The organism is Bacillus sp. GW823-FHT06B01, assembly GCF_058952315.1.
Window position 1 is genome coordinate 1 of sequence record NZ_JBXAHR010000007.1, and the last position, 115,343, is coordinate 115,343.

A 115,343-nucleotide genomic window follows, 5' to 3' on the forward strand; every position below is an offset into this window, starting at 1 on the left:
TCGAGGTGGAAGCATGGTGACATGTGGAGCTGACGAATACTAATAGATCGAGGACTTAACCATATAATATGAAGCAAATGTTATCTAGTTTTGAAGGAATATGCCTTCATAGTTTGGTGATGATGGCAGAGAGGTCACACCCGTTCCCATACCGAACACGGAAGTTAAGCTCTCTAGCGCCGATGGTAGTTGGGACCTTGTCCCTGTGAGAGTAGGACGTCGCCAAGCAAAAACCTAAGTCGATTCGACTTAGGTTTTTTTGTATTTATTTTTATTTATTAAATGTCATAATCCATAAATTGAATGACGCTAAAGAAGTGAAAAGAATGGAATAGAGGCTGTTTAAAGTACTAGCAATGATTTTTTGTTTTCTAGGTTTTCCGAGTGTTCCTAAAATAATCGTTATGATAGGAAACGTTATTTCTACCACAAGTATATATTCAAAAAAGTAGGATGATATAAATAAGTATTCAATCATTACAGCAAAGACTGCGATAAAAAGGAATAAATACGAAAAAAGTGTAGTTCGTTTTTTCATTATTGTCTTCCTTATAAATAAAATAAATAAAATAAATAAAATGAATATAAATGATATGCTTTATATTAAAGCATACGGAATAAGTATACAAACCGTTATGTGTACAATAGATCTCTAGAAATATAAATTCTAATTTCTTATCCTTCTTGCATATAGTTACAATTATTCTTTTGAATATAACTAAAACACGAACGTTATTGGTGAGTAATAAAAAAACATTCGATTATTTATTGACATTGTTTATGAAATATTGTTAATATAGCCATAGAAAGAATAATATATAAGACCTCATATAATCGCGGGGATATGGCCTGCAAGTCTCTACCTAACGACCGTTATTCGTTAGACTATGAGGGAAAGTCACTCGGTATTTTTCTATTCACAAGGGATACGTATGCCTGAGTAGAGCACTTTCTCTCATAGTAAAAGAGAAACTGTTCTATTTCAGGCTTTTTTTATTTGAATCGGGGGGATTCTAATATGAAATCACTAGTTGGAGTCATAATGGGAAGCACGTCAGACTGGGAAACAATGAAATATGCTTGTGACATTTTAGATGAATTAAATATACCGTATGAGAAAAAAGTTGTATCTGCTCATCGGACTCCGGATTATATGTTTGAATATGCAGAGACGGCTCGTGAACGTGGGTTGAAAGTTATTATTGCTGGAGCTGGTGGAGCAGCGCATTTACCAGGGATGGTTGCGGCGAAGACGAATCTTCCTGTAATCGGAGTTCCAGTTCAATCAAAAGCGTTAAACGGCTTAGATTCATTATTATCCATCGTCCAAATGCCAGGAGGGGTTCCAGTTGCAACTGTTGCAATTGGTAAGGCTGGTTCAACAAATGCTGGTTTACTTGCTGCACAAATACTTGGATCGTTCCATGATGATATACATGATGCATTAGAATTGAGAAGAGAAGCAATTAAAAAAGATGTGCGCGAAGGTAGTGAGCTAGTATGACGAGAATCATTTTACCTGGAAAAACAATCGGCATTATTGGAGGCGGCCAGCTAGGAAGAATGATGGCATTGGCAGCTAAGGAGATGGGATATAAAATTGCTGTTTTAGATCCAACAAAAAATTCACCATGTGCACAAGTTGCTGATATTGAAATTGTTGCACCATATGACGATTTAAAAGCAATTCAGCATTTAGCGGAGATTAGTGATGTTGTCACATATGAATTTGAGAATATTGATTATAGATGTTTACAATGGCTTGAAAAACATGCTTACTTACCGCAAGGCAGTCAGTTGTTAAGTAAAACACAAAATCGTTTTACAGAAAAGAATGCGATTGAGAAAGCTGGGCTACCAGTAGCAACGTATAGATTAGTTCAAAATCAAGATCAGCTCACTGAGGCAATCACTGAGTTATCATATCCTTCCGTCTTGAAAACGACGACAGGCGGATATGATGGGAAAGGTCAAGTTGTTTTAAGAAATGAGGCTGACGTTGATAAAGCGCGAGAGCTTGCGAATGCAGCAGAGTGTATTTTAGAGAAATGGGTGCCTTTTGAAAAAGAAGTATCAGTTATTGTGATTCGTAGTGTAAGTGGTGAAACGAAAGTATTTCCGGTAGCGGAAAATATTCATGTAAATAACATTTTGCATGAATCTATCGTTCCAGCTCGCATTACAGAAGAACTTTCTCAAAAAGCAATTGCTTATGCAAAAGTGCTCGCGGATGAACTAGAACTTGTGGGAACACTAGCGGTAGAGATGTTTGCTACAGCTGATGGTGAGATTTACATTAATGAATTAGCGCCAAGACCTCACAATTCAGGACACTATACACAGGATGCATGTGAAACGAGTCAATTCGGTCAACATATTCGAGCAATCTGTAATTTACCTCTTGGAGAAACAAATTTGTTAAAACCAGTTGTCATGGTAAACATTTTAGGCGAACATATAGAAGGGGTCCTAAGACAAGTGAATAGATTAACCGGGTGCTATTTACACTTGTATGGAAAAGAAGAAGCAAAAGCGCAGCGAAAAATGGGGCATGTTAATATTTTAAATGATAATATTGAAGTCGCTCTAGAAAAAGCGAAGAGTTTGCATATTTGGGACCATCAAGAACAACTGTTGGAGGGAAAAAGATGATTAGTCGTTATACACGCCCAGAAATGGGTGCAATTTGGACGGAAGAGAACAAATTTAAAGCGTGGTTAGAAGTTGAGATTTTAGCTTGTGAAGCATGGGCTGAGCTTGGCGATATTCCAAAAGAAGATGTTAAAAAAATCCGTGAGCATGCATCATTTGATATTGATCGTATTTATGAAATTGAAAAAGAGACACGTCATGACGTAGTTGCATTCACTCGTGCTGTATCAGAAACACCAACATTAGGTGAGGAACGTAAATGGGTTCATTACGGTTTAACATCTACAGACGTAGTAGATACAGCGCTATCTTACATCTTAAAACAAGCGAATGAAATCATATTAAAAGACTTAGAAAACTTTGTAAGCATTTTAGCTAACAAAGCGAAGGAGCATAAATACACGATCATGATGGGAAGAACACACGGTGTTCATGCAGAACCAACAACATTTGGTTTAAAACTTGGTCTTTGGTATGAAGAAATGAAACGTAACGTAGAGCGTTTCAAACAAGCTGCTGATACAGTTCGCGTTGGTAAATTATCTGGTGCGGTTGGTACATACGCAAATATCGATCCATTCGTAGAAAAGTATGTTTGTGAAAACTTAGGCTTAGAAGCAGCACCAATTTCAACACAAACATTGCAACGTGATCGCCATGCTCATTACATGTCAACACTTGCACTAATCGCAACATCTATCGAAAAGATGGCAGTTGAGATTCGTGGTTTACAAAAGAGTGAAACACGTGAAGTTGAAGAGGCTTTTGCAAAAGGCCAAAAAGGCTCTTCTGCAATGCCACATAAACGTAATCCAATCGGATCAGAAAATATGACTGGTTTAGCTCGTGTTATCCGCGGTTATATGATGACAGCGTATGAGAATGTTCCATTATGGCATGAGCGTGATATTTCTCACTCTTCGGCAGAACGCGTAATTTTACCAGATGCTACAATCGCATTAAATTACATGTTAAATCGTTTCGGTAATATCGTTAAAAACTTAACTGTATACCCAGAGAATATGAAACGCAATATGACAAGAACATACGGCTTAATTTATTCTCAGCGTGTAATGCTTACATTAATCGACAAAGGTATGGTACGTGAAGAAGCTTATGATATCGTACAGCCTAAAGCGATGGAAGCTTGGGAAACACAAGTACAATTTAAAGAGCTTGTAGAAGCTGATGAGCGTATTACGAGCAAGTTATCACAAGAAGAAATTAATGAATGCTTCAACTATGAGCATCATATGCAACACGTTGATACAATCTTTGAACGCCTTGGGTTAAACGAAGCGTAAAATTTCATATGGCACAGAATAGAGTCATTCTGTGCCATTCTTTATAAAAACATTATTCACATTTTTCAAACTACAGGGGGCTTGCGAAATGCAAAAGCTAGAATTGCTGTATGAAGGTAAGGCAAAAAGAATTTATCGTACAGAATCAGCAGATATGGTTTGGGTAGAGTACAAAGATAGTGCGACTGCTTTCAATGGGGAGAAAAAAGAGACGATTACAGGAAAAGGTCGTTTGAACAATGAGATTACAACTTTATTGTTCAGAAAGTTACAAGAAGTAGGAATAAAAACACATTTTGTAGAGAAGTTATCTGAAACAGAGCAACTTGTTAAAAAAGTGAGTATTATTCCTCTAGAAGTTGTCACAAGAAATGTAATTGCAGGAAGTCTTTCAAAACGATTAGGAATGGAAGAGGGAACTGTACTTGCAGAACCGATCGTAGAATTTTACTTCAAAGATGATGATTTAGGAGATCCGCTTGTAACGGAAGATCATATTCGTGTATTAAACGTTGCGTCACCAGAGCAAGTAAGCGTATTACGAGATATGGCTCTACAAATCAATCAAGTGTTGATTGATCATTTCGCAAGCTGTCGTGTAAGACTAGTAGATTTCAAATTAGAGTTTGGTATAACAGATGAAGGAGAAATCATTTTAGCAGATGAAATTTCACCAGATACTTGCCGTTTATGGGATGAAACGAGCAATGAAAAATTTGATAAAGACGTATTCCGTCGTGACCTTGGAAATTTAACAGAAGCTTATGAAGAGATTTTAAAACGTTTAGGGGGAATTTCACATGTATAAAGTTAAGGTATATGTAACGTTAAGAGAAAGCGTATTAGATCCACAAGGAACAGCAGTAAAAGGGGCACTTCATAGTCTTTCGTTCACAGAAGTACAAGACGTTCGAATCGGAAAATATATGGAATTAACAATTGATAAATCAGTATCTGACCTTGACGCAAAGGTAAAAGAGATGTGTGAAAAACTATTAACAAACGTTGTAATGGAAGACTTCCGTTATGAAGTTGAGGAGGTTGTCGCACAGTGAAATTTGCAGTCATAGTATTCCCAGGTTCGAACTGTGATGTCGATATGTTCCATGCAATTAAAGATGAGCTTGGTGAAGAAGTAGATTACGTTTGGCACGATAGAGAGAATTTAGATGAATATGATGCAATTTTACTACCTGGTGGATTCTCTTACGGTGACTATTTACGTTGTGGTGCTATTTCTCGCTTCGCGAATGCAATGAAAGCAGTGCAAAAAGCTGCTGAGCAAGGAAAGCCGATTTTAGGTGTATGTAATGGATTCCAGATTCTTGTTGAATCAGGATTACTACCAGGAGCGTTAATGAGAAACGAAAACTTAAAATTTATGTGCCGAACAGTTCAGCTGCGTGTTGAAAATAATGAAACGATGTTTACATCACAATATGAAAAAGATGAAGTAATCAATATTCCAATCGCGCATGGTGAGGGGAATTACTATTGTGATGAAGAGACTCTTAAACAATTAGAAGAGAATAATCAAATCGCATTCCGTTACGTAGAAAATCCGAATGGAAGCGTTTCAGATATTGCTGGTATTGTAAATGAAAAAGGAAATGTACTTGGTATGATGCCACACCCAGAGCGTGCTGTAGATGAATTACTTGGCGGTGCTGAAGGGTTAAAAGTCTTTCAATCTATCTTAAAACAGTGGAGGGAAACATATGTCGTTAATGCTTGAACCAAATCCAACACAAATTAAAGAAGAGCGCATATATGCGGAAATGGGGCTAACAGACGAAGAGTTTGCCATGGTTGAAAAGATTTTAGGCCGTCTGCCAAATTATACAGAAACAGGATTATTCTCTGTTATGTGGTCTGAACATTGCAGTTATAAAAATTCAAAACCAGTACTTCGAAAATTTCCAACAACAGGTGAGCGCGTTCTGCAAGGACCTGGGGAAGGTGCTGGAATTGTAGATATCGGTGATAATCAAGCGGTTGTATTTAAAATGGAAAGTCATAACCATCCTTCTGCTATTGAACCATATCAAGGAGCAGCAACAGGCGTTGGTGGTATTATCCGTGACGTATTCTCTATGGGAGCACGCCCGGTAGCTCTATTAAACTCACTTCGCTTCGGTGAATTACAGTCACCACGTGTGAAATATTTATTCGAAGAAGTAGTGGCAGGGATTGCAGGATACGGTAACTGTATCGGCATCCCGACTGTTGGCGGCGAAGTACAGTTTGATCCATGTTATGAAGGAAATCCACTTGTAAATGCAATGTGCGTAGGCTTAATTAATCATGAAGATATTAAAAAGGGGCAAGCGCACGGTGCTGGAAATACAGTAATGTACGTAGGGGCATCAACTGGTCGTGACGGTATTCACGGTGCAACATTCGCATCTGAAGAGTTATCTGAAAGCTCAGAAGCGAAGCGTCCAGCAGTTCAAGTAGGAGATCCATTTATGGAGAAACTTCTTATTGAAGCTTGCTTAGAACTTATTCAGTCGGATGCACTTGTTGGAATTCAAGATATGGGTGCAGCTGGTTTAACATCATCTTCTGCAGAAATGGCAAGTAAAGCAGGTATGGGTATTGAAATGTACTTAGATGATGTACCACAGCGTGAAACAGGAATGACACCATATGAAATGATGCTATCTGAATCACAAGAACGTATGCTAATCGTTGTGAAAAAGGGTAGAGAGCAAGAAATAGTAGATTTATTTGAGAAGTATGGTCTTGCAGCCGTTACGATGGGGAAAGTAACGGAAGACAAAATGCTTCGCTTATTCCATAAAGGTGAAAAGGTAGCTGAAGTTCCAGCAGATGCTCTTGCAGAAGAAGCACCAATTTATCATAAGCCATCAAAAGAAGCAGCATACTTTGCTGAATTCCAGGCAATGAAAATGGAAACACCAAAAGTAGAAAATTATAAAGAAACGTTATTCGCTCTATTACAACAACCGACGATTGCAAGTAAAGAGTGGGTTTATGATCAATATGATTATCAAGTTCGCACAAGCACAGTTGTTACACCAGGTTCAGATGCAGCAGTTGTACGTGTACGCGGTACAGAAAAAGGATTAGCAATGACGACAGATTGTAACTCTCGCTACATTTATTTAGATCCAGAAGTGGGCGGTAAAATTGCAGTAGCAGAGGCAGCACGTAATATCGTATGTTCTGGGGGAGAGCCACTTGCAATTACAGATTGCTTAAACTTCGGTAATCCAGAAAAACCAGAAATCTTCTGGCAAATTGAGAAATCAGTAGATGGTATGAGTGAAGCTTGTCGCACATTACAAACGCCAGTTATCGGCGGAAACGTATCAATGTATAACGAACGTAGTGGTGAAGCTGTATACCCAACACCGACAGTTGGGATGGTTGGACTTGTACACGATTTAAAACATGTAACAACACAAGAGTTTAAGCAAGCTGGCGATTTAGTTTATATCATCGGAGAGACGAAAGCTGAGTTTGGTGGAAGTGAATTACAGAAAATGATTCACGGCAAAATTTTCGGTCAATCACCAAGCATCGATCTAGACGTAGAATTAAAACGTCAAAAACAAGTATTAGCAGCAATTCAAGCTGGCCTTGTTCAATCTGCTCATGATGTTGCAGAAGGTGGTTTAGCAGTTGCAATTACTGAGAGTGCAATTGGTGCAAATGGTTTAGGTGCTACTGTGAAATTAGACGGAGAAGCAACAGCGGCATTATTTGCTGAATCACAATCTCGCTTCGTTATAACTGTAAAACGTGAAAATAAAGAAGCGTTTGAGACGGCGGTAGAAGCAATTCAAGTTGGAGAAGTGACAAATACAAATGAAGTAACAATTCATAATGAAGAAAATGAAGTATTACTTACAGCAAATGTAGATGAAATGAGAAAGGCTTGGAAAGGGGCAATCCCATGCTTGCTGAAATAAAGGGGTTAAATGAAGAATGTGGCGTTTTCGGAATTTGGGGGCATGAAAATGCAGCACAAGTTTCGTACTACGGATTGCATAGTTTACAGCACCGTGGACAAGAGGGCGCAGGCATCGTCGTAAATAATGGTGAGAAAATCGTCGGTCACAAGGGGTTAGGTTTAATATCGGAAGTATTTTCAAGAGGTGAGCTAGAAGGCTTAAACGGAAAATCAGCAATTGGACACGTACGATATGCGACAGCTGGCGGAAGTGAAGTTGCTAACGTTCAACCATTATTATTCCGTTTTTCTGATCATAGTATGGCATTAGCTCATAACGGAAATTTAATTAATGCAAAGATGCTTCGTCGTGAATTAGAGGCAGAGGGAAGTATTTTCCAAACAAGTTCAGATACAGAGGTACTTTTACATCTCATTAAACGTAGTACGAAAGATTCTTTAATTGAAAGTGTAAAAGAGGCTCTAAATAAAGTGAAAGGTGCGTTTGCATATCTTTTACTAACTGGAAATGAAATGATCGTTGCGCTAGACCCGAATGGATTCCGTCCTCTTTCAATTGGAAAGATGGGAGATGCTTACGTTGTAGCATCAGAAACATGTGCTTTCGATGTAGTAGGTGCAACATATATTCGTGATGTAGAACCAGGTGAATTACTAATCATCAATGATGAAGGAATTCACGTAGATCGTTTTACAAATGAAGTAGATCATGCAATTTGTAGTATGGAGTACATTTACTTTGCACGTCCGGATTCTAATATTGCAGGTATTAACGTCCATGCAGCACGTAAAAACATGGGAAAACGTTTGGCGGCAGAAGCTCCTATTGAAGCTGATGTTGTTACTGGTGTACCAGACTCTAGTATTTCAGCGGCAATTGGTTACGCGGAGGCGACAGGAATTCCGTATGAGTTAGGATTAATTAAAAATCGTTACGTTGGACGTACGTTTATTCAACCTTCTCAAGAACTGCGTGAGCAAGGGGTTAAGATGAAGCTTTCAGCAGTAAGAGGCGTAGTTGAAGGAAAACGAGTTGTGATGATTGACGATTCTATCGTAAGAGGAACGACGAGTAAACGAATTGTTCGTATGCTTCGCGAGGCTGGAGCGACAGAAGTCCATGTAAGAATTGCTTCACCACCTCTTAAGTATCCATGTTTCTATGGCATTGATATTCAAACGAGAAAAGAATTAATCGCAGCAAATAATTCAATAGAAGAAATCCGTCAAATCATCGGAGCAGATTCTTTAACGTTTTTAAGTGAAGATGGATTAGTAGATGCAATTGGACGTCCATATGAAGGGAAATACGGTGGTCTATGTATGGCGTACTTCAATGGAGATTATCCAACAGCTCTTTATGATTATGAGCAAGAGCTTTTAGAAAGTATGAAATAAGAAGAAAAAAGCTTCTACTTCTTTTGATGTAGAAGCTAGCTTCTTTCTTAAAATGGCCGGCCCTGAATAGGGAGAAATTAAAAGACGAGGTGTAGATAACGATGGCGAATGCATATAAGCAAGCAGGAGTAGATATTGAAGCTGGATATGAAGCGGTATCTCGCATGAAAAAACACGTACAAACAACAATGAGAAAAGAAGTACTAGGCGGTCTAGGCGGTTTTGGAGGTATGTTTGATTTATCAAAATTTGCATTAGAAGAACCTGTATTAGTATCTGGAACAGATGGCGTGGGAACAAAATTGATGCTCGCTTTTATGGCAGATAAACATGACACAATTGGTATTGATGCAGTAGCAATGTGTGTAAATGATATTGTTGTCCAAGGAGCAGAGCCGCTTTTTTTCCTTGATTATATTGCTTGTGGTAAAGCTGAACCTAGTAAAATTGAAAACATCGTCAAAGGTATATCAGAGGGCTGTCGCCAAGCTGGTTGTGCATTAATTGGTGGAGAAACAGCTGAAATGCCAGGAATGTATTCTATGGAAGAATACGATTTAGCTGGTTTTACAGTTGGAATTGTTGATAAAAAGAAAATTGTAACAGGTGAAAAAATTGAGGCTGGTCAAGTATTAATTGGCTTAGCATCTAGCGGTATTCATAGTAATGGTTATTCTTTAGTACGAAAAGTATTACTAGAAGATGGAGAACTATCTTTAGATCGAATTTACGGACGCTTAGAACTACCTCTTGGTGAAGAATTATTAAAACCAACGAAAATTTATGTCAAACCTATTTTAGAACTATTGAAGAAATATGAAGTATACGGTATGGCGCATATTACAGGTGGCGGATTCATTGAAAATATTCCACGTATGTTACCAGAAGGAATCGGTGCAGAAATTGAATTAGGATCTTGGAAAATTCAACCGATCTTCAGTTTACTTCAAGAAGTGGGAAAACTAGAAGAGAAAGAAATGTTCAATATTTTTAACATGGGTATTGGTATGGTAGTAGCGGTGAAGGAAGAAGAGGCAAAAGATATTGTTCGTCTTCTTGAAGAGCAAGGAGAAACAGCTCGTATTATTGGACGTACTGTACAAGGAACTGGTGTTACCTTCAATGGGGGCACGGCACTATGAGTAGATTAGCAGTTTTTGCTTCTGGAAGCGGCTCTAACTTTCAATCTCTCGTTAATGCGGTAGAAGAAAAAAGATTGGATGCAGAAATTAGTTTATTAGTATGTGATAAACCAGAAGCACGTGCTGTTGGACGGGCACATTATCATCATATTCCGTGTTTCGCCTTTTCAGCGAAAGCATATGAGTCAAAAGAAGCATTTGAAAAAGAAATATTAAAGAAGCTAGAAGAGTATGAGATTGATTATGTTATTTTAGCTGGATATATGCGTTTAATTGGGCCGACTTTATTAGGAGCGTATGGTGGGAAGATTATTAATATTCATCCGTCACTATTACCGAGTTTTCCTGGTAAAGATGCTGTCGGTCAAGCGTTAGAAGCAGGTGTGAAAGTAACTGGAGTAACAATTCATTATGTAGATGCAGGTATGGATACAGGTCCAATTATTGCGCAAGAAGCAGTGGTTGTTTCTGAAGGGGATACGAGGGAAAGCTTACAAAAGAAAATTCAACAAGTTGAACATAAATTATACGTAAATACAGTGAATCAAATTGTTCAATCTGTGAAAGAACCAACTGTTAACTAACATACAACCAGGGGTGAAGGATAAATGAAAAAGCGTGCATTAGTAAGTGTTTCAGATAAAACAGGAGTAGTAGAATTTGTTAAAGGTTTACTAGAACAAGGGATCGAAGTTATCTCAACAGGTGGTACGAAAAAATTACTAGAAGAAAATGGCTTACAAGTAATCGGTATTTCTGAAGTAACTGGGTTCCCAGAAATTATGGATGGCCGCGTAAAAACATTACATCCAAACATTCATGGTGGTCTATTAGCAGTTCGCGATAATGAAACGCATGTAGCGCAAATGAATGAATTAGGTATGCAGCCAATTGATTTTGTTGTTGTGAACTTATACCCATTCAAAGAAACAATCGCTAAGCCTGATGTAACATTTGCTGATGCAATTGAAAATATTGATATCGGTGGTCCAACAATGATTCGCTCTGCTGCGAAAAATCATAAATTTGTATCGGTAATTGTAGATCCAGTAGATTACGATGTTGTATTAGCAGAACTGAATGAGAACGGTGAAGTAAAAGAAGAAACAAAACGTAAATTAGCAGCGAAAGTATTCCGTCATACAGCGGCATATGATGCGTTAATCTCTAACTACTTAACAGAGCAAATGGGTGAAGAAAGCCCAGAAACATTAACAGTGACATTTGAGAAAAAACAAGATTTACGCTATGGAGAAAATCCACATCAAAAAGCAACCTTCTATAAAGCACCATTCGCTGTAACTTCTTCTGTTGCATACGCAGAACAATTACACGGTAAAGAATTATCTTACAACAATATTAACGATGCAGATGCAGCACTTAGTATTGTAAAAGAATTTACAGAGCCAGCAGTAGTAGCAGTAAAACATATGAATCCATGTGGTGTTGGAGTGGGTACTGATATTCATGAAGCATACACACGCGCTTATGAAGCAGACCCAGTATCAATCTTTGGTGGAATTATTGCAGCAAATCGTGAAATTGATAAAGCTACAGCAGAAAAGTTACACGAAATTTTCTTAGAAATCATTATTGCACCTTCTTTCTCAAAAGAAGCTTTAGAAGTATTGCAAAGTAAGAAAAACTTACGTCTACTAACTGTAAATATTGAAAAAGCGACAAGTGCAAGCAAAAAACTAACTTCTGTACAAGGTGGTCTTCTCGTTCAAGAGGAAGATACGTTATCATTAGATGAAAGTACAATTTCAATTCCGACAAAACGTGAACCATCAGAGCAAGAGTGGAAAGATTTAAAACTAGCTTGGAAAGTTGTAAAACATGTGAAATCAAACGCAATTGTTTTAGCGAATGATAACATGACAGTTGGTGTAGGCGCGGGACAGATGAACCGTGTAGGTTCTGCAAAAATCGCAATTACACAAGCTGGTGAAAAAGCACAAGGTAGCGCACTTGCATCTGATGCTTTCTTCCCAATGCCAGATACAGTAGAAGAAGCAGCAAGAGCAGGGATTACAGCAATCATTCAACCAGGCGGATCAATCCGTGACGAAGATTCTATTAAAGTGGCGGATAAGTATGGGATTACGATGGTGTTCACTGGCGTACGTCATTTCAAACACTAGTAGAGGATGTTTAAAAGGTCCGGTCAAGATAACTGTCGCATGTCGTCGTTGCATTGCCAGTGCGGTACTCATGTAGGAAAGCTACATTCCGTGTCCTCCAGTCAAATGCGCCTCGACCTGCTCGGTTCTCTTGATCCTCCCTTTTAAACTTTGATTGATATGAAAACAAACTAGGAGCAGAGCTTCTAGTTTGTACTTATTTAAGTATTGGGGGATGAAATATGAATGTTTTAGTAATTGGCCGCGGTGGGCGTGAGCATGCTTTAGCTTGGAAGTTTGTGCAATCTGAAAAGGTGGAAAAGGTATATGTAGCACCTGGTAATGAAGGTATGCGCGATGTTGCAACACCAGTTGATATTGATGAAAATGATTTTGACGCATTAGTTTTATTTGCTAAAGAGAATAAGGTTGAATTAACTTTCGTTGGACCAGAAATTCCGCTTATGAATGGAATTGTTGATCGCTTTAAAGAAGAGGGACTTCGTGTATTTGGCCCAAATAAGGCGGCTGCTGTTATTGAAGGTAGTAAGGCTTTTACGAAAGAATTGATGAAAAAATATGATATTCCAACTGCGGCATATGAAACTTTTACAGACTATGAAGAAGCAGTACAGTATATTCAAAAAGTTGGTGCGCCAATCGTTATTAAAGCTGACGGCCTAGCTGCTGGTAAAGGTGTAACGGTAGCAATGACGCTTGAAGAGGCATTACAAGCTGTGAAAGAGATGCTACAAGATGTGAAGTTCGGCGAAGCGAGCAAGAAGGTCGTTATTGAAGAGTTTTTAGATGGACAAGAATTTTCATTAATGGCATTTGTAAATGGAACAACTGTGCATCCGATGGTAATTGCGCAAGATCATAAACGAGCTTTTGATGGTGATAAAGGTCCAAATACAGGCGGAATGGGTGCGTATTCTCCCGTACCACAAATTCCAGGATCAGCAGTTCAAGAGGCAATAAAAATGGTATTACATCCAACTGCCAAGGCGATGATTGCAGAAAACCGTTCGTTTACAGGAATTTTATATGCGGGACTTATTTTAACAAATGATGGCCCAAAGGTAATTGAATTTAATGCACGCTTTGGTGATCCTGAAACGGAAGTAGTATTACCTCGCTTAGAAAATGATTTAGTTGATGTATGTAACGCTGTATTAGATGAAAGTGAATTAACGTTACAGTGGTCAGAGGAAGCGGTAATTGGTGTTGTACTTGCTTCGAAAGGGTATCCGGAAGCATATAAAAAAGGTGAAATTATTAACGGATTAGACACATTGCAAGATGTAATTGTTTTCCATTCAGGCACAGCTATGAAGCACGGTGACTTTGTAACAAATGGTGGCCGTGTACTATTTGTTACTTGTAAGGCGGACAGTTTACAAGCAGCGAAAGATAAGGTGTATAAAGCAATTGGTAAAATTGAGAGTGATGGTCTATTTTATCGAAGTGATATAGGATATCGTGCAATTGGTCATGAGATGACGAGAAGCTAATATGTAAAAATCCCGCTGATTTCTCAGCGGGATTTTTTATGCGTCTTTATCTTTTTTCAATTTTCCTTTTTGCTTTGCCATTTCTCGAAGTAAATACTCGATGTGTGCATTGACGCTACGAAACTCATCATTCGCCCATTTTTCGATGACTGCGTGTAATTCAGGATCAATACGTAATGGAAAGCTTTTCTTTTTAGCCATAATGATTACAACCTTTTAATATAGGCTTCCTGTATTAATAACTGGTTGCGCACCTTTATCTGAAACGATGGCAACTAATAAGTTGTTCACCATATTTGCTTTACGCTCGTCATCTAATTCAAGTACGCCTTCCTCATCTAACATATGGATTGAATCTTTCGCCATCTTCACAGCACCTTCAACAATCTCTTTTCTAGCAGCTAATACTGCTTTTGCTTGTTGACGTTGTAGCATTGCATGGGCAATTTCTGTTGCGTAAGCTAAATGTGTTAAACGAGTTTCTAATACTTCTACGCCAGCGATTTCAAGGCGCGCTTCTAACTCACGTTTTAATTCTTCAGAGATTTCTTCAGTATTTCCGCGTAACGTGATACAAGTTTCATCTTGGAAATTGTCATAAGGATATTTTGTTGCGACGTGGCGGATTGCTGTTTCACTTTGAATTTCTACAAATCGATCGTAATGTTCAACACCGAACATTGCTTTTGCAGAATCAACAACTTTATATACGATAACGGCTGCAATTTCAATTGGATTTCCCTCAATATCGTTTACTTTTAACTTCTTACTATTAAAGTTTTCAACACGTAACGATACAGTTTGACGGAATGCGAATGGAATTGTTAAAAATAAACCGTTTTGACGAATTGTTCCTAAATAATTACCGAAAAACGTAATGACTTTTGCTTGGTTTGGTTGAACAATACCAATACCTGTAGCAAGAACTGCGGCTAAAATAATAGTTAATGCCGCTCCTATGAAAATTTCTTGTACAAGGAAAAATACACCGATAGCGGCTAAAATTAAAATCCCGATAATACCGAGAAAACCATTTACATAAAAAACTTGTTTTTCTTTCATATGATCGCCTCCTGATATATAAATGATATCACTTTTATATCATTTTATGCAAGGGCTTTACACCTAATTTTCTGAAATTAATGATTAAGTATCTCTTATGTATATTTTGAGGTTTGAAACGAGAATATACGTTCTGTCTTATGGTAAAATAAAGAAGACTTAACCGCCCACTGCAGCAGCTAAGTCCCTTTGAGAGCATCTTGCATCGTGACAAATGATTCAAAGCGGTTTTGCCAGGATTATATCTTCAATCGCTGACTCAATTTCTTTGTCAGAAGTGTCATAACTTCCATTTGACTTTGGTTTGTCGTGATTGGAAGTTTGGTTCACTTCTTCTTTAGAATGTCCCTTTTCAGCGACATTCATGCTAGGCATTTTAAATGCCCCCATATTCATGTATTTTCCGAATTTCCACATTTCAACAACAGGGCAGAAACGAACAATTCCCTCTGCAATTTTCATTGCACCAATCCATAGCAAGACGTTAGACCAAGTGCACCACGGCTTGCGTACAAGTTTAGCGCTACTACAGCCGAAGAGGATAAGTCCGAGCGTAATTCGAATTAGGGCATTTATTGTACCGATGTTTTGCTTCATTAGAAAAACACTCCTTTTTATGAAAGTTGAAATAGATAATACTATTTCTCTTATTAGTATCCCTTGTGATTTTTGGGATATGTAATCCAACATTTGACGTTGAAAAAGATGTTGGAATGTGCGTGTGTGTAAGTAGCTTTTTTTGTTATAATGAAAGAATGCACAAAAGGAAGTTCAAAGTTAAATCCTCTCGTTTGAAAAACTATGGAAGAGGGAATTCCAAACTTAATTCTCCGTTTTAAACAAATATTTAAGATGAAGTTAAAAAAATCCTGATGAAAATAAACTGTTATTTTGAACAGAAATATATATAAATAGAGAAAAGAAAGGGTGTTTTCATGTACGATATTTCCGGGTGGAAACATGTATTTAAGCTTGATCCAAATAAGGAGTTAAGTGACGAACATTTAGAAATGATTTGTGAGTCTGGAACAGATGCTGTTATTGTAGGCGGAAGTGATGGAGTTACAATTGATAATGTATTACACATGCTAGTTAGCATTCGTAGATATGCAGTTCCTTGTGTGTTAGAGGTTTCTGATGTGGAAGCAATTACACCAGGATTTGATTTTTATTATATCCCAAGCGTTTTAAATAGCCGAAAGGTAGAATGGGTAACAGGTGTTCATCATGAGGCTTTGAAAGAATTTGGGGATATTATGGACTGGGATGAAATTTTCATGGAAGGGTATTGTGTTTTAAATCCGGAAGCGAAAGTAGCTCAGCTTACAGATGCGAAATGTGATGTAACAGAAGATGATGTAATTGCATACGCGCGTTTAGCAGACAAGCTATTACGTTTACCGATATTTTATTTAGAATATAGCGGTACGTATGGAGACGTTGAACTTGTTAAAAATGTAAAAGCAGAATTAAAACAAGCGAAGTTATATTATGGCGGCGGTATTTCTAATGCTGAACAAGCGAAGGAAATGGCACAATACGCTGATACAGTAGTTGTTGGAAATATTATTTATGATGATATAAAATCCGCGTTAAAAACAGTTAAAGCAGTAAAAGGAGAGTAGGTGCAGGCGTATATGAGTAAGACAGATAAGTTATTAAATGGTTTAAATCCGCAGCAACAAAAAGCAGTACAAACAACGAACGGACCACTTCTATTAATGGCAGGTGCAGGTAGTGGTAAAACACGTGTGTTAACACATCGTATTGCGTATTTACTTGGTGAAAAAGGTGTAGCGCCATGGAATGTACTAGCTATTACCTTTACAAATAAAGCGGCGCGTGAAATGCGCGAGCGTATTGATACACTTGTCGGACCAGAAGCAGAAGATATTTGGATTTCTACGTTCCACTCTATGTGTGTACGTATTTTACGACGTGATATCGATCGTATTGGTATTAATCGTAACTTTACAATCTTAGATTCAGGCGATCAGTTAACTGTAGTCAAAAAAATTATGAAAGAGCGTAATATTGATCCGAAGAAATTTGAGCCACGCTCCATTTTAGCTGGTATTAGTAATGCGAAAAATGAATTGTTATCTGCAGATAAATATGCGAAAAAAATTACCATCGCTGATCCATATGAAAAATTAACGAGCGATGTATATACAGAATATCAAAAACGTCTTCTGAAAAATAACTCATTAGACTTTGATGATTTAATTATGACAACGATTCAGCTATTTGAACGTGTTCCAGAAGTACTAGAGTTTTATCAGCGTAAGTTCCAATATATTCACGTGGATGAGTATCAAGATACGAACAAAGCACAGTACCTTCTTGTAAAACATTTAGCAGCACGTTTTAAAAATTTATGTGTTGTAGGTGACTCAGATCAGTCTATTTACCGCTGGCGCGGGGCTGACATTTCTAACATTTTGTCATTCGAAAAAGACTATGAGAATGCGCAAGTTATTCTGTTAGAACAAAACTATCGTTCGTCACAAAATATTTTAAATGCAGCGAATGCTGTTATTGAAAAAAATTCAAACCGTAAACCGAAAAAATTATGGACAGACAATCAAGTTGGAAGCAAAATCTCATATTACCGTGCTGCGACGGAAAAAGACGAAGCATATTTTGTTGCGAAAAAAATTCGTGACGATATTCAAATGGGAAAACGAAAATATACTGATTTTGCAGTGTTATATCGTACAAATGCGCAGTCTCGTATGGTCGAGGAGATTTTCCTCAAATCTAATATTCCTTACAAAATTGTCGGCGGTACGAAGTTCTACGATCGTAAAGAGATTAAAGACATTTTGGCGTATTTACGTTTAATTGGGAATCCAGATGATGAGATTAGTTTCGCACGTATTATTAACATGCCAAAGCGCGGAATTGGTGCGACTTCTATCGATAAAATTATTAATTACGGTGTACAAAATGGAATTTCATTAACTGCTGTATTCGATGAGATTGAGCATGTTGGAGTAAGTGCAAAAATTACAAAGGCAGTAAAAGAATTCGCAGGTTTATTACACAACTGGGTAAATATGCAAGAGTATTTATCTGTTACAGAATTGGTAGAAGAAGTTATTGAAAAAACAGGCTATCGCGATATGTTGAAAAACGAGCGTACTTTAGAAGCAGAAGGTCGTTTAGAGAACTTAGATGAGTTTTTATCTGTTACGCAAACATTTGAATCTCAAAGCGAAGATAAGAGCCTTGTTGCATTCTTAACAGACTTAGCGCTTGTTGCTGATATTGATCGTGTCGATGAAGATCCAACTGCTGGTGAGGAAGTTATTTTAATGACGATGCACTCAGCGAAAGGATTAGAATTCCCAGTTGTCTTTATTGTTGGTTTAGAGGAAGGAATATTCCCACATACTCGTTCTCTAATGGAAGAAGATGAAATGCAGGAAGAGCGTCGCCTTGCTTATGTAGGTATTACTCGTGCAGAAGAAGAGTTATATTTATCTAACGCACAAATGCGTACTTTATTTGGTAGAACAAGTATGAACGCTGCCTCTCGATTTATTACAGAAATTCCGGCAGAGCTAGTAGAATCGTTAAATGAAACAGCGCCAAAGCGTGAAACTTCGTTTGGTGCAAAAGGAAGAACGACAAGTACAAGTAGAATGACAACTACAACCACAACCACAACACGCTCTCGTTCAGCTTTCGCGCGTCCTGCAGCTAAGACGACAGGTGGCGAGCAAATTGGCTGGGCAGTAGGCGATAAAGCTTCCCACCAAAAATGGGGAGTCGGTACAGTTGTCAGTGTAAAAGGTGAAGGTGATGCAAAAGAATTAGATATTGCGTTCCCAAGCCCGATTGGTGTTAAACGTTTGTTAGCAAAATTTGCACCTGTGACGAAACAATAGGAAAGGAATGAGGGTATGTCAAAAGAGATAGCAAAACAACGTATAGAAGAACTGCGTGATTTGTTAAATACATTTAACTATCAGTATCACGTATTAGACAATCCTTCTGTTTCTGATGCGGAGTATGACCGTAATATGCAGGAGCTTATAAAATTAGAAGCAGAGAATCCAGAGTTTATGAGTGAAGACTCTCCCTCCATTCGCGTTGGAGGAACGGTTCTTGATATATTTGAAAAAGTAACACATAAGTCACCGATGTTAAGTTTAGGAAATGCATTTAACGAAGGAGATTTACGTGATTTCGACCGACGAGTACGCCAAGGAATTGATGATGCGAATGTAAGATATATATGCGAATTAAAAATTGACGGACTTGCTGTTTCACTTCATTATGAAAAAGGACGCTTCATTCAAGGGGCAACGCGTGGTGATGGTGTAACAGGGGAAGATATTACCCAAAATTTAAAAACAATTAAAGCGATCCCGCTCCGTTTAAATGAAGAAGTAACGTTAGAAGCACGAGGCGAAGCTTATATGCCGAAGCGTTCATTCGTTAAGTTAAATGAAGAAAAAGAGCAAAATGGTGAAGATGTATTTGCGAATCCGCGTAATGCGGCAGCTGGTTCAATACGCCAACTTGATCCAAAAATTGCAGCGAAACGTAACTTATCTATGTTTGTGTACGGTCTTGCGAATGTAGCGGAAAAAACAATTCCATCACATAGTGAATCGCTTGATTTCTTAGGGGAACTTGGATTCAAAACAAATCCAAATCGTCGTACATGTGAAACAATCGAAGAAGTTATAGCTTATGTAGAAGAATGGCAAGAAAAACGTCCGCATCTTGATTATGAGATCGATGGAATCGTTATAAAAGTAGATGATGTTGCTCTTCAAGAAAGTTTAGGAACTACAGCAAAGAGTCCAAGATGGGCGATTGCTTATAAATTCCCGGCTGAAGAAGTTGTAACAAGATTAACAGGCATTGAATTAAGTGTTGGTCGCACAGGGGTTGTAACACCGACTGCAGAGCTAGAGGCAGTGCGAGTGGCTGGTACTATCGTTCGTCGTGCCTCTTTACATAACGAAGATTTAATTCGTGAAAAAGACATTCGAATTGGTGACTATGTTGTTGTGAAGAAGGCCGGAGATATTATTCCAGAAGTTGTGAACGTTATTTTTGATAAGCGTACTGGTGAGGAAGAAGAATATCATATGCCAACGCATTGCCCGGCATGTGAGAGTGAACTAGTTCGTTTAGAAGAAGAGGTAGCACTTCGCTGTATAAATCCAACTTGTCCGGCTCAAATTCGAGAGGGATTAATCCATTTCGTTTCAAGAAATGCAATGAATATTGATGGACTTGGAGAACGTGTCATTACACAACTCTTTGATGCTGATTACATTCGTACATTCGCTGATTTATATTCGTTGACGAAAGAGCAATTATTACAGCTAGAAAGATTCGGTGAAAAATCAGCAACGAATTTAGTACAAGCAATTGAGAATTCTAAAGACAACTCATTAGAGCGATTATTATTTGGTCTTGGTATTCGCCATGTCGGAGCAAAAGCAGCACGTACATTTGCCGAGCATTTCGAAACGATGGATGCGCTTGTGAAAGCAACGGAAGAAGAACTAAAAGCAATTAATGAAATTGGTGAAAAAATGGCTCAATCCGTCGTGACGTATTTTGATAATGAAGACGTATTAGAGCTATTACAACAATTTAAAGAGTATGGCGTGAATATGGCATACAAAGGCATAAAAATTGCTGATTTACAAAATATTGAGTCGTACTTCGCAGGAAAAACTGTCGTTTTAACAGGGAAATTAGAAGTTATGGGACGTAGTGAAGCGAAGAAAAAGATTGAGGCATTAGGTGGAAAAGTAACAGGAAGTGTTAGTAAAAGTACGGATTTAGTTGTTGCAGGTGAAGCAGCAGGTTCGAAATTAGCACAAGCAGAGAAGCATAATGTTGAGGTTTGGAATGAAGAGAGGTTCTTACAAGAGCTAAATAAGTAAGAGGTGCAAACTTACCATGAAAAAAATAGCATTAGCGGTATTAAGCCTTGGCCTACTCGTAAGTGGGTGTAGTGCAGGTGCCGATAAAGATGAAAAAGTGGTTGAGAAATCGGGGAAAGCAAAAGAGCAAGCAATCGTTCCGAAGTACGCTATTTCGGATGAATACTATAAGGCGACTATTCCATTTCAAGCAGGAGCTGCACGTGGTTTAGTTGTACAAGGAGTAAGTAATCGTCTTGATATAGATGAATTTGAAACAGGATTAATGCGTATTGCGAAAGAATCCTTTAGTACGAAAGATCATTTCTTTAAGGGTGGAAGTACTCTAGATACTCAAAATGTGCAGATGCTTGTTAAAAGAAAGCGTACAGATGCTGAACAAAAGGAACTAGAGGACAAATTAAAAAAAGATGCAGTTAAATTTCCAAACATTGGGTTAAACCCAGCGTTAGGTGGAGGATCTGAATCATTAGAGGAAAAGAATAAAAAAAATCCAATATATATTTCAAATATTTTAGAGCATGATTATTATGTGAAAAAAGGCGAATCAGATGAGCGCCAAGGCATTGTAATTGGTTTAGCGATGAACTCGGTTCATTATTACGAGGAAGAGCATGGTTATCCGCGTGAGGCTAAAATTGAGCAAGAAAAAATGGTAGCTGAAGGGAAAAAAATGGCGCAAGAAGTCTTGAAATTTATGCATCAAAAACAGCCTGAAACAAAAAACCTTCCGATAACATTTGCAATTTATCGTCAGGCTCCAAAGGCTTCACTCGTGCCAGGTAACTTTGTTTCTTATGCGAATGTTGAAAAAGGCAGTGAAACGGTTGAGGATTGGAAACAAATTAATGAGAAATATTATTTGTTCCCATCTGAACAAGCGAAAACAGATAATAAACGTGAAGATCTGGCGAGAGTATCGAACTTTAAATCAAAACTAAGCGATTATTTCCAAGGCGACTACACAGCTGTTATCGGTACTGGTATGTATAGAGATGATGAATTAAGAGAAATAAAGCTTGATATTCCTGTCCAGTTTAATGGGAAAGCAGAAATAATTGGTTTTACACAATATGTAGCTGGGCTTGTTATGGAATACTTCCCGAATTATATGAAAGTACAAGTAACGATTAAATCTGTAGAACGTCCAGAAGCGATTATTATACGTGAAGCGAAGCAAGATGAACCATTTGTGAAAATTTTAGATTAAATAGGAGGGCTGTTCCTTTATGGAACGGCTTTTTTTCTTGAGGAATTTTGTTATAATTTAAAATGTTATAAATAATGGGGGGGTAAGGGGTAAAGCACATGGACGAATTAAGTTTTCAAGTCATTATTTTATTAATTGCATTCGGCTTTTTAGCAGCTTTTATTGATTCAGTTGTTGGCGGTGGAGGATTAATTTCGCTTCCAGCACTTATGTTTGTTGGTTTACCACCAGCTTCGGCAATTGCAACGAATAAATTAGCTGCAACGATGGGGACGTTTACGAGTGCAGTTTATTTTATTCGATCAGGAAAGGTCGATTTTAAAATTGTAGGAAAGTTAATCCCGTTAACTGTTATAGGAGCGGTCGCAGGAGCTTTAGTAGTAAAGTTTATTCCGCCGGATATTTTACGTCCGTTAGTGCTTGTGATGTTGGTGTTTATTGCCATTTATATTATTGCAAAAAAGGATTGGGGAAGTGTATCTACCTATAAGAAGATGACGAAAAGAAAAACATTAATATTTTTCTTTGTTATTTTAATGATAGGGTTTTACGATGGATTTTTTGGACCAGGGACAGGATCCTTTTTAATTTTTGCATTTTTATTAGTTGGTTTGGATTTTATTCAAGCGGCAGCATCTGGAAAACTTTTGAACTTTGTTAGTAATATCGTATCTTTAATTACTTTTTTATTTTTAGACGTAATTCATTTTGAATACGGTATTATTATGGGATTGTCGATGATTTTTGGCGCTTATTTTGGATCGAAGTTTGCAGTTCAAAAAGGTGTTGGATATGTAAGAACTTTATTTTTGTTAGTAACTATTTTATTGATTGGAAAAAACATTTTGGAATATACTCATATTTTGTAGAGTTATACGTATGTATAACTCTATTTTTTTATTATATTTTAAAAATTAATTAATTTTTAAAATATAAGTCTAGGAATATTTGAATAAATCTAAATTATCGTGTAGAATAATGTTGTAAAATGTAAACGTTTTTCTAAGGGGAGGCTAAAAAGAATGGTAGTAGCATACAAACATGAGCCATTTACAGATTTTTCAGTGGAGGCTAACAAATTAGCGTTTGAAGAAGGTTTAAAGAAAGTAGAATCTTATCTTGGACAAGACTATCCATTAATTATTGGGGGAGAAAAAATCACTACAGAAGACAAAATTGTTTCTGTAAACCCTGCAAATAAAGAGGAACTTGTTGGTCGCGTTTCAAAAGCAAGCCGTGAGTTAGCTGAAAAAGCAATGCAAGTAGCGGATGAAACATTCCAAACTTGGAGAAAATCAAAGCCAGAAATGCGTGCAGACATTTTATTCCGTGCTGCAGCAATCGTTCGTCGCAGAAAGCATGAATTCTCTGCTATTCTTGTAAAAGAAGCAGGTAAACCATGGAATGAGGCAGATGCTGATACAGCAGAAGCAATCGACTTTATGGAATATTATGGTCGTCAAATGTTAAAATTAAAAGACGGAATTCCAGTAGAAAGCCGTCCAATTGAATATAATCGTTTCTCTTACATTCCATTAGGAGTAGGTGTTATCATTTCTCCTTGGAACTTCCCATTCGCAATTATGGCAGGTATGACAACAGCTGCTTTAGTTTCTGGTAACACAGTATTACTAAAACCAGCTAGTACAACTCCTGTAGTAGCTGCAAAATTCATGGAAGTATTAGAAGAAGCTGGCTTACCAGCTGGCGTAGTAAACTTCGTTCCAGGTAATGGTTCTGAAGTTGGTGACTACTTAGTAGATCACCCTCGTACACGTTTCGTGAGCTTCACTGGATCTCGTGATGTAGGTATCCGTATTTATGAGCGTGCAGCGAAAGTAAACCCAGGCCAAATTTGGTTAAAACGCGTTATCGCTGAAATGGGTGGTAAAGATACAATCGTTGTTGATAAAGAAGCAGATCTTGAATTAGCAGCTAAATCTATCGTAGCATCAGCATTCGGATTCTCAGGACAAAAATGTTCTGCATGTTCTCGTGCAGTAATCCATGAAGATGTATACGACCACGTATTAAATCGTGCTGTTGAATTAACGAAAGAATTAACAGTTGCTAACCCAGCTGTATTAGGTACAAACATGGGTCCTGTTAATGACCAAGCTGCATTCGATAAAGTAATGAGCTATGTTGCAATTGGTAAAGAAGAAGGTAGAATCTTAACAGGTGGCGAAGGAGACGATTCTAAAGGCTGGTTCATCCAACCAACAATCGTTGCTGACGTTGCAGAAGATGCTCGCTTAATGAAAGAAGAAATCTTCGGACCAGTAGTAGCATTCTGTAAAGCAAAAGACTTTGATCATGCACTTGCAATTGCAAACAATACAGAATACGGTTTAACAGGTGCTGTTGTTACTAACAACCGTGACCATATTGAAAAAGCACGTGAAGAATTCCACGTGGGTAACTTATACTTCAACCGTGGATGTACTGGTGCAATCGTAGGTTACCAACCATTCGGTGGCTTTAACATGTCTGGTACAGACTCTAAAGCTGGTGGCCCTGACTACTTAGCACTTCACATGCAAGCAAAAACTACTTCTGAAACTTTATAAGAAATAGTAGAAGAGATCTTCGCAGTCTGCGAAGATCTCTTTTTTTTTTTTTTTTTTTGAAAAAGTTTCTATATATGGATTAAGATAGATATAAGTAGAAAAACTAATAATGTAATAAGGTTTACTTCAGTAAATAAGGTATACTATATTTGTTGAATAGATTCTCTTTAAAGACAAGAAAAGTAGGTGAACAAAGTGGGAAAATATCAATTGGATTACAAAAGTCAGGTAGCCGTGGCAAAGTTTCATGAAAAACAGACGCCTGCCAAATTTGATAAAAAGCAGCAAATTGAAAAATTGCGTGCGGAGTATTTGAAAAAGAAGCAAAAATAAACAGATAAATAATATGTTACGTTTTTGATAGGAGAAACCAGTTCTAAGTACCATATATTACTATTCGGTACTTAGAACTAGCTAAACCCTATTAATATCGGGATAAACATGTAAATAGAAACAAAACAACGAGAAAAGTTGACTTATTAGTCATATTTTTTAGTATTCATTTTAAGGATTTCCTGTATAATACAATTTGAAAGAAAATCTATGGTTTGACAAGAAACACTCTTTTCGGTTTTGCTCACTGAAGGGAGTGTTTTTTTGTAGCCAAAAACTCCTCTGTACTCATTACAGTTGCATATACTCCATTTAAACTAGCCAAAATTGTGTTATGAATATAAACGGCTGGTATAGTAGCATTCTTAAAGGAAAGATCTTTTGTAGCACAAGCATCATGTATAACGGTACATGGAAAGCCGAAATCAAAAGCAGCCCTTACGGTAGCATCAATACACATATGAGTCATCATCCCACATATGACGACGTGCTCAATGTCTAAACGTTGTAATTGTTCTAGAAGATCAGTTTCGCGAAAACTATTTGGATAATGTTTGAGTATAACAGTTTCTTCTCTAAGTGGACGTACGCTTTCATGAATATGTACACCCTCTGTATTGGGTAGGAAAAAAGTAGCATCATCTTTTATTGCTACATGTTGGATATGAAAAATAGGTTCGTTTTTTGTTCTAAAGAGTTGTAGCAGCTGACTAGCATATTGGCTTGCTTCTACTGGATTACGCAATTCCATCTTTCCATGTGGAAAATAATCATTTTGAATATCAACGAGTAAAAGAGCTGTTTTCATATATTTATCTTCCTCCGGTTTCATATTCAAATAATGGTATTCAATTTATAGAAAGGATTCTCCTTTTAAAAAATATGAAGGAGGAGAATTTAACATAACTCTAAAAATCATTATTGTATGTGATTTTTTATTTGAAAATTTTAATAGAGGAATGATTAATATTTTTCTGAAAAATGTATTGACTCTTATTATTCTGAGTTCTATAATGAGAATTAATTAAACGACAATTAAATCGATACATTCTTATCCAGAGAGGTGGAGGGACTGGCCCTACGATACCTCAGCAACGGGTTTTTTAATACCGTGCTAACTCCAGCAAGCCTTATAAAAGGCTTGGAAGATGAGAAGATGTGAACGAGTACATATAAGTGCTCTCCTTCTTATCTTTACGGTTGATAAGAAGGAGAGCACTTTTTATTTTACCTCAAAAGCTCTACTTCAAGTTTTTACAGCATATAGGAGGGAAGAAAATGATTTCTTTTAACAACGTAAGTAAAGTATATGAATCAGGTGGGCAATCTGTTCATGCGGTGGAGGATGTAACATTATCAGTTGAGAAGGGCGAAATTTTTGGTATCATCGGTTTTAGTGGCGCTGGAAAGAGTACGTTATTACGCCTAGTAAATATGTTAGAGAGACCAACGGCAGGAACGATTTCAATAGATGATAAAGATATTACATCTTTATCGACGAAAGAATTACGGAAGCTAAGACAAAGAATCGGGATGATTTTTCAAAGTTTTAATTTATTTAATTCAAGAACAGTGTTTGGGAATATTGCTTATCCATTAAGGTTAGCGAAAGTACCAAAGAATGAGATAAAAGAAAGAGTAAATGAACTGCTGAAGTTTGTAGGATTAGAAGATAAAGCAAACTATTATCCAGAGCAACTATCAGGCGGACAAAAGCAGCGTGTTGGCATTGCAAGAGCACTTGCAACATCGCCAGACATTCTTATATGTGATGAGGCAACATCAGCTTTAGATCCAGAAACAACGACAGAAATTTTGAACTTATTAAAGAAAGTAAATCGAGAATACAATGTAACAATTCTTCTTATTACACATGAAATGCATGTTGTGAAAGAAATTTGTCACCGTGTAGCTGTAATGGAGAAGGGAAAGGTTATTGAAGAAGGAAAACTGTTTGATGTTTTCACACAACCAAAAACAAAGACAACTCAAAACTTTGTACGCTCCATTATTAATGATCATTTACCGGAAAGTGTTCTAGGGAAAATTCAAAATGGTGGACAGATTTATCGCTTAACATTTACTGGGGAAGAGACAGGGCAGCCGGTACTATCATATATCGCGAAAAACTATAACGTCGATGTAAACGTACTGTACGGAAATATTATTGAACTTCAAAATGTGCTATTTGGAAATCTACTTGTAGAACTGCAAGGTGAGCAGAAAGAAATTCAAAAAGCATTACAACATCTAAGACTGCAAGTGCAGCTGAAGGAGGTAGAAGCTCATGCGAGTTGATTGGAGTATATTTTGGCCCCGCATAGTAGATGCGACGGGGGATACCCTCTTAATGGTAATTGTAACCCTTATATCCGCTACAATTCTCGGTATACCTCTAGGTTTACTTTTATATGTAACGAGAAAAGGGAACTTTTTAGAAAATAAATGGGTCTTTTCTATTCTTAATATCATTATTAATACAATTCGTCCGGTTCCATTCATCATCTTCTTAGTAGCTTTAAGCCCACTAACAAGAAGTGTTATCGGAACGACGATTGGAACAGCGGCAGCAATCTTTCCAATGACGTTAGTTGCGTCAATTGGTATTGCTAGAATGGTTGAAACAAATCTTGTTTCAGTTCCAAAGGGAGTCATTGAAGCAGCTCAAGCGATGGGTGCTTCACCATTTAGAATTGTTTTTGAAATTCTTGTACCAGAAGCGTTAGCGCCATTAATTTTAGGTGTTACGTTTATGACAGTTGGTTTAATTGAATTTTCTGCAGTTGCTGGGCTTGTCGGTGGTGGCGGTCTTGGTGACTTAGCGATGACATATGGTTATCAACGTTTTGATACATCAGTTATGTTCGTAACGGTCGTTTTACTTATTATTCTCGTACAGGTAGCTCAAAATTTAGGAAACTACTTTGCGAAAGTCTTTTTACGCAGATCATAAAAAGGAAGAGGGGAAAAGAAAATGAAGAAAATTTTAGCATTTGCATTATCAGCGATTGTAGGAATTTCAGCGTTAAGCGGCTGCTCAAGTGGAGACACGGGGGCAGGAGCAAAAGAGAAAGTAGTTCGCGTTGGCGTAACCGGAACAGATGGAGACGCTTGGGAAATTTTAAAGAAAAAAGCTGAAAAAGAGGGAATTAAAATTAAACTGGTGGAGTTCTCTGATTACACAACGCCAAATAAAGCGTTAGCTGATGGAGATATTGAACTAAACTCATTCCAGCACGTTGCTTTCTTAGAGCAATTTAAAAAAGAGCATAAGTTAGATATTACAGCTGTCGGTACAACGCAAATTGCACCAATGGGCTTATACTCTGAAAAATATAAGAAGGCAAATGAAATTCCAGATGGTTCAGAAATTGCGATTCCAAATGATCCAACGAATCAAGCTCGTGCATTAAAACTTCTTGATGCAGCTGGATTATTAAAGCTTAAGAAAGACTTTGGCTTATTCGGAGATCCAAGTGGCATTGCTGAAAATCCGAAGAAGTTAAAAATTACACCGGTTATCGCACAGCAAACACCTCGTGTATTAAAAGATGTTGCAGCTTCAGTTATTAATAACGGTGTTGCTGGTCAAGCTGGATTAGATCCAGCGAAGGATCCAATTTTCTTAGAAGATCCAAAGAATGAAAATGCGAAGCCATATATTAATATTTTCGCAGCTCGTACAAAAGATAAAGATGATCCAACACTGAAAAAAGTAATTGAACTATATCATTCAAAAGAAGTAACAGATGCAATTAAGAAAGAAACAAATGATGGTTCCATTTCAGTAGATCTTTCACTTGAGGAGCTTGAAAAAATCGTAAAATAATTATCGGGTTTAACGATTAACAGTAGGAACCCCTCCGCTGTTAGCTCGTTCAACATATAATCTACTTAACAAACAAAACCCTAATTCTGTACCTTCCAATTCTGTATAACGTAGAATCCAATGTTTGTTAAGTAGAGTGATGGACCAGGAGTTTTCCTGGTCTTTTTTTATGAATGAAAGTAGCTAGCGAATAGTAAGGTAATCCAAATTATAAAAGGGTAAGCAAATAAGCTGAAAATGAGTGTAATTATGAATTGTTTTTTATGAATGAGGTGTTTTTCGAATGAAAAAAAGAAAATAGAAAAAATCATAATGAAAACGGCTGATATTACGCCAGGATTATATGAACGATAAATAAAAAACAAAATAATATGTTGAACAGAGTTGAAGAATATCGCCCCCTGTATAAAAATAATCCAGTATATAGAAGACAAAAAGTTTAGTTGATATAGAAAGACGATAAGTAAGACAAAGATTGTTAATACGAAAATCGCAATGAAAAATTGTCGCCTTGTTATAAAATAAATTGAAAATTGATTAGCAAGATATTGTGGCATTTGAAAAGATTCTTCAAGGTTATGAACGAAAAATAATAAAGGAATGATCCAGAGTATAATAGTGGAATGTTTTTTCATCAACTTACATCACTCCAATAAAATATAGAAAGCCTAAAAAAGGCCCTCTATACAGGGATAGTTATTCAATTATGATACTTTTTAAATTATCCTCATGATGCTCTTGTTTTTTCGGATAAGTAGCTAGTTCCTCTTGCAAAATGTTTAGTGCTTGCTTAGCTGATTGCTGGATTGGGGCAGGTAACTCTTCTAATATATTCATACCGACTTTTATTTTTGTACGAATTACCTTCCTTAGTAGTTCCTCACGCATGCACTACACCTCCAAATCGAATGTTTAGTACATCATCTTCGAATTTTGCTCCTTGAATAGAAAGGTGTGTTAACGTTTTTGGTAATGTGATGTTCCGTTTAACAGAACCAGCACGAATGATAAGCTCATCACCTTTTTGATTTAATGCAAGTTCACTTTTGTTTGAGAAGGGAATGGAGAGAACGAAAATATACTCATCGCCATCTTTTTTTACATATTGAGTGCGACCGTTAAATTTCACTTCCGTAGGAGAAGAATCTGATTTAAATAAAGCATCTCCTACACGCTCTAACATAGACAAACCGACAACCTCTTGTTCAAACATAGGAGCTTCGTAAATAGGAAGCGGCTGAAAACTATCTTGAATCAATGTTTTATATTTCTTTTGAGTATCTTTCCATGCTTGAAAATAAGGATCGGTGACAGTGTTAGGGATGACGCGATTAATCATAATGGCATCCACGTTATAATCGTATAAATTTAAATACGTAAAGCTACGCTGAGCTTCTTTAATGACCATCTTTTCAGGATTTACAACGATGCGGATACTTGTTATGTCTCGGTTTGATAAAATATTTCTCATTTCTCCAAGTTGTTCAAGTGTATTCGTTAATTCGTCCATAATATCATCGGTTGGAAGGGGGACACCAAGAAGTGGTTGAGCTACAGGACGAACAACTTTTAAAACTTTTCTTTTAATAGGAAATAATTTTTCCATCCACCAGCCGAGCATGTCTGGAAAGCTGAGCATTGCTAATGTTTCTCCTGTTGGAGCACAATCAATGATAATAACATCATATGTGTTTTGTTTATAATAATCGAGTACGCGAAGTAAGCTAATTAAATCTTCCATACCAGGAAACATCGTTAATTCTTCTGTTGTAATATCATCAGCTGCTTTGGAGGTGAAGAGTAGCGTAATATATTTCTGTAATTTCCCCCAGCCTTTTTCCATCTCATAAATCGTATTAATTTCTTGTGCCCACAAATTTTCACGAATTGCTAATGGCTCAGAAGATAGCTTTATACCAAATGAATCTCCTAAACTATGAGCAGGATCTGTACTCATTACTAATGTTTTTAATCCTTGTTTTGCGCTTTGAAGTGCTGTTGCTGCTGAAATGCTAGTTTTTCCTACGCCGCCTTTACCTGTATACAAAATAATTCTCATTATTCTATCCCCTTTGTTTCGAGTGTCGAATATTACGAGTAACGAAATAAAATGTTGAATAAAAACCCAACTAGGGTTTTATTCAATCGGAATGTTTTTCATTTTAGGTGTAGAAACTTTTTCTTCTGTTTTTTGCTGTGACGTAGCAATGTGATTCATGATCTTTTGGAAGATTTGTAGTAAGAATGCTTTTTCTTCTTCTGATAATGCTTCTGTCACTAGGTTAAAGTAATGGGCTGCATTTTGTTTTACTTCTTGAACGAGCATTACGCCGTTTTCTGTTAAACGAATTAATACAATGCGTCGGTCGTTTTCATCACGGTACCTTTCAATATATCCCTTTTTTACGAGGCGATTTACAACACCTGTCGTTGTACTCATCGGTATATCAAGAAGGTCAGCGATTTTTGTCATTGTAATATCTGTATTTCGCTCCATCCAAAGTAAACAAAATACTTCTGTTTTAGAAAGTGTTAAATCTAGGCTTACCCATTCTTCAGGATAAAAAAGTTTCTTGGCGTTATCTAGCAGTAAGTCTAAAAAATGTTCATATTGCAACAATTATTTCCACTCCCGTATATTTCGAGGTTCGTAATATTTGTTTTTATTTTATACAGAATTGAAATAAATGTCAATAATTTTAATTGTTTTTTTAGATTAGTCAGAAAATGTATTTTAAAATAGTATTCTTTTATGATAGATGTATAAATATAAAACTAGAACTTACATAAAAATCCATCATGGTAAATATACTTATCTATAATGGATGTATAGCTAACGAGGGGGAGAACGATGAGAAGACGTAATACGCAAGCGTTCACGTTTTTAGCATGGACTTCATTTGTTTGTGCACTTTCAGGTATGCTAATTGGGATTTATACGTTAGATGAAACGCTTAGTGTAAAAGGATATTATTTAATTGGAACATTATTTTTAACGATGTCTTGTTTTGTATTACAAAAAACAATTCGTGATAATGAAGAAGATAACGAGAGATTTCCGAAAAATAAACCGTTAGATAAAGAGTAAATCGTAAAGAAAGGCATTCGCCTTTCTTTTTTTATGTAAAAATGCAGTAAGTGCCGTGTGTTGACTTGCTTGAAGTACTGAAAATTTGGTATCATCAATAGTATTGTAGATTGAACGATATATTATGGAGGTGGCCTAGCCGTGTCAAGAATTTCCGTTGAGAATGTAAAGCACGTAGCACATTTAGCACGTCTTGCAATTACTGATCAAGAAGCTGAAAAATTTCAAAAACAACTAGATGCAATTGTTACATTTGCAGAACAGTTAAATGAATTAGATACAACTGATGTAAAACCAACAACTCATGTATTAACTATGAAAAATGTTATGCGTGAAGATGTACCAGAAAAAGGTTTACCAGTCGAAGAAGTATTAAAAAATGCACCGGATCACAAAGATAATCAAATCCGTGTTCCAGCAGTATTAGAATAGAGGAGGGGAATTTCGATGTCATTATTTGATCATTCCGTATCAGAGTTACATAAGAAGTTAAACAACAAAGAAATTTCCGTTACGGATTTAGTAGAAGAATCATACAAACGTATTGCGGATGTTGAAGATAACGTAAAAGCTTTTCTTACATTAGATGAAGAAAACGCACGCGCGAAAGCGAAAGAATTAGACACGAAAATTGGTGCTGAAGATAATGGTTTATTATTCGGTATGCCAATTGGTGTAAAAGATAACATTGTAACTAACGGTCTTCGTACAACTTGTGCGAGCAAAATGTTAGCAAACTTTGATCCAATTTATGATGCAACAGTTGTGCAAAAGCTAAAAGCTGCTGACACAGTTACAATCGGTAAGTTAAATATGGACGAGTTCGCAATGGGTTCTTCAAATGAAAACTCAGGTTTCTACGCTACGAAAAATCCATGGAACTTAGATTACGTTCCAGGCGGATCTAGTGGTGGTTCTGCAGCAGCTGTAGCAGCAGGAGAAGTATTATTCTCTCTAGGTTCTGATACGGGTGGTTCTATCCGTCAGCCAGCTGCATATTGCGGCGTTGTAGGTTTAAAACCAACTTACGGACGCGTATCTCGTTACGGATTAGTAGCATTCGCATCTTCACTTGACCAAATCGGACCGATTACACGTACAGTAGAAGATAATGCATACTTATTACAAGCTATTTCAGGTATTGACCGTATGGATGCAACTTCTGCTAACGTTGAAGTAGGAAACTACTTAGCTGGTTTAACAGGCGACGTTAAAGGTTTACGCATTGCTGTACCGAAAGAATACTTAGGAGAAGGTGTTGGCGAAGAAGCTCGTGAGTCAGTACTAGCTGCTTTAAAAGTATTAGAAGGTATGGGCGCAACTTGGGAGGAAGTATCTCTTCCACACTCTAAATACGCTCTAGCAACGTATTACTTATTATCTTCTTCTGAAGCATCTGCTAACCTTTCACGCTTTGATGGCGTACGTTACGGTGTTCGTTCTGATAATGTAAATAATTTATTAGACCTTTACAAAAACACACGTAGCGAAGGTTTTGGTGATGAAGTAAAACGTCGTATTATGCTTGGTACATTTGCACTTAGCTCTGGTTACTATGATGCATACTACAAGAAAGCACAACAAGTACGTACATTAATTAAAAACGACTTTGAAAATGTATTTGCTAACTACGATGTTATTATTGGACCAACAACGCCAACTCCGGCATTTAAAGTGGGCGAAAAAGTTGATGATCCAATGACAATGTATGCAAATGACATTTTAACAATCCCAGTAAACTTAGCGGGTGTTCCAGCGATTTCTGTTCCATGTGGATTCGGTGCTAATAACATGCCACTTGGTCTACAAATCATTGGTAAACACTTCGATGAAGCGACAATTTACCGCGTTGCACATGCGTTTGAGCAAGCAACAGACTATCATACAAAAAAAGCAAGTCTGTAAGGAGGCGAGAATAAATGAATTTAGAAACAATTATTGGTTTAGAGGTTCACGTTGAGTTAAAAACAAATTCGAAAATTTTCTCTGCGAGTCCAACAGAATTCGGAGCGGAGCCAAATACACAAACAAGTGTAATTGACTTAGGATACCCAGGGGTACTTCCTACTTTAAATAAAGAAGCAGTTAACTTTGCAATGAAAGCTGCAATGGCATTAAACTGTGAAATCGCAACGGAAACGAAGTTCGACCGTAAAAACTATTTCTACCCAGATAATCCGAAAGCTTACCAAATTTCTCAATTCGATAAGCCAATTGGTGAAAATGGTTGGATTGAAATTGAAGTAGACGGTAAAAAGAAACGTATCGGTATTACACGTCTTCATTTAGAAGAAGATGCTGGTAAATCAACGCATACAGCTGATGGTTCATTAGTAGATTACAATCGTCAAGGTATGCCTTTAATCGAGATCGTATCTGAGCCAGATATGCGTACGCCAGAAGAAGCATATGCATACTTAGAGAAGTTAAAATCAATCATTCAATACACTGGCGTATCTGATTGTAAGATGGAAGAAGGTTCCTTGCGTTGTGATGCGAACATTTCCCTTCGTCCAGTTGGACAAGAGAAGTTCGGTACAAAAGCGGAACTGAAAAACTTAAACTCATTCACTTACGTACAAAAAGGTCTTGAGCACGAGCAAGTGCGCCAAGAGAAAGAATTGTTATCTGGTGGTATCATCCAACAAGAAACACGTCGTTATGATGAAGCAACGAAGAAAACAATCTTAATGCGTGTGAAAGAGGGATCTGACGATTACCGTTACTTCCCAGAGCCAGACTTAGTTGAACTTTACATCGATGATGAATGGAAAGAAGAAATTCGTGCTTCGATTCCAGAACTTCCAGATGCACGTAAAGCTCGCTACGTTGCAGAAATTGGCTTACCAGCTTATGATGCACACGTATTAACATTAACGAAAGAGATGTCTGATTTCTTTGAAGCAGCAATTGAAGATGGAGCAGATGCGAAACTAACATCAAACTGGTTAATGGGTGAAGTGCTTGCATACTTAAACAAACAACAAAAAGAATTAAAAGACGTTGCATTAACGCCTGCTGGTTTATCTAAAATGGTTCAATTAATTGAAAAAGGTACAATTTCTTCTAAAATCGCGAAGAAAGTATTTAACGAGTTAATTGAAAAAGGTGGAGACCCAGAGGAAATCGTTAAAGCAAAAGGTCTTGTTCAAATTTCTGACGAGGGTACACTTCGTAAAGTTGTAACAGAAATTCTTGATAATAATGAGCAATCTATCGAAGACTTTAAAAACGGTAAAGACCGTGCAATTGGCTTCTTAGTTGGTCAAATTATGAAAGCTACAAAAGGACAAGCAAATCCGCCGCTTGTTAACAAAATCTTACTTGAAGAGATTAATAAGCGATAATAATAGTAACTTGTAAAGATTAAGCAGAAAAACACCCGTACATGGGTGTTTTTCTAGGTTAATCAAACGTTTGTTTAAATGAGAGAAGATCGTTTAAACAAACGTTTGATTAACTGTCAAAAGTGTAAAAATGTTTGTATAGCAACTATGGTATGATAGTTGCAAAAAGGTGGGAATAATGATAAATCTAGACATAGAGGTTTTTTTCATCTCATGAAATAATAGATAATTATTATTCGTTATATGTAAATTGTTGTGAGGAAATAGATGGACATAAATTTTTTGTCAAATAAAACAAAACCATTGAAATGAATATTTACTTTTGATGGACTACACGAATCGGGTTCTTACTGCCTGTTTGAGCGAGATAAAAGAAGGATAGGAAGATGAGAGGAGGTAGGCATGGGAATACTGAATAGAAGTTCGGTATGTTCTTTTTCAATATATAAAGAAATTTCCTGTGCTAATAAATGATGAAGCGAGCAAGAATTATTTATAATCCTACTTCTGGGCGCGAGCTATTTAAGAAGAGCTTACCGGAAGTATTACAAAAATTAGAACAAGCTGGATATGAAGCGTCTTGTCATGCGACAACTGGTCCTGGAGATGCGACTGTGGCAGCGAGGCAAGCTGCGGATCGTAAGTTTGATGTTGTTATCGCAGCTGGTGGTGATGGTACATTAAATGAAGTGGTGAACGGCTTAGTAGGACATGAACATCGTCCAAAGTTTGGAATTATTCCAGTTGGAACGACAAATGATTTTGCGCGTGCGATCGGTGTACCTCGTGCTATTGAAGAGGCTGCGGATATTATTTGTGAAGGGAAAACAGTTCCGTTAGATCTTGGTAGAGCGAATGATACATATTTCATTAATATCGCTGGTGGCGGCCGTATTACAGAATTAACATATGAAGTGCCAAGCAAGCTAAAGACGGTATTAGGCCAACTTGCTTACTATTTAAAAGGAATCGAAATGTTACCGTCATTACATCCAACATATGTTGAAATTGAGTATGATGGGAAATTACTACAAGAAGAAATTACGATGTTTTTAATTACGAATACTCGTTCAGTGGGCGGCTTTGAAAAGGTAGCACCATATGCATCGATTAACGATGGATTATTTGATTTATTAGTACTGAAAAAAGGTTCTATTGCTGACTTAATTAAAGCAGCAACACAAGCGCAGCGTGGTGAACATATTAATAACCCAAAAGTGCTATACACACAAGCAAATCGAATTAAAGTGCATTCACCAGATAAACTAATGATTAACTTAGACGGTGAATACGGTGGAGATGCACCGATGGAATTCGAAAATATATATCATTGTCTTGAACTATTTGTTCCTGAACAACAAGAGGATGCCCTGTAAAGGCATCCTTTTTATTATATAGAGGAATTGTAAATTGGAAGTTAGTTTGATTTTTATGGTATTTTTACAATTCGTTTATTTTATATCCATACTTTATTGATACACTGGAGGAGATAAGAAACGAGAGGTAGGGTGCTATGGAGAAGGTAAAAGCAATACTATTTGATAAAGATGGGACATTAATGGATTTTCATTCAATTTGGATAAAAGTAGCTGAAGAACTTGTGGCGGAATGTATAAATCTATATCAACTTCCAAAGTCAATGCAGCAAGATTTATTAAAAGAGATCGGTGTGAATGGGGTATTTGTGAACCCTCATAGCGCAATAGCGGCAGGAACAAGCCTTGATGTTGCAAAGGGGCTTTGTAAGTATATTATGTCATCTAAGGAAGAGGAAATGCATGAGTGGGTAAGTGAAAAATTATTTTCTCTTATGTATGAACACCGCTCCTATATGAAAATGACGGCGGATTTACCGAGGATTTTACAAGGTTTAAAGGATAGAGGATTTATTTTAGGTGTTGTGACAGCTGATGATTTTGCACCAACAGAATTATTTTTGAAACAATATCAATTAGAGTCCTTTTTTGATTATGTTGTAGCTTCAGATACATTTCCGGCACAAAAACCAGATAAAAGAATTGTAGAATCTTTTTGTGAGAAGTTTCATTTAGAAGCATGTGAAGTAGCCGTCGTTGGAGATACACCAACTGATTTATATTTAGCGAAAAATGGCGGCGATTGCTATGCAATTGGAGTACTGTCTGGTACAGGAGATCGTCAAACGTTAGAACCACTTGCAGATTTAGTAGTACAATCTGTTGGGGAGTTTATTTCTCATTCGGGTGAGTTGATTTGGGAACAAGGAAAGTCTATTGTGTAAGAAAAATAAGTCTATAAGGACTCTTAATGAGTCTTTATAGACTTATTTTTTATGTCGACATAGAAGGTATGCAGGATGAATGCTGGGAAAGAACGTTGGCATACATTTTGCAATGAAAAGAGAAAACAATGTAAAGAAAAGGATGGGGTACGTAATGAACACAAAAAAATTTGCTAAAGTAAATGAACAAATTCCTGGACCGAAAGCAGCGTCTTTATTAGAACGCCGCCAAAATATAGTACCAAAAGGAGTAAGTAACGGCATCCCAACGTTTGTACAATCTGCAAATGGTTCTCTTGTAACAGATGTTGATGGCAATCAGTACATTGATTTCGCGGGAGCAATCGGAACAATTAACGTAGGGCATTGTCATTCAGCTGTTAAAGAGGCGCTCCATAAACAAGTAGATCAATACATTCATACTGGATTTAATGTCATGATGTATGAGCCATATATTGAATTAGCAGAAAAACTTGCGGCATTAGCGCCGGGAAGTTTTGATAAGCAAGTACTATTTTTAAATAGTGGTGCAGAAGCGGTTGAAAACGCAGTGAAAATCGCTCGTAAATATACAAAAAGACCTGGTATTATTGCATTTTCTAAAGGATTCCACGGGCGTACATTAATGACAATGACGATGACAAGTAAAGTAAAACCATATAAATTTGGATTTGGCCCATTTGCGCCTGAAGTCTATAAAGCACCATTCCCGTACGAATATCGCCGCCCAGAAGGATTAACGGAAGAGCAGTACGATGACTTTATGATTGAAGAGTTTAAGAATTTCTTCATATCAGAAGTAGCACCAGAAACAATTGCAGCCGTTGTAATGGAACCTGTTCAAGGGGAAGGCGGATTTATCGTTCCAAGTAAGAAGTTTGTGCAAGAAGTACGCAATATTTGTTCAGAACACGGCATCTTATTTGTAGCGGATGAAATTCAAACAGGATTTAGTCGTACAGGAAAATATTTTGCCATTGATCATTATGATGTCGTTCCAGATTTAATTACGGTATCTAAATCATTAGGCGCTGGTGTACCGATTAGTGGTGTTATTGGGCGCAAGGAAATTATGAATGAGTCTGCGCCGGGAGAGCTCGGTGGAACGTATGCAGGAAGCCCACTAGGATGTGCAGCAGCATTGGCAGTACTTGATGTAATAGAAAAAGAGAATTTAAATGATAGAGCAATAGAATTAGGAAAAGTCGTAATGAACCGATTTGAAGAGATGAAAAATAAATATAATTGCATTGGTGATGTGCGTGGTTTAGGAGCAATGTGTGCATTCGAGCTTGTTCAAGATCGGAAGACGAAAGCACCTGATAAAACGTTAACAGCTAATTTGTGCGCAGAGGCAAATAAACGCGGATTACTCCTACTATCAGCAGGGACATACGGTAATGTTATTCGTGTGTTAATGCCATTAGTTATTACAGATGAGCAACTTGAAGAAGGATTAACAATAATTGAAGAATCATTGCAAGTCTGTTATGAGAAAGCAAATACTGCTCGTGTTTAAAAGCTAAATAATAAATCGCAAACATTCTAGCTGACTCTATATAAAATGCAGAAAATTCACTTTATAATAAAGGTAGTGAAGTGAATCGATGGATTGAAAGTTAGGGGTGGCTAGGATGGTTGGAGAAAAGGAACGAGTGTTAATGGATTTACAAGATGTATTTGAATATGCGTTTGACGAAATTTTTGTAACTGACGAAAAGGGAATCGTTGTGCGTGTAAATAGTACATGTGAAGGGCACTATCAATTAGCTGCTAAAGAGTTAGTAGGTAAGCATGTAAAAGAGTTGCAGAAGGATGGTATCTTTTATCCATCGGCAACGTTAGAAGTAATTGAAAAAAAGAGACCGATTGAACTCGTTCAAACGACAAAATCAGGAGAGTATTTACATGTTCGTACAAGGCCTGTTTTTGACGATGAGGGGAATTTAAGAAGAGTAATTAGTTATTCTCGTGATCTTACAGAACTCTACCAATTACGTCAAAAGGTAGAGGAAATGGATAATCAGTTAAAAACATATAAAAAAGAATTAAGAGAAACGTATGAGCATGAAGGACTTATTTTTAAAAGTATCGCTATGCAAAAAATAGTCGAGACAATTAAGAAAGTATCTGTGGTAGATAGTACAGTTCTCGTTTTAGGTGAGACAGGAGTAGGGAAGAGTCGATTAGTACGTCATTTACATGAAGTGAGTAACCGGAAGAATGAAAGTTTCTATGAAATTAACTGTGCGGCATTGCCAACGAATTTAATTGAATCAGAGCTTTTTGGATACTCAGGTGGATCTTTTACAGGTGCGAATCGTGAAGGGAAAAAGGGACTATTAGAAGCCGCGCATAAAGGAACTCTTTTCTTAGATGAAATTGGCGAAATGCCGCTTGAAATTCAAGCGAAGCTTTTGCAAGTGTTGCAAGAAAAAACGTTTCGCCCTATAGGCGGAAGGGAATTAAAAAAGGTGGACGTTAGAATTGTAGCGGCAACAAATCGAGATTTAAGTATGATGGTGAAACAAGGAACATTCCGGAAAGATTTATATTATCGTCTAAATGTCATTCCAATTTTAATTCCGCCACTCCGGGAAAGAACCGAAGACATTTTGCCACTCATTTATCATTATTTACAGCACTTTAATGAAAAATATGGCCGGAATGTAAAATTAGCACCTAGCACATTGCAAATATTTGTTGGTTACCCTTGGGAAGGAAATAATAGAGAAATTGAAAATGTGATTGAGCGAATTGTTATAACTGCTGACGATATCGTTACGATAGAAGATTTGCCAATAGCGATGCAAGAATCAACGGTTGAACAGTCCGGTCAAAGTCTCTATAAAATGTTAGAAGAAGTAGAACGGAATATTATTTTGAAAGCATATAAAACATATGGATCGAGTTATAAAGTAGCGGAGTTTTTAAAAATAAGTCAATCTGCTGCCACTAGGAAAATAAAGAAACTTATAGAGGAGGAAGAAAACATTGGATAAAAAAGCGACGTTTGTAAATGTAGAAAAAAAGGCGATGTATATAAATGGTGAGTGGATTACATTACAAGAACAAATCGAAGTAAATAATCCAGCAACGAAGGAAATATTTGCGACGGTACCAAAGGGCGGAGTAACAGAGGCAAAGCAAGCTGTTGATGCGGCCCATGAAGCTTTTAAATCATGGTCTAAGTTAACGGCAGCAGACCGTGCAGTGAAGTTGAAAAAATGGTTCACACTTATTGATGAAAATAAAGAAGAGATTGCAGCGATCATGACGAGAGAACAAGGAAAGCCGTTTGCAGAAGCACTTGGTGAAGTGAATTATGCAAATAGCTTTGTTGAATGGTATGCAGAAGAAGGAAAACGCGTATATGGTGAAATGATTCCTGCTTCTCATCCGAATAAACGTATTTTAGTTATGAAGCAACCAGTTGGAGTTATGGCAGCTATTACACCTTGGAACTTCCCTGCTGCTATGATTACGAGAAAGGTAGCCCCGGCACTTGCAGCAGGATGTACGGCAGTTGTAAAACCGGCAAGCCAAACGCCGTTAACTGCTTTGAAATTAGCTGAATTAGCCCATGAAGCAGACATTCCAAAAGGCGTAATAAATATTGTAACAGGCAGTGCGAAAGCAATTGCTGATACGTGGATGGAAGATGGACGTGTTCGAAAGGTTTCCTTTACAGGATCAACGGAAATTGGGAAGGAATTAATGGCCAGTGCTGCACAAACGATGAAAAAGGTTTCACTTGAGTTAGGTGGTCACGCGCCGTTTATTGTTATGAATGATGCGGACTTAGATAAAGCGGTAGAGGCGGTAATCGGTTCGAAATTCCGTAACGCAGGACAAACGTGTATATGTACAAACCGAGTATTTGTTCAGGAAGAAGTGTATGAAGTGTTTGTAGAGAAGTTCCAAAAGGCAGTAGGGCAGTTGAAAGTAGGAGACGGTTTCGGTGACGGAACGACTGTAGGACCACTTATTGACGAGAATGCAGTTTCGAAAGTACAGGAACATATTGAAGATGCTATCCAAAAGGGTGGAACAGTTTTATTTGGTGGTCATAAGGTTGCAGAGCTAGATGGACACTTTATGCAACCAACTGTAATTGGATTGGCGAACGATACGATGCTTTGTATGAATGAAGAAACATTCGGTCCAGTTGCACCAGTTGCGAAATTTAAAACGGTTGAAGAAGTAATCGAACGAGCAAATCATACACCATATGGCTTAGCTGCTTATATTTTCACAAAAGATATTAGTCAAGCATTCCAAGTTAGCGAAGCATTAGAGTACGGTATTATCGGATTAAATGATGGACTTCCATCAGTTGCACAAGCACCATTCGGTGGTTTTAAAGAAAGTGGTATTGGCCGTGAAGGAGGCCATTTCGGTATCGAGGAATATTTAGAAATTAAATATATTTCATTAGGACTATAAGTAGTATACTAGAATCTCTATAAGGTAACAGAGAAGGAGATTCTAGTATGGTATATTGGCTATTATTACTCGTAACAATTATTTTTGAAGTAGCTGGAACAATTGCGATGAAATTATCAAACGGTTTAACAAAGCTCGTTCCAAGTGTACTGATTTTCGTATTTTATGGAATTTGTTTTAGCGTATTTGCTATCGTTGTCAAAAAAATTCATTTAAGTATCGCTTATGCCATTTGGTCTGGTGTAGGAACATTACTTATTACAATCATTAGTGTGTATTTCTTTAAAGAGCACATTAGCTTATTCCAAGCATTTTGTATTCTTTTTATTGTTTTAGGAGTAATTGGGCTTAAGGTTTCATCGGCATCATAAAAGGCTATCTTCCGGTGTGGAAGATAGCCTTTTGTTTTTATTAAAATGCCCAGTTACCTTTACGGAAGATAGGCTCATGTCTGCCATCATCTGTAATACCATCGATATCAAGCTCGGCTGATCCGATCATGAAGTCATTGTGTGTAATACTAGTGTTCGCACCATTTTCAGCAAGTTCTTCTTTAGACATTGTTTTTCCACCAACTAAGTTGAAAGCATAAGCACTTCCGATTGCAAGGTGGCAAGATGCGTTTTCATCAAACAGCGTATTGTAGAATAAAACATTTGTGTTTGAAATTGGTGAATCATGAGGTACTAAAGCTACTTCTCCTAAGAAGTGAGAACCTTCATCTGTTTCTACTAAATGTTTTAAAGCCTCTTCACCAGTTTCAGCTTTATAATCTACGATACGTCCGTTCTCAAATGTTAACGTGAAGTTATCGATAATATTACCTGCAAATGCTAACGGTTTTGTGCTAGATACTTGGCCGTTTACACCTGTTTTAAGTGGCATTGTAAATACTTCTTCAGTTGGAATGTTCGCCATAAATGGTACGTTCTTTTCATTTAAGCTACCAGCACCAGCCCATACATGCTTTTCTGGAAGTTCGATCGTTAAATCTGTTCCAGGAGCTGTATAGTGAAGGGCTTTATAATGTTTTTCGTTTAAGTAATCAACTTTTGTATGTAACGTTTCATCGTGTTCTTTCCATGCTTCCACAGGATTTTCTAAATCCGCACGAGTAGCTTTGAAAATAGCATCCCATAGTTTTGCTTCTTGTTCTTCTGGTGCAACGTCAGGGAATACTTTCGCAGCCCATTCTTTCGTAGGAACAGAAATGACACACCAGCTTACTTTATCAGCTTGTACGTAATCACGGTATACTTTCATTGCTTCACCAGCTACTTTATGAGCTGTTGCGATACGCGTTGATTCTACACCTTTTAATAAATCAGGGTTTTCTGCATAAATAGACATAAATGCAGCACCTTCTTTTGCTAATTCTTCACGAGCGTGTGCTTTCCAAGATGGGAACTCAGCGAATGCTTCTTCAGGAGCTAGGTCGAACTTTAAGCGTGTTAACGTCTCATCATTCCAGTCCACATATACGTGTTTTGCACCAGATTTATATGCTTTTTCTGTAACGAGGCGCACAAATTGTACAGCTTCAAGAGGTGCACTAATTGATAATGTTTGTCCTGGTTGAATATTAACACCAACATTGACTGCAAGAGCAGCATATTTCTCTAACGTTTGTTCAAATGACATATGTATAATCTCCTTTAATTTGAAAGATTTCTTACTATATATAATACAAGAAAATTCAAAAAATATATATAAATATAGCGTAAAAAGAGAGCTCAAAATATATTGAGCTCTCATCGTTATTTAATCGAAGAAGCAAATTGTTCTACGGTCGTCGTATGGTGTATGCGAACACGCTTCATTTTTAACAACTCATCGGGTTCACCTTTCGTAATGAATTTTCCGGGTTTTGTTGTCGTCGCAAATTGATAATATTTCTTCGTTTCTGCAACAACTTTATCATCCACATGACCGAATGGATAAGCAACTGCAGTAACAGGCTTACCTGTTATTTTCTCTAGCTTTTCCTTTGATTCTTTTAATTCTTCTTCATAGTTTGTAATTTTCGGCAAGTCTGCATGTGTTGCAGTATGAGATTGCATAGAGAAAATGCCGGAATCAACCATTTCTTTTATGTCAGATGTAGAAAGTGATCCTTCAGCATCGACATTATTAACAATCATATATTCTGTTGCTGTTGGTTTAAACGTATCATCTTTTAGCTTTTGTAAAATATGAAATGCATTTATATTATTTTTCATACCGTCATCAAATGTAACAAAGATAGGTTTATTAACTTTATTTATATCGCCCCAGCGTTCAAAAGTTAGTAATGTATAGCCGTTGTCCTTTAAATATTTCATTTGGGCTTCAAAATTAGCAGGTGATACGAATAAATCTTTAATGCCTTGTCCGTGATAATCATCGATTGCATGGTACATAAGAACGGGAACCTTTTGCTCGAAAGTAATAGCAGATTTTGTGAGTGGAATGGTTTTCCCATCCTCTTTCATTCCTATTGCTTCAATTTGGAACTCACCGCGTTTTCCTTCAAATTCTTTTATGTCAAAATGAAGTGAAAATTGCTTTTCCTTTTCTTTAGAAGAAAAAGGTTTAGCACTTTCCTTCCCATCAGCTGTGCGCCAAATTTTATATTGTACCTCACTTAAAGTATCCTTTATATCTGTCATATGAATAGTAGTGTTTGTAGATTCGTGTGTAATCGGATGATAAGAAATTTTACCTTGTTCTTGCACAGTCTCTTCTTGTTTCTTAACTTCTTGAACCTTTTTCTCTTTTTTAGGTTCCTGGTTTACATTGCTAGTATTACAGCCTGCTAGAATGGCAGATGTACATAAAGCAATTGCTGCGTATTTTCTCATGAAATCACCTTCTATTGTGTATTATGTTGCATACTCATATTTAAAATCCCCACCGCTGTAAGAGAGGTGGGGATATACCCTTGTACATCATATCATTTTAGTAATGAGACAGGTTTTTAATAGAGCCATTTCGACTGTTTTTTAGTAAAGTTTACTTTATAAGAGATATGAATTTTTCCATTGATGTATTAGGCCCTACAAAGTGGCGTTTAATTAAGTACTGTTCGTTTGGCATCCCTTTTGTAATGTGATTACCGTGATCAGTAGTTACTGCGAACTCATAATATTTTTTTGTTTCTTCAACAGCTGGATCATTATAAGAACCTACTGGATAGGCAAGAGCTATGACCTTTTTACCAGTAAGGGCTTCGATTTTTTCTTTCGAACTACGTAATTCCTCATCATAATTGCTTGAATGAGCCATCATCGTATGATTAGCAGTATGTGATTGAATAGAAAAAATGCCTGAATCCATCATTTGTTTTATCTCATCTGTTGATAGACGATTTGGTTTGTCTATCTCATTTGAAGTAAGGAATTCAGTAGCCGTAGGTTGAAATCTATCATCCTTTAATTTTTGTAAAATATGAAGAGCGTTCATATTATTTTTTCGACCATCATCCATCGTTACAAAAACAGGTTTATTTACACGATTTATATCATTCCAACGTTCAAATGTAAGCATCGTATAACCGTTATCTTTTAAGTATTGCATATGTTTTTCGAATTGCTCAGGTGGTACGTATAAGCCGTAATCCCCATCACTTGGTCCAGGGTATTTTTCAATCGCATGGTACATTAATACGGGTACATGTTGCTGGAATGTAATTTTAGATGTTACTAGATTTGTTTCAGTATGATCTTCTTTGATTCCTACTGTTTCAATTTGAAATTCGCCACGTTTTAAATGAAATGATTTTAAATGTAGTGGGAGGGCAAAGTCACGTTCTTTTTCTTGTGAAGTAAAAGTTTGTTTGTTTTCAGGACCATCAGCAGTACGCCAAATATTGTAACGTACTTGTGTGAATGAATCTCTTAAATCCTTTGTATAAAGCGTGGTATTTTGTGCGTTATATTCATACGGATCCCATGTAATAATCCCTTGTGTTAAAGGCAGTTCAACCGCTTTCGCTTTTTTTTGTTCAACTGTTTGTTTCGCCGTTGCTTCTTTTATTTGTTTATCACTAGTGCTACTAGTGTTACAACCTACGAGAATAGCAGAAGAAAGTAAAGCGATATATGTATATTTTTTCATTCTATCATCCTTCTATTGTGTTTTAATTATCATCACTTATGTCTTGAAATTATCATTCGTATAAGTGACACTAACTCAAATTTTTGATTTTAAAAATTTGAGTTATACCCTTGTACATCATATCACTATAGAATATAGAGGGGAATACATTTTTGGAATAATTCGGAAAAACACCTTATATTTTTCTGGTGAGGTTTACATAAAAATACATTTAGAAGATGAAAAAACTCCACCTAAACTTCCTTTAGAAAAGGAGAAGTAAGGTGGAGTTTTTTATTAAATAAATAATCCAGCGATTGTTGCAGATAAAATAGAAGCAAGTGTTGATGCAAATAACATTTTCCAACCGAATCTAGATACGACACTTCCCTGTTTTTCAGAAAGAGCACGGATTGTCCCAACGATCGCACCAATTTGGCTAATACTTGCGAAGCTAATTAAGAATACTGTAACGATTCCGACTGTACGTGGAGATAATGTTGATGCAACACCTTTTAAATCAAGGATTGCTACAAACTCGTTTAATACAATCTTCGTACCCATAATTCCACCAGCTGGGATAATATCTTGAGTTGGAATACCCATTAAGAATGCGAATGGAGCAAGTATATAACCGAAGATTTGTTGTAAAGTAACAGCATATCCCATTGCACCTGAAGCTGCGCTAATTACGTAGTTTACAACTTCCATCACACCGATGAAGGCAATCATTAATGCAGCAACGATACCAGCTACTTTTAAACCATCAAGCGCACCGTTAATCATTGCGCCGATAAAGCTGTCTCCGAATAAAGTTCTATCAAATTTTTGAATCACTTCATCTTCTTTCTTCGTATCAACTGGTGTTAATAGCGAACAAACGATTAAGCTTGAGAATAAGTTTAGTGGAAGAGCTGCTAGTACATATTTCGCATCTAACATCATTACATATGATGCTGTAACAGAAGCAGAAACGGAACTCATTGCAGAACAACAAATAATAAACATACGGTTTTTGTTAAAATGCTGTAAATCGTTTTTAATAACGATTAACGCTTCACTTGAACCGAAGAATACAGAGTTTACTGCGTGGAATGACTCGACGCGTGGTAAACCAGTAATTTTTGAAATTGCACCGCCGACAACGCGAACGATGAATGGTAAAACACCTAAATAACTAAAGATAGAAAGTAGTGCTGAGAAAAATACGATAATTAATAATACATTTAAGAAAAAGACAAAATCTCTTTGAATTCCATTAAAGAGAAAATCGACACCTGTCGTACCAAGTTTAATTAGTTTGTTGAAAACTTTACTAATGAAGATAATAATTTGTTGACCAATTTTTGTGCCAAACATAAACCAACCGATTAAAATTTGGAAACCAATCATAATAGCAATTGCACGGAAGTTGATTTTACTTCTATTGTTTGACAAAGCAAAGCATAAACCTAAAACGACAAGAATACCGATAATGCTCATTACATATTGCATGTAGTTGCCCCTTTCAGAAGTTCGTATAAAGTTTGTACATAAAACGCTCGTTATATTACTAAAAATAAAACAAGAGGTTTTATGTCATACGTAAGATGTCTGACCTTTTAGAAAAATGAAAATAAAAAAAGACACATATGGATTCACTTTCATCTATGAGAGAAAGCTAATCAATATGAGTCCTTTTTTGCACATAGGCTAATATTCATTAGTTTTCCCCATAGTCCAGCAATTTAAGGTTGCCGGGTAGAAACTCTCGATCCATATTATCGAATATATATGAGGTAACATCGTCCGTATTAAATTAGTAGTAGCGTAACATTAACAGAGAACTATCGTCAATAGCTTTTTTTCTTCCGATAGAAATAGACCATATAAGTATGATAAAATGTAACGCAGTGTTATGAAAAAGAGAGGTCGGAAAATGAGTACAAAAATGACGCCACCAGTTGAAAAAAATGATTTTATAGATGTAGTATTTGAAGATTTAACCCATGATGGTGCCGGTGTTGCGAAAGTAAAGGGCTATCCTATTTTCGTTAAAAACGGATTACCAGGTGAAGAAGCACAAATTAAAATTATTAAAGTGAAGAAAAACTTCGCATTCGGTCGTTTAATGAAGCTTCATACAGAGAGCCCATATCGTAAAGATGCAGAATGCCCAGTGTACAATCAGTGCGGCGGTTGTCAGCTTCAGCACTTAACATATGAAGGACAATTACAAGCGAAAGAAAAACAAGTACGTGACGTTATGCAGCGCATTGGCGGATTAAGCGATGTTCCTGTGCACCCTGTACTTGGTATGAAGAACCCATGGGTATACCGTAACAAAGCACAAGTACCAATTGGAGAACGTGAAGGTGGACTTGTCGCTGGTTTCTATCGCCAAGGAACACATGACATTATTAATATGGAATCATGTTTAATTCAGGCAGAAGAAAACGATACATTAATCCAGGAAGTAAAACGTATTTGTGAAAAACACGGTATTTCGGCATACAACGAAGAGCGTAACAAAGGAACACTTCGCCACGTAATGGCTCGTTACGGACAAGTAACAGGGGAAATCATGCTTGTCTTCATTACTCGTACAGCAGAATTACCAAACAAAAAAGCAATCATTGAAGAAATTGCTGCGAAATTCCCAGAAGTAAAATCGATTGTTCAAAACGTAAACACGAAACGTACAAACGTAATCTTTGGAGACACGACGACAGTACTGTACGGATCAGAATACATTTATGACTTTATCGGCGACATTAAATTTGCAATTTCAGCACGTTCATTCTATCAAGTAAACCCAGAGCAAACGAAAGTGTTATACGATAAAACGTTAGAATATGCAAAACTAGATGGTAACGAAACAGTAATTGATGCCTATTGTGGAATTGGATCAATCTCCTTATTCCTAGCGCAAAAAGCGAAAAAAGTGTACGGCGTTGAAATCGTCCCAGAAGCAATCGAAGACGCAAACCGAAACGCAGCACTAAACAACATGACAAACGCTGAGTTTGGCGTAGGAGAAGCAGAAGTAGTTATTCCAAAATGGTACAAAGAAGGCATAATCGCCGACACAATGGTCGTAGATCCACCGCGTAAAGGTTGTGATGATGCACTACTAAACACAATCATCGACATGAAACCAAAACGCGTCGTATACGTATCATGTAACCCAGCAACATTAGCACGTGACTTAAAAGTACTAGAAGAAGGCGGATATAAAACGCAGGAAGTACAACCTGTTGATATGTTCCCGCATACGACTCATGTGGAGTGTGTAGCTTGGCTTAAGTTGGTATAATAGGAAAGCAGTTGATATAGGAGAATCTATACCATCTGCTTTTTGGTTTACAAAAATACCATTTATAAGCGATTTTAGTTAAAATAAATATTGCTGATTTTCATAAATTATAAATTGAGAGTTTGAAATTGTATTCATAGTGAGAGGATTTGAATTTGAAATGATAGATAATTTTTGGCGTGATTTACCACGACCATTTTTCGTACTTGCACCAATGGAAGATGTGACAGACGTTGTTTTCCGTCACGTAGTAAGTGAGGCAGGTCGCCCAGACGTATTCTTCACAGAGTTCACAAACTCGGATAGCTATTGTCATCCAGAAGGTATGAAAAGTGTACGTGGCCGTTTAATTTTTACAGAAGATGAACAACCAATCGTGGCGCATATTTGGGGAGATAATCCTGAATATTTCCGTCAAATGAGTATTGGTATGGCAGAGTTAGGATTTAAAGGTATTGATATTAACATGGGTTGCCCTGTACCGAACGTAGCATCAAGAGGAAAAGGTAGTGGTCTTATTCTACGTCCAGACGTTGCGGCAGAACTTATTCAAGCAGCAAAAGCAGGCGGACTACCTGTCAGCGTAAAAACACGACTGGGCTTTAAAGAGTTAAGCGAATGGGAAGATTGGTTAACGCATATTTTCAAACAAGATATCGCAAACCTTTCTATTCACTTACGTACAAGAGAAGAAATGAGCCAAGTCGATGCGCACTGGGAACTAATTCCGGAAATTAAAAAATTGCGTGATCGTATTGCACCAAATACGTTAATAACAATCAATGGAGACATCCTTGATCGTAAAATGGGGCTGGAACTTGCTGAAAAATACGGCATTGATGGTGTAATGATCGGACGAGGTATCTTTAAAAATCCATTTGCTTTCGAAAAAGAGCCAAGAGAGCATAGCAGTAAAGAACATTTAGATCTTTTAAGACTACAACTCGATCTTCAAGATCAATATGCAGAAGTATTACCACGCTCTATCACAGGACTACATCGCTTCTTCAAAATTTATGTAAAAGGCTTCCCGGGAGCTGCTGAATTGAGAAATCAATTGATGAGCACGAAGTCGACGGATGAAGTGCGTACATTGCTTAATCAGTTTGAGGCGAGTGTTAGTGAGACACAGGGGAGTGAAACTGTGTAACTTTTGAACGTTAGAAGGGATGGAGTGTAGCAATTTTATCCCGCATTAACGAGCAGTAAGACCCCCACCTCAAAATTCAGCGGAAGCAAAGAAGTTAGGTGGGGGTCGGGCTGCCCATAAAAGCCCGATTGGTTCAACTAATAATAAGTGGGGGATGAAGAAAACCCCCACTTATTAAAGTTTCATTTTATTACGCCTATAATTGGAGGCTATGTAAATGTTAAGTGATCAGACGAGATATTCTAGGCTCGCGAATATAACAAAAATAATAAATACAAAATTAGAACTACGTGAAGTATTGCAGCGTGTAACAATGGCGATATCAGAGGAGATTGTTAGGTGTGACGCTGTTGGAATTTATTTACCTGAGGAAGATGGAACATTTAGAGGGTTTGCAGGAAAACCAGAGACCATAAATGGCGTAACGCTCGATACTCAGGTAATTGATCCCGAAGTAGACTTACTGGCAAAAGAAGTTATTGAAACTAAAAAAACCATCTATATCCCTGACACCTCAAAGGATTATCGACCGGATCGGAGACCAGTTAATGCATTCAAAATTAAGTCTTTATTAGCTCTGCCTATCTCATTTGGGCAAGAGTTGTTTGGTCTTGTTTTTTTATTTGATTATGGAGTTCCAATGAACTTAACAGATTCAGAAATTCAAAGTGTTGAAGCTTATGTCAATATGGCTGCGGTCGCCATTCAAAACGCAAAAATTTTAACACAAAAAGAAAATCTTATTGCTGAGAAGCAGCTGTTACTAAATGTTACCCGTGATTTATCAGTGTGTTCCTCGGTACAGGAGATTTTTGATAAATGTTTTTTTTACTTAGGACAGATTTTAGAGAGTAAGAACATGGCTGCCCACCTTTTAGGCCGGCTAGATAAAACAACGATTAAAACAACGAAATTAAGCGCGGACTGTGATTGGGCAGAAACTGACTGGATGGAGAAAACCTATGAAGCCAAGCTTCGAAAGGTTATTCAAACAAAAAATATAGATAGTAAGGGCCTACTGATGCTGCCATTAGTTTCGATGGGAGAAGTATTAGGGGTAATCGTCGTTGGTAAAGGGGCAAAAGCTCATAATTACGATGCTTCCCGAATTCAACTGGCAAAATCTATCGTTGATGCTACAGCTCCTACGTTTTCAAACTTGTTATATATGGATCAACTTGAAAGTATGGTGGAAGAAAGAACGAGAGAACTAGCTGTTGCTAATGAAAAAGTTACAAGTGTGATTGAAAGTATTACGGATGGATTCTTGACTTTGAATAATAAATGGGAATTTACGTACGTAAATAAGCATCAACATTTCCCGCAAAGAAAAACAGCAAAAGATGTATTAGGTAAGAATATATGGGAGGTCTTCCCAAATAGCATCGATACAGTTATATATAAGGAGCTTCATCGTGTAATGTCAGGGCGAAATACAGTTCATTTCGAATTTCTTTCTACCTCTGATGAATATTGGTATGAAGTTATTGCATATCCGTATGATGATGGCATTTGTTGTATTTGTAAAAATATAACGGAAAAAAAGCAATATGAGCAGGAATTGAAAAGATTATCCAACATAGATTTAATAGGGCAAATGGCAGCTGGTATCAGCCATGAGATTAGAAATCCAATGACAACAGTACGAGGGTTTTTGCAGTTATTAAAAGAAGAGCCCACCTATGAGAAACATAATAAGCACTTTAATTTAATGATTGAAGAACTTGACCGTGCCAATTCTATCATTACTGAATTTCTCTCAATGGGTAATACAAGGAAATCGGATTTGCAGATGTTAGATTTAAATTCAATTATCCGCGATATTATTCCTTTAATAAAGATTGATACGTATAATCAAAATAAATATATTGAAGTCGATACAAATGACATTCCAAAATTACTTTTAAATCGTAATGAGATACGACAATTATTGATAAACTTATATCGTAATGGCTTAGAAGCGATGGACAAAGAGAAAGTTCTAACCATTAGCACCTATAAAGAAGGTCGAGATTGTGTCGTGCTTGCAGTGCGTGATCAAGGAAAAGGTATCAGGCCTGAAGTATTAGAGAAACTAGGTACGCCATTTTACACGACAAAACATAATGGAACTGGATTAGGGTTAGGTGTATGTTATGCCATTGCTGCACGTCATAATGCAAAAATAGAAATTCAAACGGGATCAGAAGGCACTACCTTTTTTGTTAAATTCGATTATCAAGATAATGAAAACTAATCTTATTTAGATTAGTTTTGTTGAACTGTACCAAAAATATTTATATTTGAGTAGTATAAAAAATGGACAAACCTATATTAGATTTGTCCATTTTTAAGTGTGTTAATTAATAGTAAATCCCCATCCGTAATTTCGCACGATTATCCCATCCTGTTTTGCTTTATTAATATCATCCTCAAAGGAAGGCGCTATCCCACTACCAACTAAAATACCTTTTACAGTATTTAATTTTAATTCTTCTTTACATAGTTTAATATAATGTTTAATTTGATTTAAAGCGTTTCTATCAATAGCTCCCTTCTTAATTTCTACTACAATAAATTCGTTGTTAGTAGTATCTCTTAATAACAAATCTAAACGTGATTCATCTGAGAAGATATGTTGTGATTTTTCAATTGTATAGTTTACATCAAGTATTGAAGGGTTAGAAATGATGAATTTCTCGATATCTCTTTCTAAAATTTGAAATACTTCTTCAGCGGTTAAAACTCTATTAGTAAGTCTACCCTTGGACTCATTTTGCTCAATTAAATCTAACAATAAATTGATATCAGATGGATTCAATTCTTTCCAAGTACGAAGAGCAGAAGAAATTGCACTTAATAAAGATTGATTAGGATTAAGGTTCGCAGGTCTGGATAATTTACTCAATAATTCAGGGGTAATTTCCAAAGGAACTTGAAGGACTTTAGATTGAATAGGATTTCCAAACGCAATACATTCGCTTGGTGTTAGTTGTTGTATCTCTTTCTTTAGGTGGGGATTATCATATTTATTCATGATTAAACGATTCTGTTTGATATCTTTTACAATCACGACTTCTTCGACCAGATAATATGCGGTTATATAGCGCTTGTTATGTATTGTTTTATGAAAGAATAGAAAATCTCCCTTTTGTACTTTTTGGAGTTTGTCGGTATTAGCCCCTGACTCTCCATATGTATATTCTGTTAGCATCGGGTCCTCATGTCCGAAATTTCGTTCAGCATCTTTATAACCAATTAGATAATTCATTATTGATTCCCTCCTATATGAACTCTAGTATCATTATAATCCAACTGGTTTTAAATAGATAATTCTAAGCGGCTAAACAGCATATGTTGCTGTTTTAAAATCATCCCCACAAGCATTAATCCACCTAAGACTACAAAACCTCCCCCTAAAATGTTAAAGTAGTAACTTAACGACATTCATTTACACATGCTAAAAGCATTAAGATAATCAACATTTCAGGAGGCAAAACAATGGCAATGAGCAACAACGATATATTAAAAAGAGTAAGGTACGCTTTAGATATAAGAGATATAGATATGGTAGAAATCTTTAAACTTGGTGGTATGGAAGTAACGAAAGAAGACGTAGTTGATATGCTTACAAAAATAAAGAGAGCTCCTCAGCATGAAGCTGAAAATGATGATGTAATCGAAGATGAGTACGTAAAAACATGCGATATGATGATGTTAGAGGCATTTTTCAATGGATTTATTACTTTAAAAAGAGGGAAGCAAGATCTGAAACCAGGACAACCGGCACCTGTACAAAGCAAAGAGAGTGCGAATAACCTTCTGCTAAAGAAAATGAAAATTGCACTATCTTTAACGAGTGAGGATGTACTTGATATATTAGATAGCGTAGGCGTTACGGTAACAAAGGGAGAATTAGGAGCCCTATTAAGAAAGAAAGGCCATAAAAATTACAAAGAGTGCGGCGATAGATACGCAAGGAATTTCATTAAGGGATTAGGTGTAAAGTATAGAGGGTAATGAGTTTGTTAAAGCAGCAAATGATATAATAGGTAGAGTAGGGCGTTTGTATCCTACTCTTTTTTATTTGTAAAAATAATATGCTAGGTGATGAAATGGTACATACATATTTAGGTGAGACAATTAATTTTCATATAACTTATAAGAAGAAAAAGTCGGTACGTCTTTTTGTAGATTCGTACGGAAATGTGGAAGTGCAAGCTCCGAAAGGTACACATGTTGAATACTTAGTCCAGCTGCTGGAGGAGAAGTGGGATTGGATTCAGAAAACACGTAAGGAAATGCAAGAGCGAGCGCTTGGACCACAGGAAAAGGATTATGATCAAGGAGAGGGATTTCTGTATTTAGGAAGTACGTATCCGATACAGATTTCTCAAGATGCAAGTATTACGCAAGACAATGCAGTGTTTGAAGGGAATAAGCTACATATTTATGTGAAAGAGCTTAAGGATGAGAAAATACAACAAGCGTTAAAACGATTTTACTATAAGCAGTGTAAGTCATTAGTAGAGAAGAGTATTAAAGTGCATCAAAGTAACTTCAAAACAAAACCGCGTTCTATTCGTATTACAGATAGTAGTCGCACGTGGGGAACTTGTGATTCAAATCTACAACTAACATTCAATTGGAAGCTAGCGATGGCACCACAGCGAGTAATTGATTACGTAGTTGTTCATGAAATGTGCCATATGGTTCATTTAAATCATGATCGATCTTTTTGGCGTCTTGTCGGGAAAATAATGCCCGATTATAAGGAAATGGAAAATTGGTTAGCGTTATCTAGTTGGAAGATGACGGTTTAATGCTGAACTTTATATAGGTTACGATTATTATCAATACTTGTCGGTAAGTCGATATATTTCAAAAATCGCTCATATAATTTCATTTGCCAATGAATTATTTAATGAAGAGAGAGTAAAAGGAGATGTCACGGCAGACATCTCCTTTTTTCAGGTATATAAATCATCGTCCAAACTTCACAACAAAATCTCCGTCCACTTTCTCCATTCCATACCCACGATAACCGTTCGAAAGTAAAGCCTGCTGTCCAACAGCGTCACTCATCGGAACACTCTTAACATCCGTCCAGTTTCTTTCCTTACCTCCACGCAATTCCTTCACAAAAACATACCGCATACTCCCGCCATATTTCTCCTTCAATGCAACAATCTCCATTCCTTGCGCAAACTTATCTTTTAAACTTGGAATGTTAAAAGGAGCAACGGTGCAGCAAACGTAATCGTATTTGCTATCTTCGTTTTGTAATTCGTCCATGATGACTGTCGCTAATATTTTTTGCATCCCATTTCCTCGGCTGTTCGGGTGAACATTTGAGATTTCTTGATAAATGACGCGATGTAGTTCGCTTTCTGGTATGCCAATATCAAGTCCTAAATGTTCATCGTCAATAGGAGGGACGAGTAGGGCACGAAATGCGATGAGTTCGTTTTCGATAAAAGCACCGATCATCATGCCGTTTCCTTCTAGAATGTATTGAAATTCTTCTAGCGAGAGTGGTTGTAAGCGACTTTTATCCTCTAGCGCTTCAACTACGACGTTTTGTAGTGATAAGATTTGTTCGATGTTCTCTAGTGATAGTAAAGTAACGTGAAATGACGCGTTATTTTGTTTTAATGATCCTTTGTATAGAACTGTCATGTGTTAGTCCTCCTTTAGCGTACAACGTCTTGAAAGACGGTTAGTTCTTGTAATGTATCTTCATTTATTTCAATGCCGAGTCCTGGCTTTTCGTTTAGGCGAATAAATGGTACGTCGTAATGTAGGTTTCCGATGTCTTTCGTGAACTTTAATGGACCTGTAAGTTCAACGCTCGTAATGATTTTTTTCGAGAAAGCGACATGGAATCCTGCGGAAGAGGCAACGGATGATTCGACCATGGATCCAACTTGGCATTCAATGCCGACCATTTCTGCTTGGTGAGCGAGTTTTACAGCGGGATATATGCCGCCGCATTTCATTAGTTTTATATTTACTTTATCAGCCGCGTCTAATTTAATGATTTGGCGCATTTCACGAGAACCTTTTAATCCTTCATCAATCATAAGCGGAAGGTCTGTTTTAGAACGAATGTGAGCCATTGCGTCAATATCGTCTGCGACAACAGGCTGTTCAATCCAGTCGATGTTTAAATGACCTAATGAACGAAGTGCTGTTAATGTGTTGGCGCTATTTCTCCATCCTTGGTTTACATCAACGCGAATCGCAATATCATTTCCTACACGTTCACGTACCGCTTCAATTCTTTTTATATCTTCTTTTACATTCGTACCAACTTTCATTTTGAAAGATTGGTAACCTTTTTGAATCATGGAAGCAGCTTCTTCAGCCATGTCTTCAGGTTCGGCGATACTTAAGACGTGAGTGACAGGGAAGTCTTCATGGTAGCGTCCGCCAATTAATTGATATACAGGTTGATTTAGTTTTTTGCCCGTTATATCAAAACAAGCAATATCAATTGCCGCTTTCGCTGTTGGAACACCGTAAATTGTATCGTCCATCATGTCGTGTATTTTTTCGATATTCATTGGATTTTGTCCAATTAGAGCGGGGGCTAGCGTATGTTTTAAAGTATGGAAAGTACTTTCCCATGATTCGCCTGTAACGTGATCATCAGCGACGCCCTCACCGTATCCGATAATGCCTTCATCTGTTTCCATTTTGACGATAATAGAAGGCATATCAGAATAAGAACCATAACTAATAACAAACGGATCGCGAAGTGGTAAACGAATTGCGTAAAGATGAATAGCTGTAATTTTCATTAGGTAGAGACCCCTTCCTGTTTACAATAGTTTTGTACATTTGATATAGTTGACGTTAAATAGTCGTTAATTAATGATAAGGAGTTAAAGAAATGATGATAAAAATTGCAGTTGTCGGTTCAAAAGAGTTTATGGAGAATCTTTTACCTATTGCTCATAAACTAGAAGAAATAGAGATTGATCCATATATTTACCTTCATCCAGCGGAATCTTCTGAACTTTTAAAGCGTTTAAAGCCGTGTGATTTCATCTTTTTCTCAGGTGCTTTACCTTATTATATGGCAAAAGAAATAAGAGAACAATTACGAATTCCAAGTACGTACTTACAGCAAGACGAGACAACTGTCGCATCTTCCATTCTTTCTGTCATGTATCACCAAGGTATTCAACCACATAAAATTTCAATTGATTTAGTAGACCGCTCATTCATTACAAATGTGTTCCATGATATCGGTATAAAAGAAAATCCACAAGTGTTTGATTATGAAAATATGCTGTGGAGTAAAGATGAAATAAATAGAGTTATTGATTTTCACATAGCTAAATATCAATCTGGAGATGCTCATTTAGCTTTAACTAGTATTCACGCTGTCTATGATGAACTTCAAAAAATAGGTATTCCTTCAGAGCGTATGATAGATCCGAAGCAATCCATTATACATGGTTTAAAAGATGCGAAAATAAAAGCTGAGTTAGCAAAAAGCCATTCAGCTACTGTTGGTGCTTGTACGATTTCTTCTTTAGAATTACGAGAAGGTTTGCTTGAGCAATTAGATGCTATTTCAAAAGAACTACGTGGTTCATTTAAAAAAGTTGATGAAATGACGTTCATTTTGTATACGACTCGTGGTGATATTGAATCAATTATAAAAACGAATATGATAAATCATTTATTTGCGAGTATAGAAGGAACGATAGCTATTGGATTTGGTTACGGAAAAACTGTGAAAGAAGCGGAGCAAAATGCTAAAATTGCTCAAAGTTTCGCGAAGAATAATCCAATAGACCACTGTTTTTATATACTAACAAGTGATAAAGAACTATTTGGTCCGTTCCCGAAAGAACAGAGGGTACAAAGCTTGAAGAATGACAACCCAGAACTCATGAAAATAGCGAAGGAAACGAAACTTAGTCCAGCCAACTTGTCAAAAATTATTCAATTTAGTCAATCACATCCATCATTGAAGTTTACAGCAGCAGATCTTTCTGAATACTTACAAGTGACTCGCCGATCAACAGAAAGGTTATTAAAGAAACTAGTTGATTATGGGTATGCTCATATTTGCGGCGAGGAAATGCCCTATCAACAAGGGCGCCCTCGCGCAATATATGAAATGAATTTACCGGTATCTTTAAGCTTCTAGTTGAGCTTTTTGTTTTTTTAGTAGTTCCGCTTTTTCAATGTCTGATAGTTTCGTAATTGTGAGACCAGTTATGCCGTAAATGATTGAAATAATAGGTACGATGAAATTTAATATAGCATAAGGAGCATATTCGAATGCGCCAACTCCAAGTGTTGCGAGTATAAATACACCACATGTATTCCAAGGTACGAAAACAGAAGTTAATGTTCCGCCATCTTCTAATGCTCTGGATAAATTTTTAGAATGTAGTCCTTTTTCTGTGTAAGCATTTGCGTACATTCTTGAAGGAACAACAATCGAAATATATTGTTCAGAGCAAGTAAGGTTGGTTGCAAAGCAAGATGCGATAGTAGAAGCGATAAGTCCTTTTGCTGATGTCGCTAATTTTAAAATTTGATTTACAATTGCGCGAAGAATACCAGTATGTTCTAATACTCCTCCAAAGGTCATAGCGACAATTGTCATCGAAACTGTATTCATCATCGAATTTAAGCCACCGCGGTTAAAGAGTTCGTCTACTAGCTTGTTGCCAGTGTCTATGAAAAATCCATTTTGGAGTGCACCGACAGATGCGGAGACAGAACCACCTTGAATAAAGACTTGTGATAAAAACCCTAAAATAATACCTACGAGAATAGCTGGTATAGCAGGAACTTTTTTAGCGACCAATACCATAACGACTACAGGTATGATTAGTAGGAAAGGAGAGATAACAAAGTTTTGTTGCAATACTTGTAATGTTTGATCGATACCTTTTGCATCAATATTGTTAGCGCCGAAGCTTCTTCCTAAGAACGCATAAACGATAAGAGTAATAATTAAACCTGGAATTGTAGTAAATAACATATGACGAATATGTGTGAATAGATCTGTATTTGTTAATCCTGCGGCTAAGTTTGTTGTGTCTGAAAGCGGTGACATTTTATCGCCGAAGTAAGAACCGGAAATGATAGCACCGGCAACCATTGGAGCTGGGATTCCCATACTTAGGCCAATTCCCATTCCTGCAACACCAATTGTTCCCATTGTAGACCAAGAGCTACCGATAGCTAATGCAACAATAGAACAAATAATTGTAATTGAAACTAAAAATAGTGATGGAGTTAAAAGATTTAAACCGTAATAAATCATTGTTGCGACGATTCCGCCGCCAATCCAAGCACCGATCGTTAAACCTACTAGAATAATGATAACGATAGCGGGTAATGCGAGGCGAATTCCTTTATACATTGCTTCTTCAATGTCGTTCCATTTGTAACCGTAACGCCAAGCGACGATAGAAGCAACGGTTGTACCGATAATAAGTGGGACGTGAGGGCTTTGTTTTAATACAACAATTGTAACCATCATAACTGCAACTGTAATGATAATAGGGATTATTGCTACGCCAAAAGGTATTTCTTTTTTCATAAACTGCCTCCTCATTATGTATGTTTATATTTTTAGAATTGTCGCAAAATAGACGCTATTAAGTTATAATAACTAAAAAATGATATAAGCGTCAATAAAAAACAGAAAATAAGGAATGTTCTATCGTTATGAAGTGAGTTGTCGATTGCATTTAAAAATAAACAATTGACTTTTTTCTTAAAATTCAATATGTTCATAAAAACATCTGTTTTTCATAAGTATAATTAACCTGAATGGTTTTGGAATTTGGGAAGGAGAATGTAGCTTTGAAAACATTAGAACTACAAGAGCGGTTAACTGAAATTTTTCAGTATTTACATGAAAACCCTGAAGTGAGTTGGAAAGAGCATGAAACGACAGCGTATATTACTAACTTTTTAAAAGAAGAAGGAATTTCATATAAAATATTTGATGATTGCCCAGGCGTGATTGCTGAAATTGGAAGCGGAAATCCAGTTATTGCAATTCGTGCCGATATGGATGCACTTTGGCAAGAAGTGAACGGAGAGTTTAAAGCGAATCATTCATGTGGTCACGATGCTCATATGACAATTGTGATGGGGCTTATTTTACAATTGAAAAATATGAGATGGGATAGTGGAACGGTTAGATTTATTTTTCAGCCGGCAGAGGAAAAAGGAAATGGTTCTTTAAAGATGGTAGAGAAGGGTGCCGTGGATGATGCTGACTTCTTATTTGGTGTTCATTTAAGACCGATTGAAGAACTACCTTTGAAACAAGCTGCCCCATCTATTCGTCACGGAGCGGCAGGATTTTTAGAAGGAACGATTCATGGAGATGATGCACATGGGGCACGTCCGCATCAAGGGATAAATGCAATTGATGTCATTTCTATGATTAATATCGGTTTAAAAAATATATGGTTACCACCGCAAAGTTCCTATTCAGTGAAGATGACAAGGTGCCAAGCTGGCGGAGATAATTTAAATATTATTCCGGGTAACGGCCATTTTAGCTTAGATGTTAGGGCAGAGAGTAATACATTATTAGAAGAATTGAAGAAAAAAATAGAGCATGTAATAGAATCGGCCGCATCGATGGGATCGAAAACCTCATACAAATGGATCGACCTTGCACCAGGAGCTGAAGTGTCAGAAGAAGCTGAGCGCTTTATGCGAAAAGGAATTCTTGAAGTATACGGGGAAGAGGGATGCACTGGACCGCTGTATACGACAGGAAGCGATGATTTTCATTACTACACAGTGAAGAGACCACATTTAAAAGCTGTCATGCTTGGACTAGGTGCAAACCTACAACCTGGATTACACCATCCATATATGAAGTTCGATCATAGGTGTATTATGGATGGAGTAGAAATATTGAAACAAACTGTATTGAAAGTATTAGAGGACAGGGGCTAGATAGCTCCTGTTTTTTTGTAGGAATGCGTCGTTAAGTCGATATTCCTTACCGAAACGTCGATATATTGAAAAAATCGTTAATATAATTTCACGTACCAATTAATTCAAGAAAAAATCCCTCTCCGGTACATGGTGTATAATAATAAGTACCATTTTTTAATAGGAGAAAACGAATGAACGAACAATATTATGATGCAGTTTTAAATATAAAAACAGTCGGTGAGCAAAAAGGATTTAACAAGTCTATGCATTATCATCGTTATGAACCGACGCCGTATAGCGGATTAGATGAGTTATTGAATCAATATGAAATAAGAAGTAGCGACCAGGTTGTAGATTTTGGATGCGGAAAAGGACGATTAAACTTTTACATGCACCATAAGTGTGGCGCTTCAGCGGTTGGAATTGAAATGAATGAAGAGCTTTATAAAGAAGCAATGGATAATCTAGAGCGCTATGCACGAAAGGTAAGAAACAGTAAAGATAAAATTCGGTTTGAATGCTGTTTAGCGCAGGAATATGAGATTGATCCACGTGATAACCGGTTTTATTTCTTTAATCCATTTTCTATACAAGTATTTATGAACGTAGTAAATAATATTTTACTTTCGGTAGAAGAGGCGGAGAGAGAAGTTGATATTATTTTATACTATCCTTCTGAAGATTATATTTTCTTCTTGGAGAATCAGACTGCGTTTGAGCTGAAGAGGGAAGTAAGGTTGCCTGGGGCTTATGAGAAGAATGGGAATGAGAGGTTTTTAGTTTATACATTAAGATTATAAAAAAGCAGGTGCCTCGGCACCTGCTTTTCTTTACTCACGTCTATATAATTAGTTACGGATTAAGTAATCAAATGCACCTAAAGCTGCGTTTGCACCTGAACCCATAGAGATGATGATTTGTTTGTACGGATTATTTGTACAGTCACCTGCAGCAAACACTCCTGGTACGTTTGTAGCTCCGTGCTTGTCTGTTACGATTTCACCGCGAGCGCGTTCAACTGTTTCGCCTAACCAGTCTGTGTTTGGCACAAGACCGATTTGTACGAATACACCTTGTAATTCAACGTGATGAACTTCTTCAGTTTCACGATCGATGTAAGAAATACCGTTTACTTTATCAGTACCAGTGATTTCTTTCGTTTGAACGTTTTTCAGAACAGTTACGTTTGGTAAGCTGTTAAGACGCTCTTGTAATACAGCATCAGCTTTTAATTCTGGCATGAATTCAAGAACAGTTACGTGCTTAACGATACCTGCTAAGTCGATAGCTGCTTCAATACCAGAGTTACCTCCGCCGATAACTGCTACGTCTTTTCCGATGAATAATGGACCGTCACAGTGTGGGCAGTATGCTACACCTTTATTTTTGAACTCAGCTTCACCTGGTACGCCAACGTTACGCCAGCGAGCACCTGTTGAAACGATTACGCTTTTACTTTTCAAAATAGCGCCGTTTTCAAGTTCCACTTCAATAAGTTCTTTTTTCTCTAAACGTTTCGCACGTTGTAGATTCATTACATCGATGTCGTATTCTTTTACGTGCTCTTCAAGGCTTGCTACTAGCTTAGGACCTTCAGTGCGTTTTACGCTGATGAAGTTCTCAATGCCCATAGTATCCATTACTTGACCACCGAAGCGCTCAGCAACGATACCAGTGCGGATACCTTTACGTGCTGCATAAATTGCTGCACTTGCACCAGCAGGGCCGCCACCAACAACAAGAACATCGTATGGATCTTTATCAGAAAGCTCTGATGCATCTGGACCGTTACCCATTTTAGCTAAAATTTCTTCAAGTGTCATACGACCGCTTCCGAAAGATTCGCCGTTTAGGAAAACTGTTGGTACTGCCATGATGTCTTTGCTTTCTACTTCCTCTTTGAATGCAGCGCCATCAATCATAGTATGTGTAATACCAGAGTTTAGAACGCTCATTACGTTAAGAGCTTGTACAACATCAGGACAGTTATGACAACTTAGGCTGATATAAGATTCAAAATGATATTCGCCTTGAATGTTTTTAATTTGATCGATTAATTTTTGTTCAACTTTTGGAGCGCGTCCACTTACTTGTAGTAAAGCTAACACTAATGAAGTAAATTCGTGTCCTAATGGAATACCAGCGAATACTACACCAGTGTCTTCACCAGGGCGATTTACGCTAAAGCTTGGTGTTCTCTCTAATTCAACTTTTTCTACTGTAATCTTAGATGACATAGTAGCTAATTCGTCTACTAGAGCTAACATATCTTTAGATACGTCGTCGTCTCCAGCGCTTACTTTAAGTAAAATATCGTTCTCCATTAACTGAAGGTATTGGGATAGTTGTGTTTTTATATCTGCATCTAGTATCATTTTGATCGAACTCCTTAGATTTTGCCTACAAGGTCAAGGCTTGGTTTAAGTGTTGCAGAACCCTCTTGCCATTTAGCTGGGCAAACTTCACCTGGGTTGTTACGTACGTATTGAGCTGCTTTAATTTTGTTAACAAGAATGCTTGCGTCACGGCCGATACCGTCAGCATTGATTTCCATAGATTGGATAACGCCGTCTGGATCGATGATGAATGTACCACGAGCAGCAAGACCTTCTTCTTCCATTAAAACGTTGAAGTTTGTAGTGATTGTGCGAGTTGGGTCACCAATCATAATGTATTCGATTTTGCCGATAGTTTCTGAGCTATCATGCCATGCTTTGTGAGTGAAGTGAGTGTCTGTAGATACAGAGTATACTTCAACGCCTAAGTCTTTAAGAGTTGCATATTGGTTTTGTAAGTCTTCAAGTTCAGTTGGACAAACGAATGTGAAGTCAGCTGGGTAGAAACAAACTACACTCCATTTTCCTTTTAAACTTTCGTCAGTAACTTGGATAAATTCTCCATTATGGTAAGCATTAGCTTTAAACGGTTTTACTTCTGTGCCGATTAATAACATATTAAAATTCCTCCTAAATGTTGGTTTTGAGCATCAAAAAATAGTGTGCTCATAAAATATATTTTTTAATTAACTATAATAATTCTAATTCGATATTAATTATCATATAGAAGTGGTTATTTTGTCAAGAGAATAAACCAACTTTATATCAATTTAATTAATATTTATTCTCAATTAAGGGTGTTAGAGAATGAAAAGGTAGTTTTCATGTAATCGATTTTCAATGAGTATGTAAAAGAGTAGTGTGTATGTTAGAGACATGGTGTAAGTATAAATTGTTAGGAAGAGAATACTTCTTAGAAGTTGTGGAGTTGAAAAGGATTGCTTATTTCTATTTTACAAAGAATTGTGTGATAAATAAAATAAAATGAATTAAAATCTTTTTGAAAAATTTTTGTCATCTCAAATATATAATTAGGAAGTATATTGCAATGATAGAGAAACATTGACTCAAGATGTTAACAAGATATAATAAAACCTAGATATACCTTTCAAAAAGAAGAAGATATAATATAGGATGAAAAAATTTCACCCTATTATTTTTTATAGCTTTTAGAAAACGCTTACAATTAGTGTGGAGGGGAAACCATGTCTAAGTTCACAAAGTATTTTTTAATGGAAGCTAATGATGTGATTGTATATGTGAAAGAGAAATTATGTAAGTTTGAGGATGCAAAGGGGTTACAGTGTAAAGAAATAGGCGATGGTAATTTAAATTATGTATTCCGCGTTTGGGATGAACAGAAGAACATTTCTGTCATTGTAAAACAAGCTGGGGATACAGCAAGGATTTCAGATGAGTTTAAGTTGTCGACGAATCGTATTCGTATAGAATCAGATGTTTTGCAGTTAGAGGAGGAGTTAGCATCTGGACTCGTGCCAAATGTATATTTGTTTGATAGTGTGATGAATTGTTGCGTGATGGAAGATTTATCAGATCACACAATATTGCGTACAGCACTCATAAATCATCAAATGTTTCCGAGGCTTGCTGATGATTTAACTACTTTTATGGTAAATACCCTTCTATTAACATCAGATGTTGTAATGAATCATAAAGAGAAGAAGGAACTCGTGAAAAATTATATAAATCCTGAGTTATGTGAGATTACAGAGGACCTCGTATATTCAGAGCCATTCACAAACCATAATAAACGCAACGAATTGTTTCAATTAAATGAAGGATGGATTAGGGAGCATATTTATAGTGATAAAGAGCTTCGTATGGAAGTAGCAAAACTTAAGTTTTCGTTTATGACGAATGCACAAGCGCTACTTCACGGTGATTTACATACTGGTTCTGTTTTTGTAAAAAGTGATTCTACAAAGGTTATTGATCCTGAATTTGCTTTTTATGGACCTATGGGATATGACGTTGGGAATATAATGGCGAATTTAATGTTTGCATGGGTGAATGCAGATGCAGTGATGCAATCTGGTATTGAGAAAGATACATATATGAACTGGATAGAATCTACCATGATAGATGTAATTGATTTATTTAAGAAGAAGTTTTTAGATGCTTGGGATATTCATGTGACAGAGATTATGGCGAAGGAAGAAGGCTTTAACCGAGTTTATTTACAATCTGTATTAGAGGATACAGCTGCAGTGACGGGTCTTGAGTTAATTCGTCGTATTGTTGGTCTAGCAAAGGTAAAGGATATGACTTGTATTGAGAATGAAGAGGCGCGTGCTAGAGCGGAGCGAATTTGTCTTCAGACAGCGAAGAAGTTTATTTTACAAGCGAATCAATATAAAACAGGTAGCAGCTTTGTAGAAACGTTAAAAAAACAGTCAATGCATAGTGCGAAATAAGGGGAGAAGATGATGGCAGAGCAATTAATACCAATTCAGTGGAAAGATGATGCTTTAGTGTTATTGGATCAAACCGTATTACCGAACGAAGTAGTCTATGAATCTTTTAAAACGGCTGAGGGTGTGTGGGATGCGATTCAAGTAATGAAAGTACGAGGAGCGCCTGCAATAGGTGTTTCAGCAGCCTACGGTGTGTATTTAGGAGTAAAGGAAGTTGCGGAAAGTTCGGCGGAAGAATTCATAGCGGAAGTAAAAAAGGTATGTGCATACTTAGCGACATCAAGACCGACGGCAGTAAATTTATTTTGGGCGCTTGAAAGAATGGAAAGTGTCGCGAAAGAGAATGCTCACTTATCAATTGCGCAGTTGAAAGATAGATTATTAGAAGAAGCAAAAGAGATTCATAGAGAAGATGAAGAAATTAACCGTCAAATTGGAGAACACGCATTAACATTATTCCATGATGGCATGGGGGTATTAACGCATTGTAATGCAGGTGCGTTAGCAACGACTAAGTATGGCACTGCGACAGCTCCAATGTACTTAGCGAAAGAAAAAGGATGGGACTTAAAAATCTATTCCGATGAAACACGCCCTAGATTACAAGGTTCAACGTTAACGGCATTAGAACTGCAGCGAGCGGGAATTGATGTAACGGTCATTACAGATAATATGGCGGCAATGGTCATGTCACAAGGGAAAATCGATGCAGTAATCGTTGGATGTGATCGTGTAGCAGCAAACGGGGATGTAGCAAATAAAATTGGAACATTAGGTGTTTCGATTTTGGCTAAATATTATAACATTCCGTTTTATGTAGCAGCACCAACGCCGACAATTGATTTGAAAACACTGACAGGAAAAGAAATTCCAATTGAAGAAAGAGATGCTTCTGAAGTGATCAATCGTTTCGGACAATACTCTGCTCCGCAAGAAAGTAAAGTATACAATCCGGCATTTGATGTCACGCCATATGAAAATGTAACAGCAATTATTACGGAAAAAGGGATTGTAAAAGCACCGTTTATGGAGAATTTAAAAAAGCTATTTCAATAAGTAGATAGTTTTTAGAAAAATAGTCATCATAAGTTTCTTACTAGGGGGATGTATATGTTACTGCAAAAAGAAAGAGAAGAAGTTGTAGCGTACGGAAAGAAAATGATTTCTAGTGGTTTAACAAAGGGGACTGGCGGTAATATTAGTATTTTCAATCGTGAACAAGGTCTTGTTGCGATTAGCCCAAGTGGTTTAGAGTATTATGAAACAAAACCTGAAGATGTAGTTATATTAAACTTAGATGGTGAAGTGGTAGAGGGAGAGAGAAAACCGTCAAGCGAGCTCAATATGCACCTTATTTATTATAGAAATCGTGAAGATATAAATGCGCTTGTGCATACACATTCACCTTATGCGAAGACAATTGCATCATTAGGGTGGGAGCTTCCTGCTGTATCATATTTAATTGCTTTCGCAGGCCCGAATGTACGCTGTGCACCGTATGAAACATTTGGTACGAAGCAATTAGCAGATGCTGCTTTTGAAGGCATGATTGATCGCCGTGCCGTTTTACTTGAGAACCACGGTTTAATTGCAGGTGCAAATAACATAAAAATGGCGTTTACTGTTGCAGAAGAAATTGAGTTTTGTGCGCAAATTTATTATCAAACGAAAAGCGTCGGAGAGCCGAAGTTATTGCCAGAAGATGAGATGGCGAATTTGGCGAAGAAGTTTGAAGGGTATGGGCAGCAGTAAATGAAGAAACACCCTCAAGATTTCACTCTTGAGGGTGTTTCTATGCCTTCTTAAGCAACAAATACATAAAGTAAGGAGCACCAATTAAAGCAACGACAATACCTGCTGGGATGCCATTAGGATCAACGATGTTTCGTCCGATTGTGTCTGCTAATAGCAATAGCCATCCGCCGATTAAAAGGGCGATAGGCATGAAAATTTGATGTCTTGGACCTACTAAAGATTTCGCGATATGAGGAGCCATTAGTCCGATAAAGCTAATTCCTCCTGTTACGGAAACAGCTGCAGCTGCAAGCGCAACGGCTGCAACTAATAAGTATCTGCGTTCTTTTTCAATTTCAATTCCAACACCGATTGCGACTGGCTCGTTTAATGCTAGGATGTTTAATCGATTTGCTTTATAGAAAACGAACGGAATTAATACGATTAACCATGGGAGCATTGCTAAAACGAAGATCCAGTCATCTCCCCAAATATTTCCGGCAATCCATTTTGAAATAAAGTCCACTTTCATACGATCAGCGGATGAAATAAGGACAATCATCATTCCAGATAGTGCAAATGAAAAACCGATACCAGTTAATGTTAATCGCACCGGCTGAAGTCCAGTTGATTTACTATATGAAAATACGTAAATTAGAATAGCTGTCAGAAAAGCCCCGATAAATCCAACGACAGGTAGTAAGTAAAGGAATGAACCTACATCTATTGGAAAGTATAAAAAGAAAATAGCGACAGCAACACCGGCCCCAGAGTTGATTCCGAGAATACCAGGTTCAGCTAAATCATTTCGAGTAATTCCTTGCAGAATAGCCCCTGATAAAGCGAGAGCCATACCAGCTAATAATGTAATAACAATTCTAGGTAGTCTTAAAGAGTATAAAACAAACTCCTCTTTAAAAGTCCCCTGTCCCATTAATGTTGGGAGTAGTCGATCATAAGATAAAGATGCTGCACCAAGTCCCATTCCAACTACAATGGTGGTGATGGTCAGTATTAGTAAAGCGAGTATAATAAGACGTTGTTTTCTTAGAATAGATTGCATCATGAGAATGTTTTTCCTCCTTTACGTACAACGAATAGGAAGAATGGCAGCCCTACAATTGCGACAATAGCGGCAACTGGTGTTTCGTATGGAGCGTTAATAGTACGTCCGATTGTATCTGCAAGTAGCATAAAGGAAGCTCCAGCAATTGCTGACATCGGTATAACAAATCGGTAATCTGGACCGACAATTGGGCGTACCATGTGAGGTACCATTAAACCGATAAATGCCATATTGCCGACAAGCGCTACAGAAGCACCAGCAAGTAAGATAATAATGATAAATAGAATGGTTTTAATAACAATAATTTTTTGACCTAGTCCAATAGCCACTTCTTCACTGAAGCTAAGAACTGTCAATTTTTTTGCTAGTAAGATAGCGATAAAGATACTAATTGAAATGACTGGAATAATAATTTTTAATTGGCCCCAAGTTGTTCCAATTACGCCGCCAGCAGTCCAAAGTGATACCTCTTGTGAAATTTTAAAGTAAATGCCAACGCCTTCTGAAATTGCAAGGAGAAATGCTGAAACGGCAGCACCAGCTAATACAATTCGAAGAGGGGACAGCCCGCCTTTTTTCACCATACCAATTCCAAATACCATAATCGCGCCAATTGCAGCACCGATAAAGCAAGCAAATGTTAAGTAAAGATAGCTGATGGAAGGGTTGAAGGCTAGCGTTAACGCTAGTGCAGCATTTGCTCCACCAGATAGCCCTAATAATCCAGGATCTGCAAGTGGATTTCGTGTTAATCCTTGCATAATTGCTCCAGAAACAGCAAGTCCAGCTCCTACAAAAATAGCAGCTACTTCACGTGGTAAACGAATTTCGCGAATAATAGATATTTTGTCCCCTTTAGCGGAGGATGTGAGCGCTAACCATACGTCTTTTATTGAAGTATCTGCGGCACCTAATACCATTGCCACCATAAAAATAAGAAAGAATGCAATTAAGCTCAAAATGAGTTTGTATGTAAAAGCTATAGAACGTGGATTGTCGTGATCTTTTGTCATTCGTTTCACATCTTTTCTGTTCATAGAATAAAGGAAGAGGAATTCTTAAATTAAGAATTCCTCATGTTTGTATTATTTACCAAGAAAGCTCTTCTTGAAGAAATCTAGTTGGAAATCTAATGTAAGTGGATCATTGAAATAGAATTCCATCATGTTTGCTTCATATACGCGATTATTTTTTACTGCTGGGATGTTTTTATATGATTCTGTCTCTTGGAATGAGTTATCAGTATCTTTGTTCTTACTTACGATTAAGTAATCACCAGCAAATTCAGGTAATACTTCAGTAGATAATGCGTAGTAACCTTCTTTTAATGCTTTTTCTTTTACTTTTTCAGGCATTTTTAATTTCATTTCTTGGTACAGAATTTCTGTTCCACGGCCCCAGTTCTCGCCGTATACATAAAGCTGTTTGTTGAAGTTTTCTACAACAGAAACTGTTGCATCTTCACCGATTTTTGCTTTAATTTCTTTACCAGCGTCTTGTGCACGTTTCTTGAAGTCATCAACCCAAGTTTTTGCTTCTTTTTCTTTGTTTAATAATTTACCGATTTCTAAATGCTGTGTTAAGTAATCAACTTTTCCGTAAGTGTATGTTACAGTAGGAGCGATTTTCTTTAACTTATCGACATTTTTAATATTTGATAAACCAATGATTAAATCTGGATTTAGTTCAGCGATTTTTTCAACGTTTTCATCTGATACTTCAGCAACATCTTTCAGTTTGCTATCAAAACGTGGGTTTTGTTTAGACCATGAATCTACCCCAACAAGATTTACATCTAATGACATTACGTTACCAGCGAATGATGATAAAACAACAACGCGTTTTGGGTTTGCAGGAACTTCTACTTTACCATTTTCAGATTGGTATGTAATTGTTTCTGATTTACTACCTTTTGCATCGTTCTTTTTGTCTGTAGAGCCATTGCTACAAGCGCTCATAACAAGAACGAAAAGAACTGTTAGTGAAATAAATAACTTCTTCATAGTCTTTCTCCTTTAGCATAGATGATATGTGTATACAATAATTTGTTTAACTGCAATCTGTTTGAAAGAGTAGTGGTAATGCAAAATGCTTATTAAAAATCTTGAATATGAGATTTTACAATATAGTATTAACCATATTAGTGAAAGAAGATGTAATCTCAAATTTGCTAATTATTAACAAAATGATAATGATTATCACTATTGATTCTTTAAATACTATAATTTTATATAGGTGTATTGTCAATAGTGATTTTGATTGTAAATTTTGCGGAAACAGGTTATATTTTATTGAGAATGATAATCAATAACTAGTAGCTGAGGAGTGACACGAATGAATCAAGAAGAATTGTTTGATGTAACTGTGATAGGCGGAGGACCTGCAGGGCTTTATTCAGCTTTTTATAGTGGACTCAGAGAGATGAAAACGAAAATAATAGAATTTCAACCACAGTTAGGTGGAAAAATACATGTTTACCCGGAGAAGATGATTTGGGATATTGGCGGACTATTACCGGTTACTGGTGAAAAATTAATTGAGCAACTGGTACAACAAGGTTTAACATTTCAGCCTGAAGTGGTATTGGATACAAAAATAGAATCGATTATTCGTAACGAAGATGGCACTTTCACATTAAAAACAAGCACTGGAGAAGAACATTTTTCAAAAACAGTGATTGTTGCAACTGGAAGTGGTATATTGAATCCACAAAAGTTATCAATTGAAGGTGCGGAGCGATTTGAGGTATCAAACTTAAATTATACAGTTAAATCGTTAAAACGTTTCAAAGATAAAACGGTCATTATTTCAGGCGGAGGTAACTCGGCAATTGATTGGGCAAATGAGTTAGAACCAATTGCGAAAAAGGTTTATTTAACATATAGAAAAGAAGAGTTATCTGGTCATGAAGCGCAAGTGAAGCAACTTATGAACAGCTCAGCGGAGTGTTTCTTTAATACCTCTATTACAAAATTAATTGCTGGTGATAATCATGAAGCAATTGAATATGTAGAATTAACAAATCATGAAACAAGTGAACTTTCACATTTACCTATTGATGAAGTGATTATTAACCATGGATATGAACGTGACATTACGTTATTAGAAAATAGTGAGTTAGACGTTGCGATTATAGATAATTATTATATTGCAGGTAATGCGAATAGTGAGTCCTCTGTAGATGGATTATATGCTGCGGGAGATATTTTAAAGCACGAAGGGAAATTACACTTAATCGCGGGAGCATTCCAAGATGCTGGAAATGCTGTAAATAAAGCGAAACAATTTATTCAACCAGATGCAAGTGAGTATGGAATGGTTTCGTCGCATAATGAAGTATTTAAGAAGAGAAATCGTGAATTGATCAAGCAGATGATGAAATAATAAAAAAACAAGTATACCCCCATTTACTTCTCTATTCGAGTGATAAGAGAGGCAAATGGGGGTTTTCCTGTTTACTATATTTTCAATCATTATAATGACACCGGTTTCATCAGTTCATGTGATATGAACGTTTTATTTGTAAATCTTCCTAGAAAACAATGAATCTATGTTTTGCTGACGCAGAACAGTATTACATTACGCTGTCCCTTTAGCTCGTTCGTTAGGAAATGGCATATTTAATATAGACGCAATATACTGTTTTCCATGCATTCGAGCTAATGATTCTAATATTTGACGGACGCGTTTTGTAAGATGTCCTTGTCCCTTTATAGCTTCACAATATGCGTCATAGAAAGCGTATTTAGCCCAAAGGAAATCATCTTGTTGGAATAAAAAATGATTTTTGTACCATTCCCCAATTGTATGGTAACAATTGTTTTCAGGCATTACTGAGCTTTGAGAAAGAATACGATCAGATAAAGATGTAGTTAAATGAGAAATTGTGTTTTCTGTTTCAACCTGTAATGTTTTTTCTAACATTGTAATGATGTGACGAGTAGCCATATGTTAACTCTCCTTTGTGTAAATGGGTAATACCATTCTATATTTAAAAAATCCTTACTATATTATTATACAATATATGGAATGCATCCACCTTCTTTTTAAATTGCATTTACAAAATCTTTTTTATTTGTTTACAAAAATAAAGTAAGATACAGTATATAGGAAAAAATAATAAAGGAATGAACGCGTTGTATATAACAGTAGAAGAAGCTGCGGAGTATTTAAATTTACCAAAGTCGTATATTGAAGAGCTAATTCAGCAAAAGAAAATTCGTGCATTATTTGATGGAGAGCAATATTTATTAAATAAAGAACAATTCAATACACATTTAGAACAAATGGAGAAATATAAGCAATTAGTGGAAGATATATTGAACGAACCAATTCCAGAAGATATGGATGTTAAAGACGAAGATTAAACTATGGGAGATCCCGTATGAAGATATGCAGAAATGTATCTTCATACGGGATTTTTTTGTTTGAAGATATTAAAAGCCTAAGGAGCGTTTAGCATTTATTCGAATTTTGATAGGTAGTAGTCTACCATGTTAAAAGCATATTTTTTTCTAGCTAGGACAAACATAGAGAACGTAACCTGTACAGATACATATACTATCAGTGCAAAAGCTTATAAATTAATGGAAGGGGTTTTCTCGTGAGTTTATTTCATTGTGATTTTCTGAAAGATTTAATTGGATCTTTTGTAAGAGTAAACAGGGGTGGTCCAGAATCTCAAAAAGGGACAATAGTCGCAGTATGTTCGGATTACTTTGTATTAAAGAATGAAAAAGGAGAGCTCTATTACTATCAGATTCGTCATCTGAAAAGTGTTACAAAAAATGCGAAAGATTGTAAAGCAGATGATTGCGGATGGTTTGAATGTGAATGTGAAGATGACTTTGAAAAGCTACTTCAAAGCTTCAAATATCGCTGGGTGAAAATTAATCGTGGCGGTCCAGAGAAAGTTGAAGGTATTTTACAAGATGTTTCTTGTGAATTTGTTACATTAATTGTAAAAGAAGAAGTTATATTAGTTGCGGTATCCCATATTAAGAGTGTCACAGTAGAGTGTAAAGAGAGCGATGAGAGCGACGAGAGCGACGATAGTAAGGAAAGTAGCAATAATTCAGGTCGCGCTCGTGCACAAAGACAATCAAGTAGAGGAAGATAATAAGAAAGGGGATATAAATTTGGAGAGTGTATTATGCTGTGAGCAAATTAAATGTTTAGTCGGTGAGACTGTAAAAGTAAATCTCCGTGGACCAGAGAGTCGAGTGGGGGTACTTGTATCGTTAGGGAGAGATTATCTTACATTACAACTACCTCTTGGTGAATTAGTATATTACCAATTGAAACACGTGAAAAGTCTAGTTAAGAAAGTGAAAGAAAGTAAATGTGGCGATTGCTATGTTTCATGCTTCTGTTCTGATGATGATACTTTTGTCGATGTATTACGTGACTTGAAGTATAAGTGGGTAAAGATTAATCGCGGTGGCCCAGAGTGCGTGGAAGGTTTATTAAGTGAAGTGCATGAAGAATGTATTACACTAGTAAACTGTGATGAAGTCATTTATATCATTAACTATCATATTAAGAGTGTGAGTCAAGTAGTTAAATGTAAAAAGAATGAAGATGAATAATGTTTAATAAATAAGAGGGGCATTATGAGGGAAAGAGAAGAAAAATTTCTTATTTCGATAGTATGAAAAGGAATTACTTACTATTAAAACAGAACTTTGCCCTGATTATTTTTTTAGAAATGAAAGACAGGAAAGAAGAAATCCATAGGAAGGAGGATACAGATGAATGAGTTAAACAAAAGTATTGGAGAAAATATATATGTTAAATTAATCGGTGAAAAAAGATTTAAAGGTGTATTAATAGACGTAGGAAATGATATTGTTGTTCTTTACAATGGACAAGACTACGTATATATATCTTTATACCATGTACAATATTATAAATTTTTAAGACCACATGATGAAGAAATATCAAAACCAGATGTTGATTCTGTAATTAAGAGGGAATCACCTTCCATTTCTTTGAGAAAAGTATTAAGTACTTCTAAAGGGATTTTTACAGAAGTTTATGTAGCAGGAAATGCTCCAATACATGGTTATGTTACAAGTGTAATGAACGATTATATTGTTTTTTATAGTCCAGTTTATAAAACAGTATATATATCTTTAAAGCATTTGAAATGGTTAATTCCGTATAAAGAAAATCAAGTCCCGTATGCCCTCAATAAAAATGAACTCCCCGTGAATCCATTAAATATTACGTTAGCTAGAACATTTGAAGAACAGCTAATTAAAATGTCCGGCAAAATCATGGTGTTCGATTTAGGTGAGGAATCTAATAAAATCGGAAAGATGGCAAAGATTGATGAAGGGCATATTGAAATATTAAAAGCACGTGATGCAAAAATGTATGTGAATATTCAACATGTGAAATCTGTCCATTGTCCGTAGACTAGTTGAAAGGGCTGGCTTTTTCTTTTATATGCAGAAGAAAAGGTCGAGCCTATTTATTTAGTTTGATTTGGATGTGAGGGGAAAAATGAATTGAATATAAATGTATTAGCCAGATCTATGAAGAGCTAATCTTGTGCAAAATTATAAAAAATATATACGAGCCATTTTTTCATATATTCAATTTATTTTTTGGAGGGAGAACTGTTCAACTACTATATTAAAGGGGTTTTGTTGGTGGAACAGTTTTCAAATTCGTTATCGATTACATTGCTTGGTAGTGCTGGTGGAGCAGCAAAAGCAGTTTTAGCAATTTTAAATCAAGCGATAGTAAATGAAAAAGACCCGATTTATGAAGCGATAAAGAATGTTACATTTCATTTGGTTGATATAAAACAAAAAGATAGGACTTATTATGATGAGTTGTTTCCAAATTTGAAAGATCAATTGTTTTTATATGAAATCGACCTTCAAGATGTAGTGAAATTCAAGCAACATTTGAAAGAAAAAAGTACGGGTGTTGTTATTGATGTTTCGGGTGCAGATACGATCAGAGTCTTAAGCTGTTGTAATGAACTTGGAATTTTTTATATTAATTCAGCTTTGGAAAATGAGGCAGTAGATCAGGACGATAGTTTAATCGGCTTTCAGCTTACGGAAAGATATACGAGGTTTGAGAAGGAGAAAGAGAAATTTACAAATACAAAAGCAATTATAGGCTCAGGTATGAATCCAGGTGTTGTTCAATGGATGGTCGTTGAACTTATGAAGGAACGTCCACAGGAAAAGCCAAGAGCATGCTATATAGTAGAACATGATACGTCATTTTTGAATGGTACAGCACTGATAAAGCCTCATACACTTTATGCTTCATGGGCAGTAGAGCGATTTCTAGATGAAGCAATATGGAGTTATCCGATGTATATGAGTCATCATCGTCCCCTTTATTTTTATGAAGATGTATATGCTTCAGAGTATAAAGTAAAGTTAGGAGAGAAAGAGTTTTATGGTTGTTTAATGCCACATGAGGAAGTTTTAATTTTAGGAAAAAACTTTAACATGGAAGTGGGTTTTCTCTACCGAATTAATGAGTATACGACCAATGTAATTAGACAGAACTTAGATCGAGTAGAAGATTTATGGAATTGGAATCGTAAAGTATTTAATCCAGCGGAAGAAGAAATCGCCGGGGAGGATCTGGTTGGTGTGCTACTCGTTTATGAAAATAGCGAGACGTATATGTACAATGTAATGAATAGTAGCCAAGTTTTTCATAAATATAAAACGAATGCAACTTACTTTCAAGTAGGGTGCGGGATTTATGCAGGCTTGTGCAGTTTGCTTTTAGACCACTTTGGACAAGGTGCTTACTATGTCGAGGAATTATTATTAAATACAGAAAGTAAGTACGGCGACTATCTAAATTTATATATGAATAATTTTATAATAGGACATAATAATTTTTCGGATGGTCTGCTACATGATAGGGTAAGGTGGATATAAGTTATAGCGAAAAGGAAGGGGAGGTCTCCTTCCTTTTCGTATGATAAGGTTGTATATTGCCCTGAAAGCAATTTCATACTTAGAATTTAAGGAGGTAACACGTAGAGTTTTTGTATGGATCATGAGGAATATTTATATGAACAAATTTAAAAGCTTGATACAGGAAATCCTTTTATATGTTGTACAACTAATGGAAAGTTATGCAGCGCAATATAGAGTGAGATTTCATTTGCAAGTAGATGGAAATCTACCTGTTATAAATAATGATGATAAAAAATTAAAACAAGTGTTATTAAAAATGGAATGGAATCAATGCCAGAAGGTGGAGATATTCATATTCGTGCATATCAAAAAACTGAAAGGCATTTGTGTATTCCTGTTGAAGATCAAGGCTTTGGTATAGAGAAGGAAAAGCTAGAGAAGATTGGAAATGCTTTTTACACAACAAAGGAGAATGGTACGGGACTTGGGTTAATGATTACATATAAAATTATTGAGGAACATCAAGGAAGTATCGCGATTCAAAGTAGCATGGGAATAGGGACGAAAGTAGAATTTTTTTACCGACAGCATAATGTGCTAGAGAAAAATATTTTTCAGAAAAGTGTTCTTGTTGTGTAAATATAAACATTTTATAAAATGTTTCAAGAAGGGTTTTTTTTATAAAATACTTCGTTTATAATGGAGGAAAATATCGACATGAGATTTGTTATTCATGTAACGGTTCGGTAGTGTTAGAGAAAGAAGGGGTGCACGCGCATCCTTTTTTCTATGCAGATATTATGAAAGAGGTGGTATGATGGAATTAACATTAAATTCGACTGTATGTTTACACACGATTCAATTTCGAAAAGAGCAAAAGAATTATATTGTAAAAGATACAATTACAGGAGAAAAATATGAAATGCCGCCACTTTGGATTGATGCATTGGCAATGATGCGTGACGGTTTTTTATTGGGGGAAATTGAGGAGAAATTAAAAGAAGAGTATCCAGAAGAAGAAATAAATATGTTAGCATTTACGAGGCAACTGTTAGAGCTAGAGCTTGTCGGAATGGTAGATGGGGAAGAAATAGCTTGTACAAAGAAGAAAGAGAAAGATTATTTAGCTTGGTTACGTCCTCGTGTTGAGCAATTCTTTCTTAGTTTAAATAAAAAAAATAGAAGCAAAGGTCAATGATGATCTTTGCTTTTTTGTATAGTTTGTTTAAAAAATTACAGCGAATGCTCTTGCAAAAGCACCGTCGCTATCTTTAATTTTTAAAGGTGCCGCTGAGAAAAAGAAACGTTTCGTGTGAATGGCATCTAAGTTTGTTAAGTTTTCAATTAAATAAATATTATTCCCAAGTAGTATGTGATGAATTGGTGATGTTTCTGTCGTTACTTCATCAGGAGAAATGAAATCTAGGCCGACCGATTTTACTTTTAATTGAACTAATTCCTCAGCTAATTCTTCAGAAAGATAAAAAGCTTCTTGCTCATACGCCTCTGTATTCCATTTAGTAGATAGATTGGAATGGAAAATAACAATATCTCCTTCTTTTATGTCAGCGTTGTGTAATACTTCTTTAGGTAGTTTTCGTTCTTGTACATGAGTTACATCAATAAGAACAGCTTCGCCTACAAATTGATCTAGGGGTAATTGATCAATAGTCGTTGCGCCTGAAATGAAATGAGCAGGAGCATCACAATGCGTGCCAACATGAACGACAGAATGAAAGTCTGTAACTTGATAGCCTGTCTCTTCAACGCTTGTAATGGCTCCTAAATTGATTTTTGGTGTTCCAGGGAATTGGGACATATTGTTTTCAAATGTTTGTGATAGGTCAATTACTTTCATTTTAAATACCTCCAATATATGTTTTGAAATAAAAAAACTCACCTTTCATAATCAAGAAAGATGAGTTTTGTACACAATAGTTACGTTTTATCTTTCAAAATGCAATGCATTTTGCAGGAATTAGCACCTATTCAGTTTGTATAAACTGAGGTTGCTGGGCGTCAAAGGGCCGGTCCCTCTGCCTCTCTTGATAAAGACATATTAAGTTTTCATTTCTGAATATTCACTACCTTTAAATTGTAATTCATTTCCTTTTTTCGTGCAATACAAAATAGGTATTCACCCAAATAAAGTTGCTCGCATATTGTAGCTTATGTAAATAGAATGCTGCGAAGGAGTGAGTGCAGTGACAGGGAATGTATTGAATTATTACGCTGGTGGAAATACAGCTAGAGGATTTCATAATTTATACGATGAGAATTTAAAAGGGCTAAACAGGTTATTTATTTTAAAGGGTGGTCCTGGGACCGGGAAATCTTCTTTAATCAAAGCAATAGGTCGCGAGTGGGTTGAAAAAGGATATGATATTGAATTTTTACACTGCTCTTCTGATAATAAATCGGTTGATGGTGTAATTATCCCGAAGTTAAAAGTAGGAATTGTTGATGGAACATCACCGCATGTTATTGAGCCGAAAATGCCAGGAGTTGTGGAAGAGTATATTAATTTAGGGGTTGCTTGGGACTCAGATAAATTAAGAAAGCAGAAGGTGGAAATTGAACGATTTGTTTCAGAAGCAAGCAAGGCTTTTCAAACTGCTTACGCTTGTTTTAACGAGGCACTAGTTATACATGACGAGTGGGAGAAAATATATATTAATAATATTGATTTTAATAAAGCAAATGAACTAACCGATCAGCTGATTCAGAAGTTATTTACAGATAAAGGCGGGAAACAATCGCTTGTGAAACATCGGTTTTTAGGGGCAGCTACACCGAAAGGAGCAGTTGATTTTGTTCCTAATTTAACAGAGGGATTACCACATCGTTATTTTATAAAAGGACGCCCAGGATCTGGGAAATCAACAATGCTTAAAAAATTAGCTAAGGCAGCAGAAGAAAAAGGATTTGAAGTTGAAGTATATCATTGTGGATTTGATCCAAATAGTCTTGATATGGTTATCGTAAGAGAATTAGGGTTTGCAATTTTTGATAGCACCGCACCACATGAATATTTTCCGAGCCGCGAAGGTGATGAAATTATAGATATGTATGCCTTGATTGTGACACCAGGGACAGATGAGAAGTATGCGACAGAAATTCGTGACGTGTCGATTCAATATAAAGCAAAAATGAATGAGGCGATGTCTTTCTTAGCGAAAGCGAAATCAGTTCGTGATAAATTAGAACGAATATATATTGCTGCTATGGATTTTTCAAAAGTAGATGCATATAAAGAGGAGATTCGAAAAGAGTTTGAACGAATTGCGGTTAGTGTAACAGAAAAGAACAAGTAAAAAATAAAGGATTTTGGTAGGCTGTCGGGAATTTTCTGACAGCTATTTTAGTATGTAGTAAAATTAGGAGTATATTTGTCGAATTTCCAAGGAAATAATCAAAAAATGGAGAGGGTATGAAATGAGAGAGAAAATTAGAGTGGAGTTAGCAAGAATTGAACAAGAGAATGATGTGAAAATTTTATTTGCAGTGGAATCAGGGAGTCGTGCTTGGGGATTTCCATCGAAAGATAGTGATTATGATGTTAGATTTGTTTATATGCATCCGGTAGAGTGGTATTTATCAATTCATGATAAACGAGATGTAATTGAGTATCCGATTAGTGATGATTTAGATATAAGCGGGTGGGATATTAAAAAGGCGTTACAGTTATTCGCAAAGTCAAACCCAGCTTTACTCGAATGGATTCGATCACCGATTTTCTATTCGAAAAACTCTCATTTTCCAGAACAGCTTCAGCAAATGAGTGATAAGCACTTTGATCCGAAAGCAACGATATATCATTACTTACATATGGCTTCAAAAAATTATCGTGAATTTTTGCAAGGTGAGAACGTAAAATTGAAAAAATACTTTTATGTATTGCGTCCTATTTTAGCTTGTAAGTGGCTAGAGGAGAAAACAACTTTACCACCTGTAGAATTCGGTCGATTGATTACAGAATTATCGTTAGAACGTAGCGTATTAGATGAAATTGAACAGTTGTTAATAAAGAAAAAGGCAGGTACTGAATTAGATGTTGGATTAAAAATTGAGGTGTTGAATCAATTTTTAGAAGAACAAATTCATTACTATCAGCAATATGTAAAAGGAATTGAAAAGGGATCAGGAATTGATATTGAGAGTTTAAATACATTGTTTCGAGATATGTTGTTTGAAGTATATGAAAAAGAGCACAAGTGAGTTTGTGCTCTTTTTTTATTTTGTAGGAATAAAGAAAACAGATATAGCTGCAAGAAGACCCGCGAATGAGAATAAGTAAAAATTCCATGCTAAGTCATATTGCATTGTCATAATAATACCGACAAGAATAGGACCAGCAATCGCACCAACTCGGCCAAGTCCAAGTCCCCAGCCTAAGGAGGTAGCTCGGATATGGGATGGGAAGTATTGTGTTACATATGCATTTAATATTTGAGTAATACCGACTGATCCAATTCCAGCAAGGCCGATTAAAAGATAAATGATTGTAACAGATGGTTTAATTGTTAATAGTCCAATACATATAGCTGCCATAAGATAGGAGATGCTAATAACAAATTTAGCCCCTATACGATCCGCGATTGCTCCAGCAAATAATGCACCGATAGCGGCAGTAACATTTAGCATAAGTAAAAATGATAGACTAGATCCAAGAGGGTATCCTGCTTGGCGCATCATCTGCGGTAACCAAGTGTTTAAACCGTATATTAAAAACATTCCCATTATATAAGTAATCCAAAAAAGCAGCGTCGCTTTTATGTACTCTTTTGAGAATAACGTAAGAAATCCATTTTTCTTTCGTATATTAGGTGGGGCTTGATGAGTTTCCTCTTTTGCATTGAATTCAATTTGAAAACGATTAAGGATTTGTTCCACTTCTTCTTGTCGATTACGTGATAACAAAAATTGAATGGATTCAGGTAAATAACGAATGATGAAAGGAATGAGGAGTAGTGGAATCATTCCGATGCCAAACATAATTCTCCATCCGCAATCTTCTAACATAAACATAGACAAAATAGCACCTAACACGATACCTAAAGGATAGCCAGTAAACATAAGAGCATAAATAAAAGATTGTCGCTTTTTTGGTGAATATTCAACAGTAAGTGCTGAAGCTGTTGGGATAACACCGCCTAATCCGATTCCTCCGATAAATCGAGATAAACCAAATAGTTCAGAGGAAGGGGCAAGTGCAGCAAGGCCCATTGTGATGGAGAAAAGTGCTAAACAGCATATAAGCGTCCATTTTCGTCCAATTAGATCTGTAATGGTTCCAACTAGAATAGCACCAATAAACATCCCAAATAAAGCATAGCTAGCAATTGTACCAGCGTGTGCTGGTGAAAGTGCCCAGCTTTTGTCTTCTAGGAGCTTTGGCAGAACGGCACCGTAAATACCTAAATCATATCCATCAGCTAGAATGGCTAGCCAACAAATAAAAACAACAAGTTTTGTAATAGAGCTTGAAAAGATAGTTTTTGTAGATTCTAGATGAGGTGGAGCTGAAGTTTGCATAGTATTCCCTCCTTTTATTTATAGATAAATATATTATTTTATTTGATGTTAATATTTCCCTTCTTATGTCGGAGTTTATCTGAAAAGGTTTTATAACAAATAAAGAAGTTCAACAGGAATCCTGTTGAACTTCTTTATTTGTTTACTCATGATCAACTCGTTTTAACGGTTGATCTGCTGGACCTTCCATAACATCTCCCTCAATTGAAAAGCGGGAACCATGGCAAGGGCAGTCCCAAGTACAATCACCATTATTCCATTCAACTTCGCAGCCGAGATGTGTACAAGTTGTATCGACAATATGTAATTTCCCATCTTTGTCCTTATAAGCACCTGCTCGTTTCCCATTAACATGTACGACAGATCCTTCACCAACTTCGAGATCTTCTGGCTTACGTAATGTGGTTTCAATCTTTCCTTCAATTAAATGTTTCGCAACATCAATGTTCTGGGAGAGGAATGTTTTTATATCTGGATTTGCATGGAAGCGTGATGGTGCATACAGTTCCTTATAGGGATTGTGGACTTTTAGAATGGAGTCCTTCAGTAAATGAGCGGCAGCAGTTCCAGTTGTCATTCCCCATTTACGATATCCAGTTGCAACAAATATATTTGGATTTCTTTCGTTAATATGTCCGATATAAGGAAGCTTATCTAGCGTTATTAAATCTTGTGCTGACCATCTATAGGGAACTTCATCTACTCCAAACGTTGCTTCCGCAAAAGAATACAGTGCTTCGTAATGAAGCATCGTGTTTATTCCTTGTCCTGTTTTATGACTTTCTCCGCCAATTAAAATTAATTTTTCCCCATTATTTGTTGTATAGCGCAAGGAACGTTTTGGGTCATCAATACTTAAATACATGCCACCTGGATAATCCGTTTTTGCTTTGATTGCAAGAGCATAAGAGCGTTCGGCATACATTCGCGTAAAGAAAAAGCTATTCGCATCATAGAAAGGAAAATGTGAACAAGAGACAACATATTTGCAAGTGATGCGATGCCCGCCTTTTGTAATGACTTGTGGATAATCACCTTTTTCCACATCAATAGCTGTTGTTTGTTCATAAACTTTTCCGCCCATCTCCACAAACTTTTCTAAAAGTGTTTTCAAATAAAGGAGGGGATGGAATTGTGCTTGGTTTTTCATGACAAGTGCAGATTGTACTGGAATCGGAATCGATAGAGATTGAACATAGTCACAAGGTATATTTAATTTTTGATAGGCTTCATATTCTTTCGATAAACTTCTTAATCCATTATCAGTAGTTGTATATAAATATGAATCTTCATTTGAGAAATTACAGTCAATTTTATATGTTTTCACCGTCTCATTTATGAATTGTAGAGCATGATTATTTGATTCATAGTAAAGCCTCGCTTTTTCCAAACCAAAATGATTTATTAATTCATCATAAATAAGATCGTGTTGTGCTGTTACCTTCGCTGTTGTATGCCCAGTCGTTCCATTTAAAATAAGACCAGAATCAATTAAAACAACGTTCATACCTTCTTTTGCAAGTAAATAGGCAGTTGTAATGCCTGTAATACCAGCTCCGATAACAGCAACTTCAGTTTTTGTATCTTCAGATAAATGAGGAAAAGCAGGGACTTGAGTAGATTCAATCCAATAAGATAATGGAAATTGTGGAAATGTATCGCTTGTCATTATAGAAACCTCCCGATTTTAGAACAATTTTCCTTTTAATATTTCCATATGATAGGAAATTCATGTGTGCTGTTTTAGAAGGAGTCTATTTTTATTAAAAGAAAGATAAAATTATTTTAATATAATTTTGGTGTTGTCGGTATGAAGAGATAGGAGTTGTGCAAAGCTAGATTCAGGTGAGTTTATTTGTTGTGTACACAGAGAGTTCTTGAATAAGATAGAGTCTATAGTATGTCAGCATATATATATGCATAATGGATAAAACCCTATAAAATCTATGTTTTTTCTTTAGTGGAATAAAGTATGATTATAAAAACATAACCAACTTTTATTACTAGGTCATAAAAGTTGTTGACAATATGGAAATTCTATTGATATGATTCATCATGTGGAAAGGTTGATAGAGAGTAAAAAGAGAAATGTTTTTCATTGATAATAAAAGCGAAAAGATAAGTGACGATAGAGTGAGTATATTTTCCTTATACATAGATGCTTTTTAATCAGCTAGTAAAATCAATCTGGAAGCAAGAATTGATATATGTAAGTTGCGCAAGACGCGGCATAAGAAAGGGGCAAAAGGATGAAGGAGCTTCATACGTTTGGGTGGTATGCAGCACGTGTATCACCACATTTGCCGAAAAAAGCATTTAAACCAGTTCCTACACGTTTATTTGGTGGACTGGCTTATTTGCTTGTGGCATTGGCGGGGTTAATATCGATTGGTGTATTTGAATTGAATGTGTGGGCGAATCTAGGAATTGCGATTGTTCTTGGATTATGTTTTGCTTCACTTGGATTTTTAGGACATGAAATTTTACATGGAACTGTTGTAAGAAAAGCATGGCTTCGTGATTTTTTAGGCGCGATAGCATTTATGCCATTATCAACTGGCCCGAAGCTTTGGAGAAAGTGGCATAATGCAACGCATCATGTTCATACACAACATGAAGAAAATGATCCAGATGCATGGCCTACACTTGAGAAACTGAAAAAGAGTAAGTTTTTAAGGTGGGTATATCGCATGCCTCTTCATGTTCGTTCATTCTTTAGTTTTCTGTCACTAACCATTCAATTTACGTTACATTCGACTCGAATGTTCTTTCATTTTATAAAGGAATTTAAGTCATCCAATCAAAAATCTGTATGGCTTCAACTTCTTTTGCCTTGGACTGTTTGGATTAGTTTATTGTTTATTATGGGACCTGGAAAATGGTTATTTGCATATGTAATTCCATTGTTAATTGCTAACTTTATTGTAATGGCATATATCGCAACAAATCATCGATTAAATCCAATTGTTCCAGTAAATGATCCGTTAGCGAACTGTTTATCAGTAACAGTGCCGCACTGGGTAGACGTTTTACATTTCAATTTCTCATATCATACAGAACACCATTTGTTCCCTGCTATGAGCTCTAAATACTATCCGTTAGTAAAAGAGAAAATTAAAGAAATGTGGCCGGAACGCTATCATGAGATGCCAATGACAAAAGCTTTGGCAGCGCTATGGAATACACCACGTGTGTATTATCAAGGAAGTGAATTAGTGGATCCGCATAGAGAGCATTTCTATGGTTCTTTAGGAAATGGACTAGATCCTCATAATATTTCATATCGTGAGGAACATATAGAGGAAGAAGAGAGTATTAAAAAAGTAAATCAGTAAAAATTGATATATTTTGCAGTGAAAAAGCAAGCCATTTCAGGCTTGCTTTTTTTATAAAGAGACTTCTTTTTTATTCTTTTTGCTAAATTGAACTGAATTGGTTTCTTTTCTTTGTAATCGTTTCTCTAAAAGATTAACAAAATAAGTAAATAGAAGAACAAGTACGAGGTAATATAAACCAACGATTATGTATGTATCTAATTGTTGGAAGTTACTTGCAGCAATTGATAAACCTGATCCCCATAATTCGGACAACCCTACATATGCAACGAGAGAAGAGTCCTTTAATCCAATAATAAACTGATTTCCTAAAGGAGGAAGAGATTGACGAAATGCTTGCGGTAATACAATACGGCGCATTGCTAAAGGATAAGGCATACCTAAAGAACGAGCGGCTTCCAATTGTCCACGGTCGACAGATTGAATGGAACCGCGGAAAATTTCAGTAATATATGCACCGTTATGGATTGCTAAAGCAATTGCTCCTGCCCAAAAAGGAGTGAAGACAATAATCGATGTAATACCGAAATAGAGAATGGCAATTTGAACAATTAAAGGTGTACCACGAATAATGGCGATATATACATGAGCAATACTATTTAAAATCTTATTGTTAGAGATTCGAAAAAAAGCGAATAGTAATCCAATTAGTGAACCAAGTAATAAGGATGTTAGTGTTAATTGTAATGTGACAATAGTAGCCTTTAAGAGTGTGGGATAAGTAGACATAAAAATTTCAAACATATGTGTCACCTCATATTGTATGGATTTTGGTAGGGAATGAAATACCCCACATAAAAAGTGGGGCATAATGTATGAAACATTTGACTAGCTAATTTACTTCGTTTTTTCTTCTTCACCGAGAATATTACGCCCAAACCATTTTTTACTGATCTTTTCATACGTACCATCTTTAATGATTTCATCTAAAGCTTTATTTACTTTCTCAACCATTTCTTTATCATCTTTACGAATAGCAATTCCCATTTCATCAAGATTTAATGGTTTTCCAGCTTCTTTTATATTTGATTTACCTTCTTTGATCATACGTAAACCGACCATTTGATCAGTGATTACTGCATCAATACGCCCAGGCTCTAAGTCCATAAGTGCAGTAATATCGCTGTCATATTCTGTGATTTGATCTGTATGTTTTGCAACAAGGTCTTTAAAGGTACTAGCTTTTACAACACCAATTTTCTTACCTTTCAAATCTTCTGGAGAAGAGATAGATGTATTCTTTTTAGCCACAAAAATTTGGGCACCAGAACGATAATAAGGATTTGAGAAACTGACAGCTTTTAAGCGTTCTTCTGTAATTGCCATACTGCCCAATATAGCATCATATTTTTTCGATTGTAGACCTTGAATTAGCGTTTCCCATGGATTTGTAATAGGAGTGGGTTTCATATTCATTTTTTTCGCAAGTGCCTCACCAATTTCCACATCAAAACCAGCAAGCTTTCCGTCATTTTCTTTATAGTTAAAAGGTTTATATAAGCCACTCATCGCATAACGAAATTCTTTTTCACCATTTGAAGAAGTAGTAGCACTTTCCTTACTACAGGCTCCTAGTATGAAGGATGTACATAATGTAATACTCGCAACAATGGTTAATAGTTTTCTTTTCATAAAACCCCTCCTATATATTGATCATACGGATGGTTTTAAGTATGTTACTGAGATATTTTATTTGGACAATTAGTTGTGCACCGTATGAATGTATTTCTTTTCATTTGAAACAGAAGTTACATTATAAAACGTTGCGTAAAAATTGTTTTGCTCGTTCATGTGATGGAGCTGAAAAGAATTGAGCTGGCGGAGCGTCCTCTACAATCTTTCCGTCATCCATAAATATGACGCGATCAGCTACATCTCTTGCGAAATTCATTTCATGAGTAACGATAATCATGGTCATTCCTTCTTCAGCAAGTTCTTTCATAACTTGCAATACTTCTCCAACAAGTTCAGGGTCTAAGGCTGAGGTAGGTTCATCAAATAGCATAATTTTAGGATTCATGGCAAGAGCTCGTGCAATGGCAATGCGCTGCTTTTGACCACCTGACAGGAGGTGGGGAGTTACATCTGCTTTATCTTGTAGACCGACTTTTTGCAAAAGCTGATTTCCAATTTCCTTTGCATTTGTTGTTTCTAATTTTTTTACATGGATAGGTGCTTCTATGATGTTTTCTAGTGAGGTCATATGAGGAAAGAGGTTAAAGTGCTGAAAAACCATTCCGACATTTTCACGGACTTTGTTTAAATTTGAATGCTGTGGATCAATTCGTTCACCTTGTAAATGAATTTCACCTTCATCGTACATTTCTAAAAAGTTAAGACAGCGAAGTAATGTACTTTTACCGGAACCACTGGCACCAATTAAAACAACAACTTCTTTTTCTTTTACTTCTAAATCAATTCCTTTTAAAACATCAAGTGAGCCAAATGATTTTACTAGATTTTGAACCTGAATCATACAAAACCCCCAGTCAAAATATATTTTACAAATGTTGCCCCTTATTTCTGTTATTAGTCATAAATTGTCAGAATCCTTTATTTTTTTCGGGTAATTTGATATTCAAGGGAATAATGATTTTTAAAATCCCTATATCTTTCTATAACGAAAATATGGATAATAATATATAGGTAGTACTTATATTACTTATAAAAAGGAGGAAAGAAGAGATGGAAAAAGAAAGGAAGACATTTTCCTTTGGCTTACGTACACAACTTATGCTATTTACTACAGTTTTAGCTTTTATTACATATTCAACAAGTATATTTTTTATTTACGTGATATACGATTATTTTCAAAGTTATGTAAGTCAAACTGTTTATAATATTATCGTTATGTTATTAGGTGTAGTATGGTCTGGAATTTTAGCGTATGGAGCAGCAATCTTTTTAATTAAACCACTTCGAAAGTTGGAGGAGGCTGCAAGGAAAGCGGCCGATGGCGATATTCGTGAAGATGTCCCGTTACCAAAAACAGATGATGAGATTAAATCTTTAAGTGTTGCATTTAATATGATGCTAGGGAACTTAAGAGGTATGGTAAAAAATATTGATACTACATTTTCGTATACAAATAATCAAGTTCAGCAAATTAGAAGGCAAACAGGGGAAGCAACAAAACAAGCACGAGGTGTGTCTGAAACCCTTGCAGAGATTTCTTCTGGCGCCGAGCAATCAGCAGCTTCCATTCAGGCGATTGTTTCTGCTGTTGATACAACAACTTCTATTGCGAGTGAAGTAGAAGAAAAAGCAAAACAGTCTGACGAGCTGTCTTTAGAAATGGTTCAAGCTTTAGGGCAAAGTACACGAGTCTTTACTTCTTTAATTCAAGGTATTCAAACATTGGCAAAAGAAAATGAAAATTCGATGCAAAATGTACAGAAATTAGAAGAACGAATGAAACAAGTAGAACATATTGTTTCTGTTGTGAGTGAGATTGCTAGTCAAACGAATTTATTAGCACTGAATGCTTCTATTGAGGCGGCTCGTGCTGGAGAGCATGGAAGGGGCTTTGCAGTTGTAGCTGAAGAAGTACGTAAACTTGCCGATGAAAGCGATCATTCTGCAAGAAATATATCGCATTTATTACGGAATATGCAAGAAGAAGTGCAACAAGTCGCATTGAAAATGACAGAGCAAGTGAAAACGGCTAAAGAAGAGGCGAAACGTGGGGAAGCTACTGAATTAATTTTAAAAGAAATGTCATCAAGTATTATGGAAGTTGCCGATGCAACGAAGCAAATTAGTGGCTATATGAACGAACAAGTGAGTCACATTCATCAAACCGGAGCACAGACGAAGGCTGTAGCAGCAATTGCTGAGGAAACATCAGCTGGTTCACAAGAAGTAGCACGTGTGACGTTGCAACAATCTAAAAATATGGTAGTAATCGATCAATTGTTAAAGGATTTAGAAAAGCAAGCAGCAGACTTGAAACAAACAATTGAACGATTTTCAATGTAAAAAGGAAGAACAGCATTCTGTTCTTCCTTTTTTTACGTATGAAAGGGTGGGATACTTTGTTGAAAACGAAAAACATTGCAAGGATCATATATGGTTTTCACTTTACGCAATCTTTGAAAGTTAGGGCCGTAATAACTAGTTTGCCAATTTTTAATGTCGATATCGGGCCAATTGACATAGTCACCTAGTGTATAAGGATCTAAGCTTTCTCGTAAATCTTTAACCCAGTGTATATTGCGATTTTCTTCATCATCGCATTTCCAAGAGGTAATGTATTCTTGCGCAATAATTGCTTTACGATGGAAATAAGCTGTTTCAGTAGGGGGAATATTTTCAACAGCACCTACAAGCGATTGGTGCCAAATACTCGCATCTTTATTTGGAGCATGAGAAAGAAAATGTTGCATGATTTGAATTCCTTTAAGGGGAATCGGTTTATATACATAGGAACCGGAGCGCTTGAAGTTTTCAGGGATGTTACCACTATTAAAAAATTCAACAGCCTTTATATAAGGAACTTCATCTATAAAGAGAGAGGGGGTACCAGTTTCAAGAAGAGGAGATAATAAGGAATGGAGTTCAGAGGGAGAGCCAACAAATTCACCTTTTACTTCAATTTTATTTCGTTGCTTTGCGAATAATTCAATTGATGAAGTGAGACGTTTGCCTATATAAGGTGCCCAGTTTTGCCACGCTTGAAATGCAGCGATAAAATCTTCCCATTCCCATGTAATTGAGAAGATTGATACATTTTTTATAGGATGGACTCGAAAAGTTAAAGAAGTAACAATTCCAAAGTTTCCACCACCACCACCGCGGCACGCCCAAAACAAGTTATGGTTTTCATGTTCGTTTGCGCGAAGGATTTTTGCTCCAAATTTACCACACACTTGTACTATTTCAACTTCTACTAATTGATCACATGTTAATCCAAATAAGCGTGAAAGCATACCGATGCCACCGCCAAGGGCTAATCCAACAATTCCAACGCTTGCACTTGTACCAGCCGGTATTGTCACACCAAAATTCCAAAGCTCTTTATAAACAGTGCCAAGATTTGCACCAGCTTCAATTGTTGCTGTTAATTTATCTGTATTAACAGTAATACGATGCATTTCACTCACATCAATAATAAGTCCTCTATTTAAAAGAGAAAAATTTTCATAGCTATGACGTCCGCTTCTTAAGCGAAATGGTACATGACGTTCGCGTGCCCATTTTAAGGCGTTACAGACATCATTTTGATTTTGACAAAAAACAATAACGTAAGGGAGTTTTGGAATGCTTAAATTTAAATTCATTCGGGCTACGTCATAGTCCGGGTCTGAAGGAACGACGATACGACCTGTTAATTTTGTTTGTTTCAATTTATCACTCCTTTCTAAAACAAGCAGTGCTTTTTATTAATATATGAAAAGTGTATGTAACGTGCGTGGACAAGAGCAGGTGAGGAATGAGATTTGCTTTTGTGAGAAATAAATAAAGCATAAGAATAAGGAATCTACATAGAGTTCAATGAAAACAGTTGCAAACTATTCATATTTTGTTATGATAGTGTTACGAAAACGTTTGCATAAAATTCTGATGGGATGCAAAAGGAGAGAATGACTATGAAAAAGACATGGTGGAAAGAAGCGGTTGCGTATCAAATTTATCCGCGTAGCTTTATGGATTCAAATGGTGATGGTATTGGAGATTTACAAGGTATTATTGCAAAACTGGATTATTTAAAAGATTTAGGTATAGATGTAATTTGGATTTGTCCAATGTATAAGTCACCTAATGATGATAATGGCTATGACATTAGTGATTATCAAGATATCATGGATGAATTTGGTACGATGGAAGACTTTGATGCTTTACTAGATGAAGTTCATAAGCGTGATATGAAGCTTATTATTGATTTAGTTATTAATCATACGAGTGATGAACATCCATGGTTTATTGAGTCACGTTCATCTAAAGACAATCAGAAGCGTGATTGGTATATTTGGCATGATGGTAAAGATGGTGCGGAACCAAACAACTGGGAAAGTATTTTTAATGGTTCGGCATGGGAATATGATGAAGTAACAGGACAATATTATTTACACTTATTCTCGCGTAAACAACCAGATTTAAACTGGGAGAATAAAGAAGTTCGCGAAGTGTTATACGATACAGTTAATTGGTGGCTTGATAAAGGAATTGATGGTTTCCGAGTGGATGCAATCAGCCATATTAAAAAAGAAGATGGTTTCAAAGATATGCCAAATCCAAAAGAATTAAAGTATGTACCATCTTTTGATAAACATATGAATGTGGATGGTATTCAACCTTTATTAGAAGAGTTAAAAGAAAATACGTTTTCTAAGTACGATATTATGACTGTTGGTGAAGCGAATGGCGTTAAGATTGAAGATGCTGAGCTTTGGGTTGGAGAAGAGCAAGGTAAGTTCAATATGGTATTCCAATTCGAGCATTTAAGTTTATGGGATGCAGAGAAGAAGAAAGATCTTGATGTTGTAGGATTGAAAAAGGTATTAACGAAATGGCAAAAAGGGTTAGAAAATAAAGGATGGAATGCTTTATATATTGAGAATCATGATAAGCCACGTATCGTTTCAACTTGGGGAGATGATAAACAATATTGGCGTGAAAGTGCAACAGCTCTTGGAGCAATGTATTTCTTTATGCACGGTACACCGTTTATTTATCAAGGACAAGAAATTGGGATGACAAATGTTCAATTCCCAAATATTGAAGATTATGATGATGTAGCAATTAAAAATTTATATCGAGAGAAAATTGCAGAGGGCGTATCACATCAAGATATGATGGAAATTATATGGGCTTCTTGCCGCGATAATTCACGTACACCTATGCAGTGGAACGATGAAATGAATGCTGGCTTTACAACAGGTGCATCTTGGTTTGGTATGAATCCAAACTATAAAGAAATTAATGTTGAAAAGCAAAAGAATGAAGAGAACTCTATTTTCAATTTCTATAAGAAAATGATTGCCTTGAAAAAAGAGCACGATGTACTGAATTACGGTACGTATGATTTACTTTTAGAAGATGATCCGCAAATTTATGCATATACTCGTACATTAAACGATGAAAAAATCGTTGTAATTAGTAATATCTCAAAAGAGGTAGCTGTGTATAATGAAGGTTCATTTGCACTAGAACGCAAACGTTTGCTTTTAAATAACTATAAAGTTGTGGAAAATGAACAAGTAACTTCAATCACGTTAAAACCTTATGAAACAAGGGTTTATCGCATTTCATAATAAAAAAGGATGCTCTTAGAGCATCTTTTTTTATGAAAAAAAATAAATTTCTATTGCAAAGTGAAAACGCTTTTATTAAAATAGATTTATGAAAACGGTTGCGTAAAAAATAAAGTAACATAAGGAATCGTTTTCATAAGAGAAACAGAAATTATCATTTAAATCATTATGTTGTTATAAATAAAGGGGAGGAAGAACAGATGAAAATTACGTCTTTTGATTTTTGGCAAAAGTTCGGGAAAGCATTATTAGTTGTTGTAGCTGTAATGCCAGCAGCTGGTTTAATGATTTCTATCGGTAAGTTAATTGGGATGTCTGCTGGGGATATTAACGCAGTTCATACAATCGCTCGCGTAATGGAAGACATCGGTTGGGCAATCATTACAAATCTACACATCTTATTCGCAGTAGCAATTGGGGGATCTTGGGCGAAGGATCGCGCAGGTGGTGCATTTGCAGCGCTATTAGCATTCGTCTTAACAAACAGAATTACAGGAGCTATATTTGGCGTAAACGCTGAAATGTTAGCGGATTCAAAAGCGACAGTTTCTTCAGTATTAGCAGGAGATTTAGTTGTAAAAGATTACTTTACTTCTGTACTTGGTGCACCAGCATTAAACATGGGAGTTTTCGTAGGGATTATCACAGGTTTTTTAGGAGCTACTCTATATAACAAATATTATAACTATAATAAACTACCACAGGCATTAGCATTCTTTAACGGAAAACGATTCGTACCATTCGTTGTAATTGTTTGGTCTACAGTCACTGCAATTGTATTATCACTTTTATGGCCGTTCATCCAAAGTGGATTAAATGAATTCGGTCGCTGGATTGCAGCATCTAAAGATAGTGCACCAGTTGTTGCACCATTTGTATATGGAACGTTAGAGCGTTTACTATTACCATTTGGTTTACATCATATGTTAACGATTCCGATGAACTACACAGAGCTAGGCGGAACATATACGATGTTAACTGGCTCAAAAGTTGGACAAATTGTAGCAGGACAAGATCCTTTATGGCTTGCATGGATTACAGACTTAAATAATTTACTAGCAAATGGAGATACGAAAGCATATAACGATTTATTAAATAACGTTGTACCAGCTCGTTTCAAAGCTGGACAAGTTATTGGCTCAACAGCAGCGTTAATGGGTATTGCTTTCGCGATGTTCCGTAATGTTGATAAAGAAAAACGTGCAAAATATAAACCAATGTTCTTATCGGCTGCATTAGCAGTATTCTTAACAGGTGTAACAGAACCAATTGAATTCATGTTCATGTTTATTGCTCCAGTATTATATGTTGTATATGCAATTACAACAGGACTTGCATTCGCATTAGCAGATTTAATTAACTTACGTGTTCACGCATTTGGATTTATTGAATTAATTACTCGTACACCGATGATGGTTAATGCAGGACTAACAAGAGATTTAATCAATTTCGTTATCGTTTCATTATTGTTCTTCGGTCTGAACTTTACATTATTCAATTTCTTAATTAAAAAATTCAATTTACCAACACCAGGACGTGCAGGTAACTATATTGATAATGAAGATGAGTCATCAGAAGGAACAGGAAATGTACAGGATGGTTCATTAGCAACAAAAGTTATTGATTTATTAGGTGGTAAAGAAAATATTGCTGACGTAGATGCTTGTATGACGCGTTTACGTGTAACAGTAAAAGATTTAGATGTTGTTGCACCGGAAGCACAGTGGAAACAAAATGGTGCTTTAGGACTTATCGTAAAAGATAAAGGTGTACAAGCAGTATATGGTCCGAAAGCTGACGTATTAAAGTCAGACATTCAAGATATGTTAGGTGCGTAATAAGATGAAATTGCTAACTTTAAACTGTCACTCTTGGCAAGAAGAGAATCAAATGGAAAAGATAAAATATCTTGCTAAAGTCATTCAAGAAGAAGAGTACGATGTCATCGCATTGCAAGAAGTAAGTCAGTCGATACAAGCTGAAAATGTATGCGGTAACAAGAAAGAAGATAATTTTGGACTTTTACTATTAGAAGAGTTAAAAGCGTTACATGTAAAAGATTACAATATTACTTGGGATTTCTCTCATATTGGTTATGATGTGTATGAAGAAGGATTAGCGATTATAACGAAGCATAATGTTGTAAAGGAAGATACGTTCTTTATTTCAGAAAATAAGGATACAACGTATTGGAAAACACGCAAAATTGTAGGTGCGACAATTGCTTATAATGATAAGAACATAACGTTTTACTCTTGCCACCTCGGTTGGTGGAATGATGAAGAAGAATCATTCAAAGATCAAGTCAATCGTTTGATGGAGCGTGTAGATAGCAATGAACTATCCTTCTTAATGGGTGATTTTAATAATAACGCCCGTTTGCAAGGTGAGGGTTATGAATATATGATGCAAAAAGGTTTGTATGACACATATGAACTAGCAATAGAGAAGGATGAAGGAACAACTGTCCAAGGTGAGATTGCTGGTTGGGATGAAAATAAACATAATCTACGAATCGATCTAATATTGTGTAACCAAAGTGAAAAAGTTCGTTCTTCAAAAGTCATTTTTAATGGTAAAAACCGAAATGTAATTTCAGATCATTTCGGTGTAGAAGTACAAGTAGATATATAATAGAAGAAATCCTCACAGATAATGAAAAGCTGTGAGGATTTTTTTGAGGAATACAAGTATTTCCAAGAGAAAATACTTGTATTTTTTATGACATTTCCTATATATTTGTTATTATTGAATGTAAAACCGATTTGGTCATTTTGTATTCATACTTTGACTGACTTCGTTATATAATGTAGTAAGTCAAAGTTAATGGGAAAAAATAGTTCGTTTTTGGTTAATCCACGATGTAGAAAGTGATATAATTGCAAAATGTATGTATCATTTTCTAAAGAAGGAAAAATATATAATTAGGTGATAACTTCTATGAAACAAATTTGGCGTATTTATAAGACAGATTTACGGAATGTAGCTAAACATTGGGCTGCAATTGTTATTGTTTTAGGGTTAATGATTTTACCATCGTTATATGCATGGTTTAACATTAAAGCTTCTTGGGATCCTTATGGAAATACAAAAGAGGTTCCCATTGCCGTTTCTAACCAAGATGCAGGCTCTAATTTAAGAGGGAAAGATATCAATATCGGGGACGAGATTGTAGATTCTCTAAAGAAAAACAAGAATCTTGGTTGGAAATTTGTAGACCAAAAGCAGGCGATTTACGGAGTTGAGCGTGGGGATTATTATGCAAGTATTACAATCCCAAAAGACTTCTCTGAAAAAATTGCAACTGTTCTGGATGAAAATCCACAAAAGCCAGAACTTGATTACTATGTAAATGAAAAAGTAAATGCGATTGCACCGAAAATTACAGCAAAAGGTGCATCAGGTATTACGGAAGAAATTAGTAAAAACTTCGTTAAAACAGCGAACGGTGAGATTTTTAAAATCTTCAATGACCTTGGAATCGATTTAGAAACAAACTTACCAAGTATCGAGAAAGTAAAAGACCTTGTCTTTAAGTTAGAAGCGCAGTTCCCAGAAATGAATACATTAATGGATAAGGCGTTAGATGATGCAACTCGAGCAGAGGATGTTGTGAAAGTAGCGCAAAAAGATTTACCTGTTGTAGAGAGTGTAATAAATGATGGACAGGAAGCGTTAGCGAATTTAGATAAGTTCTTTGCAAGACAAGATCAAACATTAAAAAATGCTCCAGGGACGATAAGAAATGATTTAGTAGCAGCAAAAGGCGTTATGGATAGTGCGGCTGCATTTACTGACTTTTTAATGAATCCAGGTGTAGAATTAAATATCCCTGACTTGTCTGGAATGAATGGATTACCTGAATTCCCAGCGAGACCAGATCTTTCTAAGTTGAATAGTGATGGCTATAAGAGTATAGCGCAAAATATTAATCAAACAGTAAATAATGTTTTAAGCTCATCACGTGCAGGAACAGCTTATGCACAAAGTGTTATGGATGGATTGCAAAATGGAAGCGTTGATCCAGAGATAGCCAAGAAAAATATTTCGACTATATCTAATAATCTTCAAACACATATTGACAATCTTTCTTATGTAATTGATGTTATGGCTCGTTTAGAGCAAGGGGCTCAAACTGAGTTTGGACAAAATTTCTTTAAAACAAGAAAAGAGCATTTAACGGATATTAAGAATGGACAACAAGATTTAAATAATCGTTTTAAACGTTTAAACGATTTAATTAGCACAGGTCAAGAAGTTAAACAAGATGTGCGTGATGGAATCAATCAGAAATTAAATGAAACAAATGCTTTAATCGATCGAGCTGAAAAAGATTACAATGAAACGTTTGTAGCTGATTATAAAAAGGCAGTTAGCGCAGTAGATCAAGCTAAAGCCGATGCAAATCAAATATATGATAATGCAAAAGCAGACTACGACAAAGCAAAAAATGGCCTTGAAGGTGCAAAAGCAGATTTACAAAAGGCGAAAGAAGATGTACAAAATAGAGGTGTTAACGGTTTAGATTCAACGAAAGTAGCTTTAAATAGTTTAAATGGTCAATTCCAATCTGGAATCGGTTTAATTGATGATATGATTCCTGTTCTAGAAAGCACAAATAAGGTTTTAGCTGATGTAAATAGTGATAAAAACCTTAATAATGGAATTTCGAAATTAAATAAAGCGAAAAGTAGTCTGCAAAAAGGTGTAGATGCAACGAATAAGGGAATTACACTTCTTAACAATGGACAGAAACCTACAAAAGATGTAATTGAAAGTATTAACAACGCTGCGAAGGGTGGGTCAGCTCAATTAACAGATGTATTATCGACGTATGATTCAGAAATTGTACCTAATTTCAATACAGCAATTGCTCGTACAAAAGAGATGTCGAAAAATACAACTCAAATTTTAAATGATGCAGACAAAAAGCTTCCAGATGTTAAAAAGCTACTAGAAGATTCATCAAAAGGCTTAGTAGACGGTAAAAAGAAATTAACAGACATTAAGGCTGACATGCCGGAGACTGAGAAAAAGATTAAAGACTTAGCAAATAAAATTCGTGATTTTGAATCGGAAGAGGATATAAAAGATATCATACGCTTATTGAAAAATGATGTTGAAAAACAAAGTGATTACTTTGCGAATCCAGTAAATTTAAAAGAAAATAAATTATTTGCGATGCCGAACTACGGTTCAGCGATGTCACCATTCTATACAGTGCTTGCATTATGGGTAGGCGCATTATTAATGGTTTCATTATTAACAGTAGAAGTACACGAAGAGGGCGCGAATTATAAGAGCCATGAAATTTACTTTGGACGTTTATTAACATTCTTAACGATAGGTCTTTCACAAGCGTTTATCGTATCGATGGGAGATATATTCTTGCTCGGTACGTACGTAGTCGATAAGTTCTGGTTTGTGTTATTTAGTTTATTTATTGGTGGAGTCTTTGTTTGTATCGTATACTCACTCGTTTCTATTTTCGGAAACGTTGGGAAATCGATGGCGATCATTTTACTTGTACTGCAAGTAGCAGGATCGGGCGGAACATTCCCAATTCAAATGACACCAGCGTTCTTCCAAGCAATTTATCCGTTCTTACCGTTCACATACGCAATTAGTGCAATTCGTGAAACAGTAGGCGGAATGCTATGGGATATCGTAACGCGAGATTTACTTGTGTTAAGTGCTTTCGTAGTAGTTATGATTGTAGCTGCGTTATTACTGAAAACACCAATTAACAAATCGAGTGAAAAGTTTGTTGAGAACGCAAAAGGAAGTAAAATTATTCATTAATAATAAAAGGTTCCTACCGAGAGTGGTAGGAACCTTTTTGTTTAATCAAATTTTAATTTCTTTAAAGCTTCTGCGAACGGATTATTTAATGGTTCTTCTTCTTTTTTCTGTTGTTTCATATATTTTTGAACGTCGCGCTTATCAGCCTTGCTTCCAGATTCCTTTTTACGTCTTTCTTGGAATGTGGATAATTTCTCGCGATAGCCACATTTACATGCAAAGGTTTGTCCTGCACCTTCACCACGTAATTCTAACTTCTTCTTACATTGCGGACAACGAGCGTTTGTTGTACGAGATACGTTTTTACGATGACCACATTCACGGTCTTGGCAAACGAGCATTTTTCCTTTTTTGCCGTTTACCTCTAGCATTGGTTTACCGCAATCTGGACAAGACTTCGTTGAAATGTTGTCATGTTTATATTTTTTATCACTCGATTTTATTTCAGCAACAATTTCTTTCGTATAGTTCTTCATTTCTGAAATGAATACTTCTTTCTTTAATTTTCCTTTAGCGATAGCTTCTAACTTTTGCTCCCATTCGCCAGTTAGTGTAGGAGATTTCAGTTCTTCTGGCACTAAATCAAGTAACTGACGGCCTTTTGAAGTAATATGAATATCTTTACCACGTTTTTCAAGTAAGAACGAATTGAATAACTTGTCGATAATATCAGCACGCGTTGCTACAGTACCTAATCCACCAGTTGACTTTAACGTATCAGCAAGTTGTTTATTTTGCGTATCCATATATTTCGTAGGATTCTCCATTGCTGAAAGTAAAGTCGCCTCATTAAAACGTGCAGGTGCTTTCGTTTGCCCTGATGTTTGCATAATTAACTTTACAGTTAATGTATCGCTTTTTTCAATGTGAGGTAGAAGTTGTTCTTTTACGTCATCAGTTACATCATCATCTTCAAAGCGATTTTCATATACTTCTTTCCAACCGGCATGTAGAATAGTTTTTCCACGTGCGATGAACGTTTCATTGCCAACTTTTGTGCGTAACGTTAGTTGCTCGTATTCGAATGCTGGGAATAAAACGGCTAAGAAACGTTTTACAACTAAATCATAAATTTTACGTTCTTTATCTGTGAAGGCTGAGAAGTTAACGTATCCTTCTGTCGGAATAATTGCGTGATGATCACTTACTTTACTATCATCAACAAATGACTTATTAGACTTGATAGGCTTTTGTAATACTTTATGTGCTAAAGGACGGTACTCTCCAACGCCACATGCTTTTAGACGCTCTGGAAGTGTTCCAACGATATCAGATGAAATATAGCGTGAATCTGTACGAGGGTACGTTAGCACTTTATGTTGTTCATACAATTTCTGCATAATGTTTAATGTTTCTTTAGCAGAGTAACCGAACTTTTTATTTGCATCACGTTGCAATTCAGTTAAATCGTAAAGACCAGGAGAGAATGACTTCTTCTGTTTTTTATCAATTTCCACAACGGTAGCATTATGCTTATCTAAACCTTTTACGATACCATCAATTTTTTCTTTATTAAAACTGCGGCTATTACCATTTGCATCTTGCCAAGTTAGTTTTAACTGATTCGTTGTTTGTGCTTCGATACCGTAGTAAGTTTGAGCTTTGAAGTTCTTTATTTCATCTTCACGATTAGCGATCATAGCGACAGTAGGTGTTTGCACGCGGCCGCAATTCAGCTGGGCGTTAAAGCGAGTCGTTAATGCTCGAGTCGCGTTAAGACCGATGTACCAGTCAGCTTCTGAACGTGCGACAGCCGAAGCGTATAAATTGTCATATGCTTTACCTGGTTTTAAATTTGCGAAGCCATCTTTAATTGCTTTGTCAGTAACAGATGAAATCCATAAACGCTTAATAGGCTTCTGTATTTTAACTTTATCGATAATCCAACGTGCGACTAATTCGCCTTCACGTCCAGCATCTGTCGCTACAATAATTTCATTTACATCTTTTCTAAGAAGCTGGCTTTTTACAGCGTTAAACTGTTTCCCTGTTTGTTTAATAACGGTTAGTTTTAAACGCTCGGGTAGCATCGGTAAATCTTCTAAATTCCACTTTTTATATTTCACATCATAGCTTTCTGGATCTGCTAATGTAACGAGATGACCTAAAGCCCAAGTTACAATATATTTACTACCTTCAAGGTAGCCATTTCCTTTTTTATCGCACTTAAGTACACGCGCAATATCTCGTGCAACGGAAGGTTTTTCAGCGATTACAACGCTTTTTGACATATTAAAAACATCCTTTCAAATTTCCATACGTTAACTATAGCATACATTTTCTTGAGATTCAGTTTCGCTCCAGATTTGAACGTTTTTTAGTGGTATGAACAAAAATTGTTTGAAATCAAATGATGGTGATAGAACATAATCTACACGATGATGAGACTATGAAAAATAGATACTTATTTATCCCGCATTAACGGGCAGTAAGACCCCTGCCTCAAAATTCAGCGGAAGCAAAGAAGTTAGGTAGGGGATCAACTGCCCATAAAAGCCCGATTGGTTCAACTAATAATCAGTGGGGGATGAACAACCCCCCCACTGATTAAAGTTTCACTTTATTATGCGTATTGTTTTATCAGTTGCTTCTATATGAAATAGAAAAGTAAAGAACTTGTTATTTTACTAGAATAAGAGTAGACTTTGAAGTAGAAGAATAATAAGCACATGGGAGTTTGTGGATGCAAACTGAGAGTATGACTAATCCGTCATTGACCATTTGAACCTGTTGGATAATGCCAGCGTAGGGAGAGTGTAAAAGCACATGTTCAGGCACTTTGCGTACGCGCAAAGTGCCTTTTTGTGTATCTCCCATCACTATAGTTAGGGGATGAGAAGGATGAATATGAAAGAAATTAGTAAAGTAGTGGATTTGGTGAGAGAATCTAATCCGCTCGTTCATAATATTACAAATGTTGTTGTAACAAACTTTACAGCTAACGGTTTGTTAGCGTTAGGGGCATCGCCTGTAATGGCGTATGCAAAAGAAGAAGTAGCAGAAATGGCTAGCATTGCTGGAGCATTAGTATTAAATATGGGGACACTCCGTCCTGAAGAAGTAGAAGCGATGTTACTTGCGGGTAAATCAGCAAATGTGAACAATGTACCAGTACTGTTTGATCCAGTTGGTGCAGGAGCAACATCGTATCGAACAGAAGTTGCGAGGTATATTCCGACTGAAATCGAGTTAGCGATTATTCGCGGGAACGCAGCTGAAATAGCGAACGTTATTAATGAGAGCTGGGAAATTAAAGGGGTAGACGCCGGTGTTGGAAATGGCAATGTTGTAAGTATTGCAAGGCAGGCAGCGGATGAATTAAATACAGTAGCGGTGATTACTGGAAAAGAAGATGTTGTTACAGATGGAGAGCGAACGATTCTTATTCGAAATGGTCACTCTATTTTAACGAAGGTTACGGGAACTGGTTGTTTACTAACTTCTGTAATAGGAGCATTTGTAGCAGTAGAAAAGGATTATGTAAAGGCAGCAGTAGCGGCATTAACGTTTTATGGTGTAGCTGCGGAACTGGCAGCTGCTAAGACAGTGGAAAAGGGACCTGGTAGTTTCCAAATTGAATTTTTAAATCAGTTAGCGAATACTACTTCAGGTGATATCGAGAAGTACGGGAAGATTGAGATTATATAGTAAGGAGGGGAACTAGATGTCGCGTATTACAAAGGCTGACATGTCCAGGTTGTTATCAGTATATTTTATAATGGGAAGTAACAATTGTGCGAAAGAGCCGCTACAAGTATTGAGAGATGCACTCGAAGGCGGTATAACAATTTTTCAATTTCGTGAAAAGGGAGAAGGCGCTTTAACAGGAGAGGAACGCATTTGTTTCGCAAAAGAACTACAAGCAGTCTGTAAAGAGTACGGTGTACCGTTCATCGTAAATGATGATGTGGAACTAGCTCTCGAGTTAGATGCTGATGGCGTGCATGTTGGACAAGATGATGAAGGGATTACTTCTGTTCGTGAAAAAATGGGGGATAAAATTGTTGGTGTATCTACACATACAATTGAAGAAGCACGCTGGGCAATTGAAAACGGAGCTGATTATTTAGGTGTTGGCCCTATTTTCCCAACGAGTACGAAAAAAGATACGAAAGCTGTGCAAGGAACGAAAGGCTTAGCTCATTTTAGAGAGCAAGGAATTACAATACCGATTGTCGGGATTGGTGGCATTACAATTGAAAATACAGCATCAGTTATAGAAGCAGGTGCAGACGGTGTTTCTATTATTTCCGCGATTAGTTTAGCGGAATCTGCGTATGAAAGTACGAAGAAGCTAGTTGAGGAAGTAAATAGGGGTTTGTAGGAAAACGGAACTTCACAAAAATAGTAAAAAACATAATGGACAGTTAAAAATATTTAAACAAACGTTTGATTAAAAAAGCACAAACCCTTTAAAACTTTGGGTTTGTGCTTTTTCTTTAAAACATAATTGAAATTAAGAGCATTCCAATTCCGATAGAAGTGAATGTTGCGATTAAGCCTGGAATCATAAAGCTATGATTTAAAACATATTTACCAATACCTGTTGTACCAGTACGATCGAAGTTAATGGCAGCAACGATTGTTCCATAGTTTGGAATGAAGAAATATCCATTTACTGCAGGGAACATTGCGATTAGTAGCGCTGGTGGAATACCGAGTGATAATCCAAGAGGCATTAAAGCACGTACTGTTGCTGCTTGGCTATATAGTAAAATAGATAGAATGAATAATGCGATGGCAAATAGCCATGGTGCACTTGTTACTAGGTGCTGAATTGATCCTTGAATCATATTTAAGTTTCCGTTAAAGAAAGTATCTCCCATCCAAGCGATACCGAAAATAGCAACAACAGCTGTTGCCCCCGCTTTAAAGACGTTACCAGACACGATGCTTTCTACATTTGGTTTGCAGAAAATAATAATAAGAGCTGCGATAGTTAACATAACCATTTCAATTGTGTTTGGCATGGAAAGACGAATTAACTTCCCGTCAACCATCCATCCTGGACGAAGTGCTTCAAATGAACCGAGAAGTACGACAAGGAAAGTTCCCACTAAGAAAAGGATAACGGATAGTTTAGCGCCTTTTAAACCAACAAATTCTTTCTTCTCTTCAATTTTAGGAATCATTCCTTCTTTTAAACGTTTCAAGTATTCAGGGTCTTCATTTAATTCTTTCCCCATTTTGCTAGCAACAAATGCAGCTACCATACAAGCGATGAAGGTAGAAGGAATACTTACTTTTAAAATATCCAATAAGGTGATTTTATAGTCAGCTAGCATTGCTAAAAGTGCAACTGTTGCAGCTGATATAGGGCTAGCTGTAATTGCTTGTTGGGAAGCGATTACGGCAATTGACATTGGTCGTTCCGGCCTAATCCCAGATTCGCGAGAGACTTCTGCGATAACAGGAAGTACAGAATAAGCAACGTGACCAGTTCCTGCGCACAGTGTAAATAAATAAGTAACAATTGGAGCAAAGAATGTAATGCGCTTTGGATTTTTTCGCAATGCTTTCTCAGCTAGATGAACAAGGTAGTCCATTCCTCCAGCGGCTTGCAGTGCACCGGCAGCTGTAATTACTGCTAAAATCATAAGCATTACATCAATAGGAGGAGCTGTAGGTTGTAAGTGGAAGACAAAAACAAGTATTGCCATACCAACGCCACCCATTACTCCTAGACCAACTCCGCCTAGGCGTGCGCCAATAAAAATGCAGAGTAGTAACGTAAGAAATTGTAGCCAAAACATGATAAACTACCTCCGAAATTCATTAGTTAAGATATATTTGAATAATTTAATTTGAACGAAAATTAAAACAAATACTCAAAATAATCCTTGTGTTATATACATTTTTTATTATATAACACAAGAAATGTAACATTCACGAACTTTGTTAAGTTATTTCGAAAAAATAATACATTGAAACTTTACATTTGCATCTCTAAATAGGTAGACATTTTAATTCTTATGTTGTAATCTTTGATAGAGAATAATTTAATTCTCATAGAACTCCCATATCGTTCAACTCGTTCAGCGAGAAAGGCAAACTGATGGAAACATTAGGACGCAAAACTACAGGAGCTAAGGTCGAAAGGCTATGCTAGCCAGTTACCGGACGGATAGGGTTGGTCTTGACCAATGCTCTTTTCATTGGTCTTTTTTTTGTTTATAAACAAATGAGAGCCGTTATCGTTTATTAATAAGGTGTATATTTTAATAGCGTTACTTTATAGTAAGTTAATTAAGAAAGGTGATGTTAATGAGAAGGTGTTGGCATAAACTATCATTTCTTCAAAAAAATGTATTGTTAACTGTGTTAGTTATTTTGACGCTTGTCGGTACTATGGGAGCGTTAAGTTTTAACATGTTTCAAAATAGCATGATGTCTATATTTGAAAGGCATTCTTTTGAAACAGGGGATACGGTATTACATAAATTAGACGCAGAAATATTGAGAGATGTTGCAAAAGACCCAACGGCAGAAAGAGAAAAGAGAGAGAAGTTAACAGAGAAATTAGATGAATCAACGGAAGAATTGAACAGTGTTGGACAAACCTATATTGTTGGAGCGAAAAAAAATGAAAAAGGTGAGCTACAAATCATTGATTTATCTACAGGTTTAGCAAATGTTGTTGAAGTAAGGCCGGGAGAATATTATAAACAACCAGACCTTTGGATGAAAGCATATGATAAAGTAATGAGCACAAAAAAAGCAAACATGACAGAAGTATATGAAGACGCATTAGGAACATGGGTAACGATATTAGAGCCAATTAAAGATGGAGAAGGTAATATTGTGGCACTTGTTGCAGCTGATGTAGATGCTTCTATTGTTCCTAGTACAAAAGAAAAGTTCATTATACAAGGTTTAATGTTTATTTGTATTTCTGTTTTAATTGCAACTTTTATTCAATTCTTAATTGTGCGTAACGCACTTGCTCCATTGCGAGATTTACGTGAAGGATTGCGCAAAGTCGGTGAAGGTGATTTAAGTATTAAATTAGAGGAAAGACCAGATGATATTGGTATTATTAATGCGTATTTTAATAATACCATCGAGAAGTTTAAAGGAATTATAGATAAAGTGAAGCAGACAGCAGAACAGGTTTCCTCATCTTCACAAGAATTGTCAGTGAGTACGAAAGAGAATAGCATGGCAGTTAAAGAAATCGTAAGTTCTATGGTTGAGTTAAGAGCTGGAGCTCGGTTACAAGAAACTGCAGCACCACAGTATTTAGGCGCTGTATATGAAATGGAAGATAAGATGGAAGAGATAACGAATGCTGCAGAACAAATAGCGAAAGAGTCTGAAGGTACAAAGTATCATTCAGTAAAAGGAAATGGTGTTATTGAGCAGGCGATTAATCAAATGAACATAATACAAAATGCAGTACAAGATTTATCTTCTATCATCCATTCTTTGGAAACAAGATCAAAAGAAATTAGTGATATTGTAAATGTAATTACAGGTATTTCAAATCAAACTAATTCCCTAGCTTTAAATGCTTCTATTGAAGCTTCACGTGCTGAGGCAACCGGAAAGGGATTTGCTGTTGTTGCTGATGAAGTGCGTAAATTAGCAGAGCAGACGGAAGCATCAGCAAAAGATATAGCGAAATTAATAGGGGAAACACAAGTTGAAACGGAAGAAGCTGTTGTTTCAATGCAAAAAGCTTCAAAAGAAGTAGAATCTGGAATAAAACTTGTTGAAAGTAGTGGTGCTTTCTTTGAAAAAATTTCAAAATCAGCACAATCTGTTACAAATCAAGTTAGAGTTGTTTCTAGCAATTCAAGTGATATATTGCAAAATAGCCAAAATATTGTTCGTGTTGTAAATGAACTATCACTTATTGCAAATACGTATGCAAATAGTAGTAATAATATTGAAGAAAGTATGAAAGAGCAGGAAATGTCTGTACAAGATATTGCTGAATTAGCTAGTTCTTTAAGCTGGCTTTCACAGGAGTTACAAGAGTTAATAGGGGAATTCAAAAGTTAAATGAAATGATTATACGTGCTTTTGTTTGTTCAATAAAATAAATCATGCTACAATGAAAACGAATTAAGGACCGGGGAGCCAATTGGCTGAGAGGATGTAAACAAACATCGACCCTCAACCTGATCTGGATAATGCCAGCGTAGGGAGTTACTTAAAGTGATGTAGCATATGTTATTCTATAATAACTTGCATACAAGGCTTTCCTACGCAGTAGGAAAGCCTTTTCTTGTTTTAATATTTCATTTTATAAGGGGGATTTTACTATGTCACAACAAGTTACAATTTCATTTTCAGTAGTACCACAAGCGAAGAACAAAGATGTGTATTCTGTTGTTGATAAAGCAATTGAAGTTGTACAACAATCGGGAGTTCGTTATGAAGTAGGGGCAATGGAAACAACGCTGGAAGGAGAATTAGATGTACTTCTTGATATCATTAAACGTGCGCAACAAGCTTGTGTGGATGCTGGAGCAGAAGAAGTGATTACTTCTATTAAAATCCATTATCGTCCAAGTACTGGTGTAACGATAGATGAAAAGGTTTGGAAGTACCGTGATGAATATGCAAAACCAGAAGCAATCTAAAACAATTACAACAATTTGGCTTATCCTTCTCATAGCGATATGGGAAGGATCTGTTTCATTATTTAAAATTGAACCGTGGATTTTACCGAAGCCTTCTGCCATTGTTCAAGAATTAATTGGAATGAAAGATTTACTATTACCGAATACGATGCAAACGTTACAAGAGGTTCTAATTGGACTATTTTTTGCGATTTTAATTGGGACAAGTATTGCAATTATTATGGATGTTATCCCTTTATTTCGTATTTTAATAAATCCGTTGCTTGTTATTTCGCAAACGATTCCAATCGTTGTACTTGCACCGTTATTTATTATTTGGTTTGGATATGGAATGCTACCGAAAGTAATGGTAGTAATACTCGTTTGTTTCTTCCCGATTGCGCTTAGCATTTTAGAAGGTTTTCAAACGGTAGATAAAAATATGTTGAAGTTGTTGCAAACGATGAAGGCAACGAAATGGCAAGTTTACCAGAAAGTAAAGTTTCCAGCAGTGTTGCCATACTTTTTCTCAGGTTTAAAAATTGCAGTTACATATAGCGTAATGGGAGCAATTATTGGGGAATGGCTCGGTGCAAGTGAAGGATTAGGAGTTATGCTTACAAGGGCTACAAAATCCTTTTTAACAGCCCGAGTATTTGGTGTGGCAGCAATTATTGTTATGGTGACATTATGTCTGTATTTTATCGTGGAGTTTATGGCAAGAATAACAGCACCATGGATATATAGAAAGGACGGCAGAAAATGAAAAAAGGTTTAAAAGTTATGTTGGCTGCCTTATTAGCAGTAGGTGTAGCTGGATGTAATCCGGCGAAGAAAGAAGAAAGTGCAAGTAAAGATCAAAAAGTAAAAGTAGTATTAGATTGGTTTCCGAATACGAATCATACTGGCCTATATGTAGCGCAAACGAAAGATTATTATAAAAAGCAAGGATTAGATGTAGAGATTATTCAGCCAGGTGATAATGTGACAGCGGAGCAAATGATAGCTTCCGGAAAAGCTGACTTTGCAATAAGCGCACAAGAAAATGTAACGTTGGCTCGTGTGGAAGGTATTCCTGTTGTATCTGTAGGAGCAATCATCCAACATAATACTTCAGCTTTTGCATCACTTAAAAAAGATAATATGACGTCACCAAAAGATTTTGAAGGTAAACGTTACGGCGGCTGGGGAGGACCAGCAGAAGAAGCGACGTTGAAGACAATCATGGAGAAGCATCAAGCTGATTTTAATAAAGTTGAAAAAATCATCTTAGGACAAACAGATTTCTTTAAATCAATCGGTCGTGATGCAGACTTTGAATGGATATATTACGGATGGGATGGAATTGAAGCGAAGCGCCAAGGAAAAGAGTTAAATACGATTATGGTGAAAGACTTAGACCCAGCGCTTGATTTCTATAGTCCTGTTATTATTACGAGTGAAAAACATACGAAGCAAGATAAAGACTTTGTGAAAAAGTTTATGAGTGCAACGACAGAAGGTTATAATTTTGCAATTAAAGAACCGAAAGAAGCTGCTGATATTTTAATTAAAGCAGTTCCAGATGTGAATAAAGAATTAGTACAAGAAAGTCAAAAATGGTTAAGTACGAAGTATCAAGATGATGCAAAAGTGTGGGGAGTACAGAAGGAAGAAGTTTGGACGAATTACATGAATTTCTTATATGATAACAAAGTTATTAAGAAGAAAATTGATGTGAAAGATGCCTTTACAAATGAGTTCCTTCCAAGTGAAAAATGAGTGGATTACAAATAAAAGAGATCGTAAAAGCTTTTGATGGAAAGAATGTATTGGCAAATATTAGTGCTTCTATACGAGAGGGAGAGTTCGTTTCCTTTGTAGGACCGAGTGGTTGCGGGAAAAGCACATTATTAAATATGATTGCAAATGTTGAAAATCCAACAAGTGGGAATGTAACGTATAAGGATAGGCACGTACAAGAGCAAGATGTTGTAAGTTATATGCCGCAGCAGGATTTATTACTACCGTGGCGATCAGCTTTGCAAAATATAGTTCTTCCATTGGAAATCGAAGGGAAACCGAAAAAACAAAGGCTAACAGAAGGAATGGAAGCATTAAAGCAATTTGAACTAGATGAATATGCAGACCATTATCCAGATGAATTGTCTGGTGGTATGCGTCAAAGGATTAGCTTTCTGCGCACATATTTATGTGAAAAGCCAATTATGCTACTTGATGAGCCTTTTGGAAAATTAGATGCCTTTACAAAAATGGAAGTACATAGTTGGCTTTTAAACTCTTGGCACCAAGAGAAGCAAACAATTGTTATGGTTACACATGACTTAGATGAGGCAATCTTACTGTCGGATCGCGTATTTATTTTATCTCAAAGACCAGCATCAATAGTTGGAGAGGTACAAGTGAAATTACCTAGACCAAGAACGATGGATATGTTAACATCACTTGAGTTAAAGAAGGATAAGGAAGAAATTCTGAGAGTATTAGCTCCTTATATGAAAAAATAGAAAAAGCTCTTACCAGATTTAAATATAATTGCTGGTAAGAGCTTTTTTTATAGAACATGAAAAGAATGAGAAGGAACAAAAGAAAAAATAGAGAATAGAATATAACAGAGTAGTTTATACTCTTAATATAACAAATGTTAAAGGAGTGAAAGGATAAAATGACTTTATCAACTGTTCTTCAAATGGTTTTAGCTTGATACGGGAGAAGTCTGCCCATTTTTAACGATTAAGCTAAATTGAAGACAGCAGGTAAAGAACCTTAATCCTTTTTTACGATAATATGTAATGGGTAAGGTGTATTCACCTTACCCATTTTTTATATGCACAATTAAATAAGGATTTTTACTGTGCTCTCTATTTAGCTTATGAACCCATAAGTAGAGGAGAGAAAAAAATGAGTATATTAACAGTAGAAAATTTAAGTCATTCATATGGTGAGAAAACCATTTTATATAATGCGTGTTTTCGACTATTAAAGGGCGAGCATGTTGGGTTAGTTGGGAAAAATGGAATTGGAAAATCAACCTTGTTAAGGATTTTAACAGGAGAACTTATACATGATGACGGAAACATTGAATGGTTTCCACATGTGAAGATAGGCTTTTTACAGCAACATATGGATTTACAAGAGGGGATAACAATTGAAGGATACTTACAAAGTGCATTTTCTAATTTGTATAGGATTGAATGCGAAATGTTAAAAATTGCTGAAGAAATGAATGGAGCAGGAGAAGTAGAAAAACTGTTAGTAAAGTATGGAGAATTACAAACTATATTGGAAAGCTCTAATTTCTATCAAATTCATACAGAAATTGAAGAAGTAGCAATCGGTTTAGGTTTATTTGAAATAGGGTTGAAAAAGGATGTTTCAAAGTTAAGTGGAGGACAGCGAACAAAGTTATTACTTGGGAAGCTCCTTTTAGAAAAAGCTGATGTTTTATTGCTAGATGAGCCAACAAATTATTTAGATACAGCCCATATAGAATGGTTGCAATCGTATTTGAGACTGTATGAAAAAGCTTATGTGATCATTTCACATGACGAAGTATTTTTGAACAGTATTACGAATGTTATTTATCATCTAGAAGAACGGAAAGTGAAGCGGTACGTAGGAAATTATGAAAAATTTGTGCAAAGTTATCAATTGCAAAGGAAACAATTACAATCGGCGCATGCGAAACAGCAAAAAGAAATTGCTCAGTTAGAAACATTTATTCAAAAAAATAAAATTCGAAAAGCGAAACAGGCCAAAAGTCGAGAGAAAGTATTGGAGAAAATGCAAAGGGTTGAAAAGGTTAGTCATGTACCTCGATCCCGTTTTGATTTCAATGTTTATGAGGAGCCAGTGAGTCGCATATTACAGGCTGAAAAACTAAGGATAGGATATAGTTCTCCGTTATGTCCAGAATTGAATTTGCAAGTGAAAAAAGGAGAAAAGATAGCGATTGTTGGTCATAATGGAATTGGAAAAACGACAATGTTAAAAACGTTATTAGGTCAAATAAAGCCGTTAAGCGGTTCAATTTCTGTTGGAGAACGAGTAAATCCTGCTTATTTTGCGCAGGAAGAGTTTGCTTCAGAAACAACACCATTAGAAAAAGTTTGGGCAGAACGACCAGATATGACAAAGAAAGAAGTACGCCAAGCATTAGCAAAGTGTGGATTGAAAGAAGAACATGTATTAAAACCTATTCGTTTATTAAGCGGCGGGGAACAAACGAAAGTACGTTTATGTGAACTTATCGTAACGAAAAGCAATGTTTTAATTTTAGATGAACCGACTAATCATTTGGATATAGAAACAAAGAAGTCTTTGCAGGAAGCGTTACAACAATATAAAGGAACAGTTTTACTTGTCTCACATGAGCCTTCTTTCTATGAAGCATGGATAACAAAAGTATGGAATATAGAAGAATGGGATGCTGAACGATATGAATAAAGAAAAGGCATTAGCTTGTATAAGCTAATGCCTTTTCTTTGTGATTAACATGATTTTCGAGAACTCTTACATGAGAATTGTATGAAGAAGCACTCTTATGGTGCGCTTATAAGCGTGCTTTTTCTTATGTTATGTTTATATTTAGATGCCTTTCCCTAACAGGCGACTATCTTTCTTTATATATATAGATAGTTTGAAGTGGAATAAAAATAATTCCTATATGTAAAGGATAATGTGATTAGTATAGGAAGACAATAGAACTTAAAGGAAATTCATGTAAAATTCAGATGAACTTCACATGAACTTCATATTAGAAACTAGATATAATTATAATAGGTTATTGTAATGTTAATTTGTGATTTTTCATGAAATTAAAAGTTTGAATTTAGGATAGAGCACTCAAACCTAAATTCAAACTTTAGTGAAATAATTAATGGAGGTTACGCTTAATTTTCGCTAATGGATGCATTTACAAGTTTGGCGGGAGTGCCTGTTCCTGCCCCTCCGATTGTAACGGATCCACCAGGAGGGATTTCACCATTCCATCCTGCATTCGTAATTACGTAATGATTATTTATTTTACTACTAATTTTAGAATCCCAAACTTGTGTTAAATTGCCGTTATAATCAAATTCTAATTTCCAGTTTTTAATTGGGGTCGTTCCACTATTTTTAATTACAATCGAGAAGTTGTAACCACTTCCCCAATTTGAAGTGACTGAAAAGGTAGCATTACCATTTCCACCAGGGGGTGTTGTATCAGTATCATCTGTTTTTACAATGATAGAAGTAGGCTGTGATTTATTCCCGGCAGCATCTTTTGCTATTATTGAAAATGTGTATTCGGTATTAGATTTTAAGTTTTTGATTGTAATGCTATTTGTTGTTGTACTCCATTTCTCTTCTCCGGCAGTAATTTCATATTCTGTAACTCCTACGTTATCAATAGATGCAGTCCAGTTTAATTGAACGGAGTTTGAATTTTTATTTGTAATAGCAATATTTTTTACGTTTGTTGGGGGCTCAGTATCTTTTTGAGTAATAGGTCCACCAAGTAATTCTTTTACTAACGTATCAAGCAATTTTGGTCCACTGCAACTATATTTTGGACTTGTACGGCAATCCCCGCTTAGTTCCCAAAACATCGCGCCACTTAGACCCTTTGTCTTTATATAGTCTGTTTTATATTTCATAGATTCGTTGTCATCATAGCTAATAAACGTGCCTGTAGTCGCATTATATAAATAAGGTACTTTCGCTACATCGTTCCAGTGGCGAACAAAACCATTTTTATTAACATAATTAGCTGCTAAATCACCATAATCATACACACCTGTGTCACCGGTAGAATAATCATCCCAAGTACCTTTAGAAGCGAGCTTTCCGTCACTACCTGGTTTACAAGGTTGGTATTGCCCATTATTTTCTTTTCCGCAACTTTTCCATCCACGTCCGTAAAAAGGTACACCTAATACGAGTTTATCCGCTGGAACCCCTTCATTTGTATAAATGTCTATCGCACCATCTACATAAAATTTTGTATCCGCTGCTGGGTCATTTTGATCTTTGTATAGTGCTGCATTATGGTTAGAAGTAGCTTCCCATCCACCGTGGAAATCATATGTCATAATATTAATCCAATCAAGTATTTGAGAGATCTTCTTTAGCTCTGTATGATCCGCATAACGTTGGCTTGCACCTGATGCGATTGTTAGTAAATATTGTTTCCCATCTTCTGCAGTAGCTTTCGTTAATGCATTTCGAACATCTTGAAGGAGTAGGGTGAAGTTTTGCTTATCTTCAGGACGATAACTACCACCAGGAATCGTTTCAACGCCCGGATATTCCCAATCTAAATCAACGCCGTCAAATCCATATTCACGAAGAAAAGCTACTGTAGATTCAGCGAATACTTTTCTTGTTTTTTCATCAGCTGCCATATCAGAAAAGCGGTTAGACCAAGTCCAGCCACCAACTGAAATAATTGTTTTTAAGTGAGGATACTTAGCTTTTAATCGTTTCAGTTCTCCGAAATTTCCACAACGGGCGTATTTATCACAATCTTCCCAAGTTGTACCTGATCCCGGATAAGATTTTGTGACATCAGCCCATGGTTCACCGAGTACGAGAGTGCCATTAGGAACCTCTTTATTTTGCAGTGGTACACCAGACTCTTTACAGTTCCACGTTTGTTTATTTGGATTATCGGGGTGAGTAGAAGGGTTTCCATGTTTTCCATTCCAGCAAATATCAGCGAAAGCATAGTTTAAATGAGTTAGCTTTGATGCATCAATGTCTGCAACTTGATAATTACGTCCGTAAATGCCCCATGAAGGAAAATACCCAACAATTTTTTGACCTTGCTTTGGTGAATCTGCTAATGCAACATTTGGAGTAATAAAGTTTGTAAGAAAAAGAGGTAAGAAGAGTAGTAGGGATAGTAATAGCAGTGTGAATTTTTTGGAGCTCATAGTCATTTCTCCTTTCAAAATAAAAGATATATTTAAAGGCATGCGCCAATAAACCAAAGTGAAGCTAGACGTATGAAACGTCTAGATAAAGTGAAACTTTAATCAGTGGGGGGCTTCATCCCCCACTGATTATCAGCCCTCACCAATCGGACTTTTATGGGGAGCCCCACCCCCACCTAACTTCTTTGCTTTCGCTAAATTTTGAGGTGGGGGTCTTACTGACCATTAAAGCGGGATAAAAATGATCAGACATCACGAAGTCTATACAAGGGAGCTGGGGGTGATTAAATCGTAGCAAATGTAAGATTTGGTGTAAACGCTTTATTTGATTCGCAAAGATTTTCTCAATATGAAATGGCTCTAATACAGACTACACATGAAAATAAAATATTGATTAGGGAGGAAAAGGCTCCTTGTAATTAAATTTGAGAAAAAATTGTATGAAGTCAATTTGTAATAGCGTAGCAAGATGAGAAAATATCATGTAAAATAATAGTAAAAATATGTAAAGGAGCGAATGGTGTGGATGTCTTTTTGAACATTGCTGAAGAAAAAATTCGACAAGCAATACGGAATGGAGACCTTGATCATATTCCGGGAAAAGGAAAACCACTACAATTAGAAGACCTTTCAATGGTACCTCCAGAACTTAGAATGAGTTATAAAATCTTAAAAAATGCGGGTATGATTCCAGCAGAAATGGAACTACAAAAAGATATATTAAAAATAGAAGACTTAATTGCGTGCTGTTATGATGAAGCAGAGAGAAAAAAATTACAAGAAGAGTTAACGGCAAAAACGCTGCGTTTTCAGCAGGTAATGGAAAAGAGAAAGATTAAAGAGAGTTCAGCTTTTCGTATGTATCAGGATAAAGTATTTCGTAA

General features: G+C 36.3%; 100 protein-coding genes, 1 rRNA gene, 2 pseudogenes and 7 riboswitches (1 of these 110 running past the window's edge). Of the genes and pseudogenes, 70 read left to right on the forward strand and 33 right to left on the reverse strand.

What is annotated here, in order from left to right:
- Nucleotides 1–112 precede the first annotated feature (112 nt).
- Nucleotides 113–228: ribosomal RNA gene (gene rrf / locus AC1Q8N_RS24735) — 5S ribosomal RNA — on the forward strand.
- A gap of 43 nt (nt 229–271) precedes the next feature.
- On the opposite strand, the gene AC1Q8N_RS24740 is transcribed toward rrf, so the two are convergent.
- On the reverse strand, nt 272–538 hold the full coding sequence (locus AC1Q8N_RS24740) for a hypothetical protein (protein WP_098078360.1): 267 nt from the start codon (nt 536–538) through the stop codon (nt 272–274).
- A 268-nt stretch (nt 539–806) separates the two neighbouring features.
- A riboswitch (purine riboswitch) is annotated at nt 807–908 on the forward strand.
- Between the two features lie 110 nt (nt 909–1,018).
- On the opposite strand from AC1Q8N_RS24740, the gene purE reads away from it, so the two are divergent.
- The 12 genes from purE (at nt 1,019) to purD (ending at nt 14,073) form a co-directional block, all read left to right on the forward strand.
- Nucleotides 1,019–1,504: a 5-(carboxyamino)imidazole ribonucleotide mutase gene (gene purE, locus AC1Q8N_RS24745; RefSeq protein ID WP_000839368.1), complete on the forward strand. Its 486-nt coding sequence runs from the start codon at nt 1,019–1,021 to the stop codon at nt 1,502–1,504.
- Nucleotides 1,501–2,652 (forward strand): 5-(carboxyamino)imidazole ribonucleotide synthase, encoded by a 1,152-nt coding sequence (gene purK, locus AC1Q8N_RS24750; protein WP_048542068.1) that lies wholly within the window; start codon nt 1,501–1,503, stop codon nt 2,650–2,652. The genes purE and purK overlap by 4 nt, the downstream gene beginning before the upstream one ends.
- Nucleotides 2,649–3,956 carry an adenylosuccinate lyase gene (gene purB, locus AC1Q8N_RS24755; RefSeq protein ID WP_000625686.1) on the forward strand — a complete coding sequence of 436 codons (1,308 nt, stop codon included), beginning with the start codon at nt 2,649–2,651 and terminating at the stop codon, nt 3,954–3,956. Before purK ends, purB begins: the two co-directional genes overlap by 4 nt.
- Nucleotides 3,957–4,044: 88 nt before the next feature.
- Complete coding sequence (purC, locus tag AC1Q8N_RS24760; protein ID WP_097907344.1) at nt 4,045–4,764, forward strand: phosphoribosylaminoimidazolesuccinocarboxamide synthase; 720 nt, start codon at nt 4,045–4,047, stop codon at nt 4,762–4,764.
- Nucleotides 4,757–5,011 carry a phosphoribosylformylglycinamidine synthase subunit PurS gene (purS, locus tag AC1Q8N_RS24765; RefSeq protein ID WP_000278821.1) on the forward strand — a complete coding sequence of 85 codons (255 nt, stop codon included), beginning with the start codon at nt 4,757–4,759 and terminating at the stop codon, nt 5,009–5,011. Before purC ends, purS begins: the two co-directional genes overlap by 8 nt.
- Nucleotides 5,008–5,691 carry a phosphoribosylformylglycinamidine synthase subunit PurQ gene (purQ, locus tag AC1Q8N_RS24770; protein WP_000666772.1) on the forward strand — a complete coding sequence of 228 codons (684 nt, stop codon included), beginning with the start codon at nt 5,008–5,010 and terminating at the stop codon, nt 5,689–5,691. Before purS ends, purQ begins: the two co-directional genes overlap by 4 nt.
- Nucleotides 5,675–7,894: a phosphoribosylformylglycinamidine synthase II gene (gene purL, locus AC1Q8N_RS24775; RefSeq protein WP_046958904.1), complete on the forward strand. Its 2,220-nt coding sequence runs from the start codon at nt 5,675–5,677 to the stop codon at nt 7,892–7,894. Before purQ ends, purL begins: the two co-directional genes overlap by 17 nt.
- Nucleotides 7,879–9,294 carry an amidophosphoribosyltransferase gene (purF, locus tag AC1Q8N_RS24780; RefSeq protein ID WP_000879030.1) on the forward strand — a complete coding sequence of 472 codons (1,416 nt, stop codon included), beginning with the start codon at nt 7,879–7,881 and terminating at the stop codon, nt 9,292–9,294. Before purL ends, purF begins: the two co-directional genes overlap by 16 nt.
- A gap of 101 nt (nt 9,295–9,395) precedes the next feature.
- On the forward strand, nt 9,396–10,436 hold the full coding sequence (purM, locus tag AC1Q8N_RS24785; protein WP_098847475.1) for a phosphoribosylformylglycinamidine cyclo-ligase: 1,041 nt from the start codon (nt 9,396–9,398) through the stop codon (nt 10,434–10,436).
- The gene (purN, locus tag AC1Q8N_RS24790; protein ID WP_000088584.1) at nt 10,433–11,020 is read left to right on the forward strand and encodes a phosphoribosylglycinamide formyltransferase; all 588 of its coding nucleotides are present in this window, start codon (nt 10,433–10,435) and stop codon (nt 11,018–11,020) included. Before purM ends, purN begins: the two co-directional genes overlap by 4 nt.
- Before the next feature lie 24 nt (nt 11,021–11,044).
- On the forward strand, nt 11,045–12,580 hold the full coding sequence (gene purH / locus AC1Q8N_RS24795) for a bifunctional phosphoribosylaminoimidazolecarboxamide formyltransferase/IMP cyclohydrolase (protein WP_000745432.1): 1,536 nt from the start codon (nt 11,045–11,047) through the stop codon (nt 12,578–12,580).
- A 221-nt stretch (nt 12,581–12,801) separates the two neighbouring features.
- On the forward strand, nt 12,802–14,073 hold the full coding sequence (purD, locus tag AC1Q8N_RS24800) for a phosphoribosylamine--glycine ligase (protein ID WP_061672126.1): 1,272 nt from the start codon (nt 12,802–12,804) through the stop codon (nt 14,071–14,073).
- Between the two features lie 36 nt (nt 14,074–14,109).
- Here purD and AC1Q8N_RS24805 read toward each other — a convergent pair whose 3' ends face one another.
- From AC1Q8N_RS24805 to AC1Q8N_RS24815, 3 genes are all read right to left on the reverse strand, one after another.
- The gene (locus tag AC1Q8N_RS24805; RefSeq protein ID WP_001085171.1) at nt 14,110–14,274 is read right to left on the reverse strand and encodes a type II toxin-antitoxin system antitoxin; all 165 of its coding nucleotides are present in this window, start codon (nt 14,272–14,274) and stop codon (nt 14,110–14,112) included.
- A 15-nt stretch (nt 14,275–14,289) separates the two neighbouring features.
- Nucleotides 14,290–15,135 carry an SPFH domain-containing protein gene (locus AC1Q8N_RS24810; RefSeq protein ID WP_000660682.1) on the reverse strand — a complete coding sequence of 282 codons (846 nt, stop codon included), beginning with the start codon at nt 15,133–15,135 and terminating at the stop codon, nt 14,290–14,292.
- A 219-nt stretch (nt 15,136–15,354) separates the two neighbouring features.
- A complete protein-coding gene (locus tag AC1Q8N_RS24815; RefSeq protein ID WP_098078371.1) occupies nt 15,355–15,732 on the reverse strand; it encodes a YgaP family membrane protein in 378 nt (125 codons plus the stop codon).
- Between the two features lie 338 nt (nt 15,733–16,070).
- Between AC1Q8N_RS24815 and pcrB the strand changes: the two genes are divergently transcribed.
- The 7 genes from pcrB (at nt 16,071) to AC1Q8N_RS24850 (ending at nt 25,166) form a co-directional block, all read left to right on the forward strand.
- The gene (gene pcrB, locus AC1Q8N_RS24820) at nt 16,071–16,760 is read left to right on the forward strand and encodes a heptaprenylglyceryl phosphate synthase (RefSeq protein ID WP_000272092.1); all 690 of its coding nucleotides are present in this window, start codon (nt 16,071–16,073) and stop codon (nt 16,758–16,760) included.
- Nucleotides 16,761–19,028 carry a DNA helicase PcrA gene (pcrA, locus tag AC1Q8N_RS24825; RefSeq protein WP_098077967.1) on the forward strand — a complete coding sequence of 756 codons (2,268 nt, stop codon included), beginning with the start codon at nt 16,761–16,763 and terminating at the stop codon, nt 19,026–19,028.
- Nucleotides 19,029–19,043: 15 nt separating this feature from the next.
- Entirely contained in the window at nt 19,044–21,053 is a 2,010-nt protein-coding gene (gene ligA / locus AC1Q8N_RS24830) for an NAD-dependent DNA ligase LigA (RefSeq protein WP_098642497.1), read from the forward strand.
- 16 nt (nt 21,054–21,069) lie between these two features.
- The gene (locus AC1Q8N_RS24835; RefSeq protein WP_048542055.1) at nt 21,070–22,263 is read left to right on the forward strand and encodes a CamS family sex pheromone protein; all 1,194 of its coding nucleotides are present in this window, start codon (nt 21,070–21,072) and stop codon (nt 22,261–22,263) included.
- 98 nt (nt 22,264–22,361) lie between these two features.
- Nucleotides 22,362–23,132 carry a TSUP family transporter gene (locus AC1Q8N_RS24840; protein ID WP_048567196.1) on the forward strand — a complete coding sequence of 257 codons (771 nt, stop codon included), beginning with the start codon at nt 22,362–22,364 and terminating at the stop codon, nt 23,130–23,132.
- 153 nt (nt 23,133–23,285) lie between these two features.
- Nucleotides 23,286–24,833: an L-glutamate gamma-semialdehyde dehydrogenase gene (gene pruA, locus AC1Q8N_RS24845; RefSeq protein ID WP_000259557.1), complete on the forward strand. Its 1,548-nt coding sequence runs from the start codon at nt 23,286–23,288 to the stop codon at nt 24,831–24,833.
- Between the two features lie 195 nt (nt 24,834–25,028).
- Nucleotides 25,029–25,166, forward strand: a complete 138-nt coding sequence (locus AC1Q8N_RS24850) for a hypothetical protein (RefSeq protein WP_000521651.1) — start codon at nt 25,029–25,031, stop codon at nt 25,164–25,166.
- A 244-nt stretch (nt 25,167–25,410) separates the two neighbouring features.
- Here AC1Q8N_RS24850 and AC1Q8N_RS24855 read toward each other — a convergent pair whose 3' ends face one another.
- Entirely contained in the window at nt 25,411–25,974 is a 564-nt protein-coding gene (locus AC1Q8N_RS24855) for a cysteine hydrolase family protein (protein WP_098642496.1), read from the reverse strand.
- A gap of 240 nt (nt 25,975–26,214) precedes the next feature.
- A riboswitch (SAM riboswitch) is annotated at nt 26,215–26,321 on the forward strand.
- Nucleotides 26,322–26,444: 123 nt separating this feature from the next.
- On the opposite strand from AC1Q8N_RS24855, the gene AC1Q8N_RS24860 reads away from it, so the two are divergent.
- Genes AC1Q8N_RS24860 through AC1Q8N_RS24870 form a run of 3 tightly spaced genes read left to right on the forward strand, consistent with a single transcriptional unit; the run spans nt 26,445 to nt 28,995 of the window.
- Nucleotides 26,445–27,464 carry a methionine ABC transporter ATP-binding protein gene (locus AC1Q8N_RS24860; RefSeq protein ID WP_046953719.1) on the forward strand — a complete coding sequence of 340 codons (1,020 nt, stop codon included), beginning with the start codon at nt 26,445–26,447 and terminating at the stop codon, nt 27,462–27,464.
- Nucleotides 27,454–28,119: a methionine ABC transporter permease gene (locus tag AC1Q8N_RS24865; protein ID WP_493521419.1), complete on the forward strand. Its 666-nt coding sequence runs from the start codon at nt 27,454–27,456 to the stop codon at nt 28,117–28,119. The genes AC1Q8N_RS24860 and AC1Q8N_RS24865 overlap by 11 nt, the downstream gene beginning before the upstream one ends.
- 21 nt (nt 28,120–28,140) lie before the next feature.
- Nucleotides 28,141–28,995, forward strand: coding sequence for a MetQ/NlpA family ABC transporter substrate-binding protein (locus AC1Q8N_RS24870; protein WP_000721587.1), 855 nt, complete (start codon nt 28,141–28,143; stop codon nt 28,993–28,995).
- Nucleotides 28,996–29,162: 167 nt separating this feature from the next.
- Here the strand turns inward: AC1Q8N_RS24870 and AC1Q8N_RS24875 are convergent, their stop codons facing one another.
- The 4 genes from AC1Q8N_RS24875 to AC1Q8N_RS24890 form a co-directional block, all read right to left on the reverse strand.
- Nucleotides 29,163–29,630, reverse strand: a complete 468-nt coding sequence (locus AC1Q8N_RS24875; protein ID WP_141520009.1) for an HXXEE domain-containing protein — start codon at nt 29,628–29,630, stop codon at nt 29,163–29,165.
- 61 nt (nt 29,631–29,691) lie between these two features.
- A complete protein-coding gene (locus tag AC1Q8N_RS24880) occupies nt 29,692–29,883 on the reverse strand; it encodes a DUF3926 domain-containing protein (RefSeq protein WP_087982231.1) in 192 nt (63 codons plus the stop codon).
- Nucleotides 29,876–31,057: an ArsA family ATPase gene (locus tag AC1Q8N_RS24885; protein ID WP_088110123.1), complete on the reverse strand. Its 1,182-nt coding sequence runs from the start codon at nt 31,055–31,057 to the stop codon at nt 29,876–29,878. The genes AC1Q8N_RS24880 and AC1Q8N_RS24885 overlap by 8 nt, the downstream gene beginning before the upstream one ends.
- Nucleotides 31,058–31,132: 75 nt before the next feature.
- Nucleotides 31,133–31,615, reverse strand: coding sequence for a MarR family winged helix-turn-helix transcriptional regulator (locus tag AC1Q8N_RS24890; RefSeq protein WP_000942477.1), 483 nt, complete (start codon nt 31,613–31,615; stop codon nt 31,133–31,135).
- A gap of 231 nt (nt 31,616–31,846) precedes the next feature.
- On the opposite strand from AC1Q8N_RS24890, the gene AC1Q8N_RS24895 reads away from it, so the two are divergent.
- The 10 genes from AC1Q8N_RS24895 to AC1Q8N_RS24940 all read left to right on the forward strand — a co-directional run bounded on the left by AC1Q8N_RS24895 (nt 31,847) and on the right by AC1Q8N_RS24940 (nt 42,507).
- Complete coding sequence (locus tag AC1Q8N_RS24895) at nt 31,847–32,083, forward strand: YiaA/YiaB family inner membrane protein (protein WP_001254393.1); 237 nt, start codon at nt 31,847–31,849, stop codon at nt 32,081–32,083.
- A gap of 141 nt (nt 32,084–32,224) precedes the next feature.
- Complete coding sequence (gene gatC / locus AC1Q8N_RS24900) at nt 32,225–32,515, forward strand: Asp-tRNA(Asn)/Glu-tRNA(Gln) amidotransferase subunit GatC (protein WP_000086999.1); 291 nt, start codon at nt 32,225–32,227, stop codon at nt 32,513–32,515.
- A 15-nt stretch (nt 32,516–32,530) separates the two neighbouring features.
- The gene (gatA, locus tag AC1Q8N_RS24905; protein WP_048542045.1) at nt 32,531–33,988 is read left to right on the forward strand and encodes an Asp-tRNA(Asn)/Glu-tRNA(Gln) amidotransferase subunit GatA; all 1,458 of its coding nucleotides are present in this window, start codon (nt 32,531–32,533) and stop codon (nt 33,986–33,988) included.
- A 14-nt stretch (nt 33,989–34,002) separates the two neighbouring features.
- Entirely contained in the window at nt 34,003–35,430 is a 1,428-nt protein-coding gene (gene gatB / locus AC1Q8N_RS24910; RefSeq protein WP_001047688.1) for an Asp-tRNA(Asn)/Glu-tRNA(Gln) amidotransferase subunit GatB, read from the forward strand.
- A gap of 470 nt (nt 35,431–35,900) precedes the next feature.
- Nucleotides 35,901–36,806, forward strand: coding sequence for a diacylglycerol kinase (locus tag AC1Q8N_RS24915; protein WP_000977669.1), 906 nt, complete (start codon nt 35,901–35,903; stop codon nt 36,804–36,806).
- A 137-nt stretch (nt 36,807–36,943) separates the two neighbouring features.
- A complete protein-coding gene (locus tag AC1Q8N_RS24920; protein ID WP_098078379.1) occupies nt 36,944–37,690 on the forward strand; it encodes an HAD family hydrolase in 747 nt (248 codons plus the stop codon).
- Nucleotides 37,691–37,844: 154 nt separating this feature from the next.
- Nucleotides 37,845–39,209, forward strand: a complete 1,365-nt coding sequence (gene gabT / locus AC1Q8N_RS24925; protein ID WP_176519565.1) for a 4-aminobutyrate--2-oxoglutarate transaminase — start codon at nt 37,845–37,847, stop codon at nt 39,207–39,209.
- Between the two features lie 115 nt (nt 39,210–39,324).
- The gene (locus tag AC1Q8N_RS24930; RefSeq protein ID WP_098049460.1) at nt 39,325–40,692 is read left to right on the forward strand and encodes a sigma-54 interaction domain-containing protein; all 1,368 of its coding nucleotides are present in this window, start codon (nt 39,325–39,327) and stop codon (nt 40,690–40,692) included.
- On the forward strand, nt 40,685–42,136 hold the full coding sequence (gabD, locus tag AC1Q8N_RS24935) for an NADP-dependent succinate-semialdehyde dehydrogenase (protein WP_098078384.1): 1,452 nt from the start codon (nt 40,685–40,687) through the stop codon (nt 42,134–42,136). The genes AC1Q8N_RS24930 and gabD overlap by 8 nt, the downstream gene beginning before the upstream one ends.
- 47 nt (nt 42,137–42,183) lie before the next feature.
- Complete coding sequence (locus tag AC1Q8N_RS24940) at nt 42,184–42,507, forward strand: DMT family transporter (RefSeq protein ID WP_000263262.1); 324 nt, start codon at nt 42,184–42,186, stop codon at nt 42,505–42,507.
- 40 nt (nt 42,508–42,547) lie between these two features.
- Here the strand turns inward: AC1Q8N_RS24940 and AC1Q8N_RS24945 are convergent, their stop codons facing one another.
- From AC1Q8N_RS24945 to AC1Q8N_RS24960, 4 genes are all read right to left on the reverse strand, one after another.
- Nucleotides 42,548–43,777, reverse strand: a complete 1,230-nt coding sequence (locus AC1Q8N_RS24945; protein ID WP_046958891.1) for an aminopeptidase — start codon at nt 43,775–43,777, stop codon at nt 42,548–42,550.
- Nucleotides 43,778–43,893: 116 nt separating this feature from the next.
- Nucleotides 43,894–44,976 (reverse strand): polysaccharide deacetylase family protein, encoded by a 1,083-nt coding sequence (locus tag AC1Q8N_RS24950; RefSeq protein ID WP_048542035.1) that lies wholly within the window; start codon nt 44,974–44,976, stop codon nt 43,894–43,896.
- Nucleotides 44,977–45,127: 151 nt separating this feature from the next.
- On the reverse strand, nt 45,128–46,231 hold the full coding sequence (locus AC1Q8N_RS24955; protein ID WP_098078387.1) for a polysaccharide deacetylase family protein: 1,104 nt from the start codon (nt 46,229–46,231) through the stop codon (nt 45,128–45,130).
- A 276-nt stretch (nt 46,232–46,507) separates the two neighbouring features.
- Nucleotides 46,508–47,704: a NupC/NupG family nucleoside CNT transporter gene (locus tag AC1Q8N_RS24960; protein ID WP_001200511.1), complete on the reverse strand. Its 1,197-nt coding sequence runs from the start codon at nt 47,702–47,704 to the stop codon at nt 46,508–46,510.
- 201 nt (nt 47,705–47,905) lie between these two features.
- Nucleotides 47,906–48,007, reverse strand: a riboswitch (purine riboswitch).
- A 121-nt stretch (nt 48,008–48,128) separates the two neighbouring features.
- Between AC1Q8N_RS24960 and rlmD the strand changes: the two genes are divergently transcribed.
- From rlmD to AC1Q8N_RS24975, 3 genes are all read left to right on the forward strand, one after another.
- Nucleotides 48,129–49,505, forward strand: a complete 1,377-nt coding sequence (gene rlmD, locus AC1Q8N_RS24965) for a 23S rRNA (uracil(1939)-C(5))-methyltransferase RlmD (protein WP_016133496.1) — start codon at nt 48,129–48,131, stop codon at nt 49,503–49,505.
- Nucleotides 49,506–49,665: 160 nt separating this feature from the next.
- Entirely contained in the window at nt 49,666–50,655 is a 990-nt protein-coding gene (locus AC1Q8N_RS24970; RefSeq protein ID WP_098078389.1) for a tRNA dihydrouridine synthase, read from the forward strand.
- A 217-nt stretch (nt 50,656–50,872) separates the two neighbouring features.
- Nucleotides 50,873–52,891, forward strand: a complete 2,019-nt coding sequence (locus tag AC1Q8N_RS24975; protein WP_098049323.1) for a GAF domain-containing sensor histidine kinase — start codon at nt 50,873–50,875, stop codon at nt 52,889–52,891.
- A 102-nt stretch (nt 52,892–52,993) separates the two neighbouring features.
- On the opposite strand, the gene AC1Q8N_RS24980 is transcribed toward AC1Q8N_RS24975, so the two are convergent.
- A complete protein-coding gene (locus tag AC1Q8N_RS24980) occupies nt 52,994–53,905 on the reverse strand; it encodes an endonuclease NucS domain-containing protein (protein WP_098077995.1) in 912 nt (303 codons plus the stop codon).
- A 230-nt stretch (nt 53,906–54,135) separates the two neighbouring features.
- Here AC1Q8N_RS24980 and AC1Q8N_RS24985 point away from each other — a divergent pair, with 230 nt between their 5' ends.
- Nucleotides 54,136–54,654, forward strand: coding sequence for a YehS family protein (locus AC1Q8N_RS24985; protein WP_098078392.1), 519 nt, complete (start codon nt 54,136–54,138; stop codon nt 54,652–54,654).
- 95 nt (nt 54,655–54,749) lie between these two features.
- Nucleotides 54,750–55,457: a M48 family metallopeptidase gene (locus AC1Q8N_RS24990; protein ID WP_098078395.1), complete on the forward strand. Its 708-nt coding sequence runs from the start codon at nt 54,750–54,752 to the stop codon at nt 55,455–55,457.
- Between the two features lie 160 nt (nt 55,458–55,617).
- On the opposite strand, the gene AC1Q8N_RS24995 is transcribed toward AC1Q8N_RS24990, so the two are convergent.
- Together AC1Q8N_RS24995 and AC1Q8N_RS25000 are read right to left on the reverse strand one after the other, a co-directional pair.
- Nucleotides 55,618–56,313 carry an N-acetyltransferase gene (locus tag AC1Q8N_RS24995; protein ID WP_098642494.1) on the reverse strand — a complete coding sequence of 232 codons (696 nt, stop codon included), beginning with the start codon at nt 56,311–56,313 and terminating at the stop codon, nt 55,618–55,620.
- Between the two features lie 14 nt (nt 56,314–56,327).
- Nucleotides 56,328–57,437, reverse strand: a complete 1,110-nt coding sequence (locus AC1Q8N_RS25000) for a mandelate racemase/muconate lactonizing enzyme family protein (RefSeq protein ID WP_098078400.1) — start codon at nt 57,435–57,437, stop codon at nt 56,328–56,330.
- A gap of 92 nt (nt 57,438–57,529) precedes the next feature.
- Here AC1Q8N_RS25000 and AC1Q8N_RS25005 point away from each other — a divergent pair, with 92 nt between their 5' ends.
- Nucleotides 57,530–58,801 (forward strand): transcriptional regulator, encoded by a 1,272-nt coding sequence (locus tag AC1Q8N_RS25005; RefSeq protein WP_098078401.1) that lies wholly within the window; start codon nt 57,530–57,532, stop codon nt 58,799–58,801.
- Here the strand turns inward: AC1Q8N_RS25005 and nhaC are convergent.
- Nucleotides 58,790–60,211 (reverse strand): Na+/H+ antiporter NhaC, encoded by a 1,422-nt coding sequence (gene nhaC / locus AC1Q8N_RS25010; RefSeq protein WP_098068508.1) that lies wholly within the window; start codon nt 60,209–60,211, stop codon nt 58,790–58,792. The genes AC1Q8N_RS25005 and nhaC overlap by 12 nt on opposite strands.
- Nucleotides 60,212–60,477: 266 nt before the next feature.
- On the opposite strand from nhaC, the gene AC1Q8N_RS25015 reads away from it, so the two are divergent.
- Complete coding sequence (locus AC1Q8N_RS25015; protein ID WP_098078404.1) at nt 60,478–61,593, forward strand: M20 peptidase aminoacylase family protein; 1,116 nt, start codon at nt 60,478–60,480, stop codon at nt 61,591–61,593.
- Between the two features lie 173 nt (nt 61,594–61,766).
- Nucleotides 61,767–62,375, forward strand: coding sequence for an SAM-dependent methyltransferase (locus tag AC1Q8N_RS25020; RefSeq protein ID WP_098642493.1), 609 nt, complete (start codon nt 61,767–61,769; stop codon nt 62,373–62,375).
- A 48-nt stretch (nt 62,376–62,423) separates the two neighbouring features.
- On the opposite strand, the gene ahpF is transcribed toward AC1Q8N_RS25020, so the two are convergent.
- Nucleotides 62,424–63,950: an alkyl hydroperoxide reductase subunit F gene (ahpF, locus tag AC1Q8N_RS25025; protein WP_000599491.1), complete on the reverse strand. Its 1,527-nt coding sequence runs from the start codon at nt 63,948–63,950 to the stop codon at nt 62,424–62,426.
- A gap of 14 nt (nt 63,951–63,964) precedes the next feature.
- Entirely contained in the window at nt 63,965–64,528 is a 564-nt protein-coding gene (ahpC, locus tag AC1Q8N_RS25030) for an alkyl hydroperoxide reductase subunit C (protein ID WP_000924420.1), read from the reverse strand.
- A 588-nt stretch (nt 64,529–65,116) separates the two neighbouring features.
- On the opposite strand from ahpC, the gene mtnK reads away from it, so the two are divergent.
- The 3 genes from mtnK to AC1Q8N_RS25045 are packed head-to-tail and all read left to right on the forward strand — an operon-like array spanning nt 65,117 to nt 68,098.
- Nucleotides 65,117–66,346, forward strand: coding sequence for an S-methyl-5-thioribose kinase (gene mtnK, locus AC1Q8N_RS25035; protein ID WP_098642492.1), 1,230 nt, complete (start codon nt 65,117–65,119; stop codon nt 66,344–66,346).
- Between the two features lie 12 nt (nt 66,347–66,358).
- Nucleotides 66,359–67,402, forward strand: coding sequence for an S-methyl-5-thioribose-1-phosphate isomerase (gene mtnA / locus AC1Q8N_RS25040; protein WP_033708738.1), 1,044 nt, complete (start codon nt 66,359–66,361; stop codon nt 67,400–67,402).
- Between the two features lie 54 nt (nt 67,403–67,456).
- On the forward strand, nt 67,457–68,098 hold the full coding sequence (locus tag AC1Q8N_RS25045) for an L-fuculose-phosphate aldolase (RefSeq protein WP_493521420.1): 642 nt from the start codon (nt 67,457–67,459) through the stop codon (nt 68,096–68,098).
- 40 nt (nt 68,099–68,138) lie between these two features.
- Here AC1Q8N_RS25045 and AC1Q8N_RS25050 read toward each other — a convergent pair whose 3' ends face one another.
- The 3 genes from AC1Q8N_RS25050 to AC1Q8N_RS25060 are packed head-to-tail and all read right to left on the reverse strand — an operon-like array spanning nt 68,139 to nt 71,149.
- Nucleotides 68,139–69,146: a FecCD family ABC transporter permease gene (locus AC1Q8N_RS25050; RefSeq protein ID WP_098068502.1), complete on the reverse strand. Its 1,008-nt coding sequence runs from the start codon at nt 69,144–69,146 to the stop codon at nt 68,139–68,141.
- Nucleotides 69,143–70,183 carry a FecCD family ABC transporter permease gene (locus AC1Q8N_RS25055; RefSeq protein ID WP_048541986.1) on the reverse strand — a complete coding sequence of 347 codons (1,041 nt, stop codon included), beginning with the start codon at nt 70,181–70,183 and terminating at the stop codon, nt 69,143–69,145. The genes AC1Q8N_RS25050 and AC1Q8N_RS25055 overlap by 4 nt, the downstream gene beginning before the upstream one ends.
- Before the next feature lie 48 nt (nt 70,184–70,231).
- The gene (locus AC1Q8N_RS25060; protein WP_000732569.1) at nt 70,232–71,149 is read right to left on the reverse strand and encodes an iron-hydroxamate ABC transporter substrate-binding protein; all 918 of its coding nucleotides are present in this window, start codon (nt 71,147–71,149) and stop codon (nt 70,232–70,234) included.
- Between the two features lie 331 nt (nt 71,150–71,480).
- On the opposite strand from AC1Q8N_RS25060, the gene AC1Q8N_RS25065 reads away from it, so the two are divergent.
- Nucleotides 71,481–72,530, forward strand: a complete 1,050-nt coding sequence (locus tag AC1Q8N_RS25065; protein WP_098078417.1) for an NAD(P)/FAD-dependent oxidoreductase — start codon at nt 71,481–71,483, stop codon at nt 72,528–72,530.
- A gap of 195 nt (nt 72,531–72,725) precedes the next feature.
- Here the strand turns inward: AC1Q8N_RS25065 and AC1Q8N_RS25070 are convergent, their stop codons facing one another.
- Nucleotides 72,726–73,094: a hypothetical protein gene (locus tag AC1Q8N_RS25070; protein ID WP_098078420.1), complete on the reverse strand. Its 369-nt coding sequence runs from the start codon at nt 73,092–73,094 to the stop codon at nt 72,726–72,728.
- 179 nt (nt 73,095–73,273) lie between these two features.
- On the opposite strand from AC1Q8N_RS25070, the gene AC1Q8N_RS25075 reads away from it, so the two are divergent.
- The 7 genes and pseudogenes from AC1Q8N_RS25075 (at nt 73,274) to AC1Q8N_RS25105 (ending at nt 78,248) form a co-directional block, all read left to right on the forward strand.
- Nucleotides 73,274–73,513: a helix-turn-helix domain-containing protein gene (locus tag AC1Q8N_RS25075; protein WP_002006755.1), complete on the forward strand. Its 240-nt coding sequence runs from the start codon at nt 73,274–73,276 to the stop codon at nt 73,511–73,513.
- A gap of 236 nt (nt 73,514–73,749) precedes the next feature.
- Nucleotides 73,750–74,265 carry a hypothetical protein gene (locus AC1Q8N_RS25080; protein WP_048541983.1) on the forward strand — a complete coding sequence of 172 codons (516 nt, stop codon included), beginning with the start codon at nt 73,750–73,752 and terminating at the stop codon, nt 74,263–74,265.
- A 19-nt stretch (nt 74,266–74,284) separates the two neighbouring features.
- On the forward strand, nt 74,285–74,734 hold the full coding sequence (locus AC1Q8N_RS25085; protein WP_061678057.1) for a hypothetical protein: 450 nt from the start codon (nt 74,285–74,287) through the stop codon (nt 74,732–74,734).
- Between the two features lie 162 nt (nt 74,735–74,896).
- Complete coding sequence (locus AC1Q8N_RS25090) at nt 74,897–75,565, forward strand: LSm family protein (protein ID WP_064477203.1); 669 nt, start codon at nt 74,897–74,899, stop codon at nt 75,563–75,565.
- Between the two features lie 237 nt (nt 75,566–75,802).
- The gene (locus tag AC1Q8N_RS25095; protein ID WP_098642491.1) at nt 75,803–77,068 is read left to right on the forward strand and encodes an S-adenosylmethionine decarboxylase related protein; all 1,266 of its coding nucleotides are present in this window, start codon (nt 75,803–75,805) and stop codon (nt 77,066–77,068) included.
- 157 nt (nt 77,069–77,225) lie between these two features.
- Nucleotides 77,226–77,689: pseudogene (locus AC1Q8N_RS25100) on the forward strand (ATP-binding protein); the annotation flags it as partial.
- Between the two features lie 178 nt (nt 77,690–77,867).
- The gene (locus AC1Q8N_RS25105) at nt 77,868–78,248 is read left to right on the forward strand and encodes a hypothetical protein (protein WP_000424112.1); all 381 of its coding nucleotides are present in this window, start codon (nt 77,868–77,870) and stop codon (nt 78,246–78,248) included.
- Nucleotides 78,249–78,275: 27 nt separating this feature from the next.
- On the opposite strand, the gene AC1Q8N_RS25110 is transcribed toward AC1Q8N_RS25105, so the two are convergent.
- The gene (locus AC1Q8N_RS25110) at nt 78,276–78,908 is read right to left on the reverse strand and encodes a cyclase family protein (protein ID WP_000862971.1); all 633 of its coding nucleotides are present in this window, start codon (nt 78,906–78,908) and stop codon (nt 78,276–78,278) included.
- A gap of 84 nt (nt 78,909–78,992) precedes the next feature.
- Nucleotides 78,993–79,105, reverse strand: a riboswitch (SAM riboswitch).
- Between the two features lie 149 nt (nt 79,106–79,254).
- Between AC1Q8N_RS25110 and AC1Q8N_RS25115 the strand changes: the two genes are divergently transcribed.
- Both AC1Q8N_RS25115 and AC1Q8N_RS25120 read left to right on the forward strand, forming a co-directional pair.
- On the forward strand, nt 79,255–80,364 hold the full coding sequence (locus tag AC1Q8N_RS25115) for a PRK06851 family protein (protein WP_098078428.1): 1,110 nt from the start codon (nt 79,255–79,257) through the stop codon (nt 80,362–80,364).
- 121 nt (nt 80,365–80,485) lie between these two features.
- Nucleotides 80,486–81,268, forward strand: a complete 783-nt coding sequence (locus AC1Q8N_RS25120) for a nucleotidyltransferase domain-containing protein (protein WP_098078430.1) — start codon at nt 80,486–80,488, stop codon at nt 81,266–81,268.
- A 15-nt stretch (nt 81,269–81,283) separates the two neighbouring features.
- Here the strand turns inward: AC1Q8N_RS25120 and AC1Q8N_RS25125 are convergent, their stop codons facing one another.
- Both AC1Q8N_RS25125 and AC1Q8N_RS25130 read right to left on the reverse strand, forming a co-directional pair.
- A complete protein-coding gene (locus AC1Q8N_RS25125; RefSeq protein WP_098642490.1) occupies nt 81,284–82,585 on the reverse strand; it encodes an MFS transporter in 1,302 nt (433 codons plus the stop codon).
- A gap of 142 nt (nt 82,586–82,727) precedes the next feature.
- Nucleotides 82,728–84,254 (reverse strand): FAD-dependent oxidoreductase, encoded by a 1,527-nt coding sequence (locus AC1Q8N_RS25130; RefSeq protein ID WP_098078435.1) that lies wholly within the window; start codon nt 84,252–84,254, stop codon nt 82,728–82,730.
- A 580-nt stretch (nt 84,255–84,834) separates the two neighbouring features.
- On the opposite strand from AC1Q8N_RS25130, the gene desB reads away from it, so the two are divergent.
- A complete protein-coding gene (gene desB, locus AC1Q8N_RS25135) occupies nt 84,835–85,920 on the forward strand; it encodes a Delta(10) desaturase DesB (RefSeq protein WP_048541961.1) in 1,086 nt (361 codons plus the stop codon).
- Nucleotides 85,921–85,971: 51 nt separating this feature from the next.
- Here the strand turns inward: desB and AC1Q8N_RS25140 are convergent, their stop codons facing one another.
- From AC1Q8N_RS25140 to AC1Q8N_RS25150, 3 genes are all read right to left on the reverse strand, one after another.
- On the reverse strand, nt 85,972–86,664 hold the full coding sequence (locus tag AC1Q8N_RS25140) for an amino acid ABC transporter permease (RefSeq protein WP_000461606.1): 693 nt from the start codon (nt 86,662–86,664) through the stop codon (nt 85,972–85,974).
- A gap of 93 nt (nt 86,665–86,757) precedes the next feature.
- Nucleotides 86,758–87,552 carry an ABC transporter substrate-binding protein gene (locus AC1Q8N_RS25145; RefSeq protein WP_002016697.1) on the reverse strand — a complete coding sequence of 265 codons (795 nt, stop codon included), beginning with the start codon at nt 87,550–87,552 and terminating at the stop codon, nt 86,758–86,760.
- Between the two features lie 121 nt (nt 87,553–87,673).
- On the reverse strand, nt 87,674–88,396 hold the full coding sequence (locus AC1Q8N_RS25150) for an amino acid ABC transporter ATP-binding protein (protein ID WP_098078438.1): 723 nt from the start codon (nt 88,394–88,396) through the stop codon (nt 87,674–87,676).
- A gap of 374 nt (nt 88,397–88,770) precedes the next feature.
- On the opposite strand from AC1Q8N_RS25150, the pseudogene AC1Q8N_RS25155 reads away from it, so the two are divergent.
- Both AC1Q8N_RS25155 and AC1Q8N_RS25160 read left to right on the forward strand, forming a co-directional pair.
- A pseudogene (locus AC1Q8N_RS25155) lies at nt 88,771–88,956 on the forward strand (HAMP domain-containing protein); the annotation flags it as partial.
- Between the two features lie 15 nt (nt 88,957–88,971).
- Nucleotides 88,972–89,898, forward strand: a complete 927-nt coding sequence (locus AC1Q8N_RS25160) for a methyl-accepting chemotaxis protein (RefSeq protein WP_438285581.1) — start codon at nt 88,972–88,974, stop codon at nt 89,896–89,898.
- Between the two features lie 32 nt (nt 89,899–89,930).
- On the opposite strand, the gene AC1Q8N_RS25165 is transcribed toward AC1Q8N_RS25160, so the two are convergent.
- On the reverse strand, nt 89,931–91,265 hold the full coding sequence (locus tag AC1Q8N_RS25165; RefSeq protein ID WP_098078444.1) for an FAD-binding oxidoreductase: 1,335 nt from the start codon (nt 91,263–91,265) through the stop codon (nt 89,931–89,933).
- A gap of 243 nt (nt 91,266–91,508) precedes the next feature.
- Between AC1Q8N_RS25165 and AC1Q8N_RS25170 the strand changes: the two genes are divergently transcribed.
- From AC1Q8N_RS25170 to AC1Q8N_RS25185, 4 genes are all read left to right on the forward strand, one after another.
- Entirely contained in the window at nt 91,509–93,173 is a 1,665-nt protein-coding gene (locus AC1Q8N_RS25170) for a glycoside hydrolase family 13 protein (RefSeq protein WP_098642489.1), read from the forward strand.
- Between the two features lie 200 nt (nt 93,174–93,373).
- On the forward strand, nt 93,374–95,011 hold the full coding sequence (locus AC1Q8N_RS25175; RefSeq protein ID WP_098078449.1) for a PTS transporter subunit IIBC: 1,638 nt from the start codon (nt 93,374–93,376) through the stop codon (nt 95,009–95,011).
- A 4-nt stretch (nt 95,012–95,015) separates the two neighbouring features.
- Complete coding sequence (locus AC1Q8N_RS25180; RefSeq protein ID WP_098078452.1) at nt 95,016–95,807, forward strand: endonuclease/exonuclease/phosphatase family protein; 792 nt, start codon at nt 95,016–95,018, stop codon at nt 95,805–95,807.
- A gap of 306 nt (nt 95,808–96,113) precedes the next feature.
- Complete coding sequence (locus AC1Q8N_RS25185) at nt 96,114–98,975, forward strand: YhgE/Pip domain-containing protein (RefSeq protein WP_098078057.1); 2,862 nt, start codon at nt 96,114–96,116, stop codon at nt 98,973–98,975.
- 41 nt (nt 98,976–99,016) lie between these two features.
- Here the strand turns inward: AC1Q8N_RS25185 and topB are convergent, their stop codons facing one another.
- Entirely contained in the window at nt 99,017–101,206 is a 2,190-nt protein-coding gene (topB, locus tag AC1Q8N_RS25190; protein WP_048541942.1) for a DNA topoisomerase III, read from the reverse strand.
- 428 nt (nt 101,207–101,634) lie between these two features.
- A riboswitch (TPP riboswitch) is annotated at nt 101,635–101,744 on the forward strand.
- Between the two features lie 63 nt (nt 101,745–101,807).
- Here topB and thiM point away from each other — a divergent pair.
- Both thiM and thiE read left to right on the forward strand, forming a co-directional pair.
- On the forward strand, nt 101,808–102,623 hold the full coding sequence (thiM, locus tag AC1Q8N_RS25195) for a hydroxyethylthiazole kinase (RefSeq protein ID WP_338390610.1): 816 nt from the start codon (nt 101,808–101,810) through the stop codon (nt 102,621–102,623).
- A 16-nt stretch (nt 102,624–102,639) separates the two neighbouring features.
- Nucleotides 102,640–103,299, forward strand: a complete 660-nt coding sequence (gene thiE, locus AC1Q8N_RS25200; protein ID WP_098847489.1) for a thiamine phosphate synthase — start codon at nt 102,640–102,642, stop codon at nt 103,297–103,299.
- A gap of 115 nt (nt 103,300–103,414) precedes the next feature.
- On the opposite strand, the gene AC1Q8N_RS25205 is transcribed toward thiE, so the two are convergent.
- Entirely contained in the window at nt 103,415–104,728 is a 1,314-nt protein-coding gene (locus AC1Q8N_RS25205; RefSeq protein ID WP_000498712.1) for an anaerobic C4-dicarboxylate transporter family protein, read from the reverse strand.
- A 283-nt stretch (nt 104,729–105,011) separates the two neighbouring features.
- Nucleotides 105,012–105,096: riboswitch (cyclic di-GMP riboswitch) on the forward strand.
- A 143-nt stretch (nt 105,097–105,239) separates the two neighbouring features.
- On the opposite strand from AC1Q8N_RS25205, the gene AC1Q8N_RS25210 reads away from it, so the two are divergent.
- The 6 genes from AC1Q8N_RS25210 to AC1Q8N_RS25235 all read left to right on the forward strand — a co-directional run bounded on the left by AC1Q8N_RS25210 (nt 105,240) and on the right by AC1Q8N_RS25235 (nt 111,988).
- Nucleotides 105,240–106,979, forward strand: coding sequence for a methyl-accepting chemotaxis protein (locus tag AC1Q8N_RS25210; protein WP_098078070.1), 1,740 nt, complete (start codon nt 105,240–105,242; stop codon nt 106,977–106,979).
- Nucleotides 106,980–107,040: 61 nt separating this feature from the next.
- Nucleotides 107,041–107,142: riboswitch (TPP riboswitch) on the forward strand.
- Between the two features lie 100 nt (nt 107,143–107,242).
- Nucleotides 107,243–107,563 (forward strand): MTH1187 family thiamine-binding protein, encoded by a 321-nt coding sequence (locus AC1Q8N_RS25215; RefSeq protein ID WP_000082897.1) that lies wholly within the window; start codon nt 107,243–107,245, stop codon nt 107,561–107,563.
- Nucleotides 107,535–108,308, forward strand: coding sequence for an ABC transporter permease (locus AC1Q8N_RS25220; RefSeq protein WP_048541932.1), 774 nt, complete (start codon nt 107,535–107,537; stop codon nt 108,306–108,308). The genes AC1Q8N_RS25215 and AC1Q8N_RS25220 overlap by 29 nt, the downstream gene beginning before the upstream one ends.
- Nucleotides 108,305–109,303 carry an ABC transporter substrate-binding protein gene (locus tag AC1Q8N_RS25225; protein ID WP_048541931.1) on the forward strand — a complete coding sequence of 333 codons (999 nt, stop codon included), beginning with the start codon at nt 108,305–108,307 and terminating at the stop codon, nt 109,301–109,303. The genes AC1Q8N_RS25220 and AC1Q8N_RS25225 overlap by 4 nt, the downstream gene beginning before the upstream one ends.
- Entirely contained in the window at nt 109,300–110,049 is a 750-nt protein-coding gene (locus AC1Q8N_RS25230; protein WP_000016074.1) for an ABC transporter ATP-binding protein, read from the forward strand. The genes AC1Q8N_RS25225 and AC1Q8N_RS25230 overlap by 4 nt, the downstream gene beginning before the upstream one ends.
- 394 nt (nt 110,050–110,443) lie before the next feature.
- Nucleotides 110,444–111,988 (forward strand): ABC-F family ATP-binding cassette domain-containing protein, encoded by a 1,545-nt coding sequence (locus AC1Q8N_RS25235; protein ID WP_098078466.1) that lies wholly within the window; start codon nt 110,444–110,446, stop codon nt 111,986–111,988.
- Between the two features lie 446 nt (nt 111,989–112,434).
- On the opposite strand, the gene AC1Q8N_RS25240 is transcribed toward AC1Q8N_RS25235, so the two are convergent.
- Nucleotides 112,435–114,459 (reverse strand): glycosyl hydrolase family 18 protein, encoded by a 2,025-nt coding sequence (locus AC1Q8N_RS25240; protein ID WP_098847492.1) that lies wholly within the window; start codon nt 114,457–114,459, stop codon nt 112,435–112,437.
- Nucleotides 114,460–114,981: 522 nt separating this feature from the next.
- Between AC1Q8N_RS25240 and AC1Q8N_RS25245 the strand changes: the two genes are divergently transcribed.
- Nucleotides 114,982–115,343, forward strand: partial view of a DnaJ family domain-containing protein gene (locus AC1Q8N_RS25245; protein WP_098078471.1) — the 5' portion only. It continues 10 nt past the right edge of the window; 362 of the gene's 372 nt are visible here — the first part of the coding sequence; the start codon lies at nt 114,982–114,984; its stop codon lies beyond the right edge, outside the window.

Bases quoted from the DNA above. Each gene is read 5' to 3' on its own strand.
- AC1Q8N_RS25120 (WP_098078430.1), top strand. From the start codon at position 80,486: ATGAGAGAGAAAATTAGAGTGGAGTTAGCAAGAATTGAACAAGAGAAT.
- purD (WP_061672126.1), top strand. From the start codon at position 12,802: ATGAATGTTTTAGTAATTGGCCGCGGTGGGCGTGAGCATGCTTTAGCT.
- thiE (WP_098847489.1), top strand. From the start codon at position 102,640: ATGTCGCGTATTACAAAGGCTGACATGTCCAGGTTGTTATCAGTATAT.
- AC1Q8N_RS24840 (WP_048567196.1), top strand. From the start codon at position 22,362: ATGGACGAATTAAGTTTTCAAGTCATTATTTTATTAATTGCATTCGGC.
- rlmD (WP_016133496.1), top strand. From the start codon at position 48,129: ATGAGTACAAAAATGACGCCACCAGTTGAAAAAAATGATTTTATAGAT.
- desB (WP_048541961.1), top strand. From the start codon at position 84,835: ATGAAGGAGCTTCATACGTTTGGGTGGTATGCAGCACGTGTATCACCA.
- nhaC (WP_098068508.1), bottom strand. From the start codon at position 60,211: ATGAAAAAAGAAATACCTTTTGGCGTAGCAATAATCCCTATTATCATT.
- AC1Q8N_RS25205 (WP_000498712.1), bottom strand. From the start codon at position 104,728: ATGTTTTGGCTACAATTTCTTACGTTACTACTCTGCATTTTTATTGGC.
- purE (WP_000839368.1), top strand. From the start codon at position 1,019: ATGAAATCACTAGTTGGAGTCATAATGGGAAGCACGTCAGACTGGGAA.
- AC1Q8N_RS25150 (WP_098078438.1), bottom strand. From the start codon at position 88,396: ATGATTCAGGTTCAAAATCTAGTAAAATCATTTGGCTCACTTGATGTT.
- purL (WP_046958904.1), top strand. From the start codon at position 5,675: ATGTCGTTAATGCTTGAACCAAATCCAACACAAATTAAAGAAGAGCGC.
- purK (WP_048542068.1), top strand. From the start codon at position 1,501: ATGACGAGAATCATTTTACCTGGAAAAACAATCGGCATTATTGGAGGC.
- AC1Q8N_RS24810 (WP_000660682.1), bottom strand. From the start codon at position 15,135: ATGAAAGAAAAACAAGTTTTTTATGTAAATGGTTTTCTCGGTATTATC.
- AC1Q8N_RS25125 (WP_098642490.1), bottom strand. From the start codon at position 82,585: ATGCAAACTTCAGCTCCACCTCATCTAGAATCTACAAAAACTATCTTT.
- AC1Q8N_RS24930 (WP_098049460.1), top strand. From the start codon at position 39,325: ATGGTTGGAGAAAAGGAACGAGTGTTAATGGATTTACAAGATGTATTT.
- purN (WP_000088584.1), top strand. From the start codon at position 10,433: ATGAGTAGATTAGCAGTTTTTGCTTCTGGAAGCGGCTCTAACTTTCAA.
- AC1Q8N_RS25145 (WP_002016697.1), bottom strand. From the start codon at position 87,552: ATGAAAAGAAAACTATTAACCATTGTTGCGAGTATTACATTATGTACA.
- ahpF (WP_000599491.1), bottom strand. From the start codon at position 63,950: ATGATACTAGATGCAGATATAAAAACACAACTATCCCAATACCTTCAG.
- AC1Q8N_RS24995 (WP_098642494.1), bottom strand. From the start codon at position 56,313: ATGACAGTTCTATACAAAGGATCATTAAAACAAAATAACGCGTCATTT.
- AC1Q8N_RS25020 (WP_098642493.1), top strand. From the start codon at position 61,767: ATGAACGAACAATATTATGATGCAGTTTTAAATATAAAAACAGTCGGT.
- topB (WP_048541942.1), bottom strand. From the start codon at position 101,206: ATGTCAAAAAGCGTTGTAATCGCTGAAAAACCTTCCGTTGCACGAGAT.
- purC (WP_097907344.1), top strand. From the start codon at position 4,045: ATGCAAAAGCTAGAATTGCTGTATGAAGGTAAGGCAAAAAGAATTTAT.
- gabT (WP_176519565.1), top strand. From the start codon at position 37,845: ATGAACACAAAAAAATTTGCTAAAGTAAATGAACAAATTCCTGGACCG.
- AC1Q8N_RS24950 (WP_048542035.1), bottom strand. From the start codon at position 44,976: ATGAGAAAATACGCAGCAATTGCTTTATGTACATCTGCCATTCTAGCA.
- AC1Q8N_RS25105 (WP_000424112.1), top strand. From the start codon at position 77,868: ATGGAATTAACATTAAATTCGACTGTATGTTTACACACGATTCAATTT.
- thiM (WP_338390610.1), top strand. From the start codon at position 101,808: ATGAGAAGGATGAATATGAAAGAAATTAGTAAAGTAGTGGATTTGGTG.
- AC1Q8N_RS25000 (WP_098078400.1), bottom strand. From the start codon at position 57,437: ATGAAAATTACAGCTATTCATCTTTACGCAATTCGTTTACCACTTCGC.
- AC1Q8N_RS24975 (WP_098049323.1), top strand. From the start codon at position 50,873: ATGTTAAGTGATCAGACGAGATATTCTAGGCTCGCGAATATAACAAAA.
- AC1Q8N_RS24740 (WP_098078360.1), bottom strand. From the start codon at position 538: ATGAAAAAACGAACTACACTTTTTTCGTATTTATTCCTTTTTATCGCA.
- AC1Q8N_RS25210 (WP_098078070.1), top strand. From the start codon at position 105,240: ATGAGAAGGTGTTGGCATAAACTATCATTTCTTCAAAAAAATGTATTG.
- AC1Q8N_RS25045 (WP_493521420.1), top strand. From the start codon at position 67,457: ATGTTACTGCAAAAAGAAAGAGAAGAAGTTGTAGCGTACGGAAAGAAA.
- AC1Q8N_RS24985 (WP_098078392.1), top strand. From the start codon at position 54,136: ATGGCAATGAGCAACAACGATATATTAAAAAGAGTAAGGTACGCTTTA.
- AC1Q8N_RS25060 (WP_000732569.1), bottom strand. From the start codon at position 71,149: ATGAAGAAGTTATTTATTTCACTAACAGTTCTTTTCGTTCTTGTTATG.
- purS (WP_000278821.1), top strand. From the start codon at position 4,757: ATGTATAAAGTTAAGGTATATGTAACGTTAAGAGAAAGCGTATTAGAT.
- mtnK (WP_098642492.1), top strand. From the start codon at position 65,117: ATGTCTAAGTTCACAAAGTATTTTTTAATGGAAGCTAATGATGTGATT.
- AC1Q8N_RS25140 (WP_000461606.1), bottom strand. From the start codon at position 86,664: ATGTTTGAAATTTTTATGTCTACTTATCCCACACTCTTAAAGGCTACT.
- pcrB (WP_000272092.1), top strand. From the start codon at position 16,071: ATGTACGATATTTCCGGGTGGAAACATGTATTTAAGCTTGATCCAAAT.
- AC1Q8N_RS24955 (WP_098078387.1), bottom strand. From the start codon at position 46,231: ATGAAAAAATATACATATATCGCTTTACTTTCTTCTGCTATTCTCGTA.
- AC1Q8N_RS24920 (WP_098078379.1), top strand. From the start codon at position 36,944: ATGGAGAAGGTAAAAGCAATACTATTTGATAAAGATGGGACATTAATG.
- ahpC (WP_000924420.1), bottom strand. From the start codon at position 64,528: ATGTTATTAATCGGCACAGAAGTAAAACCGTTTAAAGCTAATGCTTAC.
- AC1Q8N_RS24980 (WP_098077995.1), bottom strand. From the start codon at position 53,905: ATGAATTATCTAATTGGTTATAAAGATGCTGAACGAAATTTCGGACAT.
- AC1Q8N_RS25055 (WP_048541986.1), bottom strand. From the start codon at position 70,183: ATGAACAGAAAAGATGTGAAACGAATGACAAAAGATCACGACAATCCA.
- purB (WP_000625686.1), top strand. From the start codon at position 2,649: ATGATTAGTCGTTATACACGCCCAGAAATGGGTGCAATTTGGACGGAA.
- AC1Q8N_RS24960 (WP_001200511.1), bottom strand. From the start codon at position 47,704: ATGCAATATGTAATGAGCATTATCGGTATTCTTGTCGTTTTAGGTTTA.
- AC1Q8N_RS24865 (WP_493521419.1), top strand. From the start codon at position 27,454: ATGCGAGTTGATTGGAGTATATTTTGGCCCCGCATAGTAGATGCGACG.
- AC1Q8N_RS25185 (WP_098078057.1), top strand. From the start codon at position 96,114: ATGAAACAAATTTGGCGTATTTATAAGACAGATTTACGGAATGTAGCT.
- AC1Q8N_RS24945 (WP_046958891.1), bottom strand. From the start codon at position 43,777: ATGTCATTTGAACAAACGTTAGAGAAATATGCTGCTCTTGCAGTCAAT.
- AC1Q8N_RS25215 (WP_000082897.1), top strand. From the start codon at position 107,243: ATGTCACAACAAGTTACAATTTCATTTTCAGTAGTACCACAAGCGAAG.
- AC1Q8N_RS24940 (WP_000263262.1), top strand. From the start codon at position 42,184: ATGGTATATTGGCTATTATTACTCGTAACAATTATTTTTGAAGTAGCT.
- AC1Q8N_RS25050 (WP_098068502.1), bottom strand. From the start codon at position 69,146: ATGATGCAATCTATTCTAAGAAAACAACGTCTTATTATACTCGCTTTA.
- ligA (WP_098642497.1), top strand. From the start codon at position 19,044: ATGTCAAAAGAGATAGCAAAACAACGTATAGAAGAACTGCGTGATTTG.
- AC1Q8N_RS24875 (WP_141520009.1), bottom strand. From the start codon at position 29,630: ATGAAAAAACATTCCACTATTATACTCTGGATCATTCCTTTATTATTT.
- AC1Q8N_RS25090 (WP_064477203.1), top strand. From the start codon at position 74,897: ATGAATGAGTTAAACAAAAGTATTGGAGAAAATATATATGTTAAATTA.
- AC1Q8N_RS24855 (WP_098642496.1), bottom strand. From the start codon at position 25,974: ATGAAAACAGCTCTTTTACTCGTTGATATTCAAAATGATTATTTTCCA.
- gatB (WP_001047688.1), top strand. From the start codon at position 34,003: ATGAATTTAGAAACAATTATTGGTTTAGAGGTTCACGTTGAGTTAAAA.
- AC1Q8N_RS24860 (WP_046953719.1), top strand. From the start codon at position 26,445: ATGATTTCTTTTAACAACGTAAGTAAAGTATATGAATCAGGTGGGCAA.
- AC1Q8N_RS24970 (WP_098078389.1), top strand. From the start codon at position 49,666: ATGATAGATAATTTTTGGCGTGATTTACCACGACCATTTTTCGTACTT.
- AC1Q8N_RS25240 (WP_098847492.1), bottom strand. From the start codon at position 114,459: ATGAGCTCCAAAAAATTCACACTGCTATTACTATCCCTACTACTCTTC.
- AC1Q8N_RS25230 (WP_000016074.1), top strand. From the start codon at position 109,300: ATGAGTGGATTACAAATAAAAGAGATCGTAAAAGCTTTTGATGGAAAG.
- AC1Q8N_RS25235 (WP_098078466.1), top strand. From the start codon at position 110,444: ATGAGTATATTAACAGTAGAAAATTTAAGTCATTCATATGGTGAGAAA.
- AC1Q8N_RS24990 (WP_098078395.1), top strand. From the start codon at position 54,750: ATGGTACATACATATTTAGGTGAGACAATTAATTTTCATATAACTTAT.
- purH (WP_000745432.1), top strand. From the start codon at position 11,045: ATGAAAAAGCGTGCATTAGTAAGTGTTTCAGATAAAACAGGAGTAGTA.
- AC1Q8N_RS25170 (WP_098642489.1), top strand. From the start codon at position 91,509: ATGAAAAAGACATGGTGGAAAGAAGCGGTTGCGTATCAAATTTATCCG.
- AC1Q8N_RS25075 (WP_002006755.1), top strand. From the start codon at position 73,274: ATGAACGCGTTGTATATAACAGTAGAAGAAGCTGCGGAGTATTTAAAT.
- AC1Q8N_RS24835 (WP_048542055.1), top strand. From the start codon at position 21,070: ATGAAAAAAATAGCATTAGCGGTATTAAGCCTTGGCCTACTCGTAAGT.
- AC1Q8N_RS24880 (WP_087982231.1), bottom strand. From the start codon at position 29,883: ATGCGTGAGGAACTACTAAGGAAGGTAATTCGTACAAAAATAAAAGTC.
- AC1Q8N_RS25070 (WP_098078420.1), bottom strand. From the start codon at position 73,094: ATGGCTACTCGTCACATCATTACAATGTTAGAAAAAACATTACAGGTT.
- AC1Q8N_RS25180 (WP_098078452.1), top strand. From the start codon at position 95,016: ATGAAATTGCTAACTTTAAACTGTCACTCTTGGCAAGAAGAGAATCAA.
- AC1Q8N_RS25225 (WP_048541931.1), top strand. From the start codon at position 108,305: ATGAAAAAAGGTTTAAAAGTTATGTTGGCTGCCTTATTAGCAGTAGGT.
- gatA (WP_048542045.1), top strand. From the start codon at position 32,531: ATGTCATTATTTGATCATTCCGTATCAGAGTTACATAAGAAGTTAAAC.
- AC1Q8N_RS25065 (WP_098078417.1), top strand. From the start codon at position 71,481: ATGAATCAAGAAGAATTGTTTGATGTAACTGTGATAGGCGGAGGACCT.
- AC1Q8N_RS25005 (WP_098078401.1), top strand. From the start codon at position 57,530: ATGATGATAAAAATTGCAGTTGTCGGTTCAAAAGAGTTTATGGAGAAT.
- AC1Q8N_RS24805 (WP_001085171.1), bottom strand. From the start codon at position 14,274: ATGGCTAAAAAGAAAAGCTTTCCATTACGTATTGATCCTGAATTACAC.
- purF (WP_000879030.1), top strand. From the start codon at position 7,879: ATGCTTGCTGAAATAAAGGGGTTAAATGAAGAATGTGGCGTTTTCGGA.
- AC1Q8N_RS25175 (WP_098078449.1), top strand. From the start codon at position 93,374: ATGAAAATTACGTCTTTTGATTTTTGGCAAAAGTTCGGGAAAGCATTA.
- AC1Q8N_RS25110 (WP_000862971.1), bottom strand. From the start codon at position 78,908: ATGAAAGTAATTGACCTATCACAAACATTTGAAAACAATATGTCCCAA.
- pruA (WP_000259557.1), top strand. From the start codon at position 23,286: ATGGTAGTAGCATACAAACATGAGCCATTTACAGATTTTTCAGTGGAG.
- AC1Q8N_RS24870 (WP_000721587.1), top strand. From the start codon at position 28,141: ATGAAGAAAATTTTAGCATTTGCATTATCAGCGATTGTAGGAATTTCA.
- AC1Q8N_RS25220 (WP_048541932.1), top strand. From the start codon at position 107,535: ATGAATATGCAAAACCAGAAGCAATCTAAAACAATTACAACAATTTGG.
- mtnA (WP_033708738.1), top strand. From the start codon at position 66,359: ATGGCAGAGCAATTAATACCAATTCAGTGGAAAGATGATGCTTTAGTG.
- AC1Q8N_RS24815 (WP_098078371.1), bottom strand. From the start codon at position 15,732: ATGAAGCAAAACATCGGTACAATAAATGCCCTAATTCGAATTACGCTC.
- AC1Q8N_RS25160 (WP_438285581.1), top strand. From the start codon at position 88,972: ATGGTAAAAAATATTGATACTACATTTTCGTATACAAATAATCAAGTT.
- AC1Q8N_RS24895 (WP_001254393.1), top strand. From the start codon at position 31,847: ATGAGAAGACGTAATACGCAAGCGTTCACGTTTTTAGCATGGACTTCA.
- AC1Q8N_RS24915 (WP_000977669.1), top strand. From the start codon at position 35,901: ATGATGAAGCGAGCAAGAATTATTTATAATCCTACTTCTGGGCGCGAG.
- purM (WP_098847475.1), top strand. From the start codon at position 9,396: ATGGCGAATGCATATAAGCAAGCAGGAGTAGATATTGAAGCTGGATAT.
- AC1Q8N_RS25130 (WP_098078435.1), bottom strand. From the start codon at position 84,254: ATGACAAGCGATACATTTCCACAATTTCCATTATCTTATTGGATTGAA.